Raw genomic sequence first — 115343 nt, 5'->3', positions numbered from 1 at the left:
GATCAGCCTGGACATGCAGATCACCGACCTCCGGTTCACCCAGAGCGCGCAGAAGCGGGACGCGATCGACGTCTCGATCAGCCTCAGTCATGTGCCGAGGAGCAGCGCGACGGCCGTACTCGGTGAGCTGGCCGACCTGGCGCTGGCCGGGGGCAGCGCGCTTTTCGCGGGCCCGGCCGAGCCCGCGTCCGTGCCCTCCGTCCCGTCGATCCCGCTGTGAATCGCGAGGAAGCCATGAACCCGACGCCGTACCGCTATCTCCGTCTCCCGATCGACGCCGATCAGGGATTCCCGCAGGCCGTGCGCATGTCCTTCGGCGGGCGCAACTATGTCTTGTCGTGCTACGTGAACGTGACCGATGAGGAACTGCTCGACCGCGACGAGCCGCTGCCGCTGCCGCAACCCGGTGCGTTCCTGGTGCTGGAGGTCGCCACCGAGGAGGCGGCGGGCACCCGAATCCTGTTTCGCCGCAAGCTTGTTCCGCACCGCGAGTATCACGCCCAGGAACTGGCTCTGCTCTTCACCGAATCGGCCGTGCACCCGCGCAACCTCAACGCGTCCGGTGCGCACAACTCGTCAGTGGTCGGGGGTGTGGCGCTGCGATGGGCTTCATAATCTGGTACAAACTCGAATTCCGCGCGGGCACCACCGCGCCGACGCCACTGCTGCGGCTGTCCAACGACGTGTTGCACGGGGACCTGCTGCTCGATGCCGCCGTCAAGACGAAGGCGACGCTCGGCCCACACGCGACGACCTTCGAGATCACCCTGTGGGACCTGCCGCTGGACGAAGCCGAGAGACTCGCCGAACAGTCCCGGACCCGGGCCGGGTCGCGGGATCCGTTGCTCGTCGACATCGGCCTCGGCTACTTCGACCAGCCATCGACCCAGTTGCGGCCGGTGCTGCGCGGCGCGGTCACCGACATTCGCACCGAGGTCGCCGCCGACGGAAGTCTGCTGACTCACCTCAAGGGCAAGGAGTTGGGCGGCTATCACCTACTCCGGCAAAGGTTCTCCTACCACAAGCCGGGTGAGTCGACCTTCGCGCAGATCCTCGCTGCCGTGGCGGCCGAAACCACCGTGCACATCCTGCACGACGGGGTCACCGGTACGGACAAGGATGTCACCATCGCGGACGGCACGGCGCTGAGCGCGTTGGGGGCGCTGGCGGCCAAAGCGGGCGCGCCGCTGGCAGTGCGCAATGAAAAGGCGGTGCTCGGCACCATCAGCGACCCCGCGCCGCCCGCCATGTTCCGCAACGCGGACAACATTGTCGACCGGCGCCGATGGGACAGCGGATCACCGGATCCGCAGGCGGCCCCGGGCACGACGACGCGATACGAACTGACGGTGCTCGGCGATCCGGCCCTCCAGATCGGCGCCAGAGTGTCGATGGACGATCTGGAGACGCACGACCTGCGCGTCGAATCGGTGCAGCACCTGTTCAGTCTGCGCAGCGGTTACACCTGTGCGGTAACGGTGCTCGACGCCGGCTCGGCCGATCGCGCCGAGGCGGTCAGTGGGCCACACGCCGTGATCGATGACCTGCACGCGTTGACCCGCGGCGTCCTCGCCGGACACCCCAACGTCGACGTGGGTGACATCGCCGGGTACCGCAAGACCGGAGAGGGCGACAACGGCGGGCATCGGGCCACGCTCCGCTACGGGCAGCAACCGTCCGCGTCGAGCGTCGACGACCCGGTGGACAACCGGTTGATGCTGCACGACAAACCGCTGGCGTCGGTATTCGCCTGGGACCGAACAGGATTGATGGTTCCGGTCTATCCGGGCATGCGATCGCTGCTGGTGCACAACGGCGGTGAGGTGAACGACGCGATCGCCGCGGGATTCCTGTGGTCGCGCCACGCGAAACACGTTCCGCCCAAGAACGAGGCCGGTGACTACTGGTTGTGCTTGCCGACCGCGGTATCGGACGGGCGGCCCGAGGGCAAGGGCGTCAACGATCTCATCGACGCCGGTGGACACCGGGTCGTGCAGGCCGTCGGGCTCGCGATCGAGGTGGGCACGGAGGTGCTGCCCGAGGTCGGTGAGCGCCCGACCCCACCGACGGCGCAGACGCTGACCATTAAGCACGGCAAGGGCACAACGATCACGGTGGCCGAGGACGGCTCGGTGGACATCACCACCGAAGGCAAGGATCTGACGTTCGGCAACGGCAAGGCGTCGATCGCCATCAGCGGCGGCGAGATCACCATGACCGCGGACTCCATCAAGCTCACGGCCACCTCGGTGGAGGTGGGGTGATGGCGAAAGTGCTTGTCACGAACTCACAACTCACCTGCGCGCACGCACCGCTCACCGTGCGCTCCAGCGCCGCGCTCACCGTGAACGGCAACCCGGTGCTGCTGGTGACGGATTTTCGAGCCGCGACGTTCGCCTGCACAACGGTCACGCCGGCGGGCGGCCCCTGCAAGAAGCTGCTCCCGTTCACCGCGGGCGTGTCGACCGTGCTGAAAGTCGGTGGGCAGCCGGTGGTGCTGGCCACGGCGGCGGCGTTGACCGATGCGTCGGCAGCGAACGCGGGCAAGTTCACGGTGGTCGACGCGGCCCAGACCATTCTCGATGCGAAGTAGGAGGAACGATCATGGCAACAGGACACGGTATCGGGATTCGGCTCGACCGCGGCGACATCGTGCTCGCGGACGGCGACATAGCCCTCGTCTCCGGACTGCCCAACCTGGCGCAGGCACTCCAATTGCGCGTGCTGACACCGCTGGGCAGCGATCGCTACGACACCAGGTACGGATTCGACTACCGCGCCGTCTTCACCACCCCGGCGGGTGCGTACGAAATGCGGGATCTCGTTCGGCTCAACCTGGTTCGCACCATCAGCACGGACCAGCGGGTGCGCGAGATCCGCGATATCGACGTACTGGATGCGCAGGTTGATCCGCATCACCGGAAGTGGAACGTCGAGGTGTCGATCATCGCCGGTGACGGCACCGCGGCGACGTTGACGACGGAATTGGGGGCGGCGGCATGACGCAATTCGGGGTGACCAGAGATGGATTCGTGCTCAAGGGCCTTGCCGAGATCCTGCGAGCGGCCCAGCGGCGAGCGGTCGATGTGTTCGGTCCCGAGATCGACCTGTCCAGTACCAGTGTGCTGACCAAACTGTTGCAGGCGACCTCCGATGAAGACGCCGAGCTGTGGAAACGGCTGGAGGACGTCTACTACGGCCAGTTCGCCTCTACCGCCTCCGGCGACGATCTGAATCTGCTCGGTGCGGACATCGGGCTGGAGCGCAACCATCTGTTCGCCGAGGGCGATGCGCAGTTGGAAATCGTCGGTGCCGAGCCCGGCCGCAGCTACCTGTTGCCGGAAGGCACGGTGCTGTTGGACAACCTGCCGACACCCAACGCCTTCTACCTCACGGCACCGGTGACACTGAGTGCGAAGTCGCCCGTCGCGACGGTGCGTGCGCGCGCCTTCGTGGCGGGTGGCCGAGCCGATATCGAACCGGAGCAGCTCGTCGGCGTGGACCCCGACTACCTGCGCACGCAACTGCACTTCCCGACGACGGTGACCGTCACCGCGACCAATCCGAGCGCCTTCGCGGGCGGCGCCGATACCGAGGACGACACCGCCTACCGGGCAAGGCAACTCGGCTTTCCCCGTGACATGTGGACGCTGCAGAGCGTGCGGGCGGCCGCGCTCCGGGTGCGCGGTGTTGTCGATGTGCTGTTGTCGGATTCGCTCGGTGGCACCGATGTCACGCAGAGCTTCTTCGACCAATTCAACTTCGGCGAGCGCACTTTCAGCGGTGAACGAAAGTTCGGCGAACCCTATTTCTTCGATGTCGTTGTCGCGCACGAGTTCGCGCGGCCCTGGCGGACGACCGGACCGGTCGTCGGCATCTACGAACAGGTCAAGGCGGAGGTCGACCGGGTACGGCCGGTCGGCATCTACCCGAACATCGTCGAGGCCGACCACATCGAGGTCGGACTGCGTGCGACCGTCGTCATCGAGCCGGGTCAGGATCCGAAGTCCCTGCGCGCGGCCCTGCTCGATCGCCTCTCGAGCAATCTCGATGTGCTGCGACTCGGCAGTGACGTGGTGTTCTCCCAGGTGATGTGCGTGCTGGTCGATCAGCCGGGTGTGCTGGATGTCCGCGACCTCCGCCTGCGGCGCTTCCCACCGACGCTGGGTCGAATCACCTTCGGCGCGGAGCTGTTCCAGGCCGAGCCCATCGAGGTCGGGTTCGGCGAGAACCTGACGCTCGGGCCCACCGAGATCGCGCAGTTCCGGCAGGACAGTTTGCTCGTCGACATGCAGGTGGTGGGTCAATGATCAGCTATCCAGCCGCGCTCGACCGGATGGCGGGCACGCTCACCACCCCATTCGCCGCCGGTGCCGATCGGCTCGCGCTGCCCTTCGTCCCCGGTGAACAGAGTCGCGAGACCAGGTTCGCTGCCTACGATTTCGGGGAGCACCGGGCGCGGTTCGGCACCGATCCACGGGTGCGGTACATCGTCACAGCGCGGGAAGATATCCCCGTCGAGGTCACGATGACGGTTCGCTACCGGTCGTCGGGATCGTCGAACGCCAGTCTCTCCTTTGCCATCCCGGCCGGCACCCCGGCGGGCACGTCGCTTCTCGTCCCGCTCGGCGTCGATGCCGCGACCGCGGTGCTGCAGAGCGTCTCAGTGGAGGTGCCGCAGGGAGAGCCGCCACAAGGCGTTCGGGGCGTGTTCCGGTTCACCGCGTTGCTCGGTGATCTCGCGGCGCTGCTGTGGGTGCTCGGCGGCGAACGGGATGTGCTTGCCGCGCAGCTGAATCAAGTGCGCGGACAGCGCAATGTCGCCGCGGCCGTCGGGCTTTCGCTCGATCTCATCGGCTCCGATCTCGGCATCCCACGATTCCCGCCGCTGCCCTACGGCTTCGCGCCGGACACGATCGCGCTTTATCACCTCGAGGACAAGGTCGAGACGCCGACGGTGGTGGACGCGATGACCCTCTACACCGGGGTGGGCCATCCAGGCAGCAGGACCAACGCCACACCCGGCGCGGACGGTCGTTTCGGGTCCGGCATGGGCTTCGTGTACGGCCAGTCCGAGATCACCGTCCCCGATCACGCTGATTTCGCCCTGGCCGCCGCCGACAGCTTTACCGCCGAATGCTTTGTCCGGCCCGCCCCCGGCGAGTGGCGCGGGGCGGTGCTCTCGAAACACACCGACATGCTCGACCCGGTAAAGCCGGGCTGGGGCTTGCATATCGGGAACTTTCGCGGGCTCGACCGCAATGTCTGGTTCCTGTTGTCGGACGGGGCGATTCGGACCGAGCTGTTCGCCGACGTGTCCCTCGACACCGACAGGTTTCATCACCTCGCCGGGGTCCTCGATCGCGACCGCGGGCTGGCTCGGCTGTTCGTGAACGGCGAACTCGCGGCGACGCAGGCGACCACCGTCGGGGCGCTGACCAACACCGCGCCGCTGCGGATCGGTTTCAGCGACAACACGGGTGGCGGCTTCAGCAGCGGTTTCTACGGCACGCTCGACGAGGTCCGGATCTCCCGGCGGGCGCTGACCTCGTTCGCCCCTGTGCTCGGCGAGGACGACACGAGCTATCGGCACCGCCTTGCGCTGTTCCGGCGGTGGAACCTGCCGACACCGGCGAATATCAAGGACGCGTTGAACGACATCGTCGGTGAAATCAACGGCGTTCCGCGCCCGATCACCGTGTCCGATGCGTTCGTCCGGTCGCCTGTCGGCTCGCATACCGTCACTATCCGACCGGTGGCCCTCCGGCCCGGCGAGACAATCGACGCTCGGGGGCGAAGGGGCACAACGGAATCCGAGATCTGCGGCACGATCGCCGACGATCAGTTCGATCCGCGGTGGCTGGTGGCCTACGACAACGACCGGCCCGCCTTCACCGGCGGCGAGCGCCGGATTCGCCAGCCCATGCGGCGGAACCTGGAGGCACTGGTCCGGCTGGTGCAACCCGACGACGTGCTGCCCGACATCCGGCTGAGTGTCGCCCTGTACGACCCGAAAGCCGCCGACCTACGTGCCGTCGGGCGCGCGGTGATACTGCGGCATCCCAGGATTCCGGCGGACCGGCTCGCCGCCCTGGCTCACCGGGCTGGCTTCTCCTGGGTGCAGCACCGTGCGGGCAGTGCCGATGTCTATGCCTCGATCGCCGATACCTCGTCGATCGAGATCACCGGTCCGCTGCCGGGGAACTGGTACGGCAAGGACATCCCGGTCGACAACCCGATCCCGCTCGACATCGCACCGCCGCCGCCGGGCGACAGCCTGTTGCGTTGGTCCGTGCTGCAGGCGGGGCCGGGACGCGCTGAGCTGCTCGGGCCGGTCACCGGCAAGCGGATCGAACTGCGCGGACGGCATACCGGCGAAGTCACCGTGAAAGTGGAGGCCCGGCTCGGCGGCAAAACCTATTCCGCGACACGCAAATTGAGTATGGGGCCGGTGCAGCTCGACGCCGGGCAAACGATCGGGGCGGACGGTTCGACCGGCGTCGACGCGTCGATTGCCGGTGGGCCGGGTGACGGCGCGTACTCGCCGGAGTATCTGGTCACCGTCGACGATCCGACGCTCGAGGTCGCGACCCCCGGGATCAACCGGATGCAGGCGAATGTCGCGGACTGCCTCGGGCGGCTACTCGCGGGCGTATTTCCGCCGCAGCCGACACAGGTCAGGCTGGTCGAGGGCTGGAATGCCAATGGCACCGGTCTGGACCGGGTCGGCCGCGAGCTCGCCCTCGCCCCGACGGCGGAGGCGCCGATGTCGCTGGCCACCTTGGGCGTACTGGCACACGGAGCCGGTTTCGACCACGTCGAGAACACCGGCACGGTGGTGCGGGTCAGGCATCGGGCAGGCGAACACGTCGAGGTCGGCGGACCGGCCGAGGTGGACGAAGGCAGCACGACGTCGTTCGCGATGCCGCAGCACGGCAACCCGGTGGGCGCGGTCCGGGCGGGATCCGCGCTCGCCACCGTGAACCGGGGTAGATCGACAGTGTCCTTGCTGGACAGCGCAACCGGTGCGTTGCTCGGCACCGTCCCGGTAGCCGGGTCGCCAATCGGTATCGCCGCGAACGCGAACGGCGGGACGGTGTATACCGCGAGCAGCACCGACCGCACGGTCACCGCCGTCGACGTGGCGACCGCGAAGGTCGTGGCCGTCGGTCCCGCGCTCGCCGCGGCCCCGGTCGCCATGGTGGCGCACCCGAGCAAGCCGTGGTTGGTGATACTGCTGCCCACGCAGGTCGTCATCGTCGACACGAGCTCGTTGGCGGTCGTCAAGCAACTGACGATCCCCGATGCGAGTACCGGAAAGCTCTTGGCGCTCAACCCGTCCGGGACGACCGCGTGGGTCGCGTGCACGGACAGGACGCTGCGCAGCGTCGCCGTCGAGGAGGGCACTTGGGGTGCGGCACCCGCACTGCCCGCCGTCCCGCTGGCGCTGGCGGTAAGCGGCACCCGGGTCTACGTGACGGCCAATCGTTCGCTGCTGGTGCTCGATTCGGCGAACGGGACGGTGACCCGGAGCTTCGACGACCTGGATCTTTTCCCGTCCCGGCTGCACGTGGACGAGTCCGCGGGTGCCGTGTACGTCGGCGCGTGGTTCGACAAGGGCGTCGAGCGCAGGAACGCGGCGGGGGAGCGGCAGGGCTTCGTCGCGACCCCGGGTGCGCCCGTCGCCATCCTCGGCTCGGGCGCTTCGGTTTTCGCTGTGCTCCGTGGCGAGCCGCACAGCGGGGGAATCGATGCGGTCGCCACGCTGACAACCGGCCCCACCCTCCGTATCACGGCGCTGTGGCCACTGGCCCCCGTCGGCGGCCGACGCCTCGAATGGTCGGTGCGAACGGCCGACGAGGCGAAGGCCCATCTCGACGGTTCCACCGGTGAACTCGCGAAGCTCACCGCGACCAGCGCAGGCGCCGTGCAGGTTCGGGCCCGCGCACGGGTCGACGGCAATCCGCCCTACACCGTTCGGATCGGTCTCGATCAGGCCCTGCTCGATATGGAGCAGGCGGGCACACCGGTGGTGATCCGGCGGGGCCAATACGAACGAATCATGAATGTGCTCAACGAATTACACCCGGTGGGCGTGGAATTCGAAACCAGCGTGATCCGGTCCCATGTGCTGGAACTCAAAGCGGGGCAACTGGAGCTCTTCCCCGCCTACACCTACCCCACTTATCGGCTGCGTGGTCAGCACATCGCGCGCCCCATCGGAAAGGACTGAATCGTGCCCTTCAACATCAATTTCACGAAGACCTTCAAACATCAACCCTGGGTCGACGCCCGCGACCGGGTAACCGCAGGCGGAGACAACGGCTTCAACGTTCGATTCCAGGCGTTGGAGGCCGACCTCGACACCCTGGAGGACCGCTTCCAGCAGGTGAGCGCGGCATTGAACGCGGTGGCGGCCGGTGGCGGCGGTGACCGGGTGATCACTGTGCCACCGCTGTTCGTCACGACGAGCGGAGCGCCGTGGGATCTCAGCAATGTCGGCACCGCGCACACGCTGGCGGGGGCGGACGCCTCGGGCGCGGTGCAGGTGCAGTTGCCTGCGGCCGGAGTGGTGTCCTCTTTGACGGTCACCGGGCGCACCATCGGGCCCGGCGTGCTGCAGGTGACGTTGTACCGCATCGACGCCCGCGGCGCCCAGAGCTCGATCGTGGTGGCGCGGGTGGACGGCCAGGCGGGGGAGATCCCGTTCACGGTCACCAGGAGTGCCAACGGGCACCGCATCGACCCGGCCTCGTCGTACTTCATCTACGCCGACGGGCAGAGCGGCTCGACCACCTCTTCCATCCAGATCAACAGCCTGCAGGTCGCGTGCGCGGCCGGCTGAACCGAAACAATCAAGGAGTAATGCAATGACATGTCCAGAAGGCGTAGGAAGCGGTACGACCAAGGGTCTGCACATCGGACTCAACGTCGCGACGATCGATAACGGCGATCGCCCGATCCCCAAGGACACGCAAGGCAACTTCGTCTTCGCGTTCTGGGTGAGCCCGAATATCCGGCTGGTCCCGATCGGGGAGCTGGATCTGTGGAAGAACCCGCAACATTGGAACGGGAAAGATCTGATTGTCCAGAAGGTAGAGATCGGGACCGCCTACAAACTCGTGGTCCGGGTCCGCAACACCGATGTCACGTATCGCCGGAATATCACCCTGGAGGCATGGGTTGCGGATTTGAACGCGGGCTCCGGATCCGCTGCCGCGATCCGGAGGTTTCCGAACAGCACTACCGACCGAAGTAAGGTGTCGTTCAAGACGGACCTCATCCACAGCGCCCAGGAGGTACCCCCGCAGAACCCGGCCGACCCGGATGACCCCACCAAGATGGCGGTGCTCGTCGGCCGGGAAACCTGGACTCCGAACGCGGAACAGTTGCAGTACAACGGCGGTCACACCTGCCTGATCGCCAACGTGTACACCGAGGGCTCCAGTGACGAGCGAATCGCCGCCACGCCGTCGGAAGGCGAGCCGCTCGGCATCGGCGACGTGCGGCCATACTGCGACCGGCGACACGGACAGCTGAATCTCGACATCGTCTATCGGACCGTCGGTACCACGGAGACTCGCACCGTAATGGTCGGCGTGCCGGCCACCGACCGCTGCACGCTCGAAGGCGAGGTCGCCCTGAAAGCGGTTCAGTTGACGCAGGGCGAACCCCAATTGGCCGGCCTGGCAACGCATGCGGGGCTTACGTCGCACCACTGCCCGGACGACCCGATGGAAACGGTGACCATCGACGACGACGGGGATCCGAGCCACGAGCTCGGTATCTGCCTGGAACCCGGCGAGAACATCCCCGTCGCGCTGACCATCGCGCCGTACGACGGCGAAAAGCCCGGCGATATCTACGCTTTCGACATGATCACCACCGATGAGTCCAACGACAGCATCTACGGTGCGGCTCGTTTCTTCGTACTGGTGACGGATCCGGCCTGAGTCAGGTCAACGATGAGAGCTCGCCGCGTGTTCGACCATTTCGCGCACCACCGGTTTCAGGGACGCGACGAGGGAGAACCCGGCGAGCCTGATGCGCTCGGCGGGGTCGGTGACCTCCGGGAAGCTCGCGTCCGGGTTCCAGAACGGATATCCCCCGAAAGGGGCCAGCTCGCCGGACATTTCGGCGACGACGTGGTGCTGGGATTGCATGATCTGGAAGGTGAAGTTGTGCATGCGGTCGAGCGTCAGCCAGTGGTAGAACATTTTGTAGCCGCACATGACGCTCCATTCCTCGCTGCCGCTACTCACGTGCGGGGACAGCCAGGCGTGCACGAATGGATTGTCGCCGTTGTATTTCGCGACGACGTCGAGCACGCCGCGCGATGGCGTGAGACCGGCGTGGATGCCGTAACCCATCTGCAGGAAGCGGTCGTCGAAATAGACGAAGCACAATCCGCTGTGCGTGACCGTCATCTCGCCGGGAACGAGGCACGTCCACTGGCCGGGGATGAAGCGATCGAAAATCGAATGGAGCTCGTTTTCCACCGCGACCGGCTCGGTCCTACCGTGCAAAATGGCCATCTGAACCCTCTGGCATCTGGAGAGCTACGCCGAAGACGCTGCGCCTCCGGGCATTTGAGTACTCCTATGCTAGGAACCGCGGGAATCAGGTGACCAGTCGTTCGAACGAATGATTTCAGTGGCCCCCGTGTGCCGCGCAATCCGCGCCACATGGGGGCCGCTGTCCGTCCTGGCTAGGCGTCCAGTGCGGAAACCGGCTGATCCGGTTGGTCCGCCTCGTCGATAGCTTCGTGCAGGTTCTTGATCACGCCGCGGGCGAGGGCATTGTTGCCCACGCCGCCGACGACGGCGCCGATACCGGCGGGGATCACCTTGCCGAAGGCGAGGGCACCGCGTTTGACGATGAACTGGACGAGGAACCGCTTGATCGGCGAGTCGTCCATGTTCCTGATGATCGGCAGCTTGTTCGCCAATCTGGTGTCCCACTGTTTGGCCGAACGTCCCGCCGTGCCGAGAGCTTCGGTCCCGGCCTGGCCGAGCACGACCGCCGAGACGAGCGGACGTCGCGGGGCCGTGGCCTTACTGCCGGAAACTTCGGTCGCGCCGACGGCATAAACCGTCGATGCCTCCAGGAAAAAGAGGGTGTCGGCACCGGCCGCGCCGAGCCCGACCAGCGTACCCACGCCCGGGACGGCCGCGCTCAACCCGACGAGCACGCCGCTCGCGGTCACCGCGATCAGGTAATGCTTCTCGAGTCGCTCGATGATCTGCTCGGGCGACGCGCCGGGGTGCCTGCCCCGAACGAACCCGGTGTACTTGCGCACCAGTGGTGCCTGCACGCGCGCCGACTTGTCGATCAACGAGACGACACCCTGATCGAGGAACTTTCGCAGCATTGTTTATCGCCCTTCCGGTCGGCACTACCCATTGCGACAACGTCTCGGCCGTCGACCATCCGGTCGACACGACCGAGCCTACGGCCGTCACGCTGTGCCACAGGTGATCCCGGCCACTTCAGTTCCGAACCGCCGCCACCGACTAGATAGCCCGCGGCGGCGACGGCAAACAAGATCGCCGAACTACCGGGCCTCGTTCAGCACCGGACGCTCGGGGTCGAGCTGTTCGGTGGCGGTTGCGGTGGCGGCATCGAGCTCGCCGCGACGGACGACGATCACGCCGGTGAGGATCAGTGCGCCGCCGAGCAGTTGGACGGCGCGGGGAGCCTCGCCGAGCAGCGCCCACGCGAACGCCAGCGCGGCAAGGACCTCGAAGAGGGCGATGAAGGAGGCGAGCCGGGAGCCGAGCAGGCGGGTGGCCACGATGCCGGAGACGTAGGCGAGTGCGGCGGTCACCACGCCGAGGACCAGCACCGGCAGCCACCAGGAAACGGTGAAGTGCTGGAAGACGACAGGATCGGTGGTGGCATGCAGGGGGAGAATGCCGACCGCGCCCGCCGCCAACAGGGCGAGTCCGCCGATGAGGAGTGCCCCCGCGGCCAGGACGGTGCCCGGTAGCGTGCCGTCGCCCTGGGCGGAGAGCACGAAGTACGCGGCCGCGCCGACCATGGCGGCCAGTGCCCACGCGATGCCGACCCAGCTGGTGGTGCGGCCGGAGCTCAGGTCGATGACCAGGAACAGGCCGGTGATGCCGAGTGCGGCACCGGCGACCGTCGCGGCACCCGGGCGTTGGCGGTGCCGCAGCCACAGCCAGCCGACTACGGCGATCGGGGCGGTGTACTCGATGAGCAGCGCCACCCCGACCGCCATGTGGGCGACGGCGTTGAAGTACGCCAACTGGGTGCCAGCCACGGCGACCAGGCCGTACGCGGTGATCAGGGATGCGTTGTGGCGCAACAGTTGCCAATTGCCGCGCAGCTGACCGGCCGCGATCGGCAGGAGTACGGCGGCGGCCACCAGCACGCGGACCGCTACGACGGACGCGGAGCTCCAACCGGCGTCCATCAAACCGCGGGCCAGTGGGCCGGAGAGGCCGAACGACGAGGCGGACAACATCGCGAAGAGCAGTCCTGATCTGAGCCGTCGAGCTACTGCTATGTCATGAGTCATCGTCGTCATGGGTAATGACGCTATGACCGAGGGGGTAATATGTCAACATGACTTTTGCTGATGACACCGAGGCTGCGCTGATGGCCGCGGTTGAGCTGGTGAACTCGGCGGAGGACCCGGATACGCTCACCGAAATCGCCCAGCTGGACGAGTTTTTCGTCAGGCACGCCTACACCGGCGTGCACACCGGCGACACCGAGGAGCTCGCGGCGGTGCGGGCCTTGCGTGCGCCGCTACGCCGGATGCTCACCAGTGACCGCGATACGGCGGTGCGGCTGGTGAACGAGTCCCTGGCGCGGCATCGGGCGATGCCGCAGCTGGTCCGCCACGGCGATATCGACTATCACATTCACGCGGTGCCCGCCGCGGCGCCGCTGCCCGTCCGGATCGCGGTCGAGACCGCGATGGCGATGATCGATCTGATCCGCTCCGATGAGCTGAGCCGGTTGTCCGTCTGTGCCGACAGTGCGTGCGAGGGGATCGTTCTCGACTTGTCCCGCAACCGATCTCGCCGGTACTGCAGCACCGCATGCGGGAACCGTAACGCCGTGGCAGCCTACCGGGCGAGGAAGAAATAACCGACCCGCCGCGGCTTGAGGAAATCCACCACGAGAATAGGCCGTCGCTGTCCACACGGATAGTGTGCTGATCTCACATTGCAGAATATGAAAAACCGCCTTAACGTCGATTAGCACGCCAAGTTGGATGACCAGGGTAATCCCCGGGTACACCCGGGTCCGTTGTCGACTCGAGGGCGGTAACTGAATGGCCGATAATCGATCGATGTTTCGAACATGGTGGCGAGACCCGGTCGATTACCGCGGTCTCGTCGAAACGTTCGGTTCCCATGGCGCGCTCGGCCGATTCAAGTTCATGCTCGGCGCCGGTGGGCTGGTCATGCTGGTGATCGCGGTGCTCGCCTCGATCGCGCAGGGCGATGTCGCCGGGCCGGTGGGGGAAATACAAGGCATCGTCGAAGCCGTTGTCGCCGGGGCGTGGACGGTGCGCTGGTGGTTTTTGCCGTGGCCGCGCGAAACCGAGTCGCTCGTCTGGATCGTGCTTTTCGATATCGACACCACCGCCAACAACCTGCTGGTGCACGACCGCGTGGTCGGGGTGTTGGGCGTCTTTCTGTTGATGGCGATGGGCGGCTATGTGACCGTGTTTCACGGACCGCGGGTGCTGGCGTTACACGTCGGGTGGACATTCCTGACCAGCGTTATGTTGGCGTGGTTGATGTACAGCGGCGCGCTGGCCGACCCCGGGCAGACGAATGCCGGTCATCGGCCGGAAGATCTCGCCTTGGGTCTTGCCGTCATCCTGGTCATGCTCGTCGTGGTCGGCGTGATTCTCCCGTTCGTGCAGTTCTGCCACTGGCTGCTGCGCATGGACGCCTTGTCCGATCCGTTGACCGTGCTGTTGAACCGGCGCGGCCTGGACTCCTACCTGGCGTCGCACATCGGCCACTGCCAGGGCCGGGCGGTGTACGTCGCGACGCTCGACCTGGACCGGTTCAAAGCCGTCAACGACAGCTTCGGCCATGCGTTCGGCGACGAGGTGCTGATCCGAACGGCGCAACGGATACGCGCGGCCGTCGAGCCGCATACCCTCGTCGCGCGCACCGGCGGGGAGGAGTTCGTGGTCGTCGGGCGCCTGCGCGAGGACGCCGCCACCGTCGGCGAGCGGCTGCGCGAGGCGATCGAGACCATGTCCGAGCTTCCGGTGCGGATCACCGCCAGCGTCGGCGTCGCGGTCCTCGACACGTCGCGCCGGGATACCCCGTACAACGAGACCACCTATCGCAGGCTGCTGCGCGGCTCCGATTCGGCGATGTATCGGGCGAAACGACGCGGCGGCAATGCCGTGGCGATCGCCGGTCAGGACGAGCCGCCGCCGAATCGGCTGAAACGCGCCCCGGCGAGCGCACCCGAGATCCACACCGCGCCGCCCCGCGATGACTCCGGGTTGCGCAGCGGTTCGATAGCACCACCCGCCTAGACTCGTCATCGAGAGGAAGGACGGCTGATGAAGCGAAACCTGAACTGCCCCTGCGGAGAAGCCATCGTCGGAACCGACGAGGACGACTTGGTCGCGAAGACCCAAGCTCACCTGGCCGAGAAACACCCCGGTCACGACTACTCGCGCGACGAAATCTTGTTCATCGCTTATTGATTCACGAACCGCGCGGCCCGCTGCCTCGGAAGGTGGTGGGCCGCACGGCGATAGTCCGCGCTGTGATCAGGCGAGGAGCGCCTTCAGTGCGGTAAGGGCGGCGATGACGTCGGCGCGGTCCACCTCGGTGGGGTCGATGACGGCGCGGTGGGCGAAGCCGTTCACCAGGGCGTGTACCGCCGGAGCCAGCCGGGCGGCTTGTTCGGCGGTAGTGCCGCGGTGGTGGGGCGGGTCGATCACGCGATCGGTGAGTAGCGTCCGCAGCAGTTCCAGGCCGCTTGGCACCTGCGCGTCGACCTCCGCCATCAGCTGCGGATCGCGCAGTGTGGTGGCCAATGTTTCCAGTTCGAAGGCGAAGTACTCCCGGGCGCGGCTGTCTCCTGTCGCATCGAGCACCGCATCCGCGTAGCCCCGCAGCACTTCGTCGAGCGTCAGCGCGGGATCGGCCAGCGGGCGCATGGTGTCGTGATATTCCGCGACCATCTGGTGGATCGCGGCGATGAGCAGCGCTCGTTTGCTGCCGAAGATCGAGTAGATCGCGCCGGTGGTCAGACCCGCCTGGTCGGCGACATCGCCGAGTCTTGCCGACTGATATCCGTTGGCGGCGATCTCGGTGATCGCCGCCGTGATCAGGGCCTCCCGGTTGTTCTCCCGGATCTGTGCGCGCTTCATCCCCTGATGATAATCTCATTATTGAAATAATCAGATTATCGAAAGAGTCGTGATGCACGAGCTGGCAAGACGCAGACTGTTCGCCCTGATTGCCGCAGGTGTTGCTGCCGCGTCGACCGGCTGTGGACGCGGCGACGAGGAGGACAAGGTGCGCGTGCTGGATGAGGTAGCCGAGATCGTCGGGCCGGTGGAGCGGATGGACTCGTTCCCGACGGTCGACGAGCTCAACAGGTTCGTCGATGGGTTGGCAGCCGCACATCCGGACGTGGTCACCGTCGAGGAGATCGGGCGTTCCCGCGGTGGCGATCCGATCCGCGAGGTCCGGATCGGATCGGGACAGCGGCACCTTGTCGTGCTCGGCAATCCACACCCGAACGAACCCATCGGGATGGCGACGATCCAGCATCTGCTGCACCGGCTGACTCGGGGCGACATGGACACCCTCGGCGCCACTTGGCATTTCGTGCTCTGCGTGGATCCGGACGGGACTCGACTCAACGAAGGGTGGTTCGCCGGACCGATGACCAGGACCGCCGTGGCCCGCGACTTCTATCGCCCGGCGGGGTCCGAACAACCGGAATGGTGTTTCCCGATCACCTGGCAGGGCACCGAAGTCGGTGTGCCGCTTCCGGAGACCAAGGCGCTGATGGCCCTTATCGACCGCACCCGTCCCGCACTGATCGCGTCGCTGCACAACGGCGATTTCGGCGGCGGCTTCTTCTATACCACCGGCGGTGACGCCGAGTACTACGCGACGCTGACGCGGTTGCTCGCCGATGCGAATGTGCCGCTGTATCAAGGCGAGCCGGACGCGCCCGGCGCGAAAAGCTGGGCGCCGGGCGTTTTCGAGCTACCGACGTTCGCGCAGATGGCCGACGCCTTGGTGGCGGTCGGCGTGGACCCGGTGCCGTCGATCGGCGGCGGTGGGAGCCGGGACTACTCGGCTGCCTACGGGACGGCGGTACTCGTCATCGAATTACCGCTGTGGGGTGATCCGCGGATCACCGACCCGGCGGCGAGCGACCGTTCCGTCGGCAGCGTAATGCGCGCCGCCGCAACGGCATGTCGGGAACTCGTCGAGCTCGTGGCGGGAGTGCTGGATCGGCTGGGCGACCGGGCGACCGGGCGCAGTCCGTTCGAACGGTCGCTGCGGGCCGGGCTGACGGACCTGCTGGATCTGGCCGCGGCAAAGGATGCGGCGGCCGATCAGGAGCGTGCCGCGACCCGCGGTGAGGTATTCACCGAGGAGTACGTCTGGACCGGCCTGCACCGCCTGCGCAGCGGCGGCATGCTGCTGCGCCTGCTCGATGAGGAAATGCGACGGGACCCGTCGCCGGAACTGGCCGCCGAACGCACGCGCGTCGCCGCGATATTCGAGGGGTGGAGCGCCGATATCGAGCGCAACGCGCCTGGCCGGTCGGTTCCGCTGGATCGGTTGGTCGCGATCCAGGCGGGCGCCATCGTCGCCGCGGCAACCCGACTGCGCGACGGTCTGCCGATCTGACGGCTTGTCGGCGACTGGAATGTAAACGCCACACCGCGCGCTACACAGGGCGGCGGAAGCGGTGTGGGGACGAGTGAGCAGGGTCATGGTGCCCTGCCACCACTCCAGGCGTAAGTTCGTTAATTAGCGAAATACCGAAGGTGGTGAGCGTGCTCGACGAGTGCAAGGCCCTGGCGAACGAGACCCGGTTGCGCATCCTGGAGTGGCTCAAGGACCCGCAGGCGCACTTCCCGGGACGAGCCGACGAGACGGCCGAACTCGGCGTGTGCGTCGGTCTCATCCAGCAGAAGGCAGGCACCTCGGCCTCGACCATGTCGGTGCACCTGGCGATCCTGCAGCGCGTCGGCTTCCTCAACGCCACTCGGCGCGGGCAGTGGACCTACTACCGCCGCGACGATGCCCGCATCCGCGCCTTCACCGAACAACTGCACCGCGTTCTCTGACCTGAAAGGCACTCTTATGCCGACTGCTCTGTCCATCCTCGACCTGGCGACGATCGCGCCCGGCCAGACCGCGCGCGACAGTTTCCGCAACAGTGTGGCACTGGCCAGGGCCGCCGAACGCAGCGGTTACCGCCGCGTCTGGTACGCCGAGCACCACAACATGCGCTCGATCGCATCGAGTGCCACCAGCGTGCTCATCGGTCACGTCGCAGCGCAGACCGACACCATTCGGCTCGGCGCCGGCGGCATCATGCTGCCCAACCACTCGCCGCTGGTGATCGCGGAACAGTTCGGCACCTTGGCGACGCTGTTCCCCGGCCGGATCGACCTCGGCCTCGGCCGGGCGCCGGGCAGCGACCAGAAGACGATGCTGGCGCTGCGCCGTAACCCCGCGTCGGCGGATTCCTTCCCGCAGGATGTGCTGGAACTGCAGGGGTATCTGTCGGGGCACTCGCGGGTGCCGGGCGTGCAGGCGGTGCCGCGGGCGGAAGAGATTGTGCCGCTCTACATTCTGGGTTCGTCGCTGTTCGGCGCGCAGCTTGCCGCGCAGCTCGGCCTGCCGTACGCCTTCGCGTCGCACTTCGCCCCCGAGGCGCTGCACCAAGCGGTCGCCGTATACCGGGAAACCTTCCGGCCCTCGGAGCAACTGGCCGAGCCGTATGTGATGGCGGGAGTCAATGTCTTCGCCGCCGAGAACGCCGAGGACGCGGCAGCGCAGCAGACGATCGCCTACCGTGCCCGGGCCCGGCTGATGATCAAGCGGGGTGCGGCGGGCGCCGACTTCACCGACGCCGAGATCGACGCGTTCCTCGCCTCGCCCAACGGTCGCCAGCTCGCCTCGATGACCCGGTACACCGCCACCGGGACACCCACCGAAGTGCGCGACTACCTGGATGAGTTCGCCGCCTCCAGCCACGCCGACGAGCTGATCCTCGCCCACCACGCCACCGAGATCGAGGATCGCGTGCGCTCCGTCGAGCTCACCGGCGCGGCCATGGCCGCAGCTTCGCCCGAGCCTGCCGTCGGCTAGCTACGGCGGCGTGATGGCCAGGTACACACTGCTCCACAGTTGTGCCGCATTGGATTCCGTCACGTCCCCCTCGTTGGCGCCATAGGGCGCGACCTGGTAGCGGCCGTCCGCGAAACGCCAACTCCACAGCTCCGAGTTCGACATCGGCTCGGCGGCGGTGATCGCCTGCCACAGGGTGCGTTGTGCGGTGCGGAGGCGGTCGCGCACGGGTTGGGGCAGATCGGTGCGGTCTAGTTGGCGCGCGAGACCGCTCGCCAGCGCGGCCTGCATCCAGGACCACACCACCGTGCCGTGATAGTCGCGGTTGGTGAACTGGTCCTGGAGGCCGGGGTCGGCGAAGACGGGATTGGCGACCACCAGCCCGGCTCCGGTCATGAGTCCGAAGGGGAACGGGCGGAACAGCGTGCTCACCTGCGTGTCCAGCACCTCGGGCGGGGGAGAACCGAACAACAGGTCGAAGGTGTCGTCGGAATGCGCGATCGGTATCGGCGTGCCGGCGGCGTCCAGCGAAACAGCGGGAAAGGTGACCGGTCCCTGGTCGACCGCCGCGAGCGCGTCTTGTGCTGGTACGCCGAGCTTTTCGGCGTAGGCACTGATGGCGTCCTTGGCTTGCCCGCCGTCGATGGTCACCGCGAACAGGCGTGGCGCTTCGGCGCGCCACGTTTTCGCCGCCGCGGCGGCAAAGGACAGTTCCATGCGGTCGTCGGAGTTCAGAAAAGGATCGAGCACACCATTGTCGAGCAACCGAGCGGTCGCCTCCAGGGCGGCCGGGGCCAGGATGGCATTGACGTCATAGGGATACCGGCCGCCGCCGAGCCCGATGCCACTGTCCCGCCATTGCCCGGCATCGCGCCCCTCCTGCAACGCGATCAAGTTTCCGTAGCGTGGATCGCGCGCGAACGCCTCGGTGGTCGACAGGACGAGCCGCAGATTGCGGACCAATGCCTGGCCGATCGACGCGGTGGTCTTGTCGAGCGGCGCTGCGTCGGAGTTCAGATAGGCGGACGCGCGCTCGGCTCCCGCCGGATCGTCGAGCAGGTAGGCGGCGACAACCGGTGCCAGCAGGTAGTTCCCGTCGATCATGCTGTAGTCGAGAATCGGTGTGTCACTGAGGGTGCCGCTTTTTCGCTGGTGGGTGAGGATCGCGAATTCCGACAGGGCCTCCTCATGGGCGACCTGCCCTTCGGGACCGAGTCGGGCGAGGACGGCGCGGATGCCCGCCTCGAGCGCGTCGGGCGCCAGCACCGGCTTCAGCAGCATCATCGAGATCAGCGTGTCGCGGCCGAAATAGGTATTGAACCGCCACGACCCGGCGAGGAACTTCTCGCGGTAGCTGAGGAAGGTGAGCGTGTTCTTCGCGCTGTCGAGCTGTCGCTCGCGGCCGTTCAGCAGGGCGCTCCCGGACAGCGGTGTCAGCGGGGTATCGCCGGTCGCGGCGGTGACGCGGAGCTTGATCCGGCCGTCGGCGCCCGCGGTGATCGTTCGCCCGGCTGCCACCGTGCCGTCGAGGACATCGAGACTCAGGCGGTAACCGGGCGCGCCGTCCAGCCGGTCCCTGGCCCACGTCACGGTATTGTCCGAAGTCGTTGGGGCGACCGGGATCTCGGTGGGTACGAAGCCGAACTGGTCGTAGTCGCGCAGGACGCGGACATTGGACAGCACGGCGCGCTTCAGTGCCACCTCCGGAGCCGCGATCGAGGCTTCGAAGCGGATTCCGTGCAGCGGCCGTCCGCGCGGATCCTTGCTGGTCTGCGCCTCGGGTGGGGTGTCGAGCACCCAGTCGGCCGAGGTCGCCAGTGGCTCGAACCAGAGCCCGGCACCGCTGTTTCCGGCGGGGAACGCCACCACGATGCGCAGGTTTCGGCCGGACCGCAGCAGCAGATGGGCCGCACTCTCGCCGTCGCGGGTGAGGTGGTTGAGGTTCAGTCCTTCCGTCACCTCGAAGTGGAAGGACGTGTCGTCGGAACCCGCGGTGCATCCCGTGGCGAGCAGCAATACCAGCGCAATGCACACTGCCACAACATGTTCGAGGAAAGACCTGGCCCGACGCCCGGCAATCCGGATCGTCTCGTCACGCTGCATGACAGAGCCCCTTCGTCCGTGCTCCGGACATCCGGAAACACTTTTCCGAACTCGCCGAGCCGCACAGCGCTCGGCTGGGACCTATTCAATGTATCGCCGACCGACGGTCCAGTCGGCTGGAATGGACGTCTGCGGCTCAGTTGCTCGGCTCGAGCTGGTAGGCGGCGGCTTGCAGGCCGAACATGTGGGCGTAGGTTCCGGCCAGCATCATGAGTTCGGCATGGGTGCCTTCTTCGATGACGCGACCGCGGTCCATCACGATGATCTTGTCGGCATGTCGAATGTTGGCCAGCCGGTGGGTGATCAGGATCGTGGTGCGATTGCCCGCGCTTCGGCCGTTGCCGCGGCTGAGGTGTTGCAGCGATTGGAAGACCGCGTGCTCGGCCCTGGCGTCCATGGCCGCGGTGGGTTCGTCGGCCACCAGGATGGGCGCGTCCCGGTAGAGCCCGCGTGCCACGCTGATCCGCTGCCACTGCCCGCCGGAGAGGTCCCTGCCCTTGGTGAATCGGCGAGAGAGGACCGTGCGCTCGCGGTAGGGCAGCTCGTCGATGACCGTGTCCGCACCGGACTCCCGCGCCGCGGCCGCGAACACGAGGTCGTTCGGATCGACGCGCTCGATCCGGCCGATGCGGATATTGTCCCGGGCCGTCATCGGCCAGCGGGCCGGATCCTGCATGACCATCGCGATGTGCCGGTAGATCGACTGCTCATCGACCGTGGACAGGTCGACGCCATCCCAGCGCACCTGCCCTGCTGTCGGCAGATACAGGCCGGTGATCAGCTTGGCGACGGTGCTCTTGCCCGAGCCGTTCTCGCCGACCAACGCGACGACCTGGCCGCGGCGAATGGTCAGGTTCACCTCGCGCACGGCAGGTTCGTCCTGATCGGGATAGGTGAAAGATACTGAGCGCAGGGTGATCTCGCGTGGATCGGTGGGCGCGCGGGTCGCTGATGGCGGGCGGGTACGTTGTTCGGTTTGGGTGAGCAGGTTGGTGTAGAACTCGAGGTACAGAATGTTCTCGTAGAGGCTGTTGACGCCGACCATGGTCTGCGACAGTGCGGCGGCGGCCATCCGCATCGCCACGATCGCGGTGCCCGCCATGGCCAGCGGCAGCGCGCCGAGGTAGAGCAACAGGCCCAGCACGCCGAAGGCCACCCCCATGCCGGCACCCGCGATTGTCCGTCCCACCAAACGCACCCGCGCCCTTGCCAATTCGACCCGGCTGGTTTCCTCGGTGATCTGCTCGCTGATCCGCCGATACTCGGCGAGCAAGGCCGGGCCCGCGGTACCGGCCCGTAGCTCGGCCGCGGTGTCCCGGTCCGACAACAGTTCGCTCGCGATGGCCGTGCGCAGGTGGCGGCTCACCATCCGGACGTAAGACTGGTAGGACAGCTTCGCCGCCCGCGCCGAAGCCCACATATCGGGGACGACGGCCAACAGCACCAACGGCGCGAGCAAGGGGTGCAGCACCGCCGCCGTGCTCACCGCGGCCCCGACATGGATGAGCGCGCCGGACACGCTGGTGATCGCGTCGACCGAGCGGGCGATGCTGCCCATGCCGCGTTGCAGGCCCTGCCGGATCAGGTCCGCGTATTCGCTGTCCTCGAAGGCGATCAGGTCGACCCGCGCGATCGCGGTGTGCGCCTTGTCCCGCGCTATCTGCTCGACCCGGGGCTTCAGCACGGCTTGCGCGGTGGCGGTGGCACTTTCGATCAAGGCGCGTGCGGCGAGTGCCGCCACGACCAGCCCCACCGCGGGCAACGCGGACACCACACGCTGTGGTGTCGGGCCTTGCGCGAGCAGCATGGTCAGCGCGTCGGCGGTGGCCAGCAGGCCGAACGCGGTCGCGCAACCACCCGCGACGGCGAGGACAGCGGTGAGGATGGTCAATCGTCGAGAGGCGTGCCAGGCCAAGCCGACTACCACACGCGCACCCGCGGGCAGTGCCAGCAAGGTTCGCCACAGTCCGGCGTTGGCGACCTGCTGATCCACCGTCATCCACTTGGGTGTGGTCATTTCGTCCACGCCGACGAGGGGCGCATCGGCGAATTGGGTTTTCGTCATACGGTCGGTGTGGCTTTCACCTTGTCCTCCAGGGTCGTTCGCGGTAATGGCACCACACCAGGCTCGCTCGGCGGCCCGCCCGATCGGCAGGGACTGCGGCCGGGAACTTTCGGGAAAACGTCCCGGATATTCCCGGTCACCTCCTCTATCGCCGAGGGGCCAGCGTGCCGCACGGTGGGAGGCGTGCAATCCACGCGGCGGCAATCGGGCCGCCGGGGAAGGAACAAAATGTCCGCTCCGGTAGACGAATTCGATCTCGATATTCGCCTGGGTGACGTACCGGCACCGAATCCGAATGACCAGCTCACTCCGCTGGTGATGCGGACCAACGAAGCCGTCTGCCCCACCGATGAATGTAGTAGTTACCCGATGTGCAAGACCACCGAACGGACTTGCTGAAAGAAGGATGAATATGTCCGCACCAGTTGATGATTTCGATCTCGATATTCGAATCGGCGACGCCGTCCGGATGCTCGACCCGGCCATGGCCGCACGGACATCCGATTTCGAAACATGTGCCGACTCGCACTGCGCGACCTGTGGTTCTGCCTGCGACACCGAGCACCCGCCACGCTGCACCAAGTACTGCTGATCGGCCCGGAGGGAGATCCAGATGGAATCCCACGCCGCCGGGCGAGCGTGGCGGAGCGTGCTGCCCGCGGACCTGGCGGCCTCGGCCATCGCCATGTCCACGGAAGTGGGCGAACGGCTGTGCGCCGCCGAATTGGCGGTTCCACCGCACAACGCGGGGCGTGCCGTGTTGTTCGGTCAGCTGGATTGCTCGCTGCCGGAACAGGATTGGGCACGGCGCTCGCACAGCCACCTGACCGCCGCCGCACGGACCGTCGAGCAGACCGAGCGCGGAGTGCTCGGCTTGTTCGGCGGGCTGTGTGAAATGGCGTTCGCGGCCCACGCCCTGTCCAGGGACGGCACCCGATATCAACGTCTCCTGACCGGCTTGGACGGCGCCATCGCGACATCGGCGGCCGCACTCGGCCGCACGGTCGCCCGAGCCCCGGCCGGTCTGCCGTTCGCCGCGTTCGACGCCATCTCCGGGTTGGCGGGCATCGGCGCATACCTGTTGTGCCGCAAAGACGAACCGCAAGCCGAGGCCGCGTTGCGCCACGTGCTCACCGGGCTGGTGGGCCTCTGTGGTGAAAGCGAGGGACTGCCCAACTGGCACACACCGGCCTCCGTGATGATTCCGAACACGCCGATGTCGCGTTCCTATCCCACCGGCGTGCTCAATTGCGGCCTCGCGCATGGGGTCCCGGGCCCGCTGGCGGTGCTGGCGCTGGCCGAGATGTCGGGCATCTCCGTGCCAGGCCAGCGAGCGGCGATCGAGCGGGCGGCACGCTGGTTGGCCGCCCATCGAAGCGACGACGAATGGGGGCCGAACTGGCCCACCGGAATCCCCATGCCGGACGCGACCGGAGCCCCGCCGCGTGCCTACGGTCCGACCCACAACGCATGGTGCTACGGCAGTCCTGGGGTTGCCCGAGCGCTGTGGCTGGCCGGGACTGCGTTGGCGGACCCGGAATTGGGCGCGCTCGCGGTGGACAGCATGACCGCGGTGTTCCGTCGTCCTGCGGATGTTCGGCGCATCGATGCCTCGCCCGGGCTGTGCCACGGGGTGGCCGGGCTGCTGCAGATCACGCTGCGGTTCGCGCATGACACCGGCGAGGCGGTGTTCGCTGCCGCTGCCGCCACCCTGACCAGCCAGCTGTTGGCGATGTTCCAGCCGCACCGCCGGTTCGGCTACCCCGCACTCACCGAAAACGGCACAGCCACAGACGATCCCGGTCTGCTCGACGGTGCGGCCGGGGTTGCTCTCGCCCTGCTCGCCGCTGCCACCGACGCCCCACCCGAGTGGGACCGCACGTTGCTGCTGGCCTGAGAAGAGACCGAATGACCTGGGGGAGTGTGGTGCCGACCGCGACCGCGGCGCGTGCCGTCGCGGTGGCGCGGGAGGTGGCCGCTCGCCTCGCCACGCCGGACAGTCTGCCGCCCGCGACGCACCGGCCGACCCGTTTGCGCGACGGTGCGTCCGGGGCCGTTGGCTGCGCGCTGTTACTCGGCCAGTTCACCGGGCACGACTGGGAATCGGCTGCCCACCGGTGTCTCGGCGCGGCGGTCGGCGATATCGCGCAGGCCGGGTTCGGCTTTCCCGGCCTGTTCGACGGGCTTGCCGGGGTAGCGTTCGCGACCGCGACCTTGTCCCGCGACGGCGCCCGCTATCGGCACCTGCTCGCGGATGTGGACCGCCTCGTCATCCGCAACGCCATCGCCCGCGCGGACGCGGTGACACACGCGCCGCGCGGACTGCCGTTCGAAGCCTTCGACATCATTTCCGGCCTCGCCGGGATCGGCGCATACCTGTTGCGGCGCCGGGAGATCGCGGAAGCGAAGCAGGCCCTGCGGGCCGTGCTGACCGCTTTGGTGGCCGTATGCCGCTGGGATGCCGGTGTACCCAACTGGTACACCCCGCCATCGCGCATCGCTCCGGGAACCCCGATGGCCGAATCGTTTCCCGGCGGTGTGCTCAACTGCGGTCTCGCACATGGTGTGCCGGGCCCGCTCGCACTGCTGGCGCTCGCCGAACTCGACGGCGTTTCCGTTGCCGGACAACGTGCATCGATCACCACCGTCGCGCATTGGCTGGCGGCACAACGGGTCGATGACGAGTACGGGCCGAATTGGCCGAAAGGGGTCGCGTTACCTCGCGGGACGGCGGTCGGCGCGCCGGCTGCGCGCAACGCCTGGTGCTACGGCGGTCCGGGAGTCGCCCGGGCGTTGTGGTTGGCGGGCAAGGCAATAGCTGACGCTGAGCTGCGGGCGCTCGCGGTGGACGCGATGGCCGCCGCGTGGCTGCGCCTCGCCTCGGTGCCGGACCCCGACACCTCACCTGGACTGTGCCACGGCATCGCCGGGCTCTTGCAGATCACCGCCCGCTTCACCCAGGACACCGGCGACGCGAGATTTGCCCGGGCCACCGTTGCCCTGACCGACCTGCTGCTTGACCTCTACGACCCGGGATACCCGTTCGGCTTCCGCTTTTGCGGCGAGGATCCGCAAGACCGCCCCGGCCTGCTCGACGGCGCCGCCGGGCCTGCCCTCGCCCTGCTCGCCGCGGGTACGGATGTGCCGCCGGCCTGGGACCGAATGTTGTTGCTGGCCTGAGGAGATGAGATGGCGATGACCGGATCGAAGCTGTATCGCCCGCTGGACTGGCTGCTGGTCCGCGCGCCGCTACTGCCGATCGAGGAGTATCTGGCGCTCGGTGGCGCCGCGACACCGGACTGGCCGACCGAGACCGCGCCGGGCACGCTGGTGCCTGCCGACCCGAGGATGCAGCGGGCGCTCGCGGTGGGCGGCGGCGACCTGCTGCGCGCCTTGGAGCGGCCGGTCGCCGATGCTCGCGCCCGTAGGCGGCTGGCGGGCAAACTCCAGCGGTACCTGATCAGGATGTCGAGTAGGCCGACACCGTTCGGCCTGTTCGCCGGTGTCGGACTCGCGGGCTGGGGTGACGAGACGGACCTGGCCATCGCCGACGCGCCCGGGATCGTGCGCACCAGGCCGGACATGGGCTGGCTGCTCGACTTCGTGCACACCATGGAGCAGCGCGCGGACGTGCGTTCGCGGCTGCGCCTGTTCACGAATCCAGCGGCGTTCGTCCAGGCCGACCGGGTGTTCCTGAGTGAGCGCACACCCATTGGCGACGATGCTGAACGCGGTCGGCCGATGTCGCTACGAGCCACCGCGGCGGTGCGGCGGGCACTGGAGTGCGCGCGAACCCCGTTGCCCTACAGCGATTTGGTCGCCGAGCTGACCGGTGTGTTCGGGGCGACAACCGAAAAGGTGGAGCGGCTGCTGGACCAGCTGTGGGAACAAACCCTGTTGCTGACCGACTTGCGGCCGCCACTCACCGCCGCCGAACCGGCCCGCTATGTGGCGCGCAGGCTCGCCGAGATCCCAGCGGCCTCCGACGACGCGGCGGCGCTCGACGAACTGCTCGACGAACTAGCGACCTGGGACCGGCTCGACAATGACCAGGCCGCGGCCCGATATCCGAAGCTGGTGGACCGAGCACAGTCGGTGCATTCGGTGCCGACGCCCAAAGGCCCGTTCCAGACGGATATGGGCACACCGCTGGCCGGACGAACGATCAACCGTGCCGTAGCGACCGAAGCGGCCCGCGCCGCCGAACTCACACTGCGGCTGACCTCGTGGCCGACCGGCCTGACCCATCTGGACAGCTACCGCACCGCCTTCCTCGACCGCTACGGAGCCGAACGGGAGGTAGCGCTGCTGGAACTGCTCGACCCGGAGATCGGGCTCGGCGCCCCAGGTCAGTTCGACAACACCACGCCGGACGACAGCCGACGGCAGCTGCGCCAGCGCACACTTACCGAGCTGGCGCTCAACGCGATCAAGGATGGCAGGCAGGTGGTCGAGCTCGATGCGGCCACTATTGCCGAATTGGAGTTGCAACCGCTCGACGCGGCGAAAGCTACTACCTCCATGGATATTTCACTGTTCGTGGTCGCCGAGTCGGCCGCGGCGGTCGATGCCGGGGACTTCCGAGTTGCGGTCGGTCCCAATATGGGTGCTTCGGCGGCCGGACGCGTGCTCGGCCGCTTCGCCGACCTGATCGGGCCAGCGGCCGATGCGGCGCTGCGGACCGCCGCGGCGGCCGAGGCCGCTTGCCGACCCGGAAGGCTGTGGGCCGAGGTCAGTTATCTGCCGAGACCCGGCCGACTGGCGAACGTGACGATCCGGCCGCTGGTACGGGAGTGGGAGCTCGCCTTCGACACGACGCCCGGTGGGCGGTCCGACCGCGTGGTTCCGTTGGCCGAATTGGTTGTCGGCCTGCGGGATGATCGGTTCGTGGTGCGGTGGCCGCGGACCGGGCATGAGGTCGTTGCCTGCGCGGGGCACATGCTCAATTCGCAGGCGGCACCGGCGGTCGTGCGTTTTCTGGACGAGATCAACCGCAGCGGGCGGGCGGTACCCGCCACCTTCGACTGGGGTCCGGTGGCCGGATTCCCTTTCCTGCCAAGGGTTCAGGTAGGCCGGATCATTTTGGCACCGGCCCGCTGGCGGGTGAATGCCGACGACCTGGCCGCGTCCTTCGCGGAAACCTTCGCCGCATGGCGGGGCCGGTGGCAGCCGCCGCGGTATGTGTACCTGACGATGGCCGACCACCGCCTGCTGCTCGATCTCGACGCCCCCGACCAGGTCGAACAGCTCCGCGCCGAAGCCCGCCGCACCCCCGGTGGCCGGTTGTACCTGGACGAAGCATTGCCCGCGCCGGATCAGGCGTGGCTGTGCGGGCCGGATGGGCACTACGTCAGTGAAATCGTGGTGCCGGTGGTGCTCGATGCCGTCGAAGCACCGACCGAGCCGGTGCGGGCGTCGGGCCGCGCCGCCCGGTCGTCGGGTGTCGAACGTCTGCGTCCACCGGGCAGCGATTGGTTGTTCGCGAAGCTCTACCACGTGCCGACCTTCGAGGAGGATTTGCTCGCCGAGCAGATCCGCACGTTCTGCGCGCAGGTCGTCGCGGACGGATCGGCGGACAGCTGGTTCTTCATGCGGTATGCCGATCCCGATCCGCACCTTCGAATTCGCTGGCACGGCGCTGCCGACCAGCTCGCGGACAAGCTGGCGCCCACGCTGCTGCGGTGGGGAAACGCGTTGGTGGCCAACGGGTTCTGCCGCCGGGTGGGCCTGGACACCTATGACCAGGAGGTGGAGCGTTACGGCGGCGCGGCGGGCATGGCGGTGGCCGAAGACTTGTTCGCCGCCGACAGCGTCGCCGTGCTCGACCTGCTGGCGCTGATCGATCAGCACGCGATCGAGCTGGATCGCACATTGCTCGGCGTGTACACGGTGGCCGATCTGGTCGCCGCGCTCGGCTTGGACGAGGCGGAGCGGGACGAGCTCTTCCGGCGCGGGGTGCTAGATCGACGCGCCACCTCCGAGGAGTACCGCAGTCAGCAGCCGATCCTCCGGTCGATGCTCGGCGATCCCGGGTGGTTGTCCGATCAACCCGGTGGGGACGCGATCGCCGCGGTGCTCGCGCGCCGCCGAATCCACGTGCGGGCGAGCGCCTCCCGTCTCGACGCTCTCGCCGATCGCGGTGAACTGGGCCGGTCGCGGCTGGAATTGGCGCGCAGCTTCGTGCACATGCACTGCAACCGACTGCTCGGTTGCGGCCATCCGCCGGAGCAACGCGTACTCGGCTTGCTGTGGCGGACGGGGGAAAGCCTGCGGCACGCGCCGCTGCGTTCGTAGTGCGGACGAACCCATAGCGGAGGAGCAGTGCAGGAGCTAATATAAGCGGCAACTTATCTAAGGAGACGTTATGCCCCTGCTGACCGACCCCGCCGCCATCGCCGGGCTCGTCGCCCGCGAAGTCCGTACCGGCTCCCGGGACGGCACACCGACCAAGATCGCTGTCGCCCGGCGCGCCTACGCCACCGACGGGGCCGACCTCTGGGACGCGCTGACCAATGCCGAGCGACTGCCGCGCTGGTTCCTGCCGGTCAGCGGCGAGCTGAAGCTCGGCGGTCACTATCAGATCGAGGGCAACGCCAACGGCGTCGTCGAGCAGTGCGAGGAGCCGCGACGGTTCGCCGTCACCTGGGAGATGGGCCCGCAGGTGTCGTGGCTGGAGGTCACGCTGAGCCCCGTCGACGAGGGCACCCTGCTGGAACTGGTACACGAGGCGCCGGTCGACCCGGACCTGTGGTCGCAATTCGGTCCCGGTGCGGTCGGCGTCGGCTGGGACCTCGCGCTGATGGGTCTGGGCCTGTACCTGTCGAGCGGAGCGGCGATGGATCGGGCTGCGGCGCTGACCATCCACACCACTGCCGAAGGCAAGGAGTTCATCCGGGCCGCGGCCGTCGGCTGGGCGGACGCGGCGGTCGGTGACGGCGAGGACCCTGCCACCGCGCACGCGGCCGCGGAGCAGACGGTGGTTTTCTACACCACCGAACCCGAGGACGGCCCGCAGTCCTGATGGTCCACTCCCCGGCGAAGATCTTCGAGGCACTCGGCGACCCGGTCCGTCGCTACATCCTCGAGTTGGTGGCGACCGGCGAACAGCCCGCGGGCGCCGTCGTCGTCGCCGTGCAAGGGCACACGCGGATTTCTCAGCCCGGCGTCTCCCAGCATCTCAAGGTGCTTCGTGCCGCCGGACTGGTGAGCGTCCGCGCGGAAGGCACCCGTCGGCTCTATGCCCTCGACCCCACCGGCATAGCGGCGGCCCAGTCCTGGCTCACCGGCCTGGCCGATCCGCTGGCACAATTCGCCCAGCCGCTCGACGCCCTCGCCACCGAGATCGCCCGCGGCCACCGAGCGCGCCGAGCCGCCGAGTCCGCCCGTCCCGCCGAGGAGGACGGTGGCCGGGACGCCCGGCACGCCTGAGGGCCCTCGAATCCCGGTGCTGCCCACCCTAATTCGCGGTGCCCGATCATGGAGACGATCTGACTTTCTTCCGGTTGGGTTCTGACGCACCGTGGTAGGCGATGATCACGAGCACGATGAGCAGGACGACGATTTCGAGGATGTTCCACGCGAAGGGTTCCGCGGTGGGGGCGGCTTCCTGGGTGAGCGGGAAAGCCGCAGTGCGCTCGAATGGTGCTGGTGTGCTTGATGATTCGGGCGCGACGACGGGCGCGGCCACCGGCCACAGCGGGGGACTCGGCACCGGTGACGGGATCAAGAGGGGAAAGGCGGGCGTGGGTGGGGGTGGGGCGACGGTGGCAAGTGCCAGCAGACACGTGAGTATCGCACTGCCGGTGACCGCGCTGCCGACGGCGGCGCTGCCGAGCGAGGACCCGTTCGAGCCGAAGCCGGAGCCTATGCCCGGCGGAACCATCACCGAACCCGCCGAGCCGACCATCGCCAACCACGGCGGGGCGAGCATCCCCGGCCCGATCACGCCGGAACTCGTGGCCGACCCGAGCAGGAGCAACGCACCTCCGGTCACGGCGCTACCGGCGCAGGCCGTGAGCAGGCTGCCGCTGTCGAGCCCGAGGACGGCCGGACTTGTCGCGGGCGCTGGGATCTCACCCCCCGCTTCGGGTCCGGTCACATCACCGAGGTGGCGAATTCCGCTCGCGGCCGCCAGGGGTATCGGCGGCTCCAGCGCCAGCGGTGTGCCGTCGATCGCACTTCCGGTCGAAATATCTTGCGGTACAGCGCTTCCGGTCGCGAGATCGCCGTACCACGGCGGCATCGTCGCGTCGGCGTCGGACCGCCCCGCGCACAGCATCGCGGCGGGCACGAATGCGCTCACCACGACGAAGCTCCGCGCACCCCTTGCTATTCGCGGCGCGATGTCGCCGGATGTCATGTGTGGAAGTCTCATTCGACGTTGGTAACCGGTCCGCCGGTGGTCAGCTGATATTGCGACTCGGCATAGACAAAGGCGTCTTTCGGAACGCCGAGCACACCGGAGAACGGCCGCTCCAGGTCGTGCACCGCCAGTAGTGCCGCGCCGATCACGATGCCGAGCAGAGCGGTCATCGCGACGCTGCGCCGAGTGACCTGCATGCCGGTCAGCACCGGGTGCAGCAACACCAGCACAGCCCCGAAAAGCAAGGCCATGTACAGGAATTCGGGGATGGCGCGCTCGACATCGACGGCGCGATCATGGCGGGCCTGGGTGGCCCGCTCGAGACCTGCCAGCGCTCGGGACCGTGCCTCCATGACGGTCGATTCCGACGAGTGCACCGACGCCACGGTGTCGCGCAGGGAATGGAGCGCGTCGCCGGCGGACTGGCTCAGGCGACTCTGATGCTCCATGAGCGCCCACTCCTCGGTGAGGACGTGCTCGGTGTAGGACCGTACCTGGGCGTGGATCCGCTGCTGCTCCGGCCCGGGCATGGCGTGTGCCGCCCAATGGACGTCGACCAATCCCTTCGCCTCGGCGATGGTGTGGTTGTGTGCGTTCTGGGTCTGCTGCCAGCAGGTCACGAAGACAAACGCCAGTACCGCGGTGAAGAACGTCTTGCCCAGGTCGAGGGCGAGATGACCGGACGCCTCGTCACCGGTCTGCTGCCACGATTTCGGGCGCAATCGGTCACCGACAATGAATACCCCCACCGCGATCAGTGCGGCGCCCAATGCGACGAGCAATTCTTGAGCCATCTCGCTCCGCTTTCCCGGTCAAAGTCGGTACAACTGATTTCCGAGTGCATGGTTGAGCGGCCGAGGCGACCCCGGCATGGGAATGTTAGACAGCAACCGTCGAAGATTAGCCCTGGCCGACTGCCCGACGATGGCTAAGTTACCGAAGTGTGATCAACATTGAATAAGCCGAGCGAATTTGTAGCAAATGCAGATTCGATCCGCGTTCAAGGCAAGCGACGGTCGGCGACGAGGGCGGTGGCGTTGTCGGTTCCGCCGGTGCGAAGAGCGTTGTCCACCAGTGTCTCCGCAACGGTGGCGGGGGATTCTTCGGCGGCGAGCATGGTCTTGATCGTGGCTATGTCGAGGCGTTTGTGGACACCGTCGGTACTCAAGAGCAGTCGGCCGGTGCTGGATCCTGTAGTGGCGCGGCCGATGTCGGCGGCGCGTACGGTGCGCACCGACGTGGTGACGAGGTGGTTCAGGCGCGGTGGCGGACAGTGACCCCGGGCCAGCCAGAACTCGGCGACGGTGTGGTCGGTGGTGATCTGGTGCAATACGCGTCCGTTCCATCGGTAGGCGCGGCAATCGCCGACCCAGGCTATGTCGCACGGTGCATCGGGGCGGCCGGCGGTGGGCAGCACGGCTACGACGAGGACGCTGTCGGCCTCCGATTGCGCGAACTGGCGTAGCAATTCGCGTTGGGCCGCAAGGATTCCGGCGGATGCCCCACCGCGGGCGCCGACCACCGCGGCAACCGCGGCCGCGGTGCGTGCCGCCCGGACCGCGGACAAGTGGTCGCCGACGCCGTCGGCGACGACGAATGCGGTGTGCCCGGTGACCGAATCGGTCACGGCGGCCGCTGCGTCGGCGTTGAGGGAACGGGAACCGCGTCTGCTCACCGACTCCCACGTCGCGCCGGTGAGGCGGACCAGTTCGGGATCGGGGCCGTCGGTGGCAGGTGCTGAGCACATGGCCGGACCTCCTCGGGTGGAACCGTGCCGATCGGCACTAGTCCAGTCAACCGCCTCGACCCGTGCGGTCGGTCACGGTTAGCCGTGCAGATCCTGTGAAGATCATTACGGTTCGGTCACTGGAGCGCAGGTCAGCTCGATGGTGACAACGGCACGGCGAGTTGGGCTTTGATTCGTTCGTAGGTCGGCAACGTCTCGTATCTGAGCACGGACTTGTTCCGGACGAACAGGTCATTGGAGATCAGGCGGTACGCGGCGAGATCCGCGGTGACCATCACCACCACGTAATCCCATTGGCCCACAACGGAATAGCACTGTTGCACGGCCGGTTCGGCTAGCACGAGGTCGCAGAACGCGAGGTATTCGTCGGCATCGTCCTCGGCCAGCTCGACCAGCACCACGGTAGTGAGCCCCATCCCCACGGCGCGCGGGTCGACCACGGCGACCTCCGCGGTGATCACCCCGTTCGCGCGCAGCCGGGTGAGCCTGCGCTGAACCGCACTCGGCGACAGCCCCACTCGTTCGCCGAGCTCGTGCAGGGGCTGAGTCGCGTCGACCTGCACGAGCTCGAGCAGCAGGTAGTCGATGTGGTCCAACGGAACAGCGGTCACGCAATAAATTTGCGTGAATGCGGGAAAATTGTCAATCGTGTCCGGTGGCATCCCTTCTAGGGTTTTTCCTATGGACGATCTTGTCGATATCGGTGCGCTGCGGCGGCGGGCGGGAATCAAGTGGGCGCGAGCGGGCGCGGATGTGCTTCCCGGCTGGATCGCGGACATGGATTTTCCGGTGGCGGATCCGGTGCGCGAGGTGCTGCGGCGCGCGGCCGAGGGCGACCTCGGGTATCCGGAGTGGGACGATCGGCCCGATCGAAATCCGATGCGGCACGCGTTCGTCGATCGGATGCGCGATCGGTACGACTTCATTCTCGACCCGGATCAGGTGTACGTCTTCACCGAGCTCATCCAGGTGGTGCAGGTCGTGCTGCAACTGATGACCCGTCCTGGCGACGCGGTGGCCGTGCACACGCCCGCGTACCCGCCGTTCCTGGAGACGCTGCGGGTGATGGGGCGGCGGCTGGTGCCGATCCCGATGATCGAAGGGGACAAGGGCTGGACCTTCGATGCCGACCGAATGGCCGAGGATGTTCGCCTGCGCGAATGCCGTGCGTTGATCCTGGTGAACCCGAACAACCCGACGGGGCACGTGTTCGATCGCGACGAACTGTCGGCGATCGCGGAGATCGCTTGTCGGCACGATCTTCTCGTGATTTCCGACGAAATCCACTCCGAGCTGACGCACGAGCAGAATCAGCACATTCCGTTCGGTTCGCTCGGCCCGGACGTCGCGGCGCGCACCGTGACGCTCAACTCCGCGAGCAAGGCATTCAATCTTGCGGGTCTGCGGTGCTGCGTCGCCCACGTCGGTGACAACCGCGTCCGCGCGGCACTGGACGCACAACCACCGCAGCTGTACGGGCAGGTGAGCGCCCTCAGCGTATTGGCGACCTGCGCCGCCTGGCGGGAGGGTGACGGATGGCTGGCCGAAACGCAGCGCACCCTGACCGGCAACCGTGACCTCGTCGCCGACTCGTTGCCGCCCGAGATCCGTTACCACCGCCCCGATGCGGGCTACCTGGCGTGGCTCGACTGCCGCGCGCTCGATCTCGACCAGGACCCCGCCGCGTTCTTCCACGAGCAGGCCAAAGTCCTGCTCTTGTCCGGACCGGACTTCGGACCCGACAGCGCCGGATTCGCCCGGTTGAACTTCGCGACCTTCCGGCCGGTCCTGGAAGACATGCTCGGCCGCGTGAACGACGCGGTCCACAAGCACCTCAACCGCTGACGGTCGAGACAGCGGGCGGCGGAAGATGATCGGCGGCACGTAGATTGCCGCCGGGCGAGCGCCGCCATCGAAGCGGGCGAGATGACGCGTTTGCGATCACCGTGATGCTGACCCCTGCGGCCACGGTGATCGGCACCGTACGCTGTGCCGCGCCGGTGCCGTCGGGTGGCTCGGCGGGAGGGACGCCGGTGGCCGTAGTCGCGACAGGTGGTAGGAAAGGGTACGTGTCCACAACTGTCGAAGGATCGATCCCTAACAGCAGCTCTCGCGCGGTCGACGAGGTGGTGGACCTGGTCAGTGCGCTGATCCGGTTCGATACCTCCAACACCGGCGACCTGGCCACCACCAAGGGGGAGCGTGAGTGCGCGCAGTGGGTGGCCGACCAGCTGCACCAGGCGGGATATACGACCGAGTACGTGGAGTCGGGCGCGCCGGGGCGCGGGAACGTCTTCGCGCGGCTGAAGGGCGCCGATTCCAGCCGGGGCGCGCTGATGATGCACGGACATCTGGACGTGGTGCCCGCCGAGGCGGCCGACTGGAGTGTGCATCCGTTCTCCGGCGCGGTGCGCGACGGCTACGTGTGGGGCCGCGGCGCCATCGACATGAAGGACATGGTCGGGATGATGCTGGCGATTGCCCGCCAGTTCAAGATCGAGGGGACGGTGCCGCCGCGCGATATCGTGTTCGCCTTCCTGGCCGACGAGGAGAACGGCGGCAAGTGGGGGTCGCAGTGGCTGGCGGACAACCGGCCCGACCTGTTCGAGGGCATCACCGAGGCGGTGGGCGAGGTCGGCGGCTTCTCGCTGACGGTCCCGCGTCCCGACGGCACCGAACGCAGGCTTTATCTGGTGGAGACGGCCGAGAAGGGGCTCGGCTGGATGCGGTTGCGCGCCAAGGCCCGCGCGGGCCACGGCTCGTTCCTGCACGAGGACAACGCGGTCACCATTCTGGCCGACGCGGTGGCGCGGCTCGGCAAACACACCTTCCCCGTGGTGATGTCGGATTCGGTCACCGAGTTCCTGGCCGCCGTCGCCGAGGAGACCGGGCTGGAGTTCGATCCGGCCAGCCCCGACATCGAGGGCCAGCTGGCGAAGCTGGGCACCATTTCCCGCATTATCGGTGCGACACTGCGGGATACGGCGAACCCGACCATGCTGCACGCCGGGTACAAGGCGAACGTGATCCCGCAGACCGCGGAGGCCGTGGTCGACTGCCGGGTGGTGCCGGGACGCCAGGCGGCGTTCGAGCGGGAAGTGGACGAGCTGATCGGCCCGGACGTCGAACGTGAGTGGATCACCAAACTCGACTCCTACGAAACAACATTCGACGGCCACCTGGTCGACGCGATGAACGACGCGATCCTCGCCCATGATCCGCAGGGCCGCACCGTGCCGTACATGCTCTCGGGCGGTACTGACGCGAAAGCGTTCGCCCGCTTGGGCATTCGCTGCTTCGGCTTCGCGCCGCTACAACTGCCGCCGGAGCTGGACTTCACCGCGCTGTTCCACGGGGTCGACGAACGGGTTCCGGTGCAAGCACTCGAATTCGGCACCCGGGTACTGGAACACTTCCTGCTGAACAGCTGACGATCGAAAGGACCACTGTGCCCGATTATTCGTACAATCCCTACAACGCACTCCCGCAGCTGCCGTCGTTCACGCTGACCTCCGACGACGTGACCGACGGACAGCCGTTCGGCAACGACCAGGTCAGCGGCGTGTTCGGCGCGGGCGGCAAGGACATCTCGCCGCAGCTTTCCTGGTCCGGATTCCCCGCGGAGACAAAGAGTTTCGCGGTGACCGTGTTCGACCCGGACGCGCCGACGGCGTCGGGATTCTGGCACTGGGCGGTGGCCGACATTCCGGTCGGCGTGACCTCGCTGCCCAGTGGCGCGGGCAGCGGCGAGGAGGGCGGCGCGCTGCCGACCGGTGCGATCACCTTGCGCAACGACGGCGGGTTCGCCGGATTCGTCGGTGCGGGACCGCCGCCCGGACACGGCTACCATCGGTATTTCATCACGGTGCACGCCGTGGACGTGGAGAGTCTCGGGATCGATGCCAGCGCGAGCCCGGCGTACCTCGGGTTCAATCTGTTCTCGCACGCCATCGCCCGCGCCACGATCGTGGGTACCTACGAACAGAAGTAGCTGTGAATGACGGTGGCCCTGAGCGGAATGCTCAGGGCCACAGTTCGTTTCAGATACTGCTGGGGGTGGGCGTCACTTGACGTTGATCACCTTGTCGGCGGGGTCCTTGGCGTAGAGTCCGTCGATCTCGGCCGCGTACTTGGTCGCGATCGGGGTGCGCTTCAGCGACATCTTCGGGGTGAGCTCGTCGCCGCCGGGCTCCCAGACCGAGCCGATGATGGTGAAGCGCTTGATCTGCTCCACCCGCGACAGCTTGATGTTGCCCGTTTGCACCGCGGCCAGCACCTCGTCGATGATCTCCTGGCGGGTCGCCAGCGTCGCCAGGTCGGCGTCGGTGGCGCCGAACTCCTTGGCGCGCAAGGCGGCAACGTCGGGGTCGAGCATGATCAGCGCGGCGATGTACGGCTTGGCGTCGCCGATCGCGACGACCTGACCGACCAGCGAGGAAACGGCCTTCACCGCGTTCTCGATATTGCTCGGCGCGATGTTCTTACCCGCCTCGTTGATGATCAGTTCCTTCTTGCGGTCGACGATGCGCAGGTAGCCGTCCGGGTCGAGGGTGCCGACATCGCCGGTGTGCAGCCAGCCGCCGGCGTCGATCGCCTCGGCCGTCTTCTCCGGCATATTGCGGTAGCCGCGGGTGACGATGGGCCCGCGCACCAGGACCTCGCCGTCGGTGTCCAGGCGCAGTTCCATGCCGTCGACGGGGCGCCCGACCGAGCCGGGGCGCGGCTTCTCCAGCTCGGTGTAGGTGCCGACACCGGTGGTTTCCGACATGCCCCACACCTCGGTGACGGTGAAGCCGAGGCCGATGAAGTACTCGAGGGTCTCCGGCGGGATCGGCGCGGCACCGGAGGCCGCCACCTTCAGCTCGTCCAGGCCCATGGCGTGGCGCAGCTTCGACAGCACCAGCGCCTCGGCCAGCTTGTGTTGCACGGCCAGCACCGGGCCGCCGCCTCGACCCGTGAGATCGGCTCTCGCCGCGGCGATGCCCGTCTCGATGGCCCAGTTGGCGAGCTTCTTCTTCACCCCGCTGGATTCGGCGGCGAGCTTGCCCTCGATGCCCGCCTTGATCTTCTGCCACACCCGTGGCACGCCGAAGAAGATGGTCGGGCGGGCGTCGGGCAGCGCGGCGGCGACCTCGCGCGGGTCCGGCACGGTGGTCATCTGGATGCCGGTCAGCAGGTTGATGGCGTGCCCGGAGATGCGGTCGGCGACGTGCGCGGCGGGCAGGTAGGAAACCGAACGGTCGTCCAGCCCGACCCGCAGCGGGCCGTTGACCAGCGCGATGATCTGAGCGAGCACATTGCGGTGGGTGATCTCTACGCCCTTGGGCGGGCCGGTGGTGCCCGAGGTGTAGATCAGGGTGGCCAGGTCGTCGGCTTGCACCGCCCGCCAGGCGGCGTCGAAATCGAAGTCGGCGGCGGGGTTCGCCTCGACCTCGGCGAGGGTGATCGTGCCGGTGGCCGGGCCGTCGACCAGGATGATGTGCGCGAGGTCTACGCCGGCGCCGGTGACCTTGTCCAGGAAGACCTGTTCAGTCACAACGACTTTGTTCGCCGCGTTGGTGAACAGGTGGGTGATCTGCTCGGACGAGCTGGTGTTGTAGATCGAGAACGGGGTCGCGCCCAGGTGCAGCGCGGCGGTATCGATCAAATTGAACTCGGGCCGGTTCGTGAGCATGATCCCGACGGTGTCGCCGTGCCCGACGCCGAGCTCGGCCAGGCCCGCCGCGATGGCGCGCACCCGTTCGCCGTATTCCCGCCAGGTGATCTGCTGTGTTCCGCCGACCGTCCGCAACGCGACCTGCTCGGGCCGCAACGTGAGGGTTTCCTGGAATGCCTCCGGGACGGTGTAGACCGTTTTGCCCGATTCGTGCGCGAAGCCGATGTCTGTTGTCGTCATATCCCTGTTCCCGATAATCATGCCGTGAACCGCGCCTCGCGGCGTCCGCACGCGGGCGGTTCGAGACCCGATCCTGACACAATGCAGCGACGCTTCTGTCAGTTTCTCACGGGTCGGCGCGCCAGGTGTGGCGCGGCTCACTTATGGTAGCCAGGCGGCGGGGTAGTGGGGCGGCTTACTCGGGAAGTAATGCTTATGCGACCTCGTCGACGATCGGCGGGCCGACGACCGTCAGCGCTGCCTCCTCGGCAGGCCGCAACTGCGGCTCCGGCGCGATCACCGGTACCGACTCGACCGCCCACGGCGGCGCGTCGGTGGGGATCCAGTGCTGCCTGCGGCGGCGCTTGGCCTCCAGATAGTCACGCGCCCGCTCGCTGAGCACCCGGGTATGCAACGGCCGCACGGTGACCGCGATGCCCGCTCGTTCCAGCGCTTCCCGCTTGGCCGGATTGTTGGTGAGCAGTTCCACCTTCTGCAAGCCGAGCGCCAACAGCCCCTGGGCCGCTACGTCGTAGGTTCTGGCGTCGGCCGGATAGCCGAGTGCCTCATAGCTGGCGAAGGTATCGGTGCCCGCTCGCTCGCTCTCGCGATAGCCGCGCGCCTTGGCGATCAGCCCGACACCGCGTCCCTCCTGCTCCAGATAGACGAGCACACCCGAACCCGCGGCCTGGATGAGGTCGAGGGCGACATCGAGTTCGGCGCCGCAATCGCAGTCGTCGGACCGCAGCGCCTCGCCGTAGAGGCAGCGCGAGTGCACCCGGACCAGGCAACCATCGGCGACATCGCCGAACACGAGCAGATGCCCGTGTTCGCGGTCGTCCGCCAGGTCCAGCACGCGAACCTGCAAGTCATGCCCCTTGCGGGTAAACCGGTGGTCGGTGTCGGCAAGGCTGGACACAGGTGTGGTCAATGCTCCTCCGAAGCGAGTCTGACGATTCGATCGATCTCTGTGGCAAGTGGCATCGCACCCGGGACATCCCCGAAAGATTGCGTCGCCACCATCGCGGCAGTCGCCCAGACGTAGTCCTGTTCTCCGGCGGGGCGGCGCGTCGAAACGAGACGATATACCAGCGCGGCGGCGAAGGCAGCCTGAGCGCCGGGGGAGTCTTCGAGTGCCGCGGGGAAGGGCGGAATCGCCACGTTGACTTGATCCGACCAGACCGTGCACTGGAAGTCCTCGATCGCGCACACCGACCGGACGCCGAGCGCGCGCAACCGCTGGGCGTTGTCCGCGGTGGAGCCCGCGTGCACCTCCGGAACCATGGCGGCCAGGTCCGCGCTGGTGCCCGCGAGATAGTCCACGACGCCCAGGTACTGGTAAAGGTATTGCGGCAGATCGACTTTCGGCGCCGGATGCACCATAAGCAGCGGTCGCGAATCCAGCCGCCGTACCGCGGCCATGACCTGCTCGATCACCGCGCTCGGCTGTTCGAAGGTCACCAGGACCGCGTCGGACGAGCTGATCGCGGCGCGGATCACCGGGCTGCGCAGGTCCTGGGTGCTCAGCCGGATGCGGTCGTCCTTGCAGCCGATATTGCTCGCCGCGCCGGTGCTGGTGATCAGCACCGCGGTCACCGGGGTCGGTGCGTACGGCACGACCTTCACCAGGTCGGTGTCGACGTTCTCGGCGCGCAGATAGTCCAGCACGCGCCTACCCGCCTCGTCGTCGCCGACGGCGGTGATCAGCCGGACCTGCAGCCCGAGCCGTGCGGCGGCCACGGCACGGTTGAGTCCCTTGCCGCCCGGGTGCTCTTCGAAGTTACCCGGAGTGGATGTGCCGACCGGTGGGACATGGTCGACGCGGTAGATATGATCGATCACCGCGTCGCCGAAGACCGTGACAATGCCCCGAACCGGCGGTGCGGCAACGGTTTCCGGCGGGCTCGGCGTGTGCGCGGGTCCCGAGCCGTAGACCGATTCGTTGGCGAGCAGGCCCGCGAGCTCGGTGAACGCGCGCCATTCCTGGGTGCCGCGCAGCGACCGCACGCTCGGGGCGGGCGGAATGGGGTTGGCGCACAAGGATTCGTGCAGCAGCTGCCAGTGCTCGGCCAGATACTCGCGGCGCTCGCCGAGGTCGGGGGCGTAGAGCCGGTCGAGATCGACGCCGGGCGGGGTGGTTTCCCGCAACAGCCCCAGCGACAGCACGGCGTCGACGATCAGCATCGACGACGGATTCAGGTGCCGGGCCAGCTCGCGGACCACCGGCAGCACCGCGTCCTCCCGCTCGATCCCGGCGCGGTGCGCGTGCTGCCGGACCACCAGCAGGTCGAGCAGGGGCGCGACATCGATCTCGGTGGTACGCAACCGATCCGAACTCAAGCCGGAGCGCTTGCCCAGCCGGGTGAGGATGTTGCGAACGGCGACCGTGGCCGAGTCCTGCGGGACCATCTGTGCGCTCCACCCTCCGTGTGGCTGTAGTTGATCGTGATGTCCGGTTGCTCACAATAGGCGGTTTAGCCGGGACATGAACTGGCAATTACCAAACTACAACGGCAATTGACCATTGAGAACGGCAAATGCCACACTGGTCATGGCGATCCCGTCGCCCCACCAGAGAACTCGGGAGGGCCTGGTGATGAGAATGATTCAGCAGATCCGGCAGATCCGGCGACGCAGGCTGCACCGCCGCGTCGGCGCCGACACCGAGCGCGAGCCGGGCCTGCACGCGGTGTAGGCCAGAAACCGCGCGCCCGCCACACTCGCCCCAGCCAGCCTCAGTACGTTGCCCGCTCCGCCGCGCCAAGAAGAAGCATTGCCCGGCCCGACCCGTATTCCGTGTCACCCGGTCGCGCCTTCCGCACGGGTCGGCGTTATTCGGCGACGGCTCCTCCACGATGGAGACATGCCGTGACGATCTACGAGAACAGCCGGTCGATGACCAGCAGCGGCACGCTCGAGTGGGCATGCCGGGGGTCCGGCGCGGAACCGGCCTGGCGGCTGAGTTGGTTGCCGAACCGGCTCACCCGTGAACAGGCCAGGGCCGGAATGGAATTGGACGAGATCCTCAGCGGGCCGGACTCGGCCGCGAATCCGCAGGCGCAGGCGCGGGCCGACGCGCTCGCCGGCGAACTGGGACTCAGCGTGCAGCAGGCACTGGCGTTGCTGCACGACCGGATGCACGACAGGCATTCGTGATGAACGTCGAGCCGACCACGCTCGATCCGTTGTATCGGAGGCAGCAATGACCCTTCACAGCACCGAATGGACGATCACCAGCGACCTCACCCCGGAATCCGCCTACCGCGACACCGAGGACGCCGACACCTGGCGGCTGAGCTGGTTGGCCGACCGCGCGCTGACCCGCGCCCAGGCCAGGGCGGGTATGGAACTCGACGAATTGCTCAGCGACCCACTGCGGGTGCATGACCAGGCCACCGAGGCGCGGGTGGACGCCTGCGCCGAGGAATTGGGCGTGCTGCGGGCGGAGGCGGTGATTCTGCTGGCCAAGCGGATCGCGGCGCGACTACAGCAGCCGGTGCGGCACGCGGGTGATCAGACCTCAGCGTGCCGCACGGGCCACGCCTACCGGCTGCGGTCGCACGTCATTGAGCCGCCCTACGTCCACGGGTAGCGAGATACCTACTCGTACAGCGAGTGTCGCCGACACGCCGGGTCAATCCGGCGTGTCGGAGACCGCGGGTAGCCGGGCGATCCGATCGACCTCGCCTGCCGTCGGCATGGCGGCGGGGATGTCGCCGAAGGACTGGGTTGCCGCCATGGCGGCGGTGGCCCACTCGAAATCGCCGCGATCCGCTGGTCGGCCCGAACTCACCATCCGGTAGGCGAGCGCGGCGGCGAAGGCCGCGTACGCGCCGGGCGAGTCGGAAAGCACCGCCGCGAGCGAACGGGGGACGTCGAGATTCAGCTCGGCGGAGCGGACGCTGCATTCGAAACCCTCGACGGCGCAGACGCAGCCGACGCCGTGCGCAAGCAACTGTGGCGCTACCTCGGAATCGAAATCAGCCGTTGGCGTTTCGCTGTCGCGGCCCGGATCGGCCACCAATTCGCACAGCTCCCTGCGGGTTCCGATCAGGTAGTCGATCCGGCTGAGGTGTTTGGTGAGGTACTGCGGTGAATCCGTCTGCGGCGTGGCCTGAACCAGCAGGCGTGGCCGCTCGTGCGCGGTGCGGACCACCGCCATCGCCTGTTCGATGACGGCGATCGGCGGCGCGAAGGTGAGCAGGACCGCGTCCGAGGAGGTGATCGCCGACCTGGCGGCGGCGCTGCGCAGATCGTCGCGGCTCAACCGGACCGCGTCCTCGCCGTCCTGGATGATGCCGGTGAAACCGCTGCTCGCGACGATGAGGGCGACGACGGGCGTCGTCTCACCGGGCACGATCTTGACCAACTCGGTGTCCACGCCCTCGCGGCGCAGACACCGGATGATCCGGCGACCGGCGACGTCGTCACCCACCGCGCTGATCAACCGCACGTCGAGGCCGAGGCGAGCGGCTGCGACGGCGCGGTTGAGACCTTTGCCGCCGAAGTGCTCCTCGAAACGGCCGCGCGCGGGAACCCCTTCCGCGGGCAGGCGGTCGGTGCGGTAGATGTGATCCACGACGGAGTCGCCGATGATGGTGAGCACGCCTCGATCCCGAGAGTTCATGCGCCACCCCCCTCGGGTGCGGTTTAGTTGTGCCCCACCAGAATAAGCCGTGGCAGGCGAGATGCACCGCGTTCGTGGAGCATTCGCGACGCGGCTCAGGCTTTGGCGGCGTGCTCCGCGCCGATGGCCTCGGCAATGCTCTGATAGCCGTTGGCGCGCAGGTGTTGTGCCAGGCCGCGGTGGATTCTGCGGGTCCAGAACAGGCCGCCGTAGATGAAGCCGGTGTAGCCCTGCAGCAGGGTGGCGCCCGCGCGGATGCGCTCCCAGGCTTGGTCGGCGGTTTCGATGCCGCCGACGGAGATCAGGACGAGGCGGTCGCCGACGCGGCGGTAGAGGCGGCGCAGGACGTCGAGCGAGCGGTCGGCGACCGGGGCGCCGGACAAGCCGCCCGCACCCATGGCCGCGACCTCGTCGGCCGGGGTACGCAGGCCGTCGCGGCGGATGGTGGTGTTGGTGGCGACGATTCCGGCAAGGCCGAGTTCCACGGCGAGGTCGGCGACGGCGTCGATGTCCTCATCGGAGAGGTCGGGGGCGATCTTCACCAGCACCGGCACCCGGACGCTGTCGAGCACCGCTTGCAGCAGCGGGCGCAGCGATTCCACGGCCTGCAGGTCACGCAGGCCGGGAGTGTTGGGCGAGCTGACGTTGACGACGACGAAGTCGGCGAGCGGACCGAGCAGTGCGGCGCTGATCGCGTAATCGGCTGCGGCCTCGGCCGGTTCGACGATTTTGGTCTTGCCGATATTGGCGCCGATGGGCACCTCACCGCGGCGGCCGCGCAGGTGCTCGGCGGCGGCCGCGGCGCCGAAGTTGTTGAATCCCATGCGATTGATCAGGGCATGGTCGGCGGGCAGCCGGAACAGTCGCGGCGCGGGATTGCCCGGCTGGGCCTGGGCGGTGACGGTGCCGATCTCGGCGAAGCCGAAACCGAGTGGCGCCCAGGCGTCTACCCCGTCGGCGTTCTTGTCGAATCCGGCGGCCAGGCCGAGCGGCGCGGGGAAGTCGATGCCGAAGGCGGTGTTGCGCAGTATCGGATCGTCGGCGACGAGCAGTTTGGTCATGAGCCAGCGAACGGGCGCGAAGCGGGTGGCCAAGCGCATGGAGGCGAAGACCAGGTGGTGGATGCGTTCCGGCGGAACCAGGAACATCAGGCGTAATAACAGGGCGTACATCAGCTCACATTCCAGGTTCGGGCTGGGGTAGTGCGGTTTTTCGGCGGCGCAGCAGCACCCGGCGGCTACCGTCGGTGTAGGCCCGCACACGGGACAGTTCCCAGCCGCCGAACTCGGCCTGGATGGCCAGCCGCATGGACGCGGTCACCCGGTTCACTTCGGGTGGCAGCCGCAGCGGCACGTATTCGTAGTCGTCGCTGGTGGTTTCCCAGCCCGCGGGTAGGGCGCGTCGCCGCGCTCGCTGCTCGCGGGCTGAAGGTTCGTCGTCTGCGCGCGTTGCGGGAGCCATCAGTGCCCTCTCTTCCGATCGTCCGCGCGGATCCGCTGCAGACCGGAATCGGCCGCGGATCCGACGAACATGTCACCGGTGCGCTGATCGATGGTCACCGAGTTCGGCTGCCGCACCGTGGGGAAGCGGCCCACTTCTACCGGTATGCCCGTCGACAGATCGAATCCGACGACTTCGTTGCTCTGCGTGCACGTCACCCACACGGTGTCGGACCGCTGATCGTAGGCGAGCGCGTAAGGCGAAGAGTTTACCGGGAACCGCTGACGCAGGACGAGAGGTCCGGCGCTGTAGACCAAGAGTTCGCCGCCCGCGGTGTCGGTGACGATGATCCGGCCGAACTTGTCGGAGATCATGTTGGTGGCGCCGTCACCCGCGCGCAGCGCCAGGCCGAGGTGGTCGTCGCCGAGCTCGATCTCGGTGACCGAGGTCTGGCGGCGGTCCAGCACGGTCACCTGGTCGGCGGTGACGGCGAGCGCGTCGGCGGAGGCGAGGCCGGAGACGGTCCGGACGACCTTGCCTTCGGGGGAGAGGGTGCGGACCTTGCCGTCCGCCGTGCCGACGAGCAGGGTGCCGTCGTCGCGGCGCTGCACCGATCTGGCGTCGCCGTCGACCGGGAGCTCGGTGACGGTGCCGGTGGCGACGTCGACGCGGATAATCCGCTCGGGGGCCGGGATCAGCAGTTCACCCGGTTTGCCCTGGGCCAGGCTCGCGCCGTGCGCGGGCAGCGACAGGGTGCGAAAGCTGGGGTCGGGCACGCCGCCCTGGCCGGCGCGGGCGAACGACGCTTGATCGATGAGAAAGAGGATGGTGCTTGTTTCACTGCTGGCCTCGAGTGCGGCGATCTGCCCGGTACCGGCCTCGACGAGCAGCCTGCCGAGAGGGTTGGCCAGTCCCATGACTTCGCCTGCGGGACGGGCGGTTTCGGCGGGTGCGGCCGCGGCGGTGGCCGGATCGCGGGTGGGCAGGTCGTCGCCGTCGGTGCTGGACGAGCAGCCGGTCAGCAGGATCGTGCCCGCGAGGGCGGCCGGGAGCCAGCGCCGCATCGCGGACGATCGAACCTCGCGGTGCGTGCGACGGGCCCGGAGGGTGACCACGGAGGGCCCCGCGAACGCCGCCAATCCAACCCAGCCGCGAGGGCGCATCCTCCGAACTCCTTCTACCGACGAATAAACCGCAACTCCACCATCTGACCATGATGGCGCACCACGGCGGCGTACCGGGGTGGCGGCGGGCGGAGAATGTCGGTGATGCGGGTTACGGTTGAGTTGAAACAGTGTCCAAATCAGGGAGATCCGGTTGATAGCCGACCATACGTCGGGATTTACCATCGATGACATAACCGTTGGTCCGTTCGCTCATGGGTTCGGGACCACCGGCGACGGCAGGCCGTACGCGTTTCGCACGGTCCGGTCCACCTTGACGCTGGAGATCTACCGGGCCGACCTCGACAGTGACGTGCCCGGTCCGGAGGATGTCGTCGCCGTCGCCGAGGCGCGGGTCACCGATATCGACCTCGACGACGAACGCAGCGTCGTCGCGCTGGTGCGCGACATGATTCCCGACGCCGTGCCGGTAGACGCGGTCCCGGACCGCGAAGTGACCACCGTGCGCGCGTTGCTGGGAAGAATAAGCTCCGTAATTGATGGTATGTAGATGGTGATGCCATACACATTTCTCGCCCGCACCGCGCTGACCGCGACCGGCCTCCTCCTGGTGGCCGCGACCGCGGCATGCAGCACCGGACCGGACGAGGCAGCCGTCGACGCCGCACGTTCGTCGGCCAACGCGTCACTGTCCGCCTCGATCACCACGTCCTCCATCGCCGCGCACCCGCCGCTGCCGACCGCCGCTCAGCTGGACGCGCAGATCAAGCGTGCGCTGGACCCGAACCTGCCGGACACCGAACGCACCGACCTCATCGAGGACGGCGACGCCTTCCGCACCGCGATCCCCGACATGTACAAGGCACTGCAGGACAATCCGCGTGCCGTCTACGGGGTCACCGACCCGGTCTTCGACAATCACGACGGCACGCTCACCGCGACCATGCGCCTGGACAAGGACGGCACCGGGACCGCGGTGCGCACGACCGTGGTCCATTTCGTGCTGATCGACGGTAAGTGGAAGATCTCGCGCACCGACCTGTGCGGCATCCTGCGGTCCGCCGATTACCGCACGCCGGCCTGCGGCTGACCGTGGCGGCTGTGCGGAGTCCGCGGGTTTCGTCGGGTGGATCACATACTTCATCGGACGAGTTGCACTCCGGTCTGCTGCGGTGGGGCAGGTTCGTCTATCGCCATCGCTTTCTCGTGCTCGGCGTGTTCGCGCTGGCGGTGCTGGCGTCCGGCTTCTACGGTCGCGGACTGGTTGACCGGCTGACGCAGGAGGGTTGGTTCGACGAGTCCAGCGAGTCGGTGGCGGCGTCCAAGATCGCCGACGCGACCTTCGGGCGCGACACCGACAGCGATCTGATCCTGCTCTACACGGCGTCGGCGGGGACGACGGTCGATGATCCGGCCGTGCGGTCCGCGGTGACCGGTGCGCTGAGCGGGCTGCTCGCGCGGTATCCGGACCGGATTCTGAAGATCGACAGCTACTGGGACAGTCCGTTCGCGGCGAACGCCACCGATGCCTCGCGCGCGCACGCGTTCGCCAGCGTCGGGCTGCGGGGTGAGGGTACGGCCACCGTCGAGAACTATTCGGCGATCAAGGACGAGTTGGGTGCCGGGCGCGACGGTGGTGGACCGGGCGGCACTACGGTCCAGCTGGCCGGGTTGCAGCCGGTGCTGGCCGGTCTCAATACCGGTATGCAGAACGACATCCATCGGGCCGAGTTGATCGCACTGCCGTTGGTGGCGATTCTGCTGTATTTCGTGTTCGGCGGGGTGATCGGGGCACTGCTTCCGGTGGTGATCGGCGGGATGACGATCATGGGGACCGCGGGGATCATGCGGGTGCTCACCGGAGTCATCGATGTGAACGTATTCGCCAGCACCGTCATGACTTTGGTCAGTCTCGGGTTGGCCATCGACTATGGACTGTTCACCGTCACGCGGTTCCGTGAGGAACTTGCCGCGGGGCGCAGCGTGGAGGAGGCGACCGCGCGTACCGTCGCGACCGCGGGGCGCACCGTGCTGTTCTCGGCGGCGATCATCGCGGTCAGTCTCGGCGCGCTGTTCATCTTCCCGAACGGGGTGTTGCGGTCGGTGCCCTACGGCGGCATCAGTTCGGTGCTGCTCGCCGCGCTGCTCTCGGTGACGGCGCTGCCCGCCGCGCTGAGCATCGCGGGGCGGCGGATCGACTTCTTGGGCTGGAAACGGTTCTCCCGCAGCAAGACCGAGGCGCAGATCGATGCCGGGTTCTTCTCACGCCTCGCGCAGTGGGCGATGCGGCGCCCGTGGGCGGTGGCGGTGCCGATCGTGCTCGCGCTGCTGGCGTTGAGCATTCCGTTCCGCAACATCGAATTCGGCGGGATCAGCGAGAAGTATCTGGGTGCCGACAACCCGGCCAGGGTGGCGCAGGAACGGTTCGACGAGCTGTTCCCGAGTTTCCGCACCGAGCCGTTGAAACTTGTTGTGCTGGGCGCTGATCCGCAACAGCTCAGCGATATTCGGTACGCGGCTAGCCAAATCCCCGGGCTCACCGGACGATTCGAGCCGTCGGTGCCGACCAAGGACGGCATCAATGTGTTGCAGGCTGGGTTGGCGGACAAGCAGGATGCCGATCGCGTGATCTCGGCGTTGCGGGCGATTCCGGAACCCTCCGGGGTAGAAGTCATGGTGGCCGGGGTGCCCGCGCTGGAACGCGACAGCATCAACGGGTTGTTGCGTGGGCTGCCGTTGCTGGTGGCTCTTCTCGCGGCGGCGGCGCTGGCACTGATGTACGCGGCGTTCCGGTCGATCGTGTTGGCGGTCAAGGCAGTGGTGATGAGTGCGTTGAGTTTGGTGTCGACGCTGGGTGTGCTCACCTGGGTGTTCGTCGAAGGTCATGGATCGGGGGTATTCCATTTCACGCCTGGCCCATTGATGTTCGCGGTGCTGGCGCTGATCGTGACCGTCGTGTTCGGTCTATCCACCGACTACGAAGTGTTCCTGCTGTCCCGAGTAGCCGAGGCCCGCGCTGGCGGCGCCGACCCCCCCGAGGCGATCCGCTACGGCATCGCCCACACCGGAGGCGTAATCACCTCCGCCGCAGCAATTCTCATCGTCGTAACCGGCGCCTTCGGCTTCTCCGACCTGGTCCTGATGAAGTACATCGCCTACGGCATGATCGCTGCCCTGATCCTCGACGCCACCGTCATCCGCATGCTCCTGACTCCCGCCGTCCTGAAGCTCATCTGGCGCTGAATCCCACCCGGGTCCACCGAGCGGGACATGTTGCGGCGAATGCCGAGTGGAAGCGCGGTGGCGTCCCGCTCGCGACCCCGCTGCACGGGTGTGGTCTGTCGAGGGGGACGTGGCTGAGGGATTTGTCGAGTGAGGGCTCGGTGGTGTCCCGGTCGATGGGGGCGGGGTGGTTAGCGGCGGACGGGGAGGACCAGTTGGGCGCCGGTCAGGGGATGGTTCAGGACTTCGACGGGGTGTTGGTAGACGCGGGTCAGGAGGTCGGTGGTGAGGACCTGGCGGGGTGGACCGTCGGCGGCGATGCGGCCGGATTCGAGGACGGCGACGCGGTCGGCGTAGGCGGCGGCGATGCCGAGGTCGTGCAGGACGACGACGACGGCGGAGCCGGCTGCCGCGCGGCTGGTGGCGAGGCGAAGGACGGCTTCCTGGTGGCCGAGGTCGAGGGCGGCGGTGGGCTCGTCGAGGAGCAGGGTGCCGGTGTCCTGGGCGAGGACCCGGGCGAGGGCGACGCGGGCGCGTTCACCGCCGGAGAGCGTCGGAAAGGACCGGGCGGCAAGGTGTTCCACGTCGGCGGCGGCCATGGCGGCGGCGATGCGTTCGTCGTCGAGTTCGCGGCGCTCGGTACGCAGCCAGGGGGCGCGGCCCATCGCCACGACCTCACGGGCCGTGAACGGGAAACCGACGGTGTGGGTTTGGGGCAGCACGGCACGGCGCCGTGCCATGTCCAGCGGCGACCAGTGCGTCAGCGCCCGCCCCTCCAGTTCGACCGCCCCCTCGCTCGGCGTGAGCTCCCCGGCCAGCGCGGCAAGCAACGTGGACTTGCCCGCCCCATTGGGCCCCACCAGCGCAACCACTTCGCCCGCGACAACATCGAAGTCCACCGCCTCGAGCACCCGCCGCTGCGCCGTATGCGCCCCCCGCCGATCGACACTCACCCCCCGCGCCCGCAACGTAACCGCCCCCTTCTCCGGCTCCGCGGGCAATTCATGCGTCCGCGCGAACACAGCGCCCAACCCCTGCCGAACCCCGCTCACCCGCCACCCCCAACCCGCCGAACCCGAGCACCCACAGAGCCTCCACCCATCCCGCAGCCCCGGTTAGGCGCACCGAAACCCTGTGAACCCCAACGCAAATGGGTAATCATGCCCAGCCTCCGGCGCGGGCTCGGGTGCGGCGGAGCAACCAGAAGAAGAACGGTCCGCCGACGAGCGAGGTGAGCATGCCGAGGGGGAGGTCGGCATTGTGGACCAGGGAGCGGGCGCCGACGTCGGCGGCGAGCAGGACGACGGCGCCGAGGATGGCGCTCAACGGGATCAGGACGCGGTGGGCGGGGCCGACGAGCATCCGGACCAGGTGCGGGACGATGAGGCCGACGAACAGGACGATGCCGGTGAACGCGACGCCCGCGGTGGCGAGAATGGCGACGACCAGGATGACGTTGCGGCGCAGGCGTTCCACATCGACACCGAGGTGCCGAGCGGAGGCCTCGCCGAGGGCGAGCAGGTCCAGGCGCGGGGCGATCAGGATGGCGGCAGTGACGCCGACGGAAGTGAGAATCGCGACGACGGTGACCGAATCCCAGTTGGCGCCGTTCAGAGAACCCAACTGCCAGAACACGATCTGATCGCGCGCGGCGGGCGAGGCGACGAACAGCAGGAACGCGATCAGCCCACCCGCGAAGGCGTTGATCGCGACACCGGTGAGCACAAGCGTGACCACCTCGGTACGCCCATTGGACCGCGCCAGCAGATACACGAGCAGCGTGGTGGCCAACCCCGAGACGAACGCCGCCCCGGCGACCGACCAGGCTGCGACGAACGCCCCACCGATCACGATCATGGTGCCCGCCCCGACCGCGGCACCGGCCGACACCCCGATCACCCCGGGTTCGGCGAGCGGATTGGCGAACACCCCCTGCAACAGCCCGCCAGCCGTCGCGAGCGCCGCACCGACCAGCATGGCCAGCAGCACCCGAGGAAACCGCACCTCCCACAGCGTCACGTCACCGGCGGGATGCGCGGGCATCGGCCCCCAATCCAGCCCGATCCGGTGCAGCACGCTGCCTGCCACCTCAGCGGGCGTGGTCGGCACCTGACCGATCGCTGCCGAGGCGAGCGCGAGCGCGAGCAGTCCGGCGATCGCGACCGCGAACACCAGCGTGGTGCGCGAACGCCCGCGTGACTTCGGCGCGGGCGGGTCCGCGGGTTCGATCTTGGTGGCCGATCCGGTCATGCGGGCCGAGCGCCGTAGACGGCCTCGCTCAGCGCCGTGATCACCCGGCCGGTGTTGGGGCCGAAGCTGAGCAGCACCGAGTCGGACATGTCGACGATGCGCTTGTTACGCCCGGCCGGTGTCTGCGCGATGCCGGGAACCTTCTGCAATCCGTCTACTCCGCCAACGGATTTCAAACCATCCGACATCACCAGCAGCACGTCGGGCGCGGCGCCGATCATCGCCTCGCTGGTGATCGAGACGAACGGCTCGGGCAGCCCGGCACCCGCGTCTTTGCCGCCGAGCGCGGCGATGAGCGCGTCCGCACCGGAGCCAGGCCCGGCGAGGAAGGTAATGGCGGTGCTGCGCAGGTAGAGGAACGCGATGGTGAGTTGCGGATCCTGCTTGGGCACCGCAGCAGTGGCGGCGGCGATCTCGTCGCGGGTGCGTTCCGCGAGCGCCTTCCCACTGTCGGGCACGCCGAGCGCGGCGGCGACGGCCTCGATCTGCGGGCCGACACCCTCCATGGTGCGCTGCGGATCGAAGAAGACGACGGTGACACCGGCCGCGCGGAGCTGCTCACGTACCGCGGGCGTCACACTGACGGTGTCGGTGAGGAAGACCGAAGGTCGTTGCTCCAGAAGCCCTTCCACATTCAGCGAGCCGTTGCCGCCCGCCACGTTGGGCACGTCACGGACGGCGGGGAAGGCGGCGCTGGTGCTGCGGCCGGTCAGCTTGGCTCCCATGCCGAGCGCGTACACGATCTGCGCGAGGGTGCCGTAGCGGTCGACGGCGACGATGCGGCTGCTATCGGTGACGGTGACGTCGGAACCGTCGAACGAGCGCACCGTAACCGGTAGCGTCGGCGTGGGTTCGGGCCCGATCGGCACCGGGTCGAGATCGGTCAGCGTCGCGGTGGCCGGACCACGCTGCCCGGCGGCGGGTGCCGCGTTGTCGGTGCCGCACGCGGCCGAGGCCACGACCAGGGTCAACGCCAGCACCGCGAGAACACCGCGCGCCCAGCCGGATCGGACACCGGCAACCCACTGCGGCTGCACGGACGGGTTTCCGGACCTGGCACTCATGAAGGTAAGCCTAAGACGTGCCCCACGACGGCGGGCAGCGGGTCGGCGCCGTTCACATCGTCCCGGGCGCTGATCGCAGCGCCTCCGGCCCGCACGGCACCGCCCCTGGTCCCGATCGCACCGCGCCGGGCGCCGATCACACCACCCTCGCCTCTGTCACTCGGTACGGGCACTGACGTCGTCCAGTGCGGCCGCGATGGCGCGCGGCAGTTCGAGGGCCTCCGCAGCGAGCACGCCGGTGAGCTGCCCGATATCGCGGGCGCCGACGATCATGCTCGCCACGCCCGGCCGGTCCCGAATCCAGGCCAGCGCGACCGCCAACGGCGACGTACCCAACCCGTCGGCAGCGGTGACCAGGGCGTCGACCACCCTGGTCGCGCGTTCGTCGAGGCTGCTGCGGATATCGGCCGCGGTGGCCTCGTCCGCACCGCGCGAATCGGCGGGAACACCGTCGCGGTACTTACCGGTGAGGATGCCGCCCGCGAGCGGCGCCGAGGCGATCACGCCGACGCCGTGGTGCAGCGCGGCGGGCACGAAATCGGTTTCCGCGTCGCGAGCCAGCAGCGAGTACGGCGTCTGCGCGACGCTGACCGGCACGACGGCGGCGAGGCTGGCCAACTGCCAGGCACCGAAGCCACGCACGCCCGCGTAGCGGACCTTGCCGGACCGCACCACCTGTTCCAGGGTGGCCGCGACTTCATCGAGCGGGGTCCGCGGATCCCACACCGCGACATTCCAGATATCCAGATGGTCGGTGCCGAATTCGAGCAGCGTCCGATCGAGCTGCCGGAGCAGTGCGCGGCGCGAGGTATCGATCGCGATGTGGGTCGCGTCCGGCACGGCCGGACCCGCGGGGGCGGGCAGCACGCGCGGCGCGATACCCGCGCAGCCGCTGAGCACCAGATCGTCGCGGGAGACGAGGTCGCCGAGCAATTCGGCCAGAATTCGCTGCGCGCCACCACCGGCGTAGGCGGGGGAGGTATCGACGAGCGTGCCGCCCGCCTCCACGAACGCCGCCAACTGCACCGACGCCTCATCGGCATCCGTATGCGAACCCCAGGTATGGGTCGCCAGGCCTATCCGGGACACCCGTAGGCCGCTGCGGCCGACCGTCCGCTGTTCCATCACCGTGTCCGCGCAATCGTCACGGCGCCAAGCCTAGAGCGTGTGCGCGCATGCGGCCGCCTACCCGCACAGCGCCTCGCGCGTCGCGGGTGGAATCGGCGAACCACCGTGCGGGCAGCCGAGTTACCGAAGCGCGCGGCGGCGTCTGTGCGGCAGGTCAGAGATGTCTGTGAACCCACTGCGGCCGACGGTGCGGGCATGCCGCTCCGGCCTCGACACTGTACTGTCGCTGCGGGATTGCGGCGGTCATCACTCGCCTGCGACCCCGGTTGACCAATTGCCCAGTCGGAACAGTTCTTTCGGGCAAGAACAGATGGAGGCGGCATGAGACACCAGGAGGCTGCGTGACGGGCGAATCGATGACCTGGGTGCAGGCGCTGGTGCTCGGACTCGTGCAGGGACTCACCGAGTTCCTGCCGATCTCGTCGTCGGCGCATCTGCGGATCGTGTCCGGCGTGTTCTTCGGCGACGACGCGGGCGCCTCGTTCACCGCCGTCACCCAGCTCGGCACCGAGGCCGCCGTCCTGGTGTATTTCGCCAAGGACATCTGGCGGATCGTGCAGGCCTGGTTCACCACGGTGCTGCGCAAGCTGAGCGCGTCGTCCAGGCAGACAGTCCCGATCACCGACCAGGTCACGACGAAGCTGCCGGTTTGGAACGCGGCACAGGCGGGCTACTTCGATGAGGAGACCCAGCGCGAACTGGACTACCGCATCGGCTGGTATGTGATCATCGCCACCATCCCGATCGGCGTGCTCGGCTTCCTGTTCAAGGACGTGATCCGCACCGCGGCCCGCAACCTGTGGCTCATTTCGTTCATGCTGATCGCGTTCGCGCTGGTCATCGCGGCCGCCGAGTATTACGGACGCAAGCAGCGCCCGCTAGAACAGCTGACCACCCGGGACGGCCTGGTGATGGGGTTCGCCCAGTGCCTCGCGTTGATTCCCGGTGTGTCGCGTTCCGGTGCCACCTCGTCGGCGGGTCTGTTCCTCGGGCTGACGCGTGAAGCGTCCGTGCGGTTCTCGTTCCTGCTGGCGATTCCCGCGGTCACCGCGTCCGGCTTGTTCAGCATTCCGGACGCGTTCAAACCTGCCGGTGAGGGGCTCAATGCCAGCGGCGCGCAGCTGATCGTGGCGACGTTGCTCGCGTTCGTCGTCGGGTACGCGTCGGTGGCGTGGCTGCTGAAGTTCGTTGCGAAGCATTCGCTGGACTGGTTCGTCGGCTACCGGATCTTGCTCGGTCTGATCGTGATGGGGCTGCTGGCCGCGGGGGTTGTGTCGGCCACATGAAATCAGCATCGCGGAGCGATCCCATGAGGGGCGGGGGCCGGGCGACGGGTGGGCTTAGGCTGGCTACATGACGGTGATTCTGCTCCGACACGGAGTCTCGACCTCGAACACCGCCCGCACCCTGGCCGGTCGCAGCACCGGCGTCGAACTGACCGAGCACGGCAACGAGCAGGCCAGGGCTGTTGCCGAAAGGCTCGCCGGGCTGCCGATCGAACGGATCGTGCACTCGCCGCTGCTGCGCTGCCAGCGAACGGTGGCGCCGCTGGCGGAGAAGTTCGGGTTGGAACCGGTCTTCGACGACCGGCTGATCGAGGTCGATTACGGCGAGTGGACCGGGCGACCCATCGCCGAACTGCTGAACGAGCCGTTATGGAAGGTCGTGCAGCGGCACGCCTCCGGCGCCGTGTTCCCCGGTGGGGAAGGGCTGGCGCAGGTGCAAAGCCGCGCGGTCGCCGCGCTGCGCGAGCACGACCGCGCGCTCGCCGAGCAGCACGGACACGACGCGCTGTGGGTGGCCTGCACGCACGGTGACGTCATCAAGTCGGTACTTGCCGACGCATTGGGTATCCATCTGGATGGGTTTCAGCGGATCATGGTGGAACCCGCGTCGATCAGTGTTATCCGCTACACCCCGACCGCGCCGTATGTGTGGCGGCTCAACGACACCGGCACCGACCTGTCCGCGCTCTCGAATCAGCAACGCCCCGTTGCCGATTCCCGTGCCGAACAGCAAGACGCCACGGTCGACACCACCGGTCCCGTTCCCGGCGGCGAGCTAGGCAATACCGGGAGTGCGGATAATGGGAATGCGGAGCGCTGAGATTACTTGTAAACGGGTAGTCGGCGTCGCAACGCCGTGGGTAGTCGGATCAGGGTCACGTATCAGGAGGTGCATGTGTCACGCGCAATCCATGTATTTCGCACCCCCGATCGTTTCGTCGCCGGGACCGTCGGTGAGCCGGGCGATCGCGCGTTCTATCTGCAGGCCGTCCAGGAACCGCGAGTCGTCAGCGTGCTGCTGGAAAAGCAGCAGGTGAAGGTGCTCGCCGATCGGATGGGCCTGCTGTTGGACGAGGTGGCCCGCCGCTTCGGCGCCGAGGTGCCGCCGCAGCCCGAGGACATCGGCGACACCGCGCCGCTGGTGACGCCGGTCGACGCCGAGTTCCGGGTCGGCACCATGGGCCTCGGCTGGGACGCCGACGCGAACGCCGTGGTGGTCGAGCTGCTGGCGATCACCGAGACCGAGGTCGACGAATCGGTGGTGCTCGACGACACCGAGGAAGGCCCGGACGCGGTCCGCGTGTTCCTCACCCCGATCCAGGCCCGCGAGTTCGCATTGCGTTCGACCCGGGTGATCGCGGCGGGCCGGCCACCGTGCCCGCTGTGCGGGGAACCGTTGTCGTCTCGTGGACACATGTGCGTGCGCACCAATGGATACAAGCGCGGAGACATCTTCGGCGCGGCCGAGCTAGAGGAGTGATCGGTGACGCGGGCCGGGGATCGGTTCCACAGCGGCGAGCTGACAGTGATCGGGCGGATCAGTACCGCCAGCAACGTGACCCTGGTCTGCGACATCCTCGATGAGGTCGAACCGCCGCTGCGGGTGGTGTACAAGCCGGTGCGCGGCGAACGACCGCTGTGGGACTTTCCCGATGGCACCCTCGCGGGCCGGGAGGTGGCGTCGTATCTGATCTCGGCCGCGCTCGGCTGGGGCGTGATCCCGGAAACGATCCTGCGCGACGGACCGTATGGCGTCGGCATGGTGCAACGCTGGGTCGAGGGCGTGGACAACCACACCGACCAGGGCGACCGCCTCGACCTCGTCGACCTCTGCCCGCCCGGCGCGGTCCCCGACGGCTTCCGTGAGGTACTGCGCGCGCAGGACCCGGCAGGCAACGAGGTCTCGCTCATCCACGCCGACGACCCGCGGCTGCAACGAATGGCCGTGCTGGACGTGCTGCTGAACAACGCCGACCGCAAGGGCGGGCACGCGCTGGAAGGCACGGACGGGCAGGTGTACGGCGTCGACCACGGCATCTGCCTGCACAGCGAGCACAAATTGCGCACCGTGCTGTGGGGCTGGGCCGGACAACCGCTCAGCGACGCGCTGGTCGCCGATATCACCGCGTTCGCCAAAGAATTGCCCGGCGCCGTCGCGGACGAGCTCGCCGAGCACATCACCGACGCCGAGATCGAAGCGTTGGTAGACCGAACCCAGGAGTTGGTCGACGACCCGGTGATGCCGACTCCGCGTACGTCCCGGCCGATTCCGTGGCCGGCGTTCTGAAATAGGTTGGGGCTCAGGCGGTTCGTTTCCGCATTGACTGCGAGATTGCACACAGTGCCGAACGTGGCTTGTGCCCAACGTAATCCGCTCGGATCCGCACCGCCTCGCATGGAAGGGCGCTGCTGTCGCCGACCAGAGCGCCGGGGTCCGGCGCTCCGACTGCGCAACTCGGCGGTAGCTGGCCCCGGCCTGGCCACGAGCGCTCGGCCACACTTCATTCCGCTCGTGACTGGAGGTTGGAGGTTGGCGCGATCGCTCTGAACCGTCATGTCCTACGCGGGTCCACGCGACTGTCGTCGACCAGTTCGACAGCGTGTGGTGCCGCGCCGATCACGGCGATTCCGCAGTGAACGCAGAGTTGCACGCTGTGCCGCCGATGCCTCCAACCGACCTAGGAGGTCGAATTCCTCATTGTCATGGCGAGGGCAGGGCGATACCGTCTTCGCTTGACTCCATGGCCCCGCGACGCCGCGATGTACCCGTCGCCGGGTCCGCCGACAGCTGATTCTGCGTGAGCGAAAATCTTGACATCCCATGATTTGCTGAAATGTGCAGGTCGGGACCGGCAGGTCAGCGGCGTATGGCGGCCGCTGGGCTGGGGCGGGGGGCGATGATCTCGACCACACCTTTACCCTCGAATCATGCAGTCCTGGTCCGATACAGCCCTACCCACCATCCCCGGAGCAGGGCCACCGTTGCGGTTGTACGACACCGCCGACCGTCAGGTGCGGCCGGTGACACCCGGTGCCACCGCCACCATGTACGTCTGCGGGATCACCCCCTATGACGCCACCCATCTCGGTCACGCCGCCACCTACCTGACCTTCGATCTGGTCAACCGGCTGCTGCGCGACGCGGGCCACGAGGTGCACTACGTGCAAAACGTGACCGACGTCGACGACCCGCTGTTCGAGCGGGCCGAGCGCGACGGCCTGGATTGGCGCGAGCTGGGCACCCGCGAGATCGAACTGTTCCGCGAAGACATGTCCGCATTGCGCATCGTGCCGCCGCGGGAGTACGTCGGCGCCATCGAATCCGTCGACGAGGTCGTCGAATTCGTGCAGAAGCTGCTGGCCTCGGGTGCGGCGTACATCGTCGACGACGCCGAGTTCCCCGATGTGTACTTCCGCGCCGACGCCACCGAGCAGTTCGGTTACGAATCCGGTTACGACCGCGCCACCATGGAGCGGCTGTTCGCCGAACGCGGCGGCGACCCCGAGCGCCCCGGCAAGCGCGACACTATCGATGCGCTGCTGTGGCGCGCCGAGCGTCCAGGCGAACCGTCCTGGCCCGCCCCGTTCGGCGCGGGCCGTCCCGGCTGGCATATCGAGTGTTCGGCGATCGCGCTCAACCGAATCGGCGCCGAGTTCGACATCCAGGGCGGCGGCAGCGACCTGATCTACCCGCACCACGAGTACTCCGCCGCGCACGCCGAGGCGCTCATCGCGGGCCGCCGCTTCGCCCGCCACTACGTGCACGCCGGTTTGATCGGTCTGGACGGCGAGAAGATGTCCAAGTCCAAGGGCAACCTCGTGCTGGTCTCCACCCTGCGCCGCAGCGGCGTCGACCCGGCCGCGATCCGCCTCGGGCTGCTGGCCGGCCACTACCGCCAGGACCGCATGTGGACCGACGCGGTCCTCGAACAGGCCAAGACCCGCCTCGACCTGTGGCGCCGAGCCACCGCGCTCGAATCGGGCCCCGCGGCCAGCGACACCATCGCCCGCCTCCGCCAACACCTGGCCGACGACCTTGATACCCCGAAAGCCCTGGACGCCGTGGACAATTGGGCCCGCCAGGCACTGGACTACGGCGGCCCCGAAACCGACGCCCCCGCAGCGATCACCGCCGCTGTCGACGGCCTACTGGGGATCACGCTGTAGTCGTTCGGGTGCCGGTGTCGCCCCGGTCACTGGTTGTGGCTCCGTGTTCGTCTTGCGAGATAGCCTGGTCGACAGGGCGTTTCGTCGCGCAGTCATTGACCGCGATGCACTCGGTGCCGTGATGCACTACGTGCCGCCATGCATCAGGTGATGCGGGATCGCAGTTCGGGGAGGGGTATCGGTGCGCAATCCGTTCGACAGCGAGGCGATCGCCGAGCGTTATGTTCGTGGGCGGCTTTACTACCATCCGGAGGCGCTGCGGATTGCGTTGCGGCAGCTGGGGATCGGTCGTGTCGGCGTGGCGGTGGATGTCGGCTGCGGTACCGGGCTGTCCACGCGGGCCGTGCTCGAGGCGGCCGAGCGGGTGGTGGCCTGTGATGCGTCGGTGGCAATGTTGCGTGCGGCCGAGCGACACCCGCAGGCGCAGTTCGTCGCGGCGGCGGCCGAGCGACTTCCGCTGGCGGACGGCATCGCCGAGTTGACTACGGTCGCCACGGCATTCCATTGGTTCGATCAGCCGAGTGTGCTGGCCGAATTAGCCCGTGTCCTGCGCAGCGGTGGTGGGCTCGCGGTCTACAGCGACTACTTCCACGGCGATTTGGTGGGTCGCCCCGCGTTCGCCGAATGGATGGCGGGCGAGTACGCGTCCCGCTATCCCTCGGTGCGCCGCCAACCGCACTTCGACCCCGAGGCCGCCCGCGAAGCAGGTTTCGGCCCGACCACACACTCCGAAGAGCAGTGGCGGGTTCCGCTGACACCTGAGACAGCCGCCAATTATCTCGTGAGCCAGAGCAATACGGCAGTCGCGACCTCGACATGCGACCTGGCGGAACTGCGTCACTCGCTATCCGAGGAAATCCGGCCCTTCTTCCCCGAAGGTGCGCCCGCCGAAGCCATATTCACTATCCGAGTCTGGACCACAATCCTCGAGTCCTGAACCATTGCTGCGGCGGGCACACGCCGAGACCCAGGATTACGGCATTTGCAGCCACGCGGTCGGGGTGGCGGTTGGTGGCGTCTCCGCCCGGTGTCCCGATGCGGCTGGACCAATTCGCCGAACGGGACATGGCTGCGGGGAATCGCGAGTGGACGCACGGTGGTGTCCCGCTCGGCGCGTTGTCGGAGGCCTAGCCGGGGCTGGTGGTTTCGGTGGTGGTGGGTTCGTGGACTCCGGGGGCGAGATCGGGGGCGTATAGCCGGTCGATGTCGGGGGCGTATTTGGCGGCGATGGGTTTGCGGCGGAGTTTCATGGTGAGGGTGATCTCGTCGCCGCCGGGTTCCCAGAAGGACGGGAGGACGGTGAAGCGTTTGATCTGTTCTACCCGGGAGAGTTTGGCGTTGCCCGCTGCTACGCCGCGGGCGATCTCGGCGATGACGCCGGGGTCGGCGGCTAGTGCGGCGGCGGAGGCGTCGGGTAAATCATGCTGGACGGCATAGGGTTCCGCGGTTTCGGCGTCGATGACGATGAGCGCGGTGTTGAACGGGCGCTGGTCGCCGATGGTGGCGATGGAGCCGATGAGCGGGGTCGCGGCTTTGATGGCGTTCTCGATGTTGGCCGGGGACATGTTCTTTCCGGCGGAATTGATGATGAGTTCTTTCTTGCGGTCGATAACGCGCAGGTATCCGTCGGCGTCCTGGGTGAGGATGTCGCCGGTGTGCAGCCAGCCGTCGGCGTCGAGCGCCTCGGCGGTCTTGACCGGTTCGTCGCGGTAGGCGCGCATGACCGAAGGACCTCGGACCAGGAACTCGCCGTCCTCGGCGATGGTGGCTTCCAGGCCGGGCAGCAGTCGGCCGACCGTGCCGAGCCGGGCATCGTCCGGTGCGCTGACCGAGGCCACACAGGTCAATTCGGACATGCCCCACACCTCGGAGATGGGAATGCCGAGGCCGAAGAAGAAGCCGAGCGTCTCCGGCGGGATCGGCGCGGCACCCGACATCGCCCACTTCACTTGGTCGAGACCGAGTTTCGCGCGCAGCTTGGACAGCACCGCGGCATCGGCCTTCGCCCATTCGTCGGCGAGCGCGTCGTCGACCGGTTCGCCGGCGAGTTGGGCGGCGGCCTTGCGGGCGGCGACGCCGAGCGCCCATTGCAGACCCGCGCACGTGGCATCGTCGGGCTCGTTGGCGGCGGCGAATTCGAGTGCGGCCTTGAACTTTTCCCACACGCGCGGGACAGCGCCCCAGATCGTGGGTCTGGCATCCAGCAGCGCGGCGAGCAATTGGGCGCGATCCGGCACGACGGTGATCTGGGTGCCGAACACCTCCTGCAGGTACAGCGCGGTGAATCGGTCGGCCATGTGCGCGGTCGGCAGGTAGGAGGTCTGCCGGTCACCGAATTCGACGGGCAGCACCGAGGCGAAGGCATGCGCGTCGAACAGCAGGTTGGCGTGGGTGAGCTCGACGCCCTTCGGGTTACCGGTGGTACCCGAGGTGTAGCAGAGGGTCACCACATCGTCCGGCCGCACCGCCCGCCAGCTCGCCTCGAAGTCGAAATCGCTGCGCCCCAACGCCTTCAGCTCGGCCACGCTGAGCGTTCCTGGCGGGTTGCCGTCCAGGCTGACGATGGTCTCGATCGGCACCCCGCATGCCCGGATCCGGTCCACATACTGCGCCTCGCAGATCACCACCCGGTTGCCCGCGTTGCCGAACACATAGTTCAACTGCTCGGGAACCAGAGTGTTGTACACCGAAAACGAGGTGGCCCCGGTGTGCTGCGCACCCACCTCGAGTGGATAGAACTCCACCCGATTGGCCATCATCAACGCGACCGTGTCGCCGCGCCCGACCCCGAGCGCACTCAACCCCGCCGCGATTTCCCGCACCTGCGCGGCATAGTCCCGCCAGGTCAAACTGTGCTCGCCCCCGACCGACCGAACCGCAACCGCGTCGGGATCAATGGCCGCAACCCGCTGAAATGCGGCGCAGGACGTCATCGGTTCGGTCATGGCACAACCCCGTTCACTACATCTATCTCTCTGAGACGGTAAGTGTCCCGAAACCCCCACGGGAACGTTTCGCCCCATTTCCCCGGCCAACCGTGGCGTGATCGGTTCAACTGACGCGGTCGATCACGTTGGCGTGCTGTGCGGCTGCGCGTCGGCGTGCGGCGGCGGGTCGAGAGCGGCGACGCCGCCGCTCAGACGCCCGCCACAGCCGCGACGCCCGCCGCCGAAAGGCCGCCGCCACAGCCGAGACGCCGCCGACTTCGCCGACTTCGACTTCGCCGCCGACGAGACGCCACCACCACCGCCGACATCGACGGTTGGCGATAGGCCGCCGGGATTTCGAATGGGATGCAGTGTCAGGGCGCAGGAGGTGACCAGACGTACGGCGTGGTGGTGGTGACGGCGTGGAAGCCGAGACGGCGGAGGATGGGGGCACTGTCGGCGGAGGCGTCTACCTGGAGGTAGCGGATGGCGCGGGCGATGGCGCGTTCGACGCGGGCGGCCACCAGCGCTCGGTAGATGCCCTTGCCGCGCCACGCGGGCAGGGTTGAGCCGCCCCAGAGGCCAGCGAACTCCGTGCCCGCGCGGACGACCATCCAGGCCGCCGAGACCACCTCGTCGGCGGCTTCTGCGACGTAGATGATGGTGTCGTAGGGTGCGGCGGCGACGCGTCGGTTGAGGTCGTCGGCCAGCCAGCCCATATCGGTGCCCCAGACGGTCGACTCCATAGCGGCTATGCGGCGCAGATCGGACGGCTCGGCGACCTCACGAATGACAACGCCGTCCGGCGGCACCGCTTCGGCGGACAACTCGGCCGTCGTGGCGATGAGGATCGTCTCCTCTTCCTCGGGGACGAATCCCGCGGCCCGCAGACGGTCGGGGAGATCCCTCGGCCGGTCGTGACCACGGGTGGTCCACTCCACCGCCTCGCCACGGGCGGCGAAGTAGTCGCGTTGCCGGACGATCAGCCGATCCAGTTCCGCGTCACGGACTTCCACGTCGGGCGGTGCGCTGAGGAAGCCGCGGAAGTTCCCGACGACTCGGACGAGCGGCCCGTCCTGCTCCCAACGGACGCCCGCGGGAAGGTTCGGCGGCGCCCCGCGCATCTGCTCGTCGTAGGCCGCGAGCAAGCTGGTGATGTCAACCACGAGGTAGACACTACGAGCCTGTGACAACTGGTTTCCCGCTTCGGCATTCGCGATCCAAGTTAGACACCTACCCCGTAGGGGTATATGGTCGATGGGAAGTTCTGACCGACGGCACGCGTCGGCTCGATCCTCGAGCCGAGCTTTCGAAGGAGTGAGCTACGTGAACCACGACATGCAGGACCGCCACCCGCACCGCCGCACCGCCGTCCTCGACGTACGCGGTGTCCGCTGGGCCAGCCAAGCCAATGTCGTCACCGCCGTACTCCGCCGCAGACCGGGCGTCCTCGACGTCGCCGCCAACCCGGCCGCCCAAACCGCCACCGTCGCCTACGACCCCACCATCACCTCAGTCGCCGAACTCGCAGGCTGGGTCCGCGACTGCGGCTACCACTGCGCGGGCCGCTCGGTCCCGAATCACATCTGCGATCCCTTGGTCGAGCCGCGCACCGACGGACAGCGGCGGCCAGACCACACGGCGACCGGCGATAGTCCCACGCGCCGCACCCGCGCCGCCGACACCGCATTGACCGCCGACGCCGCCCCGCCCGCGGACGCCGCCCCGCCCGCGGACACCTCGCCGACCGCACATGCTGTGTACGAGAGCCCCACCGACGCCGTGCCCGGTGACACTCGGGCTTCGCGAGCCGACCGCGATGAGCACGCCGGACACGATGCGCACATGGCACACGCCGGTCACGCCGGTATGTCGATGGCGGATATGGCTGCCGATATGCGGAACCGGTTCGTCGTTGCGGCCGTGTTCTCGGTGTTGGTCATGTTGTGGTCGCCAATGGCCACCGACATGTTCGGCCTGCACCTGCCGGTCCCGTTCGGTCTGCGGCAGGACATTTGGGCGTTGGTGCTGAGTTTGCCGGTGATCTTCTATTCGTCGGCGATCTTCTTCACCGGCGCGGTGGCCGCGTTGCGTGCGCGCACGTTGGACATGATGGTGTTGGTCGCGGTGGGGATCGGGGCGGGCTGGCTGTACTCGCTGGCAATCACCCTGACCGGCGGTGGTGAGGTGTTCTATGAGGCCTCGACCATGCTGGCTACCTTTGTGCTGCTCGGGCATTGGTTCGAGATGCGGGCCCGCGGCGGTGCCAACGATGCCATCCGCGCGCTGCTGGACCTGGCGCCGCCCAAGGCGGAGGTGATCCGCGACGGCACGCCGGTCGAGGTGCCCACCGCCGAAGTGGTCGTCGGCGACACGCTGCTGGTGCGACCTGGCGCGAAGATCGCCGTCGACGGTGTCGTGGAGGAGGGTGACAGCGAGGTCGACGAGTCGATGGTGACCGGTGAGAGCATGCCGGTGCACAAGGAACCGGGCTCGACGGTGATCGGCGCGTCGCTGAACACCAACGGCACGTTGCGGGTGCGCGCCACCAAAGTCGGGGCGGACACCGCGCTGGCACAGATCGTGGAACTGGTTCAGCAGGCGCAGAATTCGAAGGCGCCAGGTCAGAAGCTGGCTGACCGTGCCGCGTTCTGGCTGGTGCTGGTCGCGCTGATCGGCGGCGCGTTGACGCTGGTGGTGTGGCTGCTGGTCGGTGCGTCATTCGCCAAGGCGATGTTGTTCGCCATCACCGTCGTCGTGATCACCTGCCCCGACGCGCTCGGCCTCGCCACCCCGACAGCGATCATGGTCGGCTCCGGACTCGGCGCGAAACGCGGTGTGCTGTTCAAGAATGCGCTGGCACTGGAAGGCGCGGCGCGCATCGACACCGTCGTGATGGACAAGACCGGCACCCTCACCAAAGGCGAACCGGAAGTCACCGATGTGGTGACCGCCGACGGATATTCGGCCGACGAGGTGCTGCGTCTCGTCGCCGCCGTAGAACGCGAATCCGAACACCCACTCGCCGCCGCCATCGTCCGGCACGCCGAAACCCGCAGTGCCGGGCTGACCGCAGGAAGGTTCGAGAACGTTCCCGGCCATGGCGCCATCGCCGAGGTCGGCGGCCATCGCGTGGTGGTCGGCAACCGCCGACTGTTCGACCGGGAGCACATCGATCTCGGATCCCTTGCCGCGCACCGTGATCGGCTCACCGACTCCGGCCACACCGCCGTCCTCGCCGCGATCGACGGAACCGCCGCCGCAGTGATCGCTCTGGCCGACGCACTTCGCGACACCTCCGCGGCCGCGGTCGCCGAACTGCACGACCTCGGCGTGGAGGTAGTGATGTTGACCGGCGACAACCGCGCCACCGCCGAACGCATCGCCGCCGACCTCGGCATCGACACCGTCATCGCCGAAGTCCTCCCCGGCGACAAGGCCGCGAAAGTCGCCGAGCTGCAACACGATGGCCGCAAGGTCGCCATGGTCGGCGACGGCGTCAACGATGCCCCCGCGCTGGCCGGTGCCGACCTGGGCATCGCCATCGGCGCGGGTACCGACGTCGCCATCGAAACCGCCGACCTCGTCCTGATGCGCTCGGACCCACTCGACGTCCCAACCGCCCTGCGTATCGGCCGCGGCACCCTACGCAAAATGCACCAGAACCTCGCCTGGGCCGTCGGCTACAACACCATCGCCCTCCCCATCGCCGCAGGCGTCTTCGTCCCCGCGTTCGGCTTCACCCTGCGCCCCGAAATCGCCGCCATGTCGATGTCAGGCTCCAGCATCATCGTCGCTTTGAACGCGTTGTCCCTCAAACGCCTCCGCCTCCCCAGCCAAACCCCAACCAAGCCCGCGGAATCCCGCCCCCGCACCCCCGCCCATCGCTGAACCCGCCAGTGCGGCAACTGCTGCAAACGATTTCGCGCTGCGCGCACGAATCAGGGCCAGACCCGACATGCGCTGGCAGCCGTATCGTGCGCGGGCAGACATCGTTCGTGGCCAGACCGAGTAGGCCGGGTTGGGCGGAGCGCGCTCGCTCGGCGATTGGTGCACGCTGACGACTAATGTGAGCGCGGTGAGTCAGCCCGCAAAGCGTCCCCGGCAGCCGCGGATGCAGCTGGCGGTGCGTCGCGAGCAGGTGCTCGATGCCGCGCTGCGGCTGCTCACCCGGCACGGCTATGGGGCGATCACCATGGAGGCGATCTCCCGCGAGGCGCAACTCGCCAAACCTCGTGTCTACGCGGCATATCCGGGCGTGGAGCCGCTGCTGCTCGCGGTGCTGGAGCGCGAGGGGCAGCGGGCGCTGGCGACACTGGCCGAGGCGATGCCCGTCTGCACCGATGACGCCGACTTCGACGACACGCTCGTCGCGGCGATGAAGAATCTGCTCACCGCGGTCACCGCTCAGCCCGAGTCGTGGCGCCTGCTGCTCCTTCCCGCCGACGACGCACCCAGCCAGGTCCGCGAACGATCCGCAGCCGCGATGCGATTCGCGCGAGACAAACTCCGCACCCTCCTCGAATGGGGTCGCGACCGTCGACCCGGCTTGGCCGACATCGACCTGGAACTACTGGCCGACTCCCTACTCGCCGTCGGCGAACGCGCTGGCCGCCAACTCCTCACCGACCCCGAACAGTTCAGCATCGCCCGCTACGAACGCTTCGCTCGCAGCCTCCTCGCCGCCCTCGCGCCCCACTGATTCCTCATGGTCGGCCGCCAAGGATCATGAGCCACGGCTAGGCGCCAAACACCTCCGCCACACGCCGCGTCCGCGTCTCCACACCTAGCGGCCACGGCCCGCACGTCGCAGCAACGACCACGCCAGCCCAAACCACGTGCAACGCCACGTGCCGCAGCCACGTCCACTCACCGTGGTTCACGGATCATGGCCACGCGCTGGACCGTGAAACCATGTGGGCGTGCGGCCCGCGCTCGCGCGCGGAGAGTGCTGTACATGTCTGAGACACTGACCTAGATTCGATGGGTATGCAGACGATTGAGCTCAGCGCGCCGGATGGGCGGCTGGAGGCGGTGCTGGCGCGGCCGTCGGGGCAGGGGCCGTGGCCAGGGGTGGTGGTGATTCACGACGGGGTGGGGTTCAGTGCGGATGTGCGGCGGACCGTGCGGATGCTGGCCGATTACGGGTATCTGACGATCGCGCCGAATCTGTTCTCGCGCGGGCGTGTTCGATGCATTCGCGCGATCTATCGGGCGCTGGTGTTCACCGGAGACGGGCCGCCGGTGCGTGACGTCCTGGCCGCGCGTGATCGGCTCGTCGCCGAACCCGATTGCACCGGGCGCACAGCAGTTATCGGTTTCTGCATGGGCGGCGGGTTCGCGTTACTGGTCGCGCCGAAGGGTTTCGACGCGTCCGCGCCGTTTTATCCGACGCTCTACGGCGACTACCGCGCCCAACTCGCGGGCGCCTGCCCGGTGGTCGCCAGTTATGCGCAACGTGACCCGCTCTTGGTGGGTGCCCCACGCAAACTGGACCTGGCGTTGACCGAGCTCGGCGTCGACCACGACATCAAGATCTACCCCAAGGTCACCCACGCCTTCGCCAACCTCACCCCCGCCGACCCGGTCCTGCGCGTCACCGGCCTCGGCTACAACGAAGACGCGACCCGCGACGCCTGGCAACGCATCTTCACCTTCTTCGACACCCACCTCACCCCGCCAGAACGCCCCTGACTCGCCGCCCAGCCGTCTCCCATCATGATCAACGGCACATGACAAAGACCGCTACTCGCGAGATGCCGCAGCGCCATGTGCCACTGATCGTGAAAGCCGGTCCTACTCGCCGCGCCACTGTGGGGCGCGCTTTTCGGCGAAAGCGCGGGGACCCTCGGCGGCGTCCTTGCTGACGAATACGGGGCCCGCTTCCTCGAGACTCATCTGCCAGATCGGCGTATCCCAGTCGGAGCCGAAGTCATTGACACGGTGGATGATTCGTTTGGAGGCAAGAACCGCCAGCGGCGCGTTCGCGGCGATGGTTCCGGCCAGTTCGAGGGCGGTGGGCAGCACCTGGTCGGCGGGTACCACGCGGTTGACGAGACCCCAGTGCGCGGCACTCGCGGCATCGATCGGGGTGCCGGTCAACGCCATCTCGAGCGCGATTTTGGGTGGGATCGCGCGTGGCAACCGCAGCAAACCGCCTGCCGCAGCCAGCAATCCACGCTTGACCTCGGGCAGTCCGAGCGAGGCATCCTCGCTCATCACCGCGAGATCACTGGCCAGCACGATCTCGGTGCCACCACCGAGCGCGAACCCGTTGACCGCCGCGATCAGCGGTTTGTCCACGAAATGCTGCACCAGCCCGGCGAATCCGTACTCCGGATGCGCCGGATCGTGAATCCCGTTGCCCCGCGCCAGCTCCTTGAGGTCGGCTCCGGCGCAGAAAGCACGCCCGGCCCCGGTGATCACCCCGACGCGCAGCTCCGGATCAGCGGCGAGCTCGTCGAGCGCGGCACCCACCGCGCTGGACAACGCGGCATTCACCGCGTTCATGGCCTCGGGTCGGTTCAGCGTGATGACGGCGATGTGCCCGTTGCGTTCCAAGGTGGCTGCGGCGGTCAAGGTTGGCCCTCCTTCAGACAAGATCATTCGAACCTACCGGGACGGCGCCGACCCGCGGGAGCAGGTCTCGGTCAGCGGATACCGGTCGATCGGGTGCATCCGCGAGCTCTCGAAACCATCCTGCGGTGACTACCGCACGCCGCGGCGCGCGGCATGCAATGACCTGCTCGTGCATAGCCCTCGTGCAAGACTTGGCGCGTGAGTGGGCCCAGCGAAGACATTCAGCACAACATCGACAAGAGTCGCGACAACACCGACAAGCGACCCGAGAACACCGACAAGCTGACCGGCAGTCACGCGGTGCCCGACCGCGGCGACGTGATCGGGGCCGGGATCATCTGGCTGGCGAAATGGGCACTGTGCATCGTCGCGATCGCGGCGGGCGCCTGGGTGCTGATGTACGTCTTCGCGAAGCTGTGGGTGGTCCTGCTGCCGGTGGCGCTGGCGATCGTCGTGGCCACGGTGTTGTGGCCGCCCACCGGGTGGCTCGTCCGGCACGGCTTGCGTCCCGCCCTGGCGGCGACGATCACGATGGTCGGATTCGTCGGCGCGCTGGCCGGCATCATCGCGCTGATCGTGCCGTCGGTGGTGGACCAGGCACCGGACCTCGCCGATAAATCGACCGAGGGTGTCAATCGGGTGCGTGACTGGCTGCAGGGTCCGCCGCTGCGGATCCGTGACGAGCAGCTCGATTCCGCGGTCGACGCGATCGTGTCCCGGCTCCAATCGAGCGCCGCGCAGATCGCCGGTGGGGTGTTCAGCGGCGTGTCCACGGCGACGTCGGTGCTCGTCACCGTGTTCCTGGTGCTCGTACTGACCTTCTTCTTCGTCAAGGACGGGCCGCGCCTGCTGCCCTGGCTGCATGCCGTGCTCGGCAGCCGCAGCGGTCGCCATGTGGAAGAGGTGCTGAATCGGGTTTGGGGGACCCTCGGCGGCTTCATCCGGACCCAGGCGCTGGTCAGCTTGATCGACGCGATCTTCATCGGCGCCGGGTTGGTGATTCTCGGTGTTCCGTTGGCATTGGTGCTTGCTGTGATCACCTTCATCGGTGGTTTTGTTCCGATGGTCGGTGCGTTCGTGGCCGGTGCGCTTGCGGTGCTCGTTGCGCTCGTTGGCAACGGGTTCACCACGGCGTTGATCGTGCTCGGCATCATCATCGCGGTGCAGCAGCTCGAAGGGAATGTGCTGCAACCGGTGTTGCAGAGTCGGAGCATGAAGTTGCACGCGGTGATCGTGTTGCTCGCCGTCACCGCGGGAGCTTCGCTGTACGGGGTCGTCGGTGCGTTCCTTGCCGTCCCGGTCGCGGCGGTGGCGGCGGTGGTGATTCGGTACATCGGCGAGCAGATCGATGTGGTGACCGCTGCGCCGCCGGAGGCGGAGGAGGAGGTTCAGCCTGCGCCGGAGTGATGGCGCGGCTGGTCAGCGAAGTTCCGGTTCGGCCCGGGCGGCGCGTGGGTTCGCCGGTTCGGCTATATAGCGGCTGAACTACGGATCGGGCTGTCCGCCAAGAGTATTGAGGAACGGCCAGGCGAAGCAAAACGGCTCCCGGGTGCTGCGCGACCGCTCGCTGCTTGCCGCGCAACCTCTCGATCATCCACGCGCACTACGTATTTCACCAGGTAACTGGTACTCGGGGTCGCTCGAACGGCATCGCGACCGCATGGCTATCCTCGTACGAGCCGACGAGACAATGGGGTACTGTTCGGTCCTCCCCACTCCTGCCCGAACGAACAGAACGGCACCCGGCATGTCACGTGTGGTCACCAAGGAGCAGTACTTCGACACCGCTCTGGAGGTGCTCGCGGAATTCGGCTTCAAGGGCCTCAACATCGGTGTGCTGTGCCGGCGGCTCGGTGTCACCAGCGGCTCGTTCTATCACCACTTCGGCAGCTGGCAGGGTTTCGTCGACGCCCTGCTCGAGCATTGGGAGAACCGGCAGGTGCTGATCCTGCGGACGCTGAAGTTCAACCAGGGCAACCCCGATGACGACATCCGCGCCATGTCCGACCTCGCCGTCGGCCTGCACCACGCCGCCGAAGCAGCCATTCGCGCCTGGGCCGCCAACGACGAATCGGTCAACCTGGCGCTCAAGCGGGTCGACGAATCCCGCAGGCGCACAGTGCACAAGGCGATCAAGGGAGTGGTCGGCGACGACGACACCTCCGCCGTGGTCACCTCGCTCGGCATGGCGATGCTGATCGGCTACCAGCAAATCGCCGCAGGCGGCGAGGACCTCTCCTTGGACAAGCTCCTCACCGAATACGCCCGCCTCATCTACTCGCACGCCCGCCGCTGACCGCGCGGGGTGCCTGTTCGAAATGACGGGCAAGTCCGGGGCCGTGCATGTTGCCTTACGGCGTGTGCCCGCGGCTGTGGGAAGGGGGAGACCCGCCGTGTGCGTTGGGTTATGGCGGTGCCGAGGTCGTGCGGGACGACGGCCAAGCTCGGCACCGGCACGGCGTGTAAGGCGGCGCGACGTCCGGCAGACGGGTGCCGCGCACGTTGGCTACGCCGCACGCGACGACGGGCAACCCGGTGCTGCGCATGTTGTGTCGGGTCGCAGTCGTCGACGACCGCCGCGCTGTTTCGTTTCTGATACCCAAATCGGAACGGCACCCGCTCGAATCGATCAGCCCAGCAACTCGTCCACATAGCACCACCGCCATGCCTCACCTGGCTCGACACTACGCATCACCGGATGCCCACTGCTGCCGTAGTGCTTGGTCGCGTGATTGCCGACCGACGAATCGCAGCACGCAATGTGCCCGCAGGACAAGCACATTCGCAAGTGCACCCAGGTCAGTCCTTCGGCCAGGCATTCGGTGCACTCGTCGGGTTCGACGGGGTCCATGACCAGCGGCGCGGCCTGCAGATGCGCACAGTTCTCGGCGGCTAACGGAACGGCGAGCGGTTCGACGCGCTCCTCCTCGGCCTCGTCGTATCGATCGATCATCGACTCTTCCAGATCCAGCCTGGCCAGCACGTGCTGCAGGATCTCGTAGTCCACCGTGCCCGAATCCCGCACGCGCAGCACCGTTTCCCGTTCCGCGCGCAACATCTCCAGGCGCAGCCTCCGGTACTCCGCGGTCGGTGTGGCCTGCTCGGACTCCGCGCGCCCCAACCGCTCCCATGCGGCATTGGCCTTCCACGCCACCCGATCGCGCAACTGCTGCACCACCCCTGGCGGCGTGGCGGGCGTGATCTGGGCTTCCAGCGCGGTCAGTCCGGCCGTGGTTGCCTGCTGCAGCAGGCTCGCCTTGCGCAACGCGTCCTCGGCCCGGCTCGGCCCACGCAGCCGCAGCAGCCGCACCAACCACGGCAGCGAAGTGCCTTGTAGCAGTAGGGTTCCCGCGACAACCACGAGCGCGAGCAGCTTCAGCACCGGCAGCTGCGGCGTGTCCTCCGGCAGCAGCAGCACCGCGGCCAGCGTCACCACGCCACGCATCCCCGCCCAGGACACCACCGCCGGATGCGTCAACGGCACATCCGCGGCGGTCCGGCCGATCCTGCGGAACACCAACGCCCACGGGAAGATCCACAGTGGCCGCGCCACCATCGTCGCGAGCAGCACCGCGATCGCGGTGACCACCAGGGTGCCATGATCGAGCCCGCTGCTCCACGCGCCTTCGAGGATCCCGCGCACCTGCAACCCGATGAGCACGAACACCGAGCTCTCCAGAATGAACTGGATGGTGCGCCAATTCGTCCGTTCCGCGATTCGCGAGGCCGCACTCTGCCAGACCGGTGCGCCGTGCCCGAGGATCATCCCGCAGGTGACCACCGCGATCACGCCGGACGCGTGAATACCTTCGGCGGGCAGGTACGCGGCGAACGGCGCGAGGAACGACAGCGTCGTATCCAGCACCGGGTCGGTGATCCGACGGCGCAGCAGCGCAAGCAGATACGCGACCGCAATGCCGACCACCGCGCCGCCGCCCGCTGCCAGCAAAAAGTCCCCGCCCGCGCTCCACACCGACACCGCACCGGCCGCCGCCGCGATCGCGGTACGCAACGTCACCAGTGCCGTCGCGTCGTTGAACAGCGACTCGGCCTCGAGGATGGTGACGATCTGGCGTGGCATCCCGATCCGCCGCGCCACCGCCGTCGCGGCCACCGCATCCGGCGGCGCCACCACCGCGCCGAGCGCCACCGCCACCGCGAACGGCACCGGAAGCAGCCACCACACCACGGCCGCCACGACGAAGGTACTGAACAGCACCAAACCCACCGACAGGAACGCGATGGTCGCCGCGTTCGCGCGGAAATCCACCAGCGAGGTCCGGATCGCCGCGGTGTACAGCAGCGGCGGCAGCAAGCCGAGCAGGATGATCTCCGGCTCGACGTGGACCTCCGGCACCAGTGGCAGATACGACGCCGCTACTCCGGCCAGGGTCAACACCAGCGGTTCGGAGATGCCGAACCGGCGGGCCAGCGCCGCCAGCGCCGCTGCCGACGCAACGAGAACCACCAAGCCGATCGCGACATGCACCGTGGCATTCTCGCAGAGCGCATTCGCGGCAATCCGACGCGCGGTAGATGACACGTCCGGTGTCGACGAATTTCCTGTGCCGACGGGGTTCGGGGTCCATGCTTGTCGGCGACAAGGAGGTAGGCATGGAGGAGTTTGCGTCCTGGCGGGCGAACGGCAGGCGGTACACCCATCGCGGCCATCAGATCTTCTATCGCGACGACGGTGGCGGGGCTGCCGGAACACTGCTCTGCATCCACGGATTCCCGACGGCGTCCTGGGACTGGCACGCCATCTGGCCCGGTCTGTGCGACCGGTTCGGCCGGGTGATCGCGCCGGACATGATCGGCTTCGGCTGGTCGGCCAAGCCGCGCAACTACACCTACTCGATCGCCGACCAGGCCGACATCCACGAGGAGCTGTTGCGGGAACACGGGATCGCCCGCGTCCACATCCTCGCCCACGACTACGGCGATACCGTCGCCCAGGAATTGCTGGCCCGCGACATCGATCGCCGCGCCGCGGGTGATGAGTCGCTGGTGATCGAATCGGTATGCCTGCTCAACGGCGGACTGTTCCCCGAGACCCACCGCGCCCGGCCGGTGCAGCGCCTGCTGGCCAGTCCGCTCGGACCATTGGCCGGCATGCTCGCCAGCGAGCGCGCCTTCACCAGCAGCCTGTCCGGCGTCTTCGGCCCCGACACCAAGCCGAGCAGAGAAGAGCTGGACCAGTTCTGGACCCTGTGGTGCAGCAAACACGGTAAACGTAACGGCCACAAGCTGATCCGCTACATGAGCGAACGCCGCAAACATCGCGAACGCTGGGTCGGTGCCCTGCGCGACACCAAGGTGCCGCTCCGCCTCATCGACGGCCTACTCGACCCTGTCTCCGGCGCCCACATGGTCCGCCGCTACCGCGAACTGATCCCCACCCCCGACGTCGTCGAACTCCCCAAGGTAGGCCACTACCCCCAGGTCGAAGCCCCCACCGACACCCTCGCAGCCTTCCTCGACTTCCACGCCACCCGAGTAGCCCCCCGAACCACCTGACCACAATCAGACGGGACCCCACCGAGGCCGCACCCACGAAACCCCTCAACCACGCCTCGTTGATCATGCTCACTGCGGTTCGTTGGAGTCCTTTGTAATCCCGGCTGGCATGGCGGGCTGGGCGTTCAACCGATCCGCTAGCTGGCAGAGGGGCCACCGGCCATCGGTCCCCGATCACGATCAACGCGACAACACGGGAGTCTTACTCGTGAAATGCCTCGACTGTGTCCCGTTGATCATGAGGACGCTGGGTACTGCTGATGGCGGCGTCGGCTGTCGGTGGATCTGTCCTTCGACCCATGCCGCGTCACGTTTATGGCACATCCCATAACATGGCGGTATGGCAGGGACACGCCGAGCGCGTAGTGAGGGTTCTGTACGTTCGCGGCCGGGGGATGCGCGGCGGCGGATGATCGAGGGCGCGGTGGAGTCGTTGCGGATTCATGGGGCCAGTGCTACCAGTGTGGATCGGGTGCTCAGCAGTACCGGTGCGCCGCGGGGGTCGGTGTATCACCATTTTCCCGGTGGGCGCACGGAGCTGATCAATGACGCGGTTGTCGCGGCGGGTGCCGTCATGTCCGAGTTCATCGAGCGGTTGACCAGGGACAGCGATCCGGTGACCGCGCTCGACCAGTTCGCGGCGCTGTGGCGGCGCACCTTGGTCGACAGTGACTTCCGTGCCGGCTGCCCGGTGTTCGCGGTGGCCGTCGAAACCAACGACGACGCACCGGAATTCGCGCGCGCCGCCGCCGACATCTTCAGCCGCTGGCAACATGCCCTCGCCGACATGCTGGTCCGCGACGGCATCCCCGAACCCCGCGCCCGCCGCCTCGCCACCCTCACCGTCACCGCATTCGAGGGCGCTATCGCCCTGTGCCGAGCCCAGCACGACCTCGCACCGCTGGACGACATCACCCACGAACTGCGCGACCTGATCCCCACCGTCCGCCGCCAGAACTGACGTCCCGCTCCGCCGGACCGCCGCTACATTGCACCGCGGATGAGATTGTGCCGGAGCCTATTCGGCTGTCCGATGACTGAGCTCCAGGCTGCCGATCGGTACTGCTCAGCCGCGGTAGTGGGTGGTACCTCTTGACACACCTATTATGGTGGACACCATAGTCAAGAACGGGTCCGGGTACGAACGAATCGGGTTTGCGCCGAAGCAGACTCGTCATCCGGCCGTTGACATGCGCATCGAAGGAGCCGCCGATGTCTGCCGCCGACCTCCAGTTGGAGACCATCGAATTGGACCAAGATGGGCGGGTGCTGACGGCGCGGGTCGTCGCGCCACCGCTCAATTTCGCCACTCCCGAATTCGTCCGTGACCTCGACATACTGACCGCCGCCGCGGATGCAGACGACACGGTGGGCGCGGTCGTGCTCACCGGCGGGCTGCCCGGCCGTTTCCTCACCCATGCCGACCCGAGCGCGCTCACCGGCATGATCGAGCTGCCGCATCCGTTCATCCCGGCTCGGGTGGCGGCCCCGTTCCTGCGGATCGGCGACGTGGCGATGCGGCTGCCCGGTGCGGCGCGGCTGGCTGAACGCTTCGGCGGCGGGCTCGGCGCGGGCCTGGTGTGGGGGCATCGCTGGAAGAAGACCACGTTGCGGATGAACCGCTCCGCGGTGGTGTATCTGGCCGCGATCAATGGTCCCGCGCTCGGCGGCGGCCATGAGATCGCCCTGTCCTGCGACCTGCGCTATGCCGCCGACGCCGATCACGTCAAATTGGGTCAGATCGAAATACTGGCCAACTTGATCCCAGGTGGCGGTGGAACCCAGCGGCTGTCTCGACTGCTCGGCGCCGCCAAGGCTATTGAGGTCACCCTGGAGGGCGCACCGCTGTCGGCGCAAGAAGGCTACCGACTCGGCCTCGTCCATCGGCTGGTCCCGGAAGCCCAACTCCTGGCCGAAACCCAAGCAACCGCAGCGCGATTGGCCGCCCGCAATCCCGTCGCCATCGCGGAAGCCAAGCGCGCCATCTACTTCGGCACCGACAAGTCGCTCTCCCGCGGCCTCGACCGCGAGCAAGCCGGATTCATCTCCGCGGGCACGACCGCCGCGGCGGGACGCACCACCACTGCCTTCTTCGAAGACCTCGAAAGGCTGGGCGATACCCCGTTTCTCGCCGACCTCAAACCGTGGCTCGACGGCACCCGCGTCGACCAGGTCGGCAAATGAGCGAGCGAACCACAGGTGTGCCCGCGGGAATGTCGGAGGTCGAACTCGTGAGCGGGCACGTCAGAGACATAGCGCCAGCGGGCGTGTCGGAGTCGAGCGTTAGAGGGAAGTCATGACCACTGCCCAGGATGAGTGGCACAAAACCGCGTGCATTCTCTGCGAGAACAACTGCGGCCTGCTGATCCAACTCGACGACCGCCGCTTCGCCAAAATCCGTGGCGACAAGGAGCATGTCGCCTCCGCCGGATACACCTGCAACAAGGCGCTGCGACTCGACCACTATCAGAATGGCGGCGCTCGCCTGACCGCACCGCTGCGCCGCGAACCCGACGGCACCTTCACCGAAATCGACTGGGACACCGCTATTTCCGAGGTCGCCGAGCGCCTCACCGAGGTCAAGAACCGATACGGCGGTGACAAGATCTTCTACTACGGCGGCGGGGGACAGGGCAATCACCTCGGCGGCGCTTACAGTGGCGCACTGCGCCGCGCCGTCGGTGCCCGCTACCGGTCCAGCGCGCTGGCGCAGGAGAAGACCGGCGAAGGCTGGGTCGACGCGCACCTCACCGGCGGTCACACCACCGGCGATTTCGAGCATGCCGAGGTGTCGGTGTTCCTCGGCAAGAACCCTTGGCAGTCGCACGGCGTCCCGCGCGCACGAACGGTGCTGCAACAGATCGCCAAGGATCCCGCCCGCAGCATGATCGTGCTGGACCCGGTGCGCACCGAAACCGCCGACCTCGCCGACATCCACCTGCAACTACGCCCGGGCACCGATGCCTGGTGCTTGTCCGCGATCCTCGCCATCCTGGTCCAGGACGACCTCGTCGACCACAATTTCCTCACCGAGCACACCACCGGGTCCGAGGCGGTGCTGCACGAGTTTTCCGGCATCGACGTCGCCGCCTACGCCGAAATCTGCGGTGTCCCTGAACAACTGCTGCGCGCCGCTGCCTACCGCATCGGAATTGCCGACAGCGTCGCCACGTACGAAGACCTCGGTGTGCAGCAGAGCCCCAACAGCACCCTCATCTCGTATCTGAACAAACTGCTCTGGCTGCTCACCGGCAACTTCGCCAAACGCGGTGCCATGCACCCACATTCGTGGATGGCTCCGCTGGCCGGGTACAGCGTCGACATCAAACGCACTCCCGTCACCGGCGCTCCGATCCTCGGCGGCATGGTGCCGTGCAACTCCATCACGGAGGAAATCCTCACCGACCATCCCGACCGCTTCCGCGCGATGATCATCGAATCATCGAATCCCGCACACTCCCTTGCTGATTCAGCTACGTTCCGCCGAGCTCTCGACGCGCTGGACCTGGTCGTCGTGCTCGATGTCGCGTTCACCGAGACAGCGCGGCACGCCGACTACGTGCTGCCCGCGGCCAGCCAATTCGAGAAGTGGGAAGCGACGTTCTTCAATCTCGAATTCCCGCACAACACCTTTCACCTACGCGCGCCGGTGCTCGACCCGCTGCCGGGCACCCTGCCCGAACCCGAGATCTACGCCAGACTGCTGCGTGAGCTCGGCACTGTCGGCGGCGGCAAGCTCGCCGTGCTGCGGAGGGCCGCGAAACTCGGTCGCCGACCGTACAAATGGGCGTTTGCCGCACTGCTCGCGACCGACAAATCCCTCGCAGGCGTGGCGCCGTATGTGCTGTACGAGACACTGGGCCCGACCCTGCCCGACAACGCCCGCTCCGCCGCGGTCCTGTGGGCGCTCGCCCAGCGCATCGCCAAGGTCTATCCCGCCGCCATGCGCCGCGCCGGGCACCGCGACGCCGAGGCCCTCTTCGACGCGATCCTCGCAGGCCGCTCCGGCGTCACCTTCACCGTGGACGACTACGCCGACGCATGGGACTACCTACCCCATCCCGACAAGCGCATCCCCGTCGCGATACCGGAACTGCTACACGCCCTGCGCGACCTCGCGAACACTCCGGCCACTCACACGAGTGCTGAATTCCCGTTCGTCCTGGCCGCAGGGGAGCGTCGTTCCTTCACCGCCAACACCATCTTCCGTGATGACACCTGGCGCCGCCGCGACCCCGACGGCGCCCTGCGTCTCAATCCCGACGACGCCGCTGACCTCGGCCTCACCACCGGCGACCGCGCTCGCATCACCACCCGCCGCGGCACCGCCGTCTCGACCGTGGAAATCAACGACCGCATGCAACCAGGCCACGCCTCCCTCCCCAACGGCTTAGGCCTCGACCTGCCCGACGGAGACGGCACCCAGCGCACCGGCGTCGCCGCCAACGAACTCACCGACGTCACCTGGCGCGACGCCATCGCGGGCACGCCATGGCACAAGCACGTTCCCGCGCGCATCGAGGCGCTATAGAAGGGGTGAACACGGAAGTGACACAGGCGCCGAAGAGGTCGCGCTGATCGCGCGTGTATGCGTCCGGAAGCTGTTGTGCGGCAGCGTTATGCAGTCGGCGGGCGGACCCCGGGTAACGCGCGAACGCCCCGGCCGCGAACGTGTCTCCATTGACACGGTCGCGGCCGGGGCGCTCGCATTCTCCGTTCGTGAGCCCTCATCGACTCACGAAAGGTGCTGGACTAGGACGGGTTACGCAGGACGTCGATACCGCGGCTGGCCAGCCAGGGGAGCGGGTCGATGGGCTCGCCGCTGGGCAGGTGGACCTCGTAGTGCAGGTGCGGGCCGGTGGAGAAACCGCGGTTGCCGACGGTGGCGATGATGTCGCCCGCGCGGACCTGCTGGCCGACAGTGGCCAGGATGTCGTTGACGTGGCCGTAGATGCCGATGGTGCCGTCGTCCTGCTGCACCCGCACCCACATGCCGAAGCCGCTGGCCGGTCCGGCCTCGATCACGACGCCGTCGGTGACTGCGGCGATCGGGGTGCCGATCGCGTCGGCCAGGTCGAGGCCCGCGTGCAGCGAGCCCCAGCGCATGCCGAAGGTCGAGGTCAGGATTCCCCCGATGGGGCGGACGGTCTTGGGTCGGGCGGCCTCCACCGCGATGCGGTGCTGTTCCCACACGACGTTGTCCGGCACGATCTGCGGCATCTGCGCTTCGCGCGGGGTGAACGCGGTGAACTTGGCCTGAGTGGCCACATCGGTGTCGGCGGAGGCGGGCTTTCCGGCGGTCAGGTGGCCGGTGGGGTCGGTCGATTGCTGATCGGCGGCGGCGAGGACGCCGAGCGAGGCGCTGACGACCGCGGACACGGCCACCGCGCGGGTGGCGGCACGGTGGCGACGGGTCCGGGTCGCGCCCCGACGAGAAGATAACGGAACGGTCACGGGCATGGGACGAACGTACGGGAGGTCCATGCAGGTTCGGCAATCGTGTGGCTACCGTCACAGCGGGGTGAAAGCCCAGTTGGGATGTCACAAGTAGGTAACGGTATGGCGCGCCTCGGCCGTTCACCTGGGGAAATTCCGTATTGCGTCGAGTTGACCAATTGGTCGCTCGTTGATCACACTATTTGAGTGGCGACTAATGGAGTTCGCGCCCTCATGGCGCTGTCCGACCCGACCCGCCGCGCCATTTTCGAGGCACTCCCGCAGGCCCCGCGCGCGGTCGGCGAACTCGCGGAGATCACCGGCGTGACCAGCTCCGCGGTCTCCCAGCATTTACGGGTTCTCCGGGCGGCCCGTCTGGTGATGATGCGCCCGGAAGGCAATCGCCGCCTGTACTCCCTCGACCCCCGCGGCCTCGGCGACGCCCGTGACTATCTCGACCAGTTCTGGCCGAGCGCGCTGGCTGCCTACTCGGCCGCACTCCAAACCGCCCGTGCCGAGGGGACCGCGTAATCGCGCAGCAGTCAATGGCCCTTCGTCGCCGTCAACCGACGCGTCGATAAGTCGCCCGACGCGGTTGAACACCGTTGCCCGGCGCACTGCCCTTGTTGAGCTGCTTGTCGACGGCATTGATCACGTCGGTGACACCGATCCGCAGCAGCCCGGCATCTGGGGTATCGGCGTTCGGGTCGCCGAGCTGCCCGGCCCACAGCACTGCGTGCCGGTTCAGCAGGTGCGGGGGTGGCCCACCCCAGCGCGGTGGTGTGGGACCGAAGAGCAGCACGGTGCGCGTGCCGAAGGCGGTGGCCAGGTGGGCGACCCCGGTGTCGCCGCAGATCACCAGTCCGGCCTCGGCGATGGTGGCGGCCAGTTCGATGAGGTTTTGTTCCCCGGCGAGGACTTGTCCGGTCGGCAGGCCGGCTCGCGCGGCGATGTTCAGCGCGATGTCCCGCTCGTGCGCGTCCCCGGTGAGCACCACCTCGCGGCCGAGCACCAGCAGATGTCGGACCACCGCCGCGAACCGGTCCGGCGGCCACCGCCGCGCCGGTGCGCCCGCGCCGACGTGGACGACGACACATCCCCGATGGCTCGTCGTCGACACCGGCGGCACCAGACCGAGATTGCGCCGGTCCGCGACGATGCCGTCGGATTCGAGCAGGTGGCACCAGCGGTCCACGTCGTGCATGTCGGTCTGCCACTCCGGGCCGGACAGCTCGGGGAACGCCGGATTGCGGTAGCTGAGGATGCGTCCCGCGTCGGTCTTCTCCAGCTCCACAATGCTTTCGGTGCTCGGGCCGTGCAGGTTGATGGCGAGTTGTGGTGGGGGCGCGTCCCAGCGGAGTCCGCCGAGCTCGGCGGTCGGCATGATCGCGTCGACCGAGGCGGTCAGGTCGACGATCGGTTTGAGGCGGTGCGGTGCGGCCAGCACGATCCGGTCGTGTGGCTTGGCCCGGCGCAGCGCACGTAAAGCCGGGACCGCGGTGAGTAGATCACCGAGCCCACGTGCCTGCAGCACGAGTACAACCGCCACCCACTTCTCCTAGCCACCCGAGACTCACGAAACCCGACCCACCCGCTCCACCCCATAGGCGTACACGACGAGAGTCACTTACGGATGACTACCCGACGCCCACCGGCGATAAACCCCGACTCAGGCGTTATCGATCGCACCTTTTCCGCAGGAGCACTAACCTCGTGTGCATGACCTCCCGGCTCAACCCGTACCTCAGTTTCGGCGACACGGCCCGCGCAGCCTTGGAGTTCTACCGCGACGTGTTCGGCGGCACCCTGACCATCAGCACCTTCGGCGAATTCAGCGACCAGGACGCACCCGGCGCTGACCTGGTCATGCACGGCATCCTGGAGACGCCGAGCGGCTTCACCCTGATGGCCGCGGACACCCCGCCCGGCATGGAATACAAACCGGGAAGCAGCATTTCGATCAGTCTCAGCGGTGCGGACGCCGCGGAGTTGCGGGGGTACTGGGACCGGTTGTCGGCCGCGGGCACCGTCTCGGTGCCGCTGGAGAAGCAGATGTGGGGTGACGAGTTCGGCATGTGCCAGGACCGGTTCGGCATCTCCTGGATGGTCAATATCGTCGCCCCGGCGACCGCGGGCTCGGGTGCGTCGGCCGCGGACCCGTCTGCCTGACGGGCACGTCACGGCCCCCTGCACTTGCGGGTCGCGCGAGCAAATTCCCAGGAAACCCACTGACAGGGCATAGCATCCAGCTATGACGACAAACAGTGTGCTCGAGGGTCCTCTGCAGTCGCTTGCCCGCAGTGCGTGGCAAACCGTTCTGGTCACCGGCCTGCTGTCGGTGGTACTGGGTGTGATCATTCTGGTCTGGCCGGGGCCGACGTTGCTGGCCGCGGGTGTTCTGTTCGGTATCTATCTGGTGGTCAGCGGATTCCTCCAGCTGATGGCGGCCTTCGGCTTCCCGAGCAGCACCGGGGTCCGGGTGCTTGCCTTCATCAGCGGCGTGCTGTCCATCGCCATCGGCATCTTCTGCTTCCGTGATGAGCTGACTTCGATTCTGCTGCTGGCGATTTGGATCGGCATCGGCTGGTTGTTCCGTGGTATTTCGGTGGTGATGATGTCGCTGTCCGAGCCGACGATGCCCGGCCGGGGCTGGAACATCTTCTTCGGGGTGATCACGGTGATCGCGGGCGTCGTATTGATCGCCTGGCCGTTGGAGTCGGTGGCCACGTTGGCCGTGGTCGTCGGGGTGTGGTTGATCGTGCTCGGCATCATGGAGGTCATCGTGGCGTTCGGAGTTCGCAAGGATGTCAGGGCGCTGCACGAGACCGTCGTCTGACGGATTCGCTTCGGTCTGCGGCCGCCGCGTCGATTCGGCGCGGCGGCCGATCCGATGCCGACACACCGTGTCGGCATCGGCTCCGCCATCATGATTCGAACAACGTTTGTCCCACATAGCCACCCGGTGACGGCACCCCCGATGGGATGACGAACACCGCCGAGCCGACCGGCGTCGTCCACACATTGAGCGCGTCGAACTCCGCGAGCCGTTGCTGGACCGGCAAGAACTGCGTATCCACGTCGCGCTGATAGGCGGCGAAGAGCAGACCCGAATTCGAGATCGCGCCCGGCGCTGGGGCATCGTCGTAGTTGTAGCCGCGGCGCAGGAACCGTTCACCGTCGTGCGTGTGGTGCGCGCGGGCGATGTGCGAGGACGGCGGGATGATCGGGATACCGTTCGCGTCGACCGCTGCGAAATCCGGTTCGTCGAATTCCGCGGTGCCGGTCAGCGGCGCACCGTTGGCGATGGTGCGGCCGACAGTGAGTTCCCTTCCCTCCTGGTCGATTTCGTCCCAGGTGTCCAGCGTCATCGCGATCCGGCGCAGCACGAACGAGGTGCCGCCGGCGAGCCACGGCTGGGCCGCGCCGTCGTCCCACACCAGCCGATCGAAATCGGGAGTGCCCGGTGCGATGTTCACCGTGCCGTCCACCTGACCCATCAGATTGCGCGGCGTCCGACCAGGCGCGGCATCGCGGAATCCGCGCTGCACCCAGCGCACGGTAACCAGCGACGACACGCTCCGGCACAGCACGCGCACCGCATGCGACACCGTGGTCGCCGCGTCGGCGCAGACCTGCACGAGCAGATCGCCGTCGCTCCAGGCCGATTCGAGCCGGTCGATATCGAACGGCGGCAGCGGGCGAAGCCAGGACGGGCGCTTGTGCGCCAGGTGCGCAGCCGTGAACACGGCCGGGCCGAAGCCGACCGTCACCGTGAGCCTGGCTGGTCGTTGTGCCAGTTCCGGTTCCGTGTCGGCCAAGGCGGGGCGGCCCTGGGTGAGCCGGGCGGCGTCGCCGGTCCAGATCTTCAGGATGCCGACGATGTCGTCCCTGGTGACGCCCGGTCTCAGATCGAAGGCGACGAACGCCGCCTGCGATTGCGGAGCCGTGGCGATCCCGGCCTGATGCGGTCCGTAGAACGGTTCGGTGGTCGCAGCCTGCGGTGTTTCGTCGCGGCCGGTCAGCGCGACCGCGCCCCACCCGATGCCCGCGGCGCCCGCCACGGCGGCACCGCCACCGAGCAGGCGTCGTCGGTTGAGGCGTCCCGGGCGGGAGCTGGTCTGCTCAGCCACCGTGCGCCGGTGCCTGCGCACCGCTCGCGTGATCGGGCGCGTAGTTCTCCTGGTTACCGGAGAAGTCACGCACCTGCGCGGTGAACTCGGTGCTCGACCCGTCATCGAAGGTGAGGGTGACCGGTGTTTCGGTGCCGGTGCGCAACGGACCGTTGAGTCCCATGAACATCATGTGATCGCCACCAGGGCGCAGCTCGATTTTCCCGTGCGCCGGAATCACGAAGCCGCCCGCCTTCGGGCGCATCGTCTTTGTCCCGCTGGCATCCGCGACCACCTCGTGCAGCTCGACCCGGCTCGACACCGGACTCGACGCCGACACCACCGTCCGCGCCTTGTCGCTCGCGTTGCTCAGCTCACCGAACGCCGCGGACATCCCACCGTCCGCCGCCTTCACCCACTGGTCTTGGATGGTCACCGAATCGGCGGCGCGGGTGTCCGCCTTTTCGGTGGACGAACAGGCGACAAGCAGCAGCGGGAGGGCCAAAGCTGCGGCGGCGCCGCGCAATACACGTGTCGATGGGCGAGAGCTGGGTGTTGTATCACTGGTGGGGGTGCGCATGGAAATCTCCGATCGTGTGGGGGTTGTTGTGGGTCGCGAGTCGATGAACCGACACCGGCTGTTCGCGCGAGGCTTGCGGACCTGGCAGGCGCACAACACGCAATGCGTTGCGGAGCGGCCCTTTACGGCCGAACCGGGAAGCGGATCATGGTCGTGCTGGCGTGCTGCATGTGGCTCAAGTACCTGTAGCTCACCTGGTCAGCACTGACGCACCGAGCCCACTGACAGCTGAAGTCCAAGCGGCTTTGCGCAATACGTGCGACGAATCCCGTGGCCGCGTCGAACCCTTGGTGCGGCTCGACCAGCAAATGGTCGCGCTGATCATGCGGAACAGCGCCGAGTGTTCGCTTACAGGTGTAACGCGCCCGCACGGCGGAAGCGTTGTGCAGCAGCGCGATTGGTCCACTACTCGCGGCAGTGAAGCAGGTTCAGCGAAGCGCCGGTGGCCCGCGCAGTCCGAATCCGGAACTGAACAGCAGTCGGCGCGGCGCACTCAGCGGGCCGACGAAGACGGCGTAAGCGATAGTGGCAGGCGCGGCGGGACGGGAGCTGAGCACCCGCACAGTGCCGTTCGCCGCGGATACCGCGCGCGTGACGGCGATTTCGGCGCCTCGGATGAGCAAGGCTCCCACCGGAATAGCAGCGAGATGCGCGACAGCCATGGCCGCGGTCATGCCGCTGCTGTGCTGGTGACCGGGCGACATCGTCAGCGCCGAGTGGCCGACCGCCTGCCCGATCGCAAGCATCACCATCACTTCGGCAACCCCATGCCGGGTCCGCCGGACCCCGACCACCACGCCGACAACCGCGCAGGCGGCTACCAGCAGGGCGATCGAAGACTGTCCGGGGGAGACCACCCCACCACCGAGCGCATGCGCCGCAATGCTCACCGCCCCCGACGCGGACCCGACGAACGCCCCGCGCAGTCGCGCCGCTGCCTCCGCCGATGTCCGCACCGACCCATACTACTTCCGGTCGTAGTGCCGAAATGCACCGGTTTGGCCGACCGTCCACGTCACGCTGCCCGCGCCAGCACGCCGTCCGGATTCGAGTCGGCAAGGATCGCTGTGGCCCGGCGCGTCCTCGGCCGCCAGCGCGGGGCAGAACGCGCCGTTGACGTAGACCTCGCTCACGCCACCACAGGCAGCAGAACCGGGCGTTTGGGTTCGTGGCCGGTGCCCGACGACGCTCCGCGCAGGCGGCGACCGATCCACGGCGCCAGGTAGCGGGTGGCCCATCGGAACTCTGTCGCAAGCGTCCCCGCGAAGGATCGGTCGACTGGCGGCAACGGTTCACGCCAGGTGTCGTCGGATCCGGGAACGGCGAGCGCGGCGGCGAGGGCGCGGGCGACGATGTCGTGACCGATCGGACTGAGGTGCAGTCGATCCTCGTCCCACGCCGCAGGGTGGGTCGCGGCGGCGACCGGTTCGAAGTCGAGGAGGGTGACGCCGTGCCGTGCGGCCAGCTCCCGCAGGTCGGCGTTCAGGGTGCGCACACGCGCGGAGAATGGGCGGGCGAACGGGGCGACAGCGCCGATGTCGGGGAACGTGAATGTCACCACGTCCGCGCCGCTCGCGGTGAGGGTGGCGAACATCGCCTCGACGTCGGCGAGCAGCGCAGCCCGGTCGAAGCTCGGCCGGATGATGTCGTTCATGCCCGCCAGCACGGAGACCAGATCGGGTTCCATGGCAAGTGCGGGTTCGAGCTGTTCGGCCCGCACCTGGGCGGCGCGACGGCCGCGGACGGCGAGATTGGCGTACTCCAGACCCGGATTGGCGGCGCCGAGCAGCGCGGCGAACCGGTCGGCCCAGCCGCGGTATCCGCCGTTTCCGTCGGGATCGCCGATGCCTTCGGTCTGACTGTCACCGAGGGCGACGAATCGGCGAACGAGAGTGGGCTGCACGTCGGGCTCCTGCGTCGGGCGGGAACCCCTGGGGCGCGCCGCTTTTCGCTTCATCCTCGCACGCGCTCAGAGCGGCCGGAATCCCGACCCGATGCCACCACCGAGATCGATGTCTTCGAGCACCATGCCGATCTGGGTCGCCACGGCCGGATCATGCAGCGGCGCCACCGCGGGCTGGCACACCATGTCGAACACGGTGACGCCGACCACCTGCACGCCGATGTGTCCGACATTCATGCCGACCAGCCGATCACCGATGGTGACCGGTCCGCCGGAATCACCCGGCTGGGAACAGGACTGATTCTGGAACCACCACCGATGCGTATCCCACACGACCCCGCAGTTGTATCCGGAGGTGCGCCCGTTCTTGCACACCACATCGCCCTGCTGCGGCGGCGTTCCGATACCGCCGATCACGGTGGCGGCTACCTGGCGGATCGGGATGACCTTGGCTCGATCGAATTCGAGTACCGCGTAATCGTCGTGATGGTCCACCGCGGCGACGGTGCCGACGGTCCCCGCGTTCGGCATCCCCTCGGCCCGCACGGACATCCCGATCTCCGCGCAGTGCCCCGCGGTCAGCCCGACCAGCCGGTCCTGGCGGTCGTACCCGATCGTGGTCAGCGTGCACACGCCGCGCCCGAGCAGAATTCCCGAACCACCTCCGAGCGTCGCCATCGGCGTGGCGGCCGCGACTCCCGGCGCCCCGACGGCGGCGAACGTCATCGCGGCTACACCGACCGCCATTCGAATCCCGAACCGTCTTAGCCCAACCATGTCGCACCCTTCATCCGGGGATGTATCAGGTCACGAGCACCAAAGCGGCGGATCCGATCCTTCCAGACCGACCGGTCTTTACGTTGGTCGATAACCGTTCCGTGACCAGATCTTGGGCCAACCGCAACTCGAGCCAGGCAGGTGGACGCTTCACAGGAAGTCGTCGAGATGGGCGAGCAGCGCCTCGGGCCGCTCCTCGGCAATGAAATGACCACAGTCGGGGATGGCGCCGCCGCGCACGTCCTCGGCGTAACCGCGCCAAACATCCAGTGCCGGAATCTCTTCGAGGAAGCTGGCGGCGCCCCACAGGACGAGCACCGGCATGCTCAGGCGGTGGCCGGCGTCCGCGTTGTCGTGTTCGGTGTCGAGGTCGGCGGCGCGGTAGTCGTCGAAACCCGCCCGCAGCGCACCGGGCGTGCTGAAGGCTCGGATGTATTCGTCGATGGCTTCACCGGGCAAGCCGTGCCGGTTGACGGTCCAGGTCTCGAAGAAGTAGCGCAGATAGCCGGAAATATCATGGCCGACAAGGCGTTCCGGCAGATCCGGTTGCAGGTGGAACAGCCAGTGGAAGTAGCGACGGCCGAGCGCGGCGTCCATCCGCCGCCAGGTCTCCCTGGTGGGAATGATGTCGAGCACGGCGAGCTTGCTGACCTGATCCGGGCGATCCAGCGCCCACCGGTGGGCCACCCGTGCGCCGCGATCGTGCCCGACGACCGCGGCCGCGCTGAAGCCGAGCGATTCGATCAACGCGGCCACATCGGCGGCCATGCTGCGTTTGTCGTAGCCGGTCGTGGGTTTGTCGGTGTACCCGTAGCCGCGCAGATCGGGAGCGATGACGGTATGGCGCTCGGCCAACGCGGGCAGCACCCGCCGCCAGCAGTAACCGGTCTGCGGCCAGCCGTGCAGCAACACCACGGCTGAACCCGACCCCGCTCGCCGGTAGTGCATGTGAATGCCGTTGACGGTGGCGACGCCGCGGCTGATCTCGACCATAGGAGCATTCTCAATCGCGCCGGACGTCTGCGACAGTGGAATCGCGGCATCGGGTTGTTCGCGCTGGACGTCTGCGACAGTGGGACCGCGGCATCCGTTCGTTGCGGGTGGCGGCGAATGCTGTGCCTGCGGGCGGACTTTGGGTGCTGTGTCTGCGGACGGATCTCGGGTGCTGTGTCGGCAGGTGGATTTCGGGGCAACGGCAGCGTCGCGCCCTCTGCCACACGCGCAGCGCGGGCTCGCCGTGGTGACTCGGCAACCCGCTGAACCCTGATCGGCGCCGCCATCGATGAGCAGACGCCGAATCGCGGCCGCCATATGTCGACCCGCTATTACGAAATCGCCGGGCTCACAACGCAATAGTCGCGCGGACGAGGTTGTGGTCGGACAGGCCGTCCGCGTCCTCGACCACTATCTCGCGCACTGTGGCCTCGCGCACGACGACTTGATCGATGAACTGCGACTTCGCCCCCGAGGAGCGCGGGCGCGTCGGCAGGGAATCGGACGGCAGGTCGGCAACGGTGAAGCTCTCGCCGAGGCTCGCCGCGACCGTGTCCCGGTCGATATTGAAGTCGCCGAGCAGGATGGCGGGGTATTCCGGTGTGGCGGAAGCCAATTCGACCAGCCGGGCGAGTTGCTTGGTGCGTCGCCGGTCACCGGTGAGGTGCGTGGCGATGACCACCGCTCCGCCTGTGGCGACCGCCAGCGCGCCCTTGCCCGGGTCGTCGGTGAAGGATTCGGCGGTGATCTCCCGGCTCGGGCCTTCGACGATGAGCACCAGGTGCTCGCTGGGATCGCGTAGTGCGCTGGCGTGTCGGCGAGCCGTCGGGACCCGCTGATACTGCATGGAGTGGACCGTGCGGCCGGGTAATGCCGCACGCAGACTGATCAATTGGTCGCCGCTGACCTCTTGTAGCGCGATGACCCGCTCGGTCCGCGCGGCGACGCGCGCGGTGAGTGCGTCGATGCGCGCCGCCTCGTCCGGCCAGCGGCTGGAGACGTCCTCGTACCAGTTTTCGGCGTGGATGCGGTGCAGGACGTTCCACGTGGCAACGGTGATCACAGGTCGCGATGCTAGGGGACCGCGTCTGAACGCTCTCTGCCGGAGCGGTATCCGTCGACCGGATGTCTGTCATATGTGGTCGGCGCCACTGCTCCAGAAGTACTTCTATGCATACATAGCGATCTATGCATATCATGGACACATGAGCACAGCGGGACGAAAAGACGACGACGGCCATGGCGCCGCATTGCTGGGAGAGCGGTCAGAGCTGATCTTCGCGATCGCCTCCGGCGTGACCTACGCCGGAGGCATGACGGCGAAGTATCTGGTGTCCGCGCCGGAATGGGTAGTGCTCGCGCTGTTCGCGGCGACCTACTTCTTCGGCGGCTTCTTCACCATCCGCACGGCGCTTGCCACCGTGCGTCGCGGCCGATTCGAGGTCGACTTCCTGATGCTGGTCGCAGCGGTCGGCGCGGCAATGGTCGGCAAGTGGGCCGAAGGGTCGGTGCTGCTGTTCCTATTCAGCCTCGGGCACGCGTTGGAGGAGTACGCGATGGGTCGGGCACAGCGGTCGATCGAGGCGCTCGCCGAACTCGCACCCGACACCGCGCTCGTGCGTGGCTCGGACGGAGTGGTGCGGGAGGTGGCCGTGGACGCGCTCGCGATCGGCGATGTGGTTGTTGTGCTACCGAATTCGAGGCTTGCCGCGGACGGTGTGGTCGTCGATGGCGTGAGCAGCGTCGACGAATCGTCGGTCACGGGAGAAAGCATTCCCGTGGAGAAGGCGCCGATCGCTGATGTCGCGCTAGCGAGTAGTACGGCTGTACCGGAAACGCATCGGGTGTTCGCGGGCACGATGAACGGTTCCGGCGCGATGGATGTCCTGGTGACCAGCCGCGCCGCGGACAGCATGCTGGCGCGGGTGATCACGATGGTGCGTGACGCAGACACCCAGAAGTCGCCCACGCAGCGGTTCATCGACCGGTTCCAACTGTTTTACGTGCCCGTTGTGCTCGCCGGCGTGCTCGGCGTACTGGCCTACGGGGTGTTCGCCGGGTCGGAATCGTTTGCCGACAGTTTCTACCGAGCGATGGTCGTGCTCGTGGCGGCCAGCCCGTGCGCGCTGGCGATCGCCACACCGAGTGCGGTGCTGGCGGGCATCGCCCGTGCCGCGCAGGCCGGTGTGCTGGCCAAGGGCGGCGGGCCGCTGGAAACCCTCGGCCGGGTGCGGTCGATGGCGTTCGACAAGACCGGCACCCTCACCTGGGGTCAGCCGAAGGTCACCGATATCGTCCCGGCCCGCCCGGAACTGCGCGACGAGCTGATCGCCACCCTGTTCGCGGTCGAGTCCTACAGTGACCACCCACTGGCCGGTGCGATCACTCGCGACCTCGCCCCGCTGGTGCCTGCGGGTACCGAGCGCACCGCGACCGCCGTCAATTCGGTGACCGGTCGCGGCGTGACCGCCCTCATCGACGGTCGCGCCACCGAGGTGGGCAACCGCACTATGTTCTTCGAACTCGACCCCGATGGGGTGCCGAGCGAGATTGTCCGAACCGTCGACGAACTGCACGACCGGGGCCGCACCACGATGATCGTCCGGCACGGCGGCGTGTACCTGGGTGTCGTCGGCGTCATGGACATCCCCCGCGCCGAGGCGGCCCCGGTCGTCGAGCGTCTGCGCGCCCTGGGTATCGACGACATCGTCCTCATCTCCGGCGACCACCAGCGGGTAGCGGATGCCGTCGCCGCCGACATGGGCCTGAACGCCGCCCACGGCGGACTACTGCCCGAGGACAAGGTCACCATGATCGGCAAGCTCGGCGGCCGCAACGGCACCGCCATGGTCGGCGACGGCGTCAACGACGCACCCGCGATGGTCAATGCCTCGGTCGGCATCGCGATGGGCGCGAGCGGATCGGCCGTCGCGCTGGAAACCGCCGATATCGCCCTGATGGTCGACGATATCGGCCGCCTACCCTTCGCCGTGGCACTGAGCAGGCAGACCGCCCGCATCATTCGCCAGAACCTGACCTTCTCCCTGCTGATCGTCGCCGCCCTGGTCCCCGCCACCCTGCTCGGTCTGCCGATCGGCCCCGCGGTCTTCATCCACGAAGGCTCCACCCTCCTTGTGGTAGCAAACGCCTTGCGCCTCCTGCGTTTCGGTCGCGGGGCCGAGCACGAGGGCATCGACCACGAACCGCGACCGGCCACGAGGTAAACACCTCCGCCACAAGCTCACCTCCCCGCAGCGCCCCACGTTGGCTTTGCGGGGAGAAGCGTGCGCAGCCAATGTCTTCCGATTTCTCGGAACGTTCAGTGTTTCGGCGGACTGCGTGTGGAGTGGCGCACGGTAGCGCCGCTGGAAGAGACTGGCGTTGATCATGTGGAAGAGACAGGGCTGTCGCTGAAGTGGAGGCGCAGTAAGGCACCCAGCCAGGTCGCCGGTGAAGGTGTGGATGCGACGTTGGATGACCTCTGGTTGACGGCTGTGCTGGTCTGGATGGCGGCAGGCTGGGGCGAGTGGGCATGCGTGCGGGAAGCTCTGGTTCCGGTGCGGTGGGGACTGTTGGGTGGTGGACGGCGTCGAGCTCGTGCGAGTAGGGGTATCGGCGGATGGTGCCGCATGACAGCACAGCCGCTGGGGCGCCGGTGCCGCCGCGGGTATTGGCGCCCGCCGAAGACATCAGAGGACCGACGGCGGAGGGCGATGGCGGAGGTCATGGGCAAGGTCGGACGCGACACTTTCATCCAGGGCTGATTGTCGATCACTTTCGCGGTGCTGGTGCCGCTCAGGGGTTGGCCGTCCACACGGAATCTCCACATTTGGTGCCGGACCTCTCCACAGGGGGTGGCTAGGGTTTGCGAGCATGGAGCAGAACGGAGCGGCTGGGGGACCGGCCGCGCGGCGGATTCTGGTGGTGGATGACGAAGTGACCATCGCGGAGTCTGTGGCCGCGCGGCTGCGCGCCGAGGGGTTCACGGTGGATGTGGCGCACGATGGGCCTGGTGCTGTGGCGGCCGCGTCGGCGATTGCGCCTGACCTGGTGGTGCTGGATGTGATGTTGCCGGGTTTCGACGGCCTCGAGGTGTGCAGGCGGATCCAAGCGGAGCGTTCGGTTCCGGTGCTGATGCTGACCGCACGCACCGACGAAACCGACCAACTCGTCGGGCTCGGCGTCGGCGCGGACGACTACCTGACCAAGCCGTTCTCTTTGCGCGTCCTCACCGCTCGCGTGCACGCACTGCTGCGCCGCATGGACCGCGCCGCCGACCGCGACGGCGACACCATCATCGTCGGCGACCTGCGCATCGACGTAGACCAGCGCCGCGTCTGGCGTGCCGACGTCGAAGCCCAGCTCACCCCCCTCGAATTCGACCTACTCGCCCGGCTGGCCCGCCGCCCCCGCGTGGTCCTGGCCCGCGAACGTCTGCTCGAAGAGGTGTGGGACTGGGCCGACGCCGCAGGCACCCGCGCCGTCGACAGCCACGTAAAGGCATTGCGCCGCAAGCTCGGCGCCGACCTGATCCGCACGGTGCATGGCGTGGGCTACGCACTGGAGGCGCGATGAAGCAGGACGCGGAGCGCGGGGGCGTAGAACGGGACGGCGTCGAGGGCAACGCCGTGGGGAGCGGCGGTGTGGAGCACGGTGGCACGCAAAGCGGTGGCGCGCAGAGCGGCGGTGCGCAAAGCGGCGGTGCGCAGAGCTCGGGCATGCAACGGGACGGAGTGGTCTCCGCGTGGGCGTCGGATTCGTCAATCGACCCGGAGCACGCCCGGAGTATTCCGGGTGAGCGCTCGCGCATTCGTGTGGCGAGTCCGGCTCGTACCGGTGGCGCTCCCTGGGGCCATGCGGTCGTCGAACGGCTGCGCGAGCTGTCGGACAAGGTGGCCGAGGTTCTGCCGCGGCCGTTGGATCCGGTTCGGTCGATCAAGTTGAAGCTGGCCATCTTGATGTTGTGTGCAGGCGGGATCGCGTTCGGGTTCTTCCGGGTCAAGATCGGCTGGTTGCCTCCGAAAACGACGGTCGCTGCGGTGGTAATCGCACTGGTGACCTCGCAGTTCCTGGCGCACGGCATCACCAGGCCGCTGCGTGAGATGACAGCGGCGGCCAAGCGGATGGCGCAAGGTGACTACACCCGGCGGGTGCGCGCCAGTTCCCGGGACGAGGTCGGGCAGCTGGCCGAGGCGTTCAACCAGATGGCCGCGGATCTGGCGGCCGCCGATCAACAACGCCGCGACCTCATCGCGAACGTCTCGCACGAATTGCGCACGCCGATCACCGCCCTGAACGCGGTGCTGGAGAACCTGGTGGACGGTGTCTCCGAACCGGACCCGAAGACATTGCGCACCGCGCTCGCCCAGACCGAACGGTTGAGCCTGCTCGTCTCCGAACTGCTCGACCTGTCCAGCATCGAGGCGGGCGCTTTCCCGCTCGACCGCGAAAGGCTGGAGGTCACACCGCTGTTGGCCGAGGTCGTGGCCGAGTCCGAAGTCGCCGCGGCGGCACTCGGCCGCGGCGTCCGGTTCACGACCGACGTGCAACCGAGCACGGCAAGCGTATTCGCAGACCGTGCGCGATTGCATCAGGTGTTGCTCAACCTGCTCGACAACGCCGCACGGCACGGCCCGGCAGGCGGCGAGGTCCACGTCAGGGCACGCAGGCACCCCGGCCAACTGGTGATCGAGGTGGCCGACGACGGCCCCGGCATCCCACCGGCCGAACGCGCCCGCGTCTTCGACCGTTTCACTCGCGGCGGCCGCACCGCAGGCGGCGGCACCGGCCTCGGCCTCGCCATCTCCCGCTGGATCGTCGACTTGCACGGCGGCACCATCGCCGTAGCCGACCCCGGTTCCCGCATCCGCGTGGTCCTACCCGACCACTGACCAACCACACCCCCCAACCCGCACCGCATCAGGTCGCGGGGCGATCCCGCACACCCTCAGGAGGGGCCCATGCCCGAATCAACCGAAGTACCACCACCTCCGGACCCGAGAAGACCCGGATCCCCAACACCCGCGGAACCCGCCGGAGAGGGTTCGGCCCACGAGGCGCAGTCGGCGACATCGTCACACCCTCAGGAGGTGCCTACGCCCGAATCAACCGAGGTACCAACGCCTCCGGAACGGAGAAAATCCGGCTCCCCGACCGCCGTGGAACCCACCCGAGAAGAGTCGGCACACGGCCCCGACGAAACCCGGCCAGCACCGGAGTCTTTGCCATCGCAAACGCCCCCACCGAAATCTCAGCCATCGGTGACGCCTTCGCAATCGGCTACGGCGGAGCTACGAGCATCGGAGGTTCCGCTATCGCCGGTGCCTCCGCAGTGGCCGGAGTTTTTGCACCGGTCGACGACTTCACGATCGCCGGCTCCACCGCAATCGCCGACGTCACCGACTTCCGCTTCGCATTTGTCGCCTGCGCCGCCTCGACCGCCGCGTTCGGCCACCGCAGTGACGTCGAGATGGCGTCACGTCGCCTGCCCGCCCGGCGTCCTACCCGCTGCGGGTCTCGCCGGATTGGCCGGTGCGGCCTTGATCCCGTTGGACCGCCCCGGAATCGGTTGGGTGCTCGCGGGAACCGTCGCCGTCGGCGCGGTGTACCTGGTAGACCGCAACGCCCGCAAGTCCGCTCGCAGTGCGCCCGAAGGGTCGGGCGCGGTCGAAGGCACTGGGGTGGACGCCAATTCACCGACTGGGCCTGACCCTGAGCGTGCTGGCGCGCGGACACCACCGGCGAGGACATCGAATCCCGCGGCAGCGGATCTGACTCCCACTACGCGGACAAAGCTCGCTGAACCCGATTCGGCCTCGACTGGCCACGTCCAGAGCAGCGGGCTCGCTAGCTCGGCGAATTCAACACCGATCGATCCGCGAGAAGTGGGCGAGCGTAAAGCCGGTGCGGCGGTGTCGAATCCCGGAGGGGAGGATTCGACCCACGCCGCGCGGTCGACAGCCTGGCCAGGACTCGGCGAGAATTCCGCCCGAATCTGGTGGACGGGAATGCTCTTGGCGTTCCTGGCGGTAGGCACCTTTCGTGCGGCGGGTTGGCTGTTCGTGCTGTGCGTGCTGGCGGCGGGTGTCGCGGGCAGCTTGGCAGTCGTGGGACGGCGGTCGGCGAACGGGCTGCTCTACGACGTGATCGCGTTGCCGCTCGGGGCATTGACCAGTATCCCGTGGGTGTACGCGGGGCGAGCGGCTGCGCGGCGGCAAGTCGCGGCGAGAACGCGGAATCGCGCTGTCGGTGACCGTCACCGTCGCATTGCTCGCGGTGTTCGTTCCGCTGCTCGGCGGCGCCGATGCGACCTTCGCGAATCTGCTCGAGTCGGTGACACCGAAGGTCGACAGTGCGCTGACGGTCCAGTGGATCGTGCTGTTCACCGTCGTCGGGCTCGGTGCGGCCGGTGCGCTGTACGTGCTGGCCGGTCCGCCCCTGCCTGCTGCGGAATCCGCTGGGAGCGAAGCGGTTCGAACGCTGCGCCGCCTCGAGTGGGCACTGCCGGTCGGTGCGCTGACCGTGCTGTTCGCGGTGTTCGTCGGCGCACAGTTCGTGGCGCTGTTCGGCGGTGATGACTACGTGCAGCGCACGGCGGGTCTCACGTACGCCGAGTACGCGCGTAGCGGGTTCTGGCAGCTGTCGGTGGTCACCGTCCTGACCCTGGCGGTGATCTTGGTTGTCCTGCGCTTGGCCGCCAAAGAGTCTGCGGCCGACCGTCTTTGGCTGCGCGTGCTGCTGTGTGCGGTGAGTGTGCTCTCGCTGGTGATCGTCGCCTCGGCACTGGGGCGCATGTGGACCTACCAGCAGGCTTACGGGTTCACCGTGCTCCGGCTGCTGGTCGAGGTCTGCGAACTGTGGCTCGGCCTGGTCTACCTGCTGGTGATCGCGGCTGTACTGAGCCTGCGCCGAATGTGGTTGCCGCGCGCCATGATCGGCACCGCCATGGCCACTCTGCTCGCGCTGGCTGTCCTGAACCCCGAGCGCTTCATCGCCGACCGGAACATCGACAGCTGGCAGCGGGGCGAGCCGCTCGACGCCGCGTATCTCACCACCCTGTCACCCGACATCCTCCCCGCCACCGATCGCCTCCCCGAAACGCTGCGCACCACCGTGCGCGAGCAGATCCGCGACGATCTCGAGCCCGACACCTGGCACAGCTGGAACCTATCCCGCGCGAATGCCACAAGGTGATCCCGCGGATCCGCAACGGCGCGAAGGTCTGGACGAGCCTGTCCTCACGGTGCGGTTCGCGCGGCGCGCCGGGCGAGGAGCTCATCCAATTGCGCGGCGAATCCATCGGCCGCGTTGACGTACCCGATGTGGTCGCCGGGGAATTCGACGACCTCGGGTCCGAGTTCCTCGGCGAGGACGGTGTTCGGCCGGGCGGGGAAGGTGTCTTTCGAGTCGTGCCCGATACCGAGCACGAGCTTGTTGACAGATTGCCGAAGGGCCGTGAGATCCGGTGTGTAGCGGATGTATTGGCGCAGCTCGTGCTCCATCCAGAAGTGGATGTTCTGGTGGATCCGGGCAAGCAACGCCTCGGCGCTCTCCGGGGTCAGATCCGCGGTCTGCGGCGCCTCCATCCGAAGGCCGATGCCCTCGGCGAAGGCGCCCATCGCCGGCATCATGCCGTCGGTACGGCTCGTGCGGTAAATGCTGTCGAAGAACTCCAACCACGTGTCGGAGTCGGGCAGTAGCGTCGCCAGCGGCGGTTCGTGCGCCACCAGGGTCTGCACCAATTCGGGGTGCTTGCTGAGCAGTTCGAGCGCCACGATCGCACCTGAGCTGCTGCCGAGCACGTGGGCAGGCCGGTCGGCGAGGTGGGTGAGCAGCGCGGCGGCGTCGGCGCCGTCGGTGGCCAGCCGGTCTTGCGGCGGCCCGGCGAGCGGACTGCGGGCGAAGCCGCGCCGATCGTAGGCGACCACCGTGTAGCGGTCGGCGAGACGTTCGGCGAGTGCGTCGAACACGTCCGTGTCGCCGTTGGCACCGGGGATCAGCAGCAGCAGCGGTCCGTCGCCGCGGATCTCGTAGTGGAGGGTCGCGCCGGGGACTTCAAGGGTGTGCTGGGTGGGGACATTCATGGGGAACGCTCCTGGGAGAAGGGACAGCTGCCGCAACGCCTCTCGGATCACGGGCAGCACGGGAACCGGCGGGTCGGCATCGACCCACCGATCGATGGCCACCTGTAGTGCTGCCGCGACAGCTCCCGCCATGATCTGCGGGAACATGTCGGTGCCGAGGTCGCGGCCGGTGCGCTCGGCGATGGCTTGGGCGAGCGCCGCCTCGATCACGGCCTGCGCCTTGCGATATTCACCCTGTAGCGCGGGTGCGCCGGTGATCAGCCGTACCCCTGCCGTCCAGGCGGGATCGGGTGTTTCGGCGTCGCGGAACTCGTCGAGCACGGCGTGGATGACCGCGGGCCACAGCGCTTCCGTGCTCGGCCGCGCACGTAGGTTGTCCGCGATCCGGCGTACCCGATCCACCGCGACCGAACAGACCGCCTCGTACTTGCTGGCGAAGTAGTTGTTGAACGTCCGCGGCGAAACACCCGCCGCCGCGGCTATGTCCTCGACCAGCACGTCATCCAATCCACGCTCGACCGCCAGCCGCAGCGCCGCCAAAGCCAGCGCCTCTCGCGTAGCCAGCTTCTTGCGCTCCCGCAGGCCGAGTACGAATGCCATGCCGCCAACAGTAGCGAAGTTGCGTGCCACGCAAGTTTGCGTGATCGGAAAGTTATGACGGCCCGCACGATTTCGGCGCGGCCTCGGCTCAGCCGGTCGCCAGTGCGCGGGAGACGGCGTCGGCGGGGTCGATGGCGGAAACTGTTGCCTCCAGTGGGTTTCCGTCGGCGTCGAGTAATTGCCAGCCGCCGAGTGAGATCACGGGGATACCGCGGCGGTGCCGGGCCAGGGCGAGTTCGGACAGCGTGCCCCAGGATCCGCCGATGATGATCACCGCGTCCGCCGACTCCACCAGGATCGCATTGCGCGCCTCACCCATATTGGTGAACAGCACCGCCGACAACCCCGCGCACACCGCACCCCGATCGTTATCCGGCCGCACCCCGACCACGAGCCCGCCCGCACTCGATGCCCCTTCGGCCACCGCCGCCATCACACCACCCCCGCCCCCACACAGCACCGTCACCCCGGCCTCCCCCAACAGCCGCCCCACCCGCCGCGCCTGCTCACCCTCCATTGCACTGCACTCACTCGGGCCACACACCGCAACTTGCCGCACCGCCACCCTCCTAGGATCGAGTCCGCCGTGCGGGACATGAGCGAGTGGTTACTCGACTTTTGCCGCGACCATGTCCCGCTCGGCAAGTATCGGTGGGTGTGTTCGGGGAGCGCGTTCGGGGATCGGCGTGGCGACGTGGTGTTCTCTCGCCATTTGTCCAGCGCAGCATGCGAAGGTGTGCAATGTTGTTACTGCGCAACAGCATTGAGGGGACGCCCGGAGCGCGGAGGTAGGCACCGGTAAGGGGGTGCGGCGGACTATGTCGTCGTCCAACACAACCGGGGGGAGTACCGCGGCACACCGCGGGCGGCACCAAGCGTCAGTACCGCTGTGGCCGGGAATGATTCCGCCGTCACGCCCGCAACGCTGGCACACGCAGCGCAGGAATCGACCGTGGCTGGTCGGGTCCGCCGCGGTGGTGGGATCGATGGCCGCGGTGGCGGTAGTGCTGGTCTACACGGCGGCGGCGAGCACCCCACGGCAGTCGGCAACGTACGTGGATCCGGTGCTCGGCGGTGGACCCAGCTGCCAACCGACCAGGAACGAACAGTTGGTGCGCGGCAACGGCACCGGATCGACCGCTTCTGGCCCGGACGTCATTCTGGCGTTCCAGTACGCCTACTACGTGGCCCGATCCGGCGCGGAGGCGCGCGGTGACCACACCGAACGCATCGGTACCGCCCGTCGACGTGATCAGTGCGGGCATCAAGTCCGTCCCGCCGGGCACCCAGCATTGCGTGATGATCACCCCCATGGCCGACGGCCGATTCGACGTGGTGATCACCGAGATCCGCCCCAACTCCGCGGTGCCCACCTATCGCCAGTTCGTGACTGTCACAGCTGGCGCAGGCGCGGTGTCCATAGTCAAGATCGCGCCACCGGCTTAGCGTGTCCCGCGCCCCGGTCGGCTTACGGCGAGACGATGGCCAGTTGACGCGACTGCGCGACCAAAGTTCCTGTGCTGTCCCAGATTTCGAAGTCTTCCTCATGGAAGCCGTCGATCAGGTAGTTGGTGGAGACGCGGCAGGCCAGCCATCCCGGCGCCGGACGGTGGCGAATGTGGACGGACAATTCGATGGTGGACGAGCCGGAGACGCCGAGCTCGAAAATGATCGGGGCGGCGGAGTCCACGAGTAGCGCGAGAGCGATCGGGTCGGGGTCGCGGCCGTCGGCGAAGCGCATCCAGAACTCCGCGGCGGGGACACCGCCGGGGTTGCCGCGCCAGAAGCCCGGAACCTCGGCCATGCGGAACTCCACCCGCCGCGAAATCTCAGGACGGTCGCCGGGGAATTCGCCGGTGGGGTCGATGCACTGCTCCGGCGCGGGCAGGGCGGGCGGTTCGCCCCGGACGAGTGTCGGCCCGTCAGCTGCCGCCAGATCGGTGAAAGTCGCCAGCACACGCAGGATTTCGCGATCGTCCCGAAACAGGGACGCCTGCCCGGTCGCGGTGCGCCGCCCGATGCGAGCAACGTCGGTGCTGATCCGCGCCGGCCCCGGAGTGCCAGGCCGCAGGTAGTGCGCCGACGCGGACAACAGGTCCGGCTGCGGAAGTTCCCGCCGAAGCGCCTGCAGGCAGCTCGCCAGCATATACCCGCCATTGACCGTGCCGATAAACGTCGTCCACCGATCCGGCAAGGTCAGCGCATACTCGTGCTCCCCAGCCGGATCACTCGCCGTATCCCCATCGAACAAGAAATCCGCCGTAGTAGTCATCCCGCACCCTCTCATCGACCCAACGCCCCATCCTCACCCATCCACCCCGCCTGGTCGAGTGGGACATGACCGTGCGCGCACTCGACATTCGCCACAGCGATGTCCCGTCCGTTGAACGCTGGCCAACCTGTCGGGTCGGTGTCGGCCTGCCCATCCGTCGAGCGCATGACCGTCCGCGCATTTGACATTTGCCTCAGTCATGTCCCGTCCGTCGAAGCCTGGCCAACCTGTCGGGTCGGCAATGGCCGTGAACTCTGGCGTCGCCGGGATGGACATCAGGGCTGCACGGCGGGTGGTGGCGGTCATGGGGTCCTTTCGTTCGGCCCCACGATTGCCCGACGCTGGTGCCGTGTCGATTACTTCCGAGGTAATCGTCGTGGCGCCGGGTTGTTCGTAGGATCGGGGAGTGAGTACGCAAACAGCCGGTGATCTGCTGCGACATTGGCGGCTCGAGCGCAGGCTCAGTCAGTTGGAGTTGGCGGGGCGCGCCGAGACGTCGGCCCGTCATCTCAGTTTCATCGAGACCGGTCGAGCCACGCCGAGCCGGACCATGCTGGTGCACCTGAGCGAGCACCTGGAAATCCCACTACGCGAACGCAATCGGCTGCTCCTGGCGGCGGGGTACGCACCCGCCTACGCGGAACCCGCCCTCGACACACCGGCGATGGACGCGGTCCGGAGCGCGATGCGGCAGATCCTCGTCGGCCACCAGCCGTATCCGGCGCTGGCCATCGATCAGAGCTGGAACATGATCGACGCCAACGCCGGCGTCGCGCTGCTACTGCCCGACATCGACCCCGCGCTGCTGACCCCACCCGCGAACGCCCTCCGGCTCAGCCTGCACCCCGACGGCATGGCAGGCCACATCGTCAACCTGGCCGAATGGCGCGGGCACGTGTTCGCGCGGCTGTCCCGCCAGATCGAAGTCACCGGCTCACCCGAGCTGATGGAGTTGCGCGACGAACTCCGCGCCTATCCCGGCGGTGAGATCGACCCTGCGCTACCGGAGCCCGACCAGTCCGTCGTCCCGCTGCGCCTGCTCCGCGACGGCCACGAGCTGTCTTTCCTCAGCGTCACCACGGTCTTCGGCACGCCCATGAACGTGACCGTTGCCGAACTCGCCATCGAATCGTTCTTCCCCGCCGACGAGGACACCATGAAGCGCCTCACCGTCCCGACCCCATGAACCTCACCGACCGCCTCGGCGCGCTCCTGGATACACCCATCCGCGCCGTCACCGACTTCGGCTCGAGTCACGCGTGGACCCTGCACCGCGCCACCCTGGCCGACGGCCGCGACATTTTCGTGAAAGCCGCCGCCGAGCCCACATCGGTCTTCGCCGCCGAAGCGGCAGGTCTGCGCTGGCTCGCGTCCCTCGCCGGAGCGGGCGTCGATGGCGGTGGCTCGCGCGAGTGGCCGGGTGAGACTTCGGATGAGCTCGGCGCGGCAGCTGCTGCCGTTGGCGACGCTGCCGCTGGTGGCGCTACGGCCACTGGTGCCGGTGGTGGCGCTGCAACTGCCGCTGCAACTGGTGCTGACGCTGGTGCCGCTGGTGGTGGTGCGCCTGCTGGCGCTGCCGCTGGCGCGGATGGTGCTGGTCCTGCGGAGTTTCGACCGGCAGCGGATGCCGCGTCCATCGATCGACGGCCCGCCGGCGAGCCGCCCTCGATTCCAGATGTGCGCCAGCCCAGCCACGATCAGATCATCCGCGAGCACCACGCTGATGTGCCGAAACTCCTCCCCGAAGTGCTGGCCGCCGACGATCGGATGATCGTGTTGCCCTGGCTGGACGACAGCGGACCCAGCGCGACCACTGCCGACAAGTTCGGGCGGGAACTGGCGGCGCTGCATACGAATTCGCCCGGCGAGTTCGGCGCGCCCTGGCCCGGCTGGATCGCCGACCTGCCCCTGGACAACACACCCTCGCCCGGACCGTGGGCACAGTGGTACGCCGAACGACGACTCGCGCCCTATCTCCCCGATGCCGCCACCCACCTGGGCCAGGACGGAATCCGCTTGCTGGAGCAGGTGATCGACCGCATCGACACCCTGGCGGGCCCACCCGAACCACCCGCCCGCATCCACGGCGACCTATGGTCTGGCAACATCGTCTGGACCGCCGACCGCGCCATGCTCATCGATCCCTCCGCTCATGGCGGACACCGCGAAACGGACTTGGCCCTGCTGGCTCTCTTCGGCGCCCCGCACCTGGACCGAATCCGTGCCGCTTACCACGAAACCCACCCCCTCGCCGACGGCTGGCGCACCCGCATCCCCCTCCACCAACTACACCACCTCCTCGTCCACGTGATCCTCTTCGGCCCCAGCTACCGCTCCCAAACCCTCGCCGCCGCCAAAGCCGCCCTCGCCGGCTAGCGCCATGGTGGCGGTCAACCTCGCCCACCAGACCCAGCAACACCGCCCGTCCGCCGGTGTCCGCCCATCGAGCGGGACATGATGGAGCCGCTACTCGCGTTTCAGCACAGCCAGGTCCCGTTCAGTGCGTCTGGCTCACCTGTTGGTTCGGGCGATGACGTTGTCGGCGAAGCGGGAGAGATTGGCGATCTTCGTGTCGAGGGGTTCGGTGTCTTGTTCGAGGGTGTAGGGGAGGCGGAAGCCGACGATGACGTCGGTGACGCCCTTGTCTTCCAACCGCTTGATTCCGTCGACGGTGAACCCGTCGAGTGAGATCACGTGTACCTCGAAGTCCTCGCGGGTTCCGTATTCGGCGCGCAGGGCAGCCAATTCGGCCAGTAGCCGGTCGAGTTCGGCCCCGTCGCCACCGGCGTGCATCCAGCCGTCGCCGCGTTGTGCCGCGCGTCGCAGGGCGGGTTTGCTGTGTCCGCCGATGAGGATCGGCACCGGTTCGGTCGGTACCGGGCTGATCTTGATCGGTGGGATGTCGTAGAACTCGCCGTGGAACTCGAAGTACCCGCCCGCGGTGAGTCCGCGCACGATGTCGATGCACTCGTCCATTCGCGCGCCGCGCTTGTCGAACGGTACGTCCATGATCTCGAAATCGTCCGGCCACGGACTGATTCCGACGCCAAGCCCGAACCGATTGCCACTCAACGCGGCCACCGAGGCGGCCTGTTTGGCGACCAGTACCGGTGGGCGAATCGGCAGCTTCAGCACGAACGGGGTGAACCGCAGCGTCGTGGTCACCGCCGCCATCGCCGCGCTGAGCACGAACGCTTCGATAAACGGTTTGTCCTCCAGAAACTCTCGGCTCCCGTCGGGGGTGTATGGGTACTTGGCGTCGGAGTCGCGCGGATAGGCGATGCTATCCGCGACCGCCATCGTCGAATACCCTGCCTCCTCGGCGGCGCGGGCCAGTGGCAGGTAGTACGCCGGGTTCGTCATCGTCTCGGCATAGGTGAAGCGCATGTCAGTCGCCTTTCTGGCGCCGCGAGCGCAGCGCCGTGTGAGCCCCGGCGCGGCGCCCGAAGAACGAGCCCGCACCGAGACAGGTTCCACTCGAATATCCGCCGCTGTCCTGGGTGATGTTCACCGCGCGGGCACCGGCGATGCCGAAACCGACGACCAGCACGTCTGCACACCTCAGTGGGCCCGAAACCAGTTCGGGGACTTCGGTTCCTACTGCCATGGGTTGGCGAAACCTTCCGGGATCAGCGCGTCGAACATCGCCTTCATGTCGTCGGACAGCCGCAACAGCTCGATGTACGAGCCGATCGGCCCGCCGTCGAGATAGGCGAACTCCATCCCCACATCCGCGAACTTCCCTTGCGCCACCACCTCGATACCCGCCGCACGCGCCTCGTCGAGTGCCCCGTCGTAGTCCTCGGGCACCCACGCCGCATGATGGAGTCCGGGTCCCACTCGTGCGAGATGCTCGGCGTACAAACTGTTCCCACCCCGCGGTTCGATCAACTCCAACTGCTGCCCACCCGCATATCCGAGCCCCACCGTAATCGTGTAATCAGCTGGCGCACCCCGCAATTCGCACACCTCCGGCCCGAAGTGCACGTCCGGGATCGTGAACCACTTCGCCACCCCGTACCGCTCGGTGAACTGCCGCTGCGCCGCGCCCATATCGCGCACCACCCAGCACAGCTGAAAAATCGGCCCGCTCGCGATCATCGGCTACTCGCGTGAAATTCGAGCACTCCGCGCGATGCGACCGGCCCTGGGTGCCGGTGCGGCGACGCGGCGATTGCCCTGTGCCGCAACGGTTCGGGCGGCACCGCACCCATCGCCTGGCTTCCCACACCTCCAACTAAACACGTGTGCTTAACTCCGTCAAGGCTTCGGTTTAGTACAGTTGCAGTCATGCTCATCGCCGATTCGCGCGCCTCTCTGCTCGACGCGGGGGAGCGACTCATCGCCGAGCGGGGAGTCGACGTACCCCTGCGGGAGATCGCCGCGGCAGCGGGCCAGCGCAACAACTCCGCGGTGCACTACTACTTCGACTCCCGTCACGGCCTGATCGAAGCCATCGTCGAGCGCCGGATGAACTGGCTCGAAGAACGCCGCATGCACCTGCTCGCCACCCACGAGGCCGACGGCACCGCCCACGACATCAACACCCTGGTCGCCATGCTCGTCGCCCCGATCCTCGAACTCATCACCCAGGACGAGGTGACCCACTACGGCCGCTTCCTGGAAGTGGTCCGCGCCCACCCCGTCGTCGCCGACCCCCGCCGCCTCGCGGGCGCCGACCGCGCCGCCGTGCGCATCATCGCCACCCGACTCGCCGCCGCCTTACCCCACCTCGCACCGCGCAGGCGCCGCCAACGCCTGGAGACCATGGCCACCGTCATGTTCGCCCTCATCGCCGACTACGAGCGCGGCCTCGAAGCGGGCGTCCGCAAACCACACCCCGACGACGCCGCCGAGATCACCGACATGATCGTCGCCATGCTCACCGTGCCCACCGGCCGTCGCCGCTGACCACCGCCGCGACACGGACCCGCCACCAGCTCGTTCAGGGAAGGCACTACCGCCACATGCCCCGGCGGGTGTTCAGGACAGCGGAAGACAGCCTTGCGGATTTGTTCCCCTGCCGATCGGTCGTCGCCGCGGGCTTCGGTGATGGGTCCGGCGCATCACCGGCCCGCGCGGCACCCCGCTCGTCCGTCCTGCGACCCGCAATGCTGGTGCGTCGTCCGGAGCGACGCGTTCCCTGGGATACGGTCGCGGGGTGGAACTCCTAGGTATTCATCACGTGGCGGTCATCGCCTCCGACTATGTGCGGTCCAAGCGGTTCTACACCGAGACGCTCGGGCTCGCGGTGATCGCCGAGCAGTACCAGGCCGAACGCCGCTCCTACAAGCTGGATCTGGCCATCCCGGGTGGGAGCCGGATCGAACTGTTCTCCTTCCCCGACCCGCCCGACCGCGCCAGCTGGCCGGAGGCGGCGGGGCTGCGGCATCTGGCGTTCGCGGTCCGCGACGTCGCCGCGACCCTCGCCGAGCTGGCCGCCAAGGGTGTCCGCACCGAGCAACTGCGCGTCGACGAGGTCACCGGCAAGCGGATGGCGTTCTTCTTCGACCCCGACGAACTGCCCCTCGAACTCTACGAAGTCTGATTCATCCCCCGCGACCGCCGCGCCAACTCGACTGTCGCTGCCCGCAATTCGTCGATGGAATCGATCGGCGCGACATAACCCACCCTGGTCCGCGCCACTCCGCGCGGCGTCACCACCCGCAAGTCCAACCCGTACCGGTCGGCGCGCTCACAGCTCGCCTCGGTCGCGTCCGGATACCCGCCCAATGCCTGCGCCATCGTCAACAACGCCGCGGCATGATCGTCGTTCAGGTGCGCGATGGCACCCGCCGCCACCGGCACGATCGGATCCGGCGTCATCTGGGCATACTGCTCCGCAGTGGCCGAATCCATCCGCCCATACCCGCCGACCCACCGAACCCGCCGCACCCGCAACACCCACACCGAGAAATCGCTGTAGTCGATGTAATGCTTCGCCGCGGGCACCGCCGCCAGATGCGCCTCCCGCGCCGCCTCGGCCTCCGCACCCACCGGCTGCTCGACCACGCCGGCCAGCGTGATCCTGGTACCCGCCAGCGGATCCGCTGGCAGGTCGGGCGCCACGATCGCGAGACTGGCCCGCGGATCGGCGGCCAGATTCCGGCCGTGCTCGGCCATCCGGGAGACACACAGCACCGGCTGACCGTCCAACAGCCCATACGTCACGAACGACGCCCACGGCGTCCCGTCCTCGCTCAAACTCGCCAGCGTCGCGGTATTCGTCGACGCGGCAACCGTTCTCGCCTCCTCGGCGGCGGACGGCCGCGCCGGATTCGCCACCGGCGCGGTCGGCTGCGGAATCGAAGGGGCGTCGCCTGGGTCACCATGGTCGAGGGTCATGCCGTCCATCCTCTCCTGCCCGTCCGACAGAATGACAGCGGGTGCCGTCACCGAGCGAACTTTCTCCAGCGTGCCACGCGGAATCGCGATGCGCGTCGCGGTCAATGGATCGGATTGACCGAGCGGAACGCGCCCGGATAGACCAGACTTGCCGGGTGACCCGATATGCATTCGACGCCGACCGCAACGTGCTCGTCGCCACCTGGCCGAGCGGCCGGGGTGACCTCGCGCAGACGGTTGCCGTGCTCCCCCCGACGGTAACCCATGACCAGGCAACAAGTCTGGCGTCGCACCTGACCACGCTGTCGCGGTTCCAATGGCGCACCTACACCCATCCGGCCAGTGCGGCGGGCGACCCCGACATCCCCAACAGCGAAGCCTGGCGCCGCGCCGAGGAACGCCGCAACTTCAAGGAAGTCGAGGCGGGAATCCACACCCCCAACCTGCCCTCCGAAGAAGGACTGGTTGTCTCCTACAGCGGCGTCGTCGAATCCGCGCACCGCCTCGGCCGCACCCTGCACGAGATCGACGATCCCACCCTCCGCGACGCCATCGCCGCCGAGGTGAGCGCCGAGCAGGCCGCCATCGAATCAGCCGAACGCGGTGACCTGTCCGATCGCGCCCGCCAAGCCGTCGAACTGTCCCGCCCCGACGTGTCCCCGGCACAGGTACAGGCCGCCGACGACCTGCTGCGCGCCGACCCGCTCGGCTCCGTCGAACTGTTCACCGAACTCGACCCCGCCTCCGCCGCGGTCGCCGCCGCGCACTGGCTGCTCGCCGCCGCCGAGGTCGCCGGTGAAATGGCGGGCGTGCCATGCACCGACGTGGTCGTGGAAGCCGACGACATCGAGGCGCTGCAAGTGGAGACACCGACCCTGGTGCTCGAGCGACTCGACGCGGGGGAGAGCCCCACCGAAGTAGTCGTCGACCTGATCGCCGAAGCCATGGCCGTGCACGAAGGCCGAGTGCCCGCACCGTGGGCCGTCGTCGCCCGCGTCGCCGAAATCGAAGAGCAGGCCCGCAAATTCGAGGTCGACGCCGATACCCGCGCGGCCATGCTGGCGGGCTTCCGAATCAGCCGCCTCGATCCGTCGCGTCCCGCCCTCGACCTTCTCGAAGACCTCCTCGACGGCATCCGCGGCTGCTTACTCCTCTACGCAGCCCACACCGATGACGACGCCGACGTCGAAACCCTCTTCACCGCCGACGTCCGCTTAGAAGCCGACGCCGACCCCGAACACCTCCTCTGAACCCCCGGCCCCTCTCCATAGCGCGGCACTGGCACGGGGCGGGTTACTGGGTTGCGCGTTCGGCGGCGGCTTCGGGGGCGGTGCTGAGCCAGCGACGGAGGCCTTCGTAGACGGCGTGGTGGTTCAGGAGGGTGAAGTGGTTGGCAGCGGGGACGTGCAGGCCGTTGGAATCGTCGAAGCCGATGCGGCGGGCCCGGTTTCGGCCTGCGGCGCTGGGGGTGAGGACCAAGCCGTCGCCGATGATCCGGCCCAGGGGGTGGCGGGGGCTGCGGGTGACGCAGGCGGTGACGAAGTAGTGGGCAGCGCCGTCGAGCAGGGGAACCTCGCGAATGGCCCGGCGGCTCAACGCGTCCGTGTCGACGCCGCGCCAGTCCTCGTCCACCAGGGAACCCTGCCGCAGATCACGGATGCCCGCGCTGCGCCGACGCAACAGCCGACCGAGCGGGCGGGTCTCGGGCATCCGCACCAGCGCGGCGGACGCATAGTGGACGAACTGCTCGAGTGGTGCACCGAGATGCGGCGAACCGAGGCAGACGAGGTGCCGAACCCGGCCCACCCAAGCCCGCTTGGACTCGCACGCGTCGAAACACGCGCCCCGGGCGATCAACCCACCCATCGAATGCCCCACCAGCGACAGCTGCTCGACCTCGACCGGCCAATGCTCGACCAGCCGCTCCAACAGCTCACTCAACTGACGGGCATTCTCGGAAATGTGCAGTCCGCTGTTGTACCGGACCTGCAAGGTGCTGTAGCCGAGATCCTGCTCGATCCCTTCGGCGTAACTCGTTCTGCCCCCGAACCGCCACGCATGCTCGGTCTCCACCAGACCGTGCAGGAAGACCACCACCTGCGGACTCGGTTGCGCCACATAGTTTCCGATCTCCTCGGGCGGCACCGGATCCCCATCCACCCGCAACGTCATCGGCCCGGCGAGAATGGGTCGCGACTCCTCGAGGTCGTCGCCGATCAATCCCTGCAGCGCACCGAGGAACCCCGCGCCGAACACCGTCCGCGACGGCACCTCCGCACCGGGCAGATCCACCGTCCGCTCGGCCAGCTTGCCCGCCGCGACCGCCGTCTCGCGCACCGCCCGGTAGACGCCGTCGGTGATCGCGTCGTGCACCAGCTCCACCGGGGCCGCGGCCGGGCCGACTCCGAACCGCACCGCCGCGAAGACCCGGTCGGCGATCGCCCGGTGCACCGCCCCGATCCCACCCACCGCACCACCGAGCTCATCGCCTGCCAACCGGGCGAGGGCCCGGACTTCGGCCCGCCGCTGGTGCGTCTGCTCAGTCATTCTTTCAGTGTACAATCGTGCACTGAAATCGTCTCGCCGACGCAAATCCGTTGTCGCCCTTAGCCCACCGAATCCGAATGAAACCGCTGCTGGTCACGGGCGCCACGTCGCCGTCTCCCAACTGGCTGCGGGCAGGCACCCCGCGCACGCGACAGCACTGGGTAGCCGAGCAGGTCCTCGACTGGACAGGCATCGGCGCGAGCCACCTTCGCTTCGCCGCGTCCCGTTCCGCACGGCACTGATCCCACGCAGGGACGCCGAGTCAGGGGACCCGGCTCACCCCCACCGCCGACTCGGTGAGACTGCCCAAATACAAAGTGCCAGCACGTTCCACGACACCGGTGACCATCGCGAAGTTGGTCCCCTCGGTCTGTAGATCGTGCACCACCTTGCCGTCGAAGTCGACCGCCATCACCCAGATGGTCTTCGCCGGTTTCGGCTGCACCCACTCGGGCAGCGCCCACACGATGCGACGCAGGAGGCCGGGAAGCGGAAGTAGCCGGTCCAGCAACGAGTTTCGGGCGGCGGGCAGGGTGATCCAGACGAGCCCATCGCTGCCGAGGCCCAGATTGTCCGGGAAGCCGGGCAGATTCTCGATGAGGTAGTCGCGGGTGCCCGCCTTCGGACCCGTGAGCCAGCAGCGCGACAGCCGGTAGGCACCGGTCTCGGCGACGATCACGCAGGAGCGGTCGGGAGCGAGCACCACGCCGTTGGCGAAATACAGGTTGTCGAGCAAGGTTTCGACCTGGCCGGACGGATCGCGGCGGAACAACCTGCCGGTTCCCGAATGCTCGAGCATGTCGCCCATGTACTCGCTCAACGGATATCGGCTCGACGACGAGGTGAAGTAGATGGTGCCGTCGTCATCGCGAACGACATTGGTGGCGAAGGGAAGTGGTGCACCGTCGACCTTGTCGACGAGCACCTCGGGTTCGCCGCCCGGCTTCAGTTCGAGCAGGCCGCGGTCGAAATCGCAGATCAAGATCGTGCCGTCGGGGTCGGCATGCAGGCCCAGTGGCCGTCCGCCGGTGTTCGCGAGCTTGCGTACATTGCCGTCGGCGGGGTCGATGCTGAGGATCGATCCGTCCTCGATACCGGCGATGACCCGTCCGTCGGGTGCGAGCACGACATCTTCCGGACCGGCACCCGGCAGCTCGAGTCGGGTGAGGTTCGGAAGTGGTGGCGTACTACGCGATTGGCGCGCCCGCGGCGAAGCGGGAGGGGGTGTCCAGCGTTGCGGGTTCATCGTCGATGCGAGCACGCCTCAGGGTAGCTGCGGGGTAGGGGAATGGCCGTCGGAATCGCGGAGGGGGGCTGCGTTGGGATGGCCGAACTCGAAAGCACAGGGCGCGGTGTCCGTAGGGGCAATGGAGTGTGGGCAAAGCGTCCATGGTGAAAGGCAGGTCAGCTTGACAATAACATGTTGATACGTAGATATGCGCATCTACGCATTTGGATCTCATCATTCCGGAATCTCCCGTCGATCAGTCGTCACGACAAAAACCGCATAGACCCCAGGGGGCTATCCAACAAAAGCGGGGAGCACCCAACGGGACATGGCAGCGCCCCTACTCGCAAAACGCCATCACCACGTCCCGTTGATCAGGCGCCTACGGCTGGTGGGTGATCGAGTACCAGAGAACCGCGAGGGTACCGAGGACGAATAGCGGTGAGAGGATCCAGGTTTCGAACTTGTTCCCGGTCCGGTCGATTATCGGCACGCTGGTGCGCAGGTTGAACGGCCAGAACAGGCGACAGCCGCGGTCGGTGAGACAGTCGCCGAGCAGGTGCACCAGTGCGCCGAGACCGACGGAGAACGGCAGCCAGACTGGCTTGTCCGAGATCCAATGGTCCATCGCGAAGGTTCCCGCGACGGCGAGGACCACGATGGTGCCCCAGGCCTGGAACCCGTCACCCGGCGGGCACAGGTGAAGTGCCCGCACGGCCAGCGCCAGCAGGAAGAACACCAGTCCGAGGGTGAACCACCGCCCGATCCAATGCTCGCCCGCCCACGTGCCATAGGAGACGGCGGCGACGAAAGCAAAGGAGTGGGTGGCGTGCCGATGTCCACCCGAGATCCATGAGATCAACTTGCAGAGGTAGTAGGAGATGGGACCGAGCACATGCGCGATCGTTCCGTTCGGGTGGTCGGCGTCCGGCAGCAGTGCGGCGCCCGCGGTGAGGAATGTCCCGAGCAGCAGATCGACCGGGCCGAGATGTCCTGTCGCGCCTTGAATCGTGGGGTACGTCAAGATCGTGACGGGCAGCGCCGCTGCCGCCCCTGACCAGGCCAAAGCGCCACTGGTCGCATGTGAATGTCCAAGCACCGGTTGAAGGTTAGTTCACCTCAGCATCTTTCAGCGAATGCCGGTTCAGTGATCGTGAGCAGCGGCGATTCAGCTCACAAATTCACTGGCACGCCGACGATAGGCTTGCCGGTATGGCACGTGATGAGCGCGGAGTTACCGCCCAGAGCGAAGATTTCTCCAGCTGGTACAACGAACTGGTCCTCGCGTCCGGTCTCGTCGACCGGGGTCCGGCCAAGGGCACCATGGTGATTCGACCGTACGGGTACCGGATCTGGGAGCTCCTACAGGCCGAACTGGACCGCCGGATCAAGGAAACCGGTCACGAGAACGCCTACTTCCCGCTGCTGATCCCGCAGAGCTACCTCGAACGCGAAGCCGATCATGTCGAGGGATTCGCCCCGGAACTGGCGGTGGTCACCCACGCCGGTGGCAAGGACCTCGAAGAGCCACTGGTGGTGCGGCCCACGTCGGAGACGATCATCGGCGAGATGATGGCGAAGTGGATCTCCTCGCACCGCGATCTGCCGATGCTGCTCAACCAATGGGCCAACGTTGTCCGCTGGGAGATGCGCCCGCGAATGTTCCTGCGCACCACCGAATTCCTGTGGCAGGAGGGCCACACCGCGCACGTCGACGAACCGCAGGCGCGGGCGGAGATGGGGTTGGCGCTCGACATCTACGCCACGGTCGCCCGGGAATGGGCGGCCATGCCGGTCGTGCCGGGGGAGAAGACCCCGGGTGAACGGTTCGCCGGCGCCGTCGAGACGATCACCATCGAGTCGATGATGCGCGACGGCAAGGCGTTGCAGGCGGGGACCTCGCACTATATGGGCACCAACTTCGCGCAGGCGTTCGGCATCCGCTATGCCGCTGCCGACGGCCGTGACACGTTGTGCCACACGACATCATGGGGGATGAGCACCCGCATGCTCGGTGGCATCGTGATGACCCACGGCGACGACCGCGGCCTGGTGCTGCCCCCTCGGCTGGCACCGCATCAGGTGGTGATCGTGCCGATCATGCGCGGCGAGACCGCCGCGACGGTGGTGGCCGCCGCCGACGAACTGGCCCGAAAGCTGCGTGCGGCGGGCGTTCGCGTGCACGTCGACGACCGCGACCAGACCCCAGGCTGGAAATTCAACGAGTGGGAAATGCGGGGCGTCCCGATCCGCATCGAGCTGGGGCCGCGCGATCTTGCCGCGGGCACCGCGGTGCTGGTCCGCCGACTCGGCGAACAGGGCAAGCAGACCGTGGAGCTGGCCGGCCTGCCCGCGACCGTGCCGGGCATTCTCGCGGACTTTCAGGCCTATCTGCTGCAGCGGGCCACCGACTTTCGGGACGAACACACCCGCACGGTCGATGACTGGGCGTCGTTCGAGGCTGCTGTCGCCGCGGGGTGGGCGCTGGCATTGCACTGCGGACAGCCCAATTGTGAGGACGACATCAAGGCGCTCACCGCGGCGACCCCGCGCTGTGTGCCATTGTCCGGCACTGCCGAGAGTGGGCAGTGTGTGCGCTGTGCCGCACCGGCGGCCTATGGCAAGCGGCTGATCTTCTCCCGCGCTTACTGATTCGTGTGGGTCAGCTTTGGTCGAGGCTGACCCACACTGTGCGGGTAAGGCAATCGGTAGATCTGTCCGCCAATCGGCGTGAGAGGAGGGGAGAAGTCGATATGGAAGGGCGACAGGATGTTCGGTTGGGGGAGGGTGGTTGCGCTGCCGTGCAGGATCTGGCGACGGGATGGTGGACCGCTGCTACCAGGCAGTGTCATACATTGTGGTTGCGCACCGATGGGATGGGTCGGCACGCGTTAGCATAATAAAGCATCTGGTTACGTACATGTGCGTATATATGAATATAAATGCTATTAAGGACACGTAGCGCCGCCCATTGAGTCCCTTAAAGAACAGCAAGGACTGGCAGAGGCACCTACGGAAGTCTTAACCCGATCACGGACGCCCGTGCGGATTGACGATCCGATCCAGCGCATGCAGGTCGGAATCCAGTGAGTAGAACACCCGCAAGGCGCCGACGAACGCGAACAGCCCGCACACGCACAACGCGACAATCGAGGCGATCACCGTCTGCTGTTGCGCGGGATCGAGGAACGCCACCCCCGCCGCAACACCGAAGAGGGGTACTGAAGCGGCGATGCCGAGGTAGATCCGGCTCCGCCGCGCCAGCCTATGCAGCTGCACCGATTCGGCGGGGGAGCTGTGCCCGGCGGCGACCAGTCCCGGGTAGTACCAACGCAGTACGAAGAAGGTCACCGGGAAATAGGTGTACACGACCGCAACTGCGGCCGCGACCAGATGCGAGGCGATCAGGTTGAACAGTAGGCCCGCGGACAGGTCGGCGATGTCGTGCAACTTGATGAGGAACGCCACCAGCGCAAGTGCCCACCCCGTGAACGCGACAGCGGCGATACGGTCACTACAGGCAAGGGTGTCGGCGCGCGCCTTCGCTAGTGTCTGCTCGTCGTAGTGTTTGCCCCGCCGCAGACCGAAGGGAACCAGGAACACCAGCCGACACCAGTAGAGCAGCAACGCGATCCCCACCGGATAGCCGACGGCGGCCGCCAGCAAGCCGAGCCGAGTGAGTTCGGCCTGTCCGTCGAGGCCGAGTTCCAGATGGAGAAGTTTGGTGTTGTGCGCCGAGAGATACAGGCCGCCGAGTAGTTGCCCGAGCGCGCTGGACAGGGTCACCACCGGCATCGGACGCATGCGCAGCCTGCCGCGGAGGCTGTGCGAGGGTGGGTCGACGAGGTCGCGGGCGGTCCGATCCAGGGTGAGTTCGAGGTGCTGGGCGAGTTCGGCGCCGCTGGCATATCGGTCGTCGCGGTCGGGGGACAGGCAGGTCAGCAGGGCGTGGCGCAGGATCTGCGGGCAGTCGGGTGGCAGGCTCGCCTCGAGGCGAGCGTCGATCGGCTGGCGGCGCAGTTCGATCATCCTGGTGAGCGAGGTGTCCGATTCGCCGATGCCGAGTTGGTCGGCGAAGGGGAGTCGGCCGGTGAGTAGTTCCCACAGGACGACCGCGAGGGCGTAGAGGTCGCTGCGGGTGTCGAGGTCCGCGGCCGTGGTGGGGATGCCGGGATGGCAGGCCTCGAGTTGTTCGGGGGACATGTAGGCCAGGGACCCGCCGAAGTAGGCTACCGGGCTCGCACCCGGAATGTGGGTGCTGAAGCTGATATTGAAGTCGGCGAGCTTGGGTTGGCCGTCGACGGTGAGCAGCACGTTGGCGGGTTTGATGTCGCGGTGCAGCACGCCGGAGCGGTTGGCGTAGTCCAGGGCGGTGGCCAGCCGGCTGCCCAGCCATGCCACGGTTTCGGGCCAGCTCAGGCTCGCCAGGTCGGTCCGGGTCGCGGACGGTTGCGGGGTCAGCACGCCCCCCGAGGTGACCGCGGCGTCGACCGCGTCCAGTAGCAGTTGACCGGTACGCTTCTCCACCGGTGTGGTGCGCACCAGGCGGAGCGCGCCGAGCAGGGTGCCGCCGGGCACGTACTGCATGTACATCAGCTTCAGATGCTGTTCTTCGATCTGGCGCTGATCGAAGACGCGCACGATGTGCTCGTGGTCGAGTTGGGCGAGGGTCTGCGGTTCACTGCCGCGGTCGCGGGAAATCTTCACCGCGACAAGGCGTTGCATGGAGCGCTGCCGGGCCAGGAATACCCGGGCGAAGGCGCCCTGTCCGAGTTGGATCAGTAGATCGAAGTCGCCGACCGTGGCGCCGGGGGCGATGGTGTCGAGTGCGTTGCTTGCCGTCGAGTCGGCAAGCAACGTGGTGCGGAAGTTCTCGGCGGTGAGGCGGCCGGTGTCGAGCTGATCGGCGAGCTGCGCCATCTGCGTCGAGAAGTTGTGCTCGTACTCGGTGAGGTCGAGGTCCAGGTCGCCGCCGCGGCTACGGGCGGTGATCTCCTCGTAGATCAGATCCGGCGGTAGCGGGGCGACGTCGAGTTCGGGAAATTGTGCCCGGTACTCCGCGAGTCGCTTGGCGTTGCGTGCCTCGCGCCACCGATGTTGCAGATCCACCTTGATCAGCTCGATCAATGCGGACCGGCGCAATCCGCCCTCGGCGGGCAGATGTGCCGCCAGATCCGGCGGCTCGTCCGCGTCCTCCCAAGCGCTGTCGAAGCCGGCAACCAGTCGCGTCAACGCGCTCTGCGTCGCCGCCACTCGGTCCATCTCCATGTGTCCCACCCGATCGAAAGGCTTCCCGAGCCCCCAACCGAGGATAGGCGATCACCTCTGCCGCGGCCGCTGAATTATTCGTTTCCGCAGGTCTGTGGTCTTTTCTGCGTTGCTGTGGTGAGCGAGGCAGCGGAGCAATGTGCAACGAAGTGTTGCGTGTCTGCCTGTCGTCGGCTAGGTTCATGTGCAACGAAACGTTGCGAGTCGAAGGAGTTCACATGGAGCACGGGCAGATCGAGCGGACGCTGTACATCGAAGCCTCGCCGGAAGTGGTCTACGAGGTCATCAGCAGTCCTGCCCACCTGAAGGAGTGGTGGCCCGATGATGTCGAGCTGGAGCCCGTTCCAGGTGCGGTGGGAGAGCTGATCTGGGGCGACA

Annotated in this window: 107 protein-coding genes and 3 pseudogenes (2 of these 110 running past the window's edge); 63 read left to right on the top strand and 47 right to left on the bottom strand. The window is 67.6% G+C overall.

What is annotated here, in order from left to right:
• The 9 genes in view from KV110_RS22005 to KV110_RS21965 are tightly spaced (at most 25 nt apart) and all read left to right on the top strand, a layout consistent with a single transcriptional unit that may run on beyond the window.
• Window positions 1–220, top strand: the 3' end of a protein-coding gene (locus KV110_RS22005; RefSeq protein WP_218469164.1) for a hypothetical protein. It extends 281 nt beyond the left edge of the window; only the last 220 of its 501 coding nucleotides appear in the window; its start codon lies off the left edge, out of view; the stop codon is at window positions 218–220.
• 14 nt (window positions 221–234) lie between these two features.
• Entirely contained in the window at window positions 235–615 is a 381-nt protein-coding gene (locus KV110_RS22000; RefSeq protein ID WP_218469163.1) for a hypothetical protein, read from the top strand.
• Window positions 603–2264, top strand: a complete 1662-nt coding sequence (locus KV110_RS21995) for a hypothetical protein (RefSeq protein ID WP_218469162.1) — start codon at window positions 603–605, stop codon at window positions 2262–2264. The genes KV110_RS22000 and KV110_RS21995 overlap by 13 nt, the downstream gene beginning before the upstream one ends.
• Window positions 2264–2593: a hypothetical protein gene (locus tag KV110_RS21990; protein ID WP_218469161.1), complete on the top strand. Its 330-nt coding sequence runs from the start codon at window positions 2264–2266 to the stop codon at window positions 2591–2593. Before KV110_RS21995 ends, KV110_RS21990 begins: the two co-directional genes overlap by 1 nt.
• Window positions 2594–2604: 11 nt before the next feature.
• Entirely contained in the window at window positions 2605–3003 is a 399-nt protein-coding gene (locus KV110_RS21985; protein ID WP_218469160.1) for a contractile injection system sheath initiator, read from the top strand.
• A complete protein-coding gene (locus KV110_RS21980; RefSeq protein ID WP_218469159.1) occupies window positions 3000–4310 on the top strand; it encodes a baseplate J/gp47 family protein in 1311 nt (436 codons plus the stop codon). The genes KV110_RS21985 and KV110_RS21980 overlap by 4 nt, the downstream gene beginning before the upstream one ends.
• Complete coding sequence (locus KV110_RS21975) at window positions 4307–8233, top strand: LamG-like jellyroll fold domain-containing protein (protein WP_218469158.1); 3927 nt, start codon at window positions 4307–4309, stop codon at window positions 8231–8233. Before KV110_RS21980 ends, KV110_RS21975 begins: the two co-directional genes overlap by 4 nt.
• Before the next feature lie 3 nt (window positions 8234–8236).
• Window positions 8237–8845, top strand: a complete 609-nt coding sequence (locus KV110_RS21970) for a hypothetical protein (RefSeq protein WP_218469157.1) — start codon at window positions 8237–8239, stop codon at window positions 8843–8845.
• Window positions 8846–8870: 25 nt separating this feature from the next.
• On the top strand, window positions 8871–9953 hold the full coding sequence (locus tag KV110_RS21965) for a hypothetical protein (RefSeq protein ID WP_218469156.1): 1083 nt from the start codon (window positions 8871–8873) through the stop codon (window positions 9951–9953).
• A gap of 6 nt (window positions 9954–9959) precedes the next feature.
• Here the strand turns inward: KV110_RS21965 and KV110_RS21960 are convergent, their stop codons facing one another.
• The 3 genes from KV110_RS21960 to KV110_RS21950 form a co-directional block, all read right to left on the bottom strand.
• Window positions 9960–10535 (bottom strand): hypothetical protein, encoded by a 576-nt coding sequence (locus tag KV110_RS21960; RefSeq protein WP_218469155.1) that lies wholly within the window; start codon window positions 10533–10535, stop codon window positions 9960–9962.
• Between the two features lie 173 nt (window positions 10536–10708).
• Window positions 10709–11371, bottom strand: a complete 663-nt coding sequence (locus KV110_RS21955) for a hypothetical protein (RefSeq protein WP_218469154.1) — start codon at window positions 11369–11371, stop codon at window positions 10709–10711.
• Window positions 11372–11554: 183 nt separating this feature from the next.
• Complete coding sequence (locus KV110_RS21950; RefSeq protein WP_218469153.1) at window positions 11555–12550, bottom strand: EamA family transporter; 996 nt, start codon at window positions 12548–12550, stop codon at window positions 11555–11557.
• Window positions 12551–12588: 38 nt separating this feature from the next.
• On the opposite strand from KV110_RS21950, the gene KV110_RS21945 reads away from it, so the two are divergent.
• The 3 genes from KV110_RS21945 to KV110_RS21935 all read left to right on the top strand — a co-directional run bounded on the left by KV110_RS21945 (window position 12589) and on the right by KV110_RS21935 (window position 14713).
• A complete protein-coding gene (locus KV110_RS21945) occupies window positions 12589–13119 on the top strand; it encodes a CGNR zinc finger domain-containing protein (protein WP_218469152.1) in 531 nt (176 codons plus the stop codon).
• A 205-nt stretch (window positions 13120–13324) separates the two neighbouring features.
• Window positions 13325–14539: a GGDEF domain-containing protein gene (locus tag KV110_RS21940; RefSeq protein WP_246633908.1), complete on the top strand. Its 1215-nt coding sequence runs from the start codon at window positions 13325–13327 to the stop codon at window positions 14537–14539.
• Between the two features lie 27 nt (window positions 14540–14566).
• Window positions 14567–14713 (top strand): DUF1059 domain-containing protein, encoded by a 147-nt coding sequence (locus tag KV110_RS21935; RefSeq protein WP_218469150.1) that lies wholly within the window; start codon window positions 14567–14569, stop codon window positions 14711–14713.
• Window positions 14714–14779: 66 nt separating this feature from the next.
• Here the strand turns inward: KV110_RS21935 and KV110_RS21930 are convergent, their stop codons facing one another.
• Window positions 14780–15385, bottom strand: a complete 606-nt coding sequence (locus tag KV110_RS21930; protein WP_218469149.1) for a TetR/AcrR family transcriptional regulator — start codon at window positions 15383–15385, stop codon at window positions 14780–14782.
• A gap of 52 nt (window positions 15386–15437) precedes the next feature.
• Between KV110_RS21930 and KV110_RS21925 the strand changes: the two genes are divergently transcribed.
• The 3 genes from KV110_RS21925 to KV110_RS21915 all read left to right on the top strand — a co-directional run bounded on the left by KV110_RS21925 (window position 15438) and on the right by KV110_RS21915 (window position 18362).
• Complete coding sequence (locus KV110_RS21925; protein ID WP_218469148.1) at window positions 15438–16889, top strand: M14 family zinc carboxypeptidase; 1452 nt, start codon at window positions 15438–15440, stop codon at window positions 16887–16889.
• Window positions 16890–17038: 149 nt separating this feature from the next.
• Window positions 17039–17332, top strand: a complete 294-nt coding sequence (locus KV110_RS21920; RefSeq protein ID WP_246633907.1) for an ArsR/SmtB family transcription factor — start codon at window positions 17039–17041, stop codon at window positions 17330–17332.
• Between the two features lie 16 nt (window positions 17333–17348).
• Window positions 17349–18362: an LLM class flavin-dependent oxidoreductase gene (locus KV110_RS21915; RefSeq protein ID WP_218469146.1), complete on the top strand. Its 1014-nt coding sequence runs from the start codon at window positions 17349–17351 to the stop codon at window positions 18360–18362.
• On the opposite strand, the gene KV110_RS21910 is transcribed toward KV110_RS21915, so the two are convergent.
• Window positions 18363–20444 carry a hypothetical protein gene (locus KV110_RS21910; protein ID WP_246633906.1) on the bottom strand — a complete coding sequence of 694 codons (2082 nt, stop codon included), beginning with the start codon at window positions 20442–20444 and terminating at the stop codon, window positions 18363–18365.
• Between the two features lie 136 nt (window positions 20445–20580).
• The gene (locus KV110_RS21905) at window positions 20581–22509 is read right to left on the bottom strand and encodes an ABC transporter ATP-binding protein (protein WP_218469145.1); all 1929 of its coding nucleotides are present in this window, start codon (window positions 22507–22509) and stop codon (window positions 20581–20583) included.
• A gap of 228 nt (window positions 22510–22737) precedes the next feature.
• Here KV110_RS21905 and KV110_RS21900 point away from each other — a divergent pair, with 228 nt between their 5' ends.
• From KV110_RS21900 to KV110_RS21870, 7 genes are all read left to right on the top strand, one after another.
• The gene (locus KV110_RS21900) at window positions 22738–22908 is read left to right on the top strand and encodes a hypothetical protein (protein ID WP_218469144.1); all 171 of its coding nucleotides are present in this window, start codon (window positions 22738–22740) and stop codon (window positions 22906–22908) included.
• Between the two features lie 13 nt (window positions 22909–22921).
• A complete protein-coding gene (locus KV110_RS21895; protein ID WP_218469143.1) occupies window positions 22922–23101 on the top strand; it encodes a hypothetical protein in 180 nt (59 codons plus the stop codon).
• A 21-nt stretch (window positions 23102–23122) separates the two neighbouring features.
• Window positions 23123–24406 carry a lanthionine synthetase C family protein gene (locus KV110_RS21890; protein ID WP_218469142.1) on the top strand — a complete coding sequence of 428 codons (1284 nt, stop codon included), beginning with the start codon at window positions 23123–23125 and terminating at the stop codon, window positions 24404–24406.
• Window positions 24407–24417: 11 nt separating this feature from the next.
• Window positions 24418–25689 (top strand): lanthionine synthetase C family protein, encoded by a 1272-nt coding sequence (locus KV110_RS21885; protein WP_218469141.1) that lies wholly within the window; start codon window positions 24418–24420, stop codon window positions 25687–25689.
• 9 nt (window positions 25690–25698) lie between these two features.
• Window positions 25699–28803 (top strand): lantibiotic dehydratase, encoded by a 3105-nt coding sequence (locus tag KV110_RS21880; RefSeq protein WP_218469140.1) that lies wholly within the window; start codon window positions 25699–25701, stop codon window positions 28801–28803.
• Between the two features lie 70 nt (window positions 28804–28873).
• On the top strand, window positions 28874–29530 hold the full coding sequence (locus KV110_RS21875) for an SRPBCC family protein (protein WP_218469139.1): 657 nt from the start codon (window positions 28874–28876) through the stop codon (window positions 29528–29530).
• A complete protein-coding gene (locus tag KV110_RS21870) occupies window positions 29530–29937 on the top strand; it encodes an ArsR/SmtB family transcription factor (RefSeq protein ID WP_218469138.1) in 408 nt (135 codons plus the stop codon). Before KV110_RS21875 ends, KV110_RS21870 begins: the two co-directional genes overlap by 1 nt.
• A gap of 46 nt (window positions 29938–29983) precedes the next feature.
• Here KV110_RS21870 and KV110_RS21865 read toward each other — a convergent pair whose 3' ends face one another.
• The 4 genes from KV110_RS21865 to KV110_RS21850 form a co-directional block, all read right to left on the bottom strand.
• Window positions 29984–30868 (bottom strand): hypothetical protein, encoded by an 885-nt coding sequence (locus tag KV110_RS21865; protein WP_218469137.1) that lies wholly within the window; start codon window positions 30866–30868, stop codon window positions 29984–29986.
• A gap of 11 nt (window positions 30869–30879) precedes the next feature.
• Window positions 30880–31665, bottom strand: coding sequence for a bestrophin-like domain (locus KV110_RS21860; protein ID WP_218469136.1), 786 nt, complete (start codon window positions 31663–31665; stop codon window positions 30880–30882).
• A 206-nt stretch (window positions 31666–31871) separates the two neighbouring features.
• Window positions 31872–32618: a PP2C family protein-serine/threonine phosphatase gene (locus KV110_RS21855; RefSeq protein ID WP_218469135.1), complete on the bottom strand. Its 747-nt coding sequence runs from the start codon at window positions 32616–32618 to the stop codon at window positions 31872–31874.
• A gap of 131 nt (window positions 32619–32749) precedes the next feature.
• Window positions 32750–33229 carry an Lrp/AsnC family transcriptional regulator gene (locus KV110_RS21850; protein WP_246633905.1) on the bottom strand — a complete coding sequence of 160 codons (480 nt, stop codon included), beginning with the start codon at window positions 33227–33229 and terminating at the stop codon, window positions 32750–32752.
• A gap of 70 nt (window positions 33230–33299) precedes the next feature.
• Between KV110_RS21850 and KV110_RS21845 the strand changes: the two genes are divergently transcribed.
• From KV110_RS21845 to KV110_RS21835, 3 genes are all read left to right on the top strand, one after another.
• On the top strand, window positions 33300–34463 hold the full coding sequence (locus tag KV110_RS21845; RefSeq protein WP_218469133.1) for a MalY/PatB family protein: 1164 nt from the start codon (window positions 33300–33302) through the stop codon (window positions 34461–34463).
• Between the two features lie 224 nt (window positions 34464–34687).
• Window positions 34688–36049 carry a M20/M25/M40 family metallo-hydrolase gene (locus KV110_RS21840; protein WP_218469132.1) on the top strand — a complete coding sequence of 454 codons (1362 nt, stop codon included), beginning with the start codon at window positions 34688–34690 and terminating at the stop codon, window positions 36047–36049.
• A gap of 17 nt (window positions 36050–36066) precedes the next feature.
• Window positions 36067–36609: a YbhB/YbcL family Raf kinase inhibitor-like protein gene (locus tag KV110_RS21835; protein WP_218469131.1), complete on the top strand. Its 543-nt coding sequence runs from the start codon at window positions 36067–36069 to the stop codon at window positions 36607–36609.
• A gap of 72 nt (window positions 36610–36681) precedes the next feature.
• On the opposite strand, the gene KV110_RS21830 is transcribed toward KV110_RS21835, so the two are convergent.
• From KV110_RS21830 to KV110_RS21820, 3 genes are all read right to left on the bottom strand, one after another.
• Window positions 36682–38514: an AMP-dependent synthetase/ligase gene (locus KV110_RS21830; RefSeq protein ID WP_218469130.1), complete on the bottom strand. Its 1833-nt coding sequence runs from the start codon at window positions 38512–38514 to the stop codon at window positions 36682–36684.
• 193 nt (window positions 38515–38707) lie between these two features.
• Window positions 38708–39424, bottom strand: a complete 717-nt coding sequence (locus tag KV110_RS21825; RefSeq protein WP_218469129.1) for a GTP cyclohydrolase II — start codon at window positions 39422–39424, stop codon at window positions 38708–38710.
• The gene (locus KV110_RS21820) at window positions 39421–40902 is read right to left on the bottom strand and encodes a PfkB family carbohydrate kinase (RefSeq protein WP_218469128.1); all 1482 of its coding nucleotides are present in this window, start codon (window positions 40900–40902) and stop codon (window positions 39421–39423) included. The genes KV110_RS21825 and KV110_RS21820 overlap by 4 nt, the downstream gene beginning before the upstream one ends.
• A gap of 459 nt (window positions 40903–41361) precedes the next feature.
• On the opposite strand from KV110_RS21820, the gene KV110_RS21815 reads away from it, so the two are divergent.
• Both KV110_RS21815 and KV110_RS21810 read left to right on the top strand, forming a co-directional pair.
• On the top strand, window positions 41362–41649 hold the full coding sequence (locus KV110_RS21815; RefSeq protein ID WP_218469127.1) for a hypothetical protein: 288 nt from the start codon (window positions 41362–41364) through the stop codon (window positions 41647–41649).
• 46 nt (window positions 41650–41695) lie between these two features.
• A complete protein-coding gene (locus KV110_RS21810; protein ID WP_218469126.1) occupies window positions 41696–42085 on the top strand; it encodes a hypothetical protein in 390 nt (129 codons plus the stop codon).
• 42 nt (window positions 42086–42127) lie between these two features.
• On the opposite strand, the gene KV110_RS21805 is transcribed toward KV110_RS21810, so the two are convergent.
• From KV110_RS21805 to KV110_RS21790, 4 genes are all read right to left on the bottom strand, one after another.
• Window positions 42128–43120: a PfkB family carbohydrate kinase gene (locus KV110_RS21805; RefSeq protein ID WP_218469125.1), complete on the bottom strand. Its 993-nt coding sequence runs from the start codon at window positions 43118–43120 to the stop codon at window positions 42128–42130.
• 95 nt (window positions 43121–43215) lie between these two features.
• Window positions 43216–44292, bottom strand: coding sequence for a quinone-dependent dihydroorotate dehydrogenase (locus KV110_RS21800; RefSeq protein ID WP_218469124.1), 1077 nt, complete (start codon window positions 44290–44292; stop codon window positions 43216–43218).
• A 4-nt stretch (window positions 44293–44296) separates the two neighbouring features.
• Window positions 44297–44581 (bottom strand): DUF5703 family protein, encoded by a 285-nt coding sequence (locus KV110_RS21795; protein ID WP_218469123.1) that lies wholly within the window; start codon window positions 44579–44581, stop codon window positions 44297–44299.
• A complete protein-coding gene (locus KV110_RS21790; protein ID WP_246633904.1) occupies window positions 44581–45723 on the bottom strand; it encodes a YncE family protein in 1143 nt (380 codons plus the stop codon). Before KV110_RS21790 ends, KV110_RS21795 begins: the two co-directional genes overlap by 1 nt.
• A 154-nt stretch (window positions 45724–45877) precedes the next feature.
• Between KV110_RS21790 and KV110_RS21785 the strand changes: the two genes are divergently transcribed.
• From KV110_RS21785 to KV110_RS21775, 3 genes are all read left to right on the top strand, one after another.
• Window positions 45878–46234 carry a hypothetical protein gene (locus KV110_RS21785; RefSeq protein WP_218469122.1) on the top strand — a complete coding sequence of 119 codons (357 nt, stop codon included), beginning with the start codon at window positions 45878–45880 and terminating at the stop codon, window positions 46232–46234.
• A complete protein-coding gene (locus tag KV110_RS21780) occupies window positions 46235–46774 on the top strand; it encodes a WKL family lipoprotein (protein ID WP_218469121.1) in 540 nt (179 codons plus the stop codon).
• 62 nt (window positions 46775–46836) lie between these two features.
• Window positions 46837–48927, top strand: a complete 2091-nt coding sequence (locus KV110_RS21775) for an MMPL family transporter (protein ID WP_246633903.1) — start codon at window positions 46837–46839, stop codon at window positions 48925–48927.
• A 170-nt stretch (window positions 48928–49097) separates the two neighbouring features.
• On the opposite strand, the gene KV110_RS21770 is transcribed toward KV110_RS21775, so the two are convergent.
• The 4 genes from KV110_RS21770 to KV110_RS21755 form a co-directional block, all read right to left on the bottom strand.
• Window positions 49098–49958, bottom strand: coding sequence for a heme ABC transporter ATP-binding protein (locus KV110_RS21770; RefSeq protein WP_218469119.1), 861 nt, complete (start codon window positions 49956–49958; stop codon window positions 49098–49100).
• 106 nt (window positions 49959–50064) lie between these two features.
• Window positions 50065–51156, bottom strand: coding sequence for a FecCD family ABC transporter permease (locus KV110_RS21765; RefSeq protein WP_246633901.1), 1092 nt, complete (start codon window positions 51154–51156; stop codon window positions 50065–50067).
• Entirely contained in the window at window positions 51153–52220 is a 1068-nt protein-coding gene (locus tag KV110_RS21760; protein ID WP_218469118.1) for a heme/hemin ABC transporter substrate-binding protein, read from the bottom strand. The genes KV110_RS21765 and KV110_RS21760 overlap by 4 nt, the downstream gene beginning before the upstream one ends.
• A 156-nt stretch (window positions 52221–52376) precedes the next feature.
• Window positions 52377–53345, bottom strand: coding sequence for an aldo/keto reductase (locus tag KV110_RS21755; RefSeq protein ID WP_218469117.1), 969 nt, complete (start codon window positions 53343–53345; stop codon window positions 52377–52379).
• Window positions 53346–53704: 359 nt separating this feature from the next.
• Here KV110_RS21755 and KV110_RS21750 point away from each other — a divergent pair, with 359 nt between their 5' ends.
• The 6 genes from KV110_RS21750 (at window position 53705) to KV110_RS21725 (ending at window position 59738) form a co-directional block, all read left to right on the top strand.
• Complete coding sequence (locus KV110_RS21750; protein WP_218478756.1) at window positions 53705–54634, top strand: undecaprenyl-diphosphate phosphatase; 930 nt, start codon at window positions 53705–53707, stop codon at window positions 54632–54634.
• A gap of 67 nt (window positions 54635–54701) precedes the next feature.
• Complete coding sequence (locus tag KV110_RS21745) at window positions 54702–55454, top strand: histidine phosphatase family protein (RefSeq protein ID WP_218469116.1); 753 nt, start codon at window positions 54702–54704, stop codon at window positions 55452–55454.
• A 75-nt stretch (window positions 55455–55529) separates the two neighbouring features.
• Entirely contained in the window at window positions 55530–56114 is a 585-nt protein-coding gene (locus KV110_RS21740) for a DUF3090 domain-containing protein (protein ID WP_218469115.1), read from the top strand.
• 3 nt (window positions 56115–56117) lie between these two features.
• Entirely contained in the window at window positions 56118–56921 is an 804-nt protein-coding gene (locus KV110_RS21735; protein WP_218469114.1) for an SCO1664 family protein, read from the top strand.
• A gap of 641 nt (window positions 56922–57562) precedes the next feature.
• Window positions 57563–58801, top strand: a complete 1239-nt coding sequence (mshC, locus tag KV110_RS21730) for a cysteine--1-D-myo-inosityl 2-amino-2-deoxy-alpha-D-glucopyranoside ligase (RefSeq protein WP_218469113.1) — start codon at window positions 57563–57565, stop codon at window positions 58799–58801.
• A gap of 181 nt (window positions 58802–58982) precedes the next feature.
• Window positions 58983–59738, top strand: coding sequence for a class I SAM-dependent methyltransferase (locus KV110_RS21725; RefSeq protein WP_218469112.1), 756 nt, complete (start codon window positions 58983–58985; stop codon window positions 59736–59738).
• Between the two features lie 190 nt (window positions 59739–59928).
• On the opposite strand, the gene fadD11 is transcribed toward KV110_RS21725, so the two are convergent.
• A complete protein-coding gene (gene fadD11, locus KV110_RS21720; protein WP_218469111.1) occupies window positions 59929–61746 on the bottom strand; it encodes a fatty acid--CoA ligase FadD11 in 1818 nt (605 codons plus the stop codon).
• Window positions 61747–62102: 356 nt separating this feature from the next.
• Complete coding sequence (locus tag KV110_RS21715; protein WP_218469110.1) at window positions 62103–62894, bottom strand: GNAT family N-acetyltransferase; 792 nt, start codon at window positions 62892–62894, stop codon at window positions 62103–62105.
• Window positions 62895–63066: 172 nt separating this feature from the next.
• Here KV110_RS21715 and KV110_RS21710 point away from each other — a divergent pair, with 172 nt between their 5' ends.
• The 3 genes from KV110_RS21710 to KV110_RS21700 all read left to right on the top strand — a co-directional run bounded on the left by KV110_RS21710 (window position 63067) and on the right by KV110_RS21700 (window position 67422).
• A complete protein-coding gene (locus tag KV110_RS21710; protein ID WP_218478754.1) occupies window positions 63067–65619 on the top strand; it encodes a heavy metal translocating P-type ATPase in 2553 nt (850 codons plus the stop codon).
• A 187-nt stretch (window positions 65620–65806) separates the two neighbouring features.
• The gene (locus KV110_RS21705; protein WP_218469109.1) at window positions 65807–66430 is read left to right on the top strand and encodes a TetR/AcrR family transcriptional regulator; all 624 of its coding nucleotides are present in this window, start codon (window positions 65807–65809) and stop codon (window positions 66428–66430) included.
• Between the two features lie 287 nt (window positions 66431–66717).
• A complete protein-coding gene (locus KV110_RS21700; protein ID WP_218469108.1) occupies window positions 66718–67422 on the top strand; it encodes a dienelactone hydrolase family protein in 705 nt (234 codons plus the stop codon).
• Window positions 67423–67524: 102 nt separating this feature from the next.
• On the opposite strand, the gene KV110_RS21695 is transcribed toward KV110_RS21700, so the two are convergent.
• Window positions 67525–68328 carry a crotonase/enoyl-CoA hydratase family protein gene (locus KV110_RS21695; protein WP_393539668.1) on the bottom strand — a complete coding sequence of 268 codons (804 nt, stop codon included), beginning with the start codon at window positions 68326–68328 and terminating at the stop codon, window positions 67525–67527.
• Window positions 68329–68589: 261 nt separating this feature from the next.
• On the opposite strand from KV110_RS21695, the gene KV110_RS21690 reads away from it, so the two are divergent.
• The gene (locus KV110_RS21690) at window positions 68590–69714 is read left to right on the top strand and encodes an AI-2E family transporter (RefSeq protein ID WP_393539671.1); all 1125 of its coding nucleotides are present in this window, start codon (window positions 68590–68592) and stop codon (window positions 69712–69714) included.
• Window positions 69715–70054: 340 nt separating this feature from the next.
• Entirely contained in the window at window positions 70055–70603 is a 549-nt protein-coding gene (locus tag KV110_RS21685; protein ID WP_218469106.1) for a TetR/AcrR family transcriptional regulator, read from the top strand.
• 333 nt (window positions 70604–70936) lie between these two features.
• Here the strand turns inward: KV110_RS21685 and KV110_RS21680 are convergent, their stop codons facing one another.
• Window positions 70937–72796: a Na+/H+ antiporter gene (locus tag KV110_RS21680; protein ID WP_218469105.1), complete on the bottom strand. Its 1860-nt coding sequence runs from the start codon at window positions 72794–72796 to the stop codon at window positions 70937–70939.
• A 125-nt stretch (window positions 72797–72921) separates the two neighbouring features.
• On the opposite strand from KV110_RS21680, the gene KV110_RS21675 reads away from it, so the two are divergent.
• The 4 genes from KV110_RS21675 to KV110_RS21660 all read left to right on the top strand — a co-directional run bounded on the left by KV110_RS21675 (window position 72922) and on the right by KV110_RS21660 (window position 78355).
• Window positions 72922–73824, top strand: a complete 903-nt coding sequence (locus KV110_RS21675) for an alpha/beta fold hydrolase (RefSeq protein ID WP_218469104.1) — start codon at window positions 72922–72924, stop codon at window positions 73822–73824.
• Between the two features lie 340 nt (window positions 73825–74164).
• Window positions 74165–74785, top strand: coding sequence for a TetR/AcrR family transcriptional regulator (locus KV110_RS21670; protein WP_281427667.1), 621 nt, complete (start codon window positions 74165–74167; stop codon window positions 74783–74785).
• Between the two features lie 251 nt (window positions 74786–75036).
• Window positions 75037–76008: an enoyl-CoA hydratase/isomerase family protein gene (locus KV110_RS41840; RefSeq protein WP_218469103.1), complete on the top strand. Its 972-nt coding sequence runs from the start codon at window positions 75037–75039 to the stop codon at window positions 76006–76008.
• A 112-nt stretch (window positions 76009–76120) separates the two neighbouring features.
• Window positions 76121–78355 carry a molybdopterin-dependent oxidoreductase gene (locus KV110_RS21660; RefSeq protein ID WP_218469102.1) on the top strand — a complete coding sequence of 745 codons (2235 nt, stop codon included), beginning with the start codon at window positions 76121–76123 and terminating at the stop codon, window positions 78353–78355.
• 221 nt (window positions 78356–78576) lie between these two features.
• Here KV110_RS21660 and KV110_RS21655 read toward each other — a convergent pair whose 3' ends face one another.
• Entirely contained in the window at window positions 78577–79284 is a 708-nt protein-coding gene (locus KV110_RS21655) for a M23 family metallopeptidase (protein WP_218469101.1), read from the bottom strand.
• A 210-nt stretch (window positions 79285–79494) separates the two neighbouring features.
• On the opposite strand from KV110_RS21655, the gene KV110_RS21650 reads away from it, so the two are divergent.
• On the top strand, window positions 79495–79791 hold the full coding sequence (locus KV110_RS21650; RefSeq protein WP_393539674.1) for an ArsR/SmtB family transcription factor: 297 nt from the start codon (window positions 79495–79497) through the stop codon (window positions 79789–79791).
• A 31-nt stretch (window positions 79792–79822) separates the two neighbouring features.
• On the opposite strand, the gene KV110_RS21645 is transcribed toward KV110_RS21650, so the two are convergent.
• On the bottom strand, window positions 79823–80809 hold the full coding sequence (locus KV110_RS21645) for a glycosyltransferase family 9 protein (RefSeq protein WP_218469099.1): 987 nt from the start codon (window positions 80807–80809) through the stop codon (window positions 79823–79825).
• Window positions 80810–80979: 170 nt separating this feature from the next.
• Between KV110_RS21645 and KV110_RS21640 the strand changes: the two genes are divergently transcribed.
• A complete protein-coding gene (locus KV110_RS21640) occupies window positions 80980–81429 on the top strand; it encodes a VOC family protein (RefSeq protein WP_218469098.1) in 450 nt (149 codons plus the stop codon).
• A gap of 82 nt (window positions 81430–81511) precedes the next feature.
• Entirely contained in the window at window positions 81512–82096 is a 585-nt protein-coding gene (locus KV110_RS21635) for an HdeD family acid-resistance protein (protein WP_218469097.1), read from the top strand.
• Between the two features lie 88 nt (window positions 82097–82184).
• Here KV110_RS21635 and KV110_RS21630 read toward each other — a convergent pair whose 3' ends face one another.
• The 8 genes from KV110_RS21630 to KV110_RS21595 all read right to left on the bottom strand — a co-directional run bounded on the left by KV110_RS21630 (window position 82185) and on the right by KV110_RS21595 (window position 88685).
• Complete coding sequence (locus tag KV110_RS21630) at window positions 82185–83390, bottom strand: Dyp-type peroxidase (protein WP_246633899.1); 1206 nt, start codon at window positions 83388–83390, stop codon at window positions 82185–82187.
• Window positions 83383–83949: a copper chaperone PCu(A)C gene (locus KV110_RS21625; protein ID WP_218469095.1), complete on the bottom strand. Its 567-nt coding sequence runs from the start codon at window positions 83947–83949 to the stop codon at window positions 83383–83385. Before KV110_RS21625 ends, KV110_RS21630 begins: the two co-directional genes overlap by 8 nt.
• A gap of 428 nt (window positions 83950–84377) precedes the next feature.
• Complete coding sequence (locus KV110_RS21620) at window positions 84378–84905, bottom strand: hypothetical protein (RefSeq protein ID WP_246633898.1); 528 nt, start codon at window positions 84903–84905, stop codon at window positions 84378–84380.
• A 9-nt stretch (window positions 84906–84914) separates the two neighbouring features.
• Window positions 84915–85082, bottom strand: coding sequence for a hypothetical protein (locus KV110_RS21615; RefSeq protein ID WP_218469094.1), 168 nt, complete (start codon window positions 85080–85082; stop codon window positions 84915–84917).
• On the bottom strand, window positions 85079–85852 hold the full coding sequence (locus KV110_RS21610; protein ID WP_246633897.1) for an SGNH/GDSL hydrolase family protein: 774 nt from the start codon (window positions 85850–85852) through the stop codon (window positions 85079–85081). The genes KV110_RS21615 and KV110_RS21610 overlap by 4 nt, the downstream gene beginning before the upstream one ends.
• 66 nt (window positions 85853–85918) lie before the next feature.
• Window positions 85919–86599 carry a chymotrypsin family serine protease gene (locus KV110_RS21605; protein ID WP_246633896.1) on the bottom strand — a complete coding sequence of 227 codons (681 nt, stop codon included), beginning with the start codon at window positions 86597–86599 and terminating at the stop codon, window positions 85919–85921.
• A gap of 180 nt (window positions 86600–86779) precedes the next feature.
• Entirely contained in the window at window positions 86780–87622 is an 843-nt protein-coding gene (locus tag KV110_RS21600) for an alpha/beta fold hydrolase (protein ID WP_218469092.1), read from the bottom strand.
• Window positions 87623–87971: 349 nt separating this feature from the next.
• Complete coding sequence (locus tag KV110_RS21595; protein ID WP_218469091.1) at window positions 87972–88685, bottom strand: endonuclease/exonuclease/phosphatase family protein; 714 nt, start codon at window positions 88683–88685, stop codon at window positions 87972–87974.
• Between the two features lie 142 nt (window positions 88686–88827).
• On the opposite strand from KV110_RS21595, the gene KV110_RS21590 reads away from it, so the two are divergent.
• The 5 genes and pseudogenes from KV110_RS21590 to KV110_RS42170 all read left to right on the top strand — a co-directional run bounded on the left by KV110_RS21590 (window position 88828) and on the right by KV110_RS42170 (window position 95815).
• Window positions 88828–90846: a heavy metal translocating P-type ATPase gene (locus KV110_RS21590; RefSeq protein ID WP_246633895.1), complete on the top strand. Its 2019-nt coding sequence runs from the start codon at window positions 88828–88830 to the stop codon at window positions 90844–90846.
• Window positions 90847–91495: 649 nt separating this feature from the next.
• Window positions 91496–92197 carry a response regulator transcription factor gene (locus tag KV110_RS21585; protein WP_218469089.1) on the top strand — a complete coding sequence of 234 codons (702 nt, stop codon included), beginning with the start codon at window positions 91496–91498 and terminating at the stop codon, window positions 92195–92197.
• Between the two features lie 383 nt (window positions 92198–92580).
• Window positions 92581–93513: a HAMP domain-containing sensor histidine kinase gene (locus KV110_RS21580; RefSeq protein ID WP_246634759.1), complete on the top strand. Its 933-nt coding sequence runs from the start codon at window positions 92581–92583 to the stop codon at window positions 93511–93513.
• A 69-nt stretch (window positions 93514–93582) separates the two neighbouring features.
• A pseudogene (locus KV110_RS42175) lies at window positions 93583–94827 on the top strand (hypothetical protein); the annotation flags it as partial.
• Window positions 94826–95815: a DUF4153 domain-containing protein gene (locus KV110_RS42170; protein WP_343224200.1), complete on the top strand. Its 990-nt coding sequence runs from the start codon at window positions 94826–94828 to the stop codon at window positions 95813–95815. The pseudogene KV110_RS42175 and the gene KV110_RS42170, both read left to right, overlap by 2 nt.
• Before the next feature lie 44 nt (window positions 95816–95859).
• Here the strand turns inward: KV110_RS42170 and KV110_RS21570 are convergent, their stop codons facing one another.
• The 3 genes from KV110_RS21570 to KV110_RS41570 form a co-directional block, all read right to left on the bottom strand.
• Window positions 95860–97305, bottom strand: a complete 1446-nt coding sequence (locus tag KV110_RS21570; RefSeq protein WP_218469088.1) for an alpha/beta fold hydrolase — start codon at window positions 97303–97305, stop codon at window positions 95860–95862.
• A gap of 88 nt (window positions 97306–97393) precedes the next feature.
• Entirely contained in the window at window positions 97394–97849 is a 456-nt protein-coding gene (locus KV110_RS21565) for an SLOG cluster 4 domain-containing protein (RefSeq protein WP_281427827.1), read from the bottom strand.
• Window positions 97850–98317: 468 nt separating this feature from the next.
• Window positions 98318–98464 (bottom strand): hypothetical protein, encoded by a 147-nt coding sequence (locus tag KV110_RS41570; RefSeq protein WP_246633893.1) that lies wholly within the window; start codon window positions 98462–98464, stop codon window positions 98318–98320.
• Between KV110_RS41570 and KV110_RS41565 the strand changes: the two are divergent.
• Window positions 98418–98751 (top strand): annotated as a pseudogene (locus tag KV110_RS41565) (DUF8176 domain-containing protein). The gene KV110_RS41570 and the pseudogene KV110_RS41565 sit on opposite strands and share 47 nt — an antisense overlap.
• 22 nt (window positions 98752–98773) lie before the next feature.
• Here KV110_RS41565 and KV110_RS21555 read toward each other — a convergent pair.
• Window positions 98774–99577 (bottom strand): thioesterase family protein, encoded by an 804-nt coding sequence (locus KV110_RS21555; protein ID WP_246633891.1) that lies wholly within the window; start codon window positions 99575–99577, stop codon window positions 98774–98776.
• Between the two features lie 406 nt (window positions 99578–99983).
• Between KV110_RS21555 and KV110_RS21550 the strand changes: the two genes are divergently transcribed.
• From KV110_RS21550 to KV110_RS21545, 3 genes are all read left to right on the top strand, one after another.
• Window positions 99984–100763, top strand: coding sequence for a helix-turn-helix domain-containing protein (locus tag KV110_RS21550; protein ID WP_218469085.1), 780 nt, complete (start codon window positions 99984–99986; stop codon window positions 100761–100763).
• A 246-nt stretch (window positions 100764–101009) separates the two neighbouring features.
• On the top strand, window positions 101010–101348 hold the full coding sequence (locus KV110_RS41560) for a hypothetical protein (protein WP_246633890.1): 339 nt from the start codon (window positions 101010–101012) through the stop codon (window positions 101346–101348).
• A complete protein-coding gene (locus KV110_RS21545; RefSeq protein WP_246633889.1) occupies window positions 101303–101953 on the top strand; it encodes a fructosamine kinase family protein in 651 nt (216 codons plus the stop codon). Before KV110_RS41560 ends, KV110_RS21545 begins: the two co-directional genes overlap by 46 nt.
• A 135-nt stretch (window positions 101954–102088) precedes the next feature.
• Here the strand turns inward: KV110_RS21545 and KV110_RS21540 are convergent, their stop codons facing one another.
• The 3 genes and pseudogenes from KV110_RS21540 to KV110_RS21530 form a co-directional block, all read right to left on the bottom strand.
• Window positions 102089–102964 (bottom strand): TIGR03619 family F420-dependent LLM class oxidoreductase, encoded by an 876-nt coding sequence (locus KV110_RS21540; RefSeq protein ID WP_218469084.1) that lies wholly within the window; start codon window positions 102962–102964, stop codon window positions 102089–102091.
• Between the two features lies 1 nt (window position 102965).
• A pseudogene (locus KV110_RS41555) lies at window positions 102966–103100 on the bottom strand (hypothetical protein); the annotation flags it as partial.
• Between the two features lie 74 nt (window positions 103101–103174).
• The gene (locus KV110_RS21530; protein WP_218469083.1) at window positions 103175–103678 is read right to left on the bottom strand and encodes a VOC family protein; all 504 of its coding nucleotides are present in this window, start codon (window positions 103676–103678) and stop codon (window positions 103175–103177) included.
• Window positions 103679–103867: 189 nt separating this feature from the next.
• Between KV110_RS21530 and KV110_RS21525 the strand changes: the two genes are divergently transcribed.
• Together KV110_RS21525 and gloA2 are read left to right on the top strand one after the other, a co-directional pair.
• The gene (locus KV110_RS21525) at window positions 103868–104488 is read left to right on the top strand and encodes a TetR family transcriptional regulator (protein WP_218469082.1); all 621 of its coding nucleotides are present in this window, start codon (window positions 103868–103870) and stop codon (window positions 104486–104488) included.
• Window positions 104489–104738: 250 nt separating this feature from the next.
• A complete protein-coding gene (gene gloA2, locus KV110_RS21520; RefSeq protein ID WP_218469081.1) occupies window positions 104739–105125 on the top strand; it encodes an SMU1112c/YaeR family gloxylase I-like metalloprotein in 387 nt (128 codons plus the stop codon).
• Here the strand turns inward: gloA2 and KV110_RS21515 are convergent.
• Window positions 105113–105922, bottom strand: coding sequence for a HugZ family pyridoxamine 5'-phosphate oxidase (locus KV110_RS21515; protein ID WP_218478739.1), 810 nt, complete (start codon window positions 105920–105922; stop codon window positions 105113–105115). The genes gloA2 and KV110_RS21515 overlap by 13 nt on opposite strands.
• Window positions 105923–106077: 155 nt before the next feature.
• Here KV110_RS21515 and KV110_RS21510 point away from each other — a divergent pair, with 155 nt between their 5' ends.
• On the top strand, window positions 106078–107172 hold the full coding sequence (locus KV110_RS21510) for a hypothetical protein (protein ID WP_218469080.1): 1095 nt from the start codon (window positions 106078–106080) through the stop codon (window positions 107170–107172).
• A gap of 43 nt (window positions 107173–107215) precedes the next feature.
• Here the strand turns inward: KV110_RS21510 and KV110_RS21505 are convergent, their stop codons facing one another.
• Complete coding sequence (locus KV110_RS21505) at window positions 107216–108469, bottom strand: lipase family alpha/beta hydrolase (protein ID WP_218469079.1); 1254 nt, start codon at window positions 108467–108469, stop codon at window positions 107216–107218.
• A 77-nt stretch (window positions 108470–108546) separates the two neighbouring features.
• Between KV110_RS21505 and KV110_RS21500 the strand changes: the two genes are divergently transcribed.
• Entirely contained in the window at window positions 108547–108711 is a 165-nt protein-coding gene (locus KV110_RS21500) for a hypothetical protein (protein ID WP_218469078.1), read from the top strand.
• 20 nt (window positions 108712–108731) lie between these two features.
• Here KV110_RS21500 and KV110_RS21495 read toward each other — a convergent pair whose 3' ends face one another.
• Together KV110_RS21495 and KV110_RS21490 are read right to left on the bottom strand one after the other, a co-directional pair.
• Window positions 108732–109715, bottom strand: a complete 984-nt coding sequence (locus KV110_RS21495; RefSeq protein ID WP_281427826.1) for an SMP-30/gluconolactonase/LRE family protein — start codon at window positions 109713–109715, stop codon at window positions 108732–108734.
• Between the two features lie 364 nt (window positions 109716–110079).
• The gene (locus KV110_RS21490; protein WP_218469077.1) at window positions 110080–110796 is read right to left on the bottom strand and encodes a metal-dependent hydrolase; all 717 of its coding nucleotides are present in this window, start codon (window positions 110794–110796) and stop codon (window positions 110080–110082) included.
• A gap of 113 nt (window positions 110797–110909) precedes the next feature.
• Here KV110_RS21490 and proS point away from each other — a divergent pair, with 113 nt between their 5' ends.
• A complete protein-coding gene (proS, locus tag KV110_RS21485; protein ID WP_218469076.1) occupies window positions 110910–112349 on the top strand; it encodes a proline--tRNA ligase in 1440 nt (479 codons plus the stop codon).
• Between the two features lie 378 nt (window positions 112350–112727).
• On the opposite strand, the gene KV110_RS21480 is transcribed toward proS, so the two are convergent.
• Window positions 112728–114965 (bottom strand): serine/threonine-protein kinase, encoded by a 2238-nt coding sequence (locus KV110_RS21480; protein WP_218469075.1) that lies wholly within the window; start codon window positions 114963–114965, stop codon window positions 112728–112730.
• Window positions 114966–115183: 218 nt separating this feature from the next.
• Between KV110_RS21480 and KV110_RS21475 the strand changes: the two genes are divergently transcribed.
• Window positions 115184–115343, top strand: the 5' end (the start) of a protein-coding gene (locus KV110_RS21475; RefSeq protein ID WP_218469074.1) for an SRPBCC domain-containing protein. The gene runs 305 nt beyond the window's last position; only the first 160 of its 465 coding nucleotides appear in the window; it begins with the start codon at window positions 115184–115186; its stop codon lies off the right edge, out of view.

The sequence above is a fragment of the Nocardia iowensis genome, assembly GCF_019222765.1.
GTDB lineage: Bacteria > Actinomycetota > Actinomycetes > Mycobacteriales > Mycobacteriaceae > Nocardia > Nocardia iowensis.
This window is presented reverse-complemented; position numbering and strand designations above follow the sequence as displayed.

Excerpts from the sequence above, each read along its gene's own strand:
- KV110_RS21935 (WP_218469150.1), top strand. The coding sequence starts at position 14,567 with ATGAAGCGAAACCTGAACTGCCCCTGCGGAGAAGCCATCGTCGGAACC.
- KV110_RS21950 (WP_218469153.1), bottom strand. The coding sequence starts at position 12,550 with ATGACGACGATGACTCATGACATAGCAGTAGCTCGACGGCTCAGATCA.
- KV110_RS21995 (WP_218469162.1), top strand. The coding sequence starts at position 603 with ATGGGCTTCATAATCTGGTACAAACTCGAATTCCGCGCGGGCACCACC.
- KV110_RS21830 (WP_218469130.1), bottom strand. The coding sequence starts at position 38,514 with ATGACGACAACAGACATCGGCTTCGCGCACGAATCGGGCAAAACGGTC.
- KV110_RS21570 (WP_218469088.1), bottom strand. The coding sequence starts at position 97,305 with ATGGCATTCGTACTCGGCCTGCGGGAGCGCAAGAAGCTGGCTACGCGA.
- KV110_RS21685 (WP_218469106.1), top strand. The coding sequence starts at position 70,055 with ATGTCACGTGTGGTCACCAAGGAGCAGTACTTCGACACCGCTCTGGAG.
- KV110_RS21600 (WP_218469092.1), bottom strand. The coding sequence starts at position 87,622 with ATGGTCGAGATCAGCCGCGGCGTCGCCACCGTCAACGGCATTCACATG.
- KV110_RS21640 (WP_218469098.1), top strand. The coding sequence starts at position 80,980 with ATGACCTCCCGGCTCAACCCGTACCTCAGTTTCGGCGACACGGCCCGC.
- KV110_RS21990 (WP_218469161.1), top strand. The coding sequence starts at position 2,264 with ATGGCGAAAGTGCTTGTCACGAACTCACAACTCACCTGCGCGCACGCA.
- KV110_RS21820 (WP_218469128.1), bottom strand. The coding sequence starts at position 40,902 with ATGGTCCCGCAGGACTCGGCCACGGTCGCCGTTCGCAACATCCTCACC.
- KV110_RS21895 (WP_218469143.1), top strand. The coding sequence starts at position 22,922 with ATGTCCGCACCAGTTGATGATTTCGATCTCGATATTCGAATCGGCGAC.
- KV110_RS21495 (WP_281427826.1), bottom strand. The coding sequence starts at position 109,715 with ATGAACCCGCAACGCTGGACACCCCCTCCCGCTTCGCCGCGGGCGCGC.
- KV110_RS21590 (WP_246633895.1), top strand. The coding sequence starts at position 88,828 with ATGAGCACAGCGGGACGAAAAGACGACGACGGCCATGGCGCCGCATTG.
- KV110_RS21945 (WP_218469152.1), top strand. The coding sequence starts at position 12,589 with ATGACTTTTGCTGATGACACCGAGGCTGCGCTGATGGCCGCGGTTGAG.
- KV110_RS21940 (WP_246633908.1), top strand. The coding sequence starts at position 13,325 with ATGTTTCGAACATGGTGGCGAGACCCGGTCGATTACCGCGGTCTCGTC.
- KV110_RS21865 (WP_218469137.1), bottom strand. The coding sequence starts at position 30,868 with ATGACATCCGGCGACATCGCGCCGCGAATAGCAAGGGGTGCGCGGAGC.
- KV110_RS21860 (WP_218469136.1), bottom strand. The coding sequence starts at position 31,665 with ATGGCTCAAGAATTGCTCGTCGCATTGGGCGCCGCACTGATCGCGGTG.
- KV110_RS21540 (WP_218469084.1), bottom strand. The coding sequence starts at position 102,964 with ATGCGCTTCACCTATGCCGAGACGATGACGAACCCGGCGTACTACCTG.
- KV110_RS21900 (WP_218469144.1), top strand. The coding sequence starts at position 22,738 with ATGTCCGCTCCGGTAGACGAATTCGATCTCGATATTCGCCTGGGTGAC.
- KV110_RS21555 (WP_246633891.1), bottom strand. The coding sequence starts at position 99,577 with ATGACTACTACGGCGGATTTCTTGTTCGATGGGGATACGGCGAGTGAT.
- fadD11 (WP_218469111.1), bottom strand. The coding sequence starts at position 61,746 with ATGACCGAACCGATGACGTCCTGCGCCGCATTTCAGCGGGTTGCGGCC.
- KV110_RS21855 (WP_218469135.1), bottom strand. The coding sequence starts at position 32,618 with ATGTGCTCAGCACCTGCCACCGACGGCCCCGATCCCGAACTGGTCCGC.
- KV110_RS21790 (WP_246633904.1), bottom strand. The coding sequence starts at position 45,723 with ATGCGCCCTCGCGGCTGGGTTGGATTGGCGGCGTTCGCGGGGCCCTCC.
- KV110_RS21760 (WP_218469118.1), bottom strand. The coding sequence starts at position 52,220 with ATGAGTGCCAGGTCCGGAAACCCGTCCGTGCAGCCGCAGTGGGTTGCC.
- KV110_RS21875 (WP_218469139.1), top strand. The coding sequence starts at position 28,874 with ATGCCCCTGCTGACCGACCCCGCCGCCATCGCCGGGCTCGTCGCCCGC.
- KV110_RS21880 (WP_218469140.1), top strand. The coding sequence starts at position 25,699 with ATGGCGATGACCGGATCGAAGCTGTATCGCCCGCTGGACTGGCTGCTG.
- KV110_RS21800 (WP_218469124.1), bottom strand. The coding sequence starts at position 44,292 with ATGTACGCCCTGTTATTACGCCTGATGTTCCTGGTTCCGCCGGAACGC.
- KV110_RS21930 (WP_218469149.1), bottom strand. The coding sequence starts at position 15,385 with ATGAAGCGCGCACAGATCCGGGAGAACAACCGGGAGGCCCTGATCACG.
- KV110_RS22000 (WP_218469163.1), top strand. The coding sequence starts at position 235 with ATGAACCCGACGCCGTACCGCTATCTCCGTCTCCCGATCGACGCCGAT.
- KV110_RS21480 (WP_218469075.1), bottom strand. The coding sequence starts at position 114,965 with ATGGAGATGGACCGAGTGGCGGCGACGCAGAGCGCGTTGACGCGACTG.
- proS (WP_218469076.1), top strand. The coding sequence starts at position 110,910 with ATGGCACGTGATGAGCGCGGAGTTACCGCCCAGAGCGAAGATTTCTCC.
- KV110_RS21765 (WP_246633901.1), bottom strand. The coding sequence starts at position 51,156 with ATGACCGGATCGGCCACCAAGATCGAACCCGCGGACCCGCCCGCGCCG.
- KV110_RS21700 (WP_218469108.1), top strand. The coding sequence starts at position 66,718 with ATGCAGACGATTGAGCTCAGCGCGCCGGATGGGCGGCTGGAGGCGGTG.
- KV110_RS21635 (WP_218469097.1), top strand. The coding sequence starts at position 81,512 with ATGACGACAAACAGTGTGCTCGAGGGTCCTCTGCAGTCGCTTGCCCGC.
- KV110_RS21885 (WP_218469141.1), top strand. The coding sequence starts at position 24,418 with ATGACCTGGGGGAGTGTGGTGCCGACCGCGACCGCGGCGCGTGCCGTC.
- KV110_RS21585 (WP_218469089.1), top strand. The coding sequence starts at position 91,496 with ATGGAGCAGAACGGAGCGGCTGGGGGACCGGCCGCGCGGCGGATTCTG.
- KV110_RS21675 (WP_218469104.1), top strand. The coding sequence starts at position 72,922 with ATGGAGGAGTTTGCGTCCTGGCGGGCGAACGGCAGGCGGTACACCCAT.
- KV110_RS21500 (WP_218469078.1), top strand. The coding sequence starts at position 108,547 with ATGAAACCGCTGCTGGTCACGGGCGCCACGTCGCCGTCTCCCAACTGG.
- KV110_RS21660 (WP_218469102.1), top strand. The coding sequence starts at position 76,121 with ATGACCACTGCCCAGGATGAGTGGCACAAAACCGCGTGCATTCTCTGC.
- KV110_RS21890 (WP_218469142.1), top strand. The coding sequence starts at position 23,123 with ATGGAATCCCACGCCGCCGGGCGAGCGTGGCGGAGCGTGCTGCCCGCG.
- KV110_RS21745 (WP_218469116.1), top strand. The coding sequence starts at position 54,702 with ATGACGGTGATTCTGCTCCGACACGGAGTCTCGACCTCGAACACCGCC.
- KV110_RS21655 (WP_218469101.1), bottom strand. The coding sequence starts at position 79,284 with ATGCCCGTGACCGTTCCGTTATCTTCTCGTCGGGGCGCGACCCGGACC.
- KV110_RS41570 (WP_246633893.1), bottom strand. The coding sequence starts at position 98,464 with ATGACGTCCGGGCCAGAAGCGGTCGATCCGGTGCCGTTGCCGCGCACC.
- KV110_RS21530 (WP_218469083.1), bottom strand. The coding sequence starts at position 103,678 with ATGATCGCGAGCGGGCCGATTTTTCAGCTGTGCTGGGTGGTGCGCGAT.
- KV110_RS21955 (WP_218469154.1), bottom strand. The coding sequence starts at position 11,371 with ATGCTGCGAAAGTTCCTCGATCAGGGTGTCGTCTCGTTGATCGACAAG.
- KV110_RS21505 (WP_218469079.1), bottom strand. The coding sequence starts at position 108,469 with ATGACTGAGCAGACGCACCAGCGGCGGGCCGAAGTCCGGGCCCTCGCC.
- KV110_RS21670 (WP_281427667.1), top strand. The coding sequence starts at position 74,165 with ATGGCAGGGACACGCCGAGCGCGTAGTGAGGGTTCTGTACGTTCGCGG.
- KV110_RS41560 (WP_246633890.1), top strand. The coding sequence starts at position 101,010 with ATGAGCTCGGCGCGGCAGCTGCTGCCGTTGGCGACGCTGCCGCTGGTG.
- KV110_RS21965 (WP_218469156.1), top strand. The coding sequence starts at position 8,871 with ATGACATGTCCAGAAGGCGTAGGAAGCGGTACGACCAAGGGTCTGCAC.
- KV110_RS21975 (WP_218469158.1), top strand. The coding sequence starts at position 4,307 with ATGATCAGCTATCCAGCCGCGCTCGACCGGATGGCGGGCACGCTCACC.
- KV110_RS21625 (WP_218469095.1), bottom strand. The coding sequence starts at position 83,949 with ATGCGCACCCCCACCAGTGATACAACACCCAGCTCTCGCCCATCGACA.
- KV110_RS21845 (WP_218469133.1), top strand. The coding sequence starts at position 33,300 with ATGGACGATCTTGTCGATATCGGTGCGCTGCGGCGGCGGGCGGGAATC.
- KV110_RS21915 (WP_218469146.1), top strand. The coding sequence starts at position 17,349 with ATGCCGACTGCTCTGTCCATCCTCGACCTGGCGACGATCGCGCCCGGC.
- KV110_RS21805 (WP_218469125.1), bottom strand. The coding sequence starts at position 43,120 with ATGAACTCTCGGGATCGAGGCGTGCTCACCATCATCGGCGACTCCGTC.
- KV110_RS21525 (WP_218469082.1), top strand. The coding sequence starts at position 103,868 with ATGCTCATCGCCGATTCGCGCGCCTCTCTGCTCGACGCGGGGGAGCGA.
- KV110_RS21910 (WP_246633906.1), bottom strand. The coding sequence starts at position 20,444 with ATGCAGCGTGACGAGACGATCCGGATTGCCGGGCGTCGGGCCAGGTCT.
- KV110_RS41840 (WP_218469103.1), top strand. The coding sequence starts at position 75,037 with ATGTCTGCCGCCGACCTCCAGTTGGAGACCATCGAATTGGACCAAGAT.
- KV110_RS21650 (WP_393539674.1), top strand. The coding sequence starts at position 79,495 with ATGGCGCTGTCCGACCCGACCCGCCGCGCCATTTTCGAGGCACTCCCG.
- KV110_RS21755 (WP_218469117.1), bottom strand. The coding sequence starts at position 53,345 with ATGGAACAGCGGACGGTCGGCCGCAGCGGCCTACGGGTGTCCCGGATA.
- KV110_RS21580 (WP_246634759.1), top strand. The coding sequence starts at position 92,581 with ATGTTGTGTGCAGGCGGGATCGCGTTCGGGTTCTTCCGGGTCAAGATC.
- KV110_RS21905 (WP_218469145.1), bottom strand. The coding sequence starts at position 22,509 with ATGACGAAAACCCAATTCGCCGATGCGCCCCTCGTCGGCGTGGACGAA.
- KV110_RS21925 (WP_218469148.1), top strand. The coding sequence starts at position 15,438 with ATGCACGAGCTGGCAAGACGCAGACTGTTCGCCCTGATTGCCGCAGGT.
- KV110_RS21980 (WP_218469159.1), top strand. The coding sequence starts at position 3,000 with ATGACGCAATTCGGGGTGACCAGAGATGGATTCGTGCTCAAGGGCCTT.
- mshC (WP_218469113.1), top strand. The coding sequence starts at position 57,563 with ATGCAGTCCTGGTCCGATACAGCCCTACCCACCATCCCCGGAGCAGGG.
- KV110_RS21985 (WP_218469160.1), top strand. The coding sequence starts at position 2,605 with ATGGCAACAGGACACGGTATCGGGATTCGGCTCGACCGCGGCGACATC.
- KV110_RS21810 (WP_218469126.1), top strand. The coding sequence starts at position 41,696 with ATGACCCTTCACAGCACCGAATGGACGATCACCAGCGACCTCACCCCG.
- KV110_RS21960 (WP_218469155.1), bottom strand. The coding sequence starts at position 10,535 with ATGGCCATTTTGCACGGTAGGACCGAGCCGGTCGCGGTGGAAAACGAG.
- KV110_RS21870 (WP_218469138.1), top strand. The coding sequence starts at position 29,530 with ATGGTCCACTCCCCGGCGAAGATCTTCGAGGCACTCGGCGACCCGGTC.
- KV110_RS21750 (WP_218478756.1), top strand. The coding sequence starts at position 53,705 with ATGACCTGGGTGCAGGCGCTGGTGCTCGGACTCGTGCAGGGACTCACC.
- KV110_RS21795 (WP_218469123.1), bottom strand. The coding sequence starts at position 44,581 with ATGGCTCCCGCAACGCGCGCAGACGACGAACCTTCAGCCCGCGAGCAG.
- KV110_RS21515 (WP_218478739.1), bottom strand. The coding sequence starts at position 105,922 with ATGACCCTCGACCATGGTGACCCAGGCGACGCCCCTTCGATTCCGCAG.
- KV110_RS21780 (WP_218469121.1), top strand. The coding sequence starts at position 46,235 with ATGGTGATGCCATACACATTTCTCGCCCGCACCGCGCTGACCGCGACC.
- KV110_RS21605 (WP_246633896.1), bottom strand. The coding sequence starts at position 86,599 with ATGGCGGTCGGTGTAGCCGCGATGACGTTCGCCGCCGTCGGGGCGCCG.
- KV110_RS21710 (WP_218478754.1), top strand. The coding sequence starts at position 63,067 with ATGCAGGACCGCCACCCGCACCGCCGCACCGCCGTCCTCGACGTACGC.